We start from the raw sequence: 113025 nt of genomic DNA on the forward strand, positions 1-113025 counted from the left end.
CAAGACGTGTCCGGGAGAGCCAGGGCGAAGTCCTCGGCCAACAGCTTCACGGCCTCGAGCGAATCCGGCAGGCTCATGGGCGAACGGATGAAGCCCACGTCCAGCCGCCCCTCTTCGACCATGCGCGGCAACGACGGCATCGCGTGCTCGGTGATGGCGAAGTCCACATCGGGATGGTGCTGGCGAAATTGCCCGACCTGACGCTGCAGCACCCCCGAAAACACAGCGGACGCCACATACCCCAATTCGATCTTGCCCGCCTCGCCACGACCGGCGCGCTCGACGTTGTAGCGCGCGGTCTCGAACTGCCGCACCGCCAGCTCGGCCTCGATCTGCAATGCCCGCCCGGCCTCGGTCAAGCGCACCTCCCGTTGCTCGCGCACGAACAATCGCGTGCCCAGTGCGTTTTCCAGATCCTGGATCTGGCGAGTCAGCGTGGGCGGCGCAATGCCCAACTGCTCGGCGGCACGGGTGAAGTGGCGATGGCGGGCCACCGCAAGGAAATAGCGGAAATGGCGGATCTCCATGATGCGTTACCTTTGAGGTAATGAAATGGTTCAAGGACGCTAACGGAGAATAACCCATATCCCGTTATGCTCAATGCGGCGGGGCACGAGGCAGCAAATCCTGCCGCTCTGCCAATTGCTTATTAGCTAACCCTCGTTGGAGAAGTCATGTCATCCCCCTCTCCCCGCATGACCTTGCTGACCGCGTCGGGCGTATGCTCGCTGATCGTGCTCGACACCAACATCGTCGCGGTGACGTTGCCGAGCATTGCGCGGGACTTGGGCGCCGGTTTCGCCGACATCGAATGGGTGGTCAGCGCGTACATGCTGAGCTTCGCCGCATTGCTGCTGCCTGCCGGCAGCCTGGCGGACCGTTTCGGGCGCAAGAAGACCCTCCTGGTCGGGCTCGTGCTGTTCATCCTGGCGTCCGTGGCCTGCGGCGCGGCCCCTGGCATTGTGTTTCTCGACGTTGCACGGGCCGTAAAAGGCGTGGGCGCCGCACTGTTGCTGACCTCGGCGCTTGCCACCATCGGCCATGTGTTCCACGACGAGGTCGAACGGGCCAAGGCCTGGGCGTTCTGGGGCGCGTGCATGGGGGTGGCGATGACGGCGGCCCCGACCCTGGGCGGCCTGATTGCGGAGGGGGTCGGCTGGCGCTGGATTTTCTACCTCAACGTGCCGGTCGGTCTGTTACTTCTGGCCTTGGCCGTGCGCCACATCGGTGAGTCGGGTGACCCAGCATCGGCGCGTCTCGACCCGGTGGGAAGCCTGTTGTTCAGTGCTGGTTTGCTGAGCCTGATCTGGGGCCTGATCGAAGCCAATCGCCTGGGCTGGGGCCACCCGCTGACGTTTGCGCGACTGGCAGCCGGCGCGCTGCTCATGGCACTTTTCGTGATGGCTGAGCGTATGCAGCGTCGCCCCATGGTGGACCTGCAACTGTTTACCTCTGCACGCTTCATCGGTGCGTTGCTGGGAATGTTCGCCTACGCCGGATGCGCCCAGGTCATGATGACCCTGCTGCCGTTCTATCTGCAAAACGGACTGGGTTTCAGTGCCATCGGCGCCGGGCTGGGCATGTTGCCGTTCGCTGTCACGATGCTGTTGTGCCCACGCCTGGGCCCCGCGTTGTCCCGCCACCTCTCTCCCGCCGCCATGATGGCGCTGGGGCTGACACTGGTCAGCCTGGGTAACCTGCTGTGCGCCGGTGCGACCGTCGTCGGCGGATACCCTGCGTTCGCCGTGGCCATCGCCCTCACCGGCGCGGGCGCAGGGGTGCTCAACGGCGACACGCAGAAAAACATCATGGCCTGCGTCCCCCGCACCCGCACGGGCATGGCGTCGGGCTTGAGCACCACCATGCGCTTCAGTTCGATCCTCCTGGCGGTGGGTGTCTACGGCGCGCTGCTGGCCAACCACACTCAGAACGCGCTGACCGAGGGCCTGCAACGGGCTGCGCCCCAGTGGCTGGACCATGCTGGAGAGATGGCGTCGCGCGTAGTGGCTGGCGACATGGCGGCAGCGCTGAACACCCTGGATGCCAGCGCTCGCGTCGTCGTCGAGCCGCTGGCTCGCGAGGCGTTCATCAGCGGCTTCGGCGCGGTACTGGGATTGGCCGGCGGTATTGGCCTGGTGGCGGCATTGATGGTGGGAACCCTCATGCGTAAGCCGATTCCCGTGAGCCAGTGGCAGCCTGGCTGACCCGATCGGAGCGGAAGGTCAGCAGGGGATGTAAGGGACATGGGACCGAGGCGACCCCGTCCTCAGGGCAGAAAGGCCCGAGTTGACCCGGTTTTTTCGAGGGCAGCGGGAATAACCGTACTCGGGCTTCGTCATACCGGCTCGAACGTTATTGACCCTATGAGGACACCCTGATGAAAACCACCCTGATCGCACTAACCCTGACCGCCCTGAGCAGCATCGCCCTCACTGCCCAAGCCGACGTGAAAACCATGCCCCAGGTGCAGGAATACACTTACGGCACTCGTCTGGACATCGCCGAAGTGACCAAGACCCCCAATCTGAATTTCTGTGGCGTGCGCCCGGTCGACCTCAGCTACGTCGATCACATGGGCAAAGCCCATACCTTGCGTTACGAAACCATTGGCAACGCCTGCCTGGGCGACAACTGATCAGCGCGCTGCCAGTTGCCACAACCGCGCCAGATCCCGAGCGCGGTCATGCAACAGCGTTGGCGCGTCGCGGCACGCCTGCTCCAGGGTCATGGGACCGCTGGTCAGTGCAAAGGCGGCGCTGATGCCGTGTTCGTAAAGGTCGGCGTACCCGTCGCCCAGCGTGCCGGCCAGCACGATGACCGGTATCCCGGTGCGGCGGGCGATCTTGGCCACCCCGAAAGGCGTCTTGCCGCGCAGGGTCTGCGCGTCGAAGCGGCCTTCACCGGTGATCACCAGATCGGCGTCTTGCAGCGCATCGGCCAGGCCGGTGAGGTCCGCCACCACCTCCACGCCCGGGCGGAAGGAAGCGTTGAGGTAGGCCCTGGCCGCGAAGCCCATTCCGCCCGCCGCGCCACTTCCGGGTTGCTCACTGTGATCCTCACCGAGCACCCGCGCCGAGTGTTCGGCGAAATGCTTCAAGGCAGCGTCGAGCGCCAGTACCTGTTGGGATGAAGCGCCTTTTTGCGGGCCGAAGATGTGCGATGCGCCCTGAGGGCCGCAGAGCGGGTTGTTGACGTCGGCGGCGACTTCGAACTGCACGGCCCTCAGCCGAACGTCCAGGGCAGACAGATCGATTTTCGCCAACTGGGCGAGCGCCAGCCCCCCAGGCGGCAAGGGCTTGTCGCTGGCGTCCAGAAAAACCCCGCCCAGCGCGGCCAACATGCCGGTGCCGGCGTCGTTGGTGGCACTGCCGCCAATGGCGAGAATGATGCGCTGCGCTCCAGCGTCCAGCGCCGCGGCGATCAGTTGCCCGGTGCCATAGGTGCTGGTCACCGTGGCATCTCGCTGTTCCAGTGTCAGCATCTGCAGCCCGCTGGCCATGGCCATCTCGATGATGGCGGTGTGCGTGTCCGCCAGCCAGCCCCATTTCGCTTGAACCGCAGCGCCCAGCGGGCCACTGACTTGGCTCGTCATCCATTGCCCGCCGCACGCCGCCAGAACCGCCTCGATAGTTCCTTCGCCACCGTCGGCCATCGGGCATTCCACCAGCCGCGCTTCGGGCCAGACTTCCCGCAGACCTCTGGCAATCGCTTGAGCCACCCCTTGGGCGCTGAGGCTGTCCTTGAAGGAATCCGGGGCGATGACGATCTTCATGGCGTTCTCCTTATTCGAATGAAGCAATCTTCGCACGGCTGCTCGGTTTTTCCGCCAGCCTGTCGCACAGTGGCCGCTCGCGTTGATTGTTCACTTGAACAAAAAGCCTCGGAATTCCGCGGTCAACGTCGACGCCGCGGGTGTCCTTCTCTATAACGTCACGGGTGGCGCAGAGGATGAAACACTGGCCACGGCAAATATGACACTATATAGCCACTACTTTACGAGGGTTATGGCAGCCGTATCGCCGTTTGAACACGGTCGCCATCACTCGCCCATACGAATTTCGTTGTCCTATGCTCCTGAACGATCCGGTCACCCTGCTTCTGATCATTATCCCGTTCGGACTGATGACCACGCTGATGTTGTGCCTGTCGTACGTTGGCAGCAGCGGCCATCGCGCCCCGCTCCACGGGTGGATCGCCGGAGACCTGGTGCTGGCTGCCTACCGTGCGACGGACCTGCTGCAACCCGGGGTGCTTCCGCCCGCTTTCGGTTGGCTGGGCATCCTGCAGCCAGAAACGGCATTCATCGTCAGCACGGCAGGCCTGCTGCTGGCCATCGGATGCCACACGCTGGCGCTGCATCAACTGGCCGATACTCCCCGCCCAAGGCGTTGGCAGACTGGTGTATTGGCGATCCCGTTGTTGATCTACGGCCTGGGCGCCGGGGTATTGCTGCACAGCGCCTATCTGCAGGCGTGGTTCTTTCTGTTTTGCGTGATCACCATTGGCCTGCAGTGCAGCGTCACCTGGCCGCTGCGCAAGCGCTTTCGCGGAGCCTGGGCCTTGTTGGCGGGGCACGCCGCGGTGCTGATCTTCCACGCCTGCAACGCTTTGACCTCGGCAATCGATCCCCCGGGGCCGGTCAATTTCGACGAACCGGACATGTTTTCACTGCCGGCGCTGGCGATGGATTTCATGGTCTCGTTTCTGTTTACCCTCAGCTTCGCCTTGATGCTGCAGGAACAATTGCGCCAGCAAGTGGTGCGGTTGAGCATTACCGACACCCTGACCGGGGCGTTGAATCGTCGAGGCGCGGTGTCGACCATTCTTCAACAAGAACGGCGGCAAGGCGCTGCGCAGCGTTATCCCCTGGCGGTGGCGATGGTGGATCTGGACAACTTCAAGCGCATCAACGATCAACACGGTCATGCCGTGGGCGATCTGGCGCTGCAAGTGTTTGCCCGGACGGTGACAGGGCTGATGCGCAAGGGCGATGTCTTTGTGCGCTGGGGCGGAGAGGAGTTTCTGCTGGTGTTTCCCGGAACGGATGTGCAGCAAGCTCAAGGGTTCATGAAGCGCTTGCGCGATGCCCTCGAGCAACTGCCGAGCTCAGGTGACCTGCCCTTTCGGATCGGCTTCAGTGCCGGGCTGGTTCAGACCTCGTCGATGGACCGCCGGGAAGACTTCGAAACGTTGCTGCGTGCGGTGGACAAGGCCTTGTATCGGGCCAAACAAGTGCGCGGGCGGGTTGAAGTCGTGGAAGCGATGGACCTGTAAACCCGCCCCTGACCACCACCCGATCCGCTGGCCGCCCTACCTGCTAGAAAACGCTCCAGTGTCGCTCGGCGGCGCATGAGACCGAGCCCGGCGAGTGCTCGCCTTGGATCGGGCTCACCCTTAGGCCAACGCACTCAGATCCAGTTGGTGCTGCGGCACAGGCATGGAGAAGTAATACCCCTGCGCCTGCCCCGCGCCCATTTCCCGTAATAACTGCAAGGTGTCCGCGTCTTCCACGCCCTCCGCGACAACGCTCAGCCCCAGCGATTCGGCCATTCGCACGATGGCCCGCACGATCGCGCGGCTGCGTGAGCTGGTGGTCAGTTCGAGGGTGAACGACTTGTCGATCTTCAGGCCGCTGAAATGGTACTGGTGCACATAACTGAGGGACGAGAAGCCAGCCCCGAAGTCGTCCAGCACGGTGGAAACGCCATTGTCCGCCAGGTGTTTCATGGCCTGGCGCGCCAGTTCCGGTTCGGCCACCAGCGCGCCTTCGGTCAATTCCAGGCAAATACGCGAAGGCGCTACCTGATGTTGATCCAACAGCGCCAGCACTTCGCTGGCGAATTCGGGGCGGCTGATGCTGTAGCTCGAGCAGTTCACATGTACGGTCGGCCAATGGGCGTGGCTGGGTTGAGCGAGCATGGCAACCACCTGCTGCAGCATGTAGAAATCCAGCCTGCCGATCAGACGCAGACCTTCCAGCGCGGGCAGGAATTGCCCCGGCGCGATGATCCGGCCATCGGGCTGGCGCCAGCGGATCAAGGCCTCAAGGGCGAGCACCTTGCCGGTGGCCACATCGATGATCGGCTGGAAATAGGGCAGCAGTTCATCGTTGCGCTTGAGGGCGTTGCGCAACGCGCCTTCCTGCTCCATCTGGTCGGACACTTCCCGCCGCACTTCCTGGTTGAACACGGCGTAGCTGTCACGCCCCGCGTTCTTGACCCGGTACATCGCCGTGTCGGCGTCGCGCAGCAGGTCGGCCGGTTCCTTGTGGAATTGCAGGTCAGCCGCCACCACCCCAATGCTGCATGACGAAAACACCGCGTGGCCATCGATGTAGAAAGGCGCGTCGAACGCCAACAAAATGCGTTCCGCGATCGCGGCGGTCACGTCCGGAGGAGCCGCATAGGCCAGCACGGCGAACTCGTCGCCGCCGAGCCGCGCCAGCAGGTCGCTTTCACGCATGCAGCTGCGCAGGCGATCTGCCGCCTGGATCAGCAGCAGGTCCCCGGAATGATGCCCGAGGCTGTCATTGACCATTTTGAAGCGATCCAGGTCGATGAACATCACCACCAGTTCGCGCCCGCGCTCGCAAAACGCTTCCCAGGCCAGTTTGAGTTGGTGTTGCAGATGGCTGCGATTGGGCAGGCCCGTCAGCGAGTCATGGGCGTTTTCGTGCTGCAGTTTGGCGTTGGCGTAGTCCAGCTCGCGGGTGCGATCCTGGACCCGGGCTTCCAGTTGCACGTTCGCGGTATGAATCGCCTCCGCTGCACTGCGCCGCGACAGCGCCGTGTCGATGTGTCGGGACACGAAGGTGAGCAGGTCCTGATCGCGCAGCGAATAGCTGACATGGGGCGAATAACTCTGCACCGCCAGCACGCCGCGCACCGTATCGCCGTCAAACAAGGGAATCCCCAGCCAGGAACAGGAGCGGTTGACATCATTCTGCAGGGTGATTTCCCCGTTACCCTCCAGACGCCGCGCCTCAGCGCTGTCGATCAGGCACGGGCGACGCTGGCGAATGACGTATTCGGTGAAGCCCCGCTCGCCACGGCGCGGGTCCGGTCGGCGGGTCAGGCGTTCGTCGACGTAGTAGGGAAACGTCACCTCCCCGGTGGCATCGTCGAACAGCGCAATGTAGAAGTTCAGGGCGAACAACAGCTCGCCCACGATGCCGTGCAGGTGTTTGAACAGGTCCGCCATATCGCCCGGCTGGCTCGACAGCTCGGTGATCTGGAACAACGCCGTCTGCAGGTGCTCCGCCCGCTCGCGATCGGCGACTTCGTTTCTCAGGGCATCATTGAGCCGCGACAGCTCAAGGGTACGCCGCACCACGGTTTCTTCGAGGTGGGCACGATGAAGGATGCGGTCCAGCGCCATCGCCACATGCCGGGCGACCACCAGAAACAGCTCCTGATCTTCCACGCTATAAACCCGCGACAGGTCGTAGACCTGCATCGCCAACATGCCGAACACTTCGTCCGTGGCATTTTTGAGCGGCGCGCCCATCCAGAACTCCGGTCGGTGCCCCATGCAGTAGAAACGCTCCATGGCCTGGGCCCGCTCGATCCCGGCGGCATCGACGAACATCGGCTGTTCGGTGGTCAGCACGTAGCCGGTCATGGACAGGCGCTCGGGATCGAGAAACTCGTGGGTCTCGGCTTCGAGCGCGTCAGCGTCCGTGATATCGATGTAGTAGGGATAGGTGATTTTGCCGCTGTGGCTTTCATACAGCGCCAGGTAGAAGTTTTCGGCATCGATCAGCGTCGCCAGTTGCCGGTGAACGCCCTCCAGGAAGGCCGAACGATCCCGTGTCGAGCTGGCGAGCGAACTGATTTCGTACAGGACGCGCTGTGTCGCCTGGGCCCGGGCCAGAGCGACGGTTTGCAGGCGCAAGCCCAAGCGATCGGCCAGGGTGGCCAGAAACGGATTTCCCGCCTCCTGTTCCGGCGTCAATAACCAGCCGAGGGGCGCCTCGCCATGGCCGGTGACCCAGCGCTGCAGCCGATGGTCCTGGCAGTATGTATCGAACTCTCCGCGCGCAATCAGCGCCGGCCAGTGAGTCGAAGAATCGCCCTGCGCCAACAAATGCAAATGGCGGTTGGCACGGTAGGCCGCCCAGCTCAATTCAGGAGCGGCAGCCCTGGCCGCCTTGAACAATGCTTCAAGGGAAAGTTCGTCGGTCATCGATGAGGCGTTTTCCAGTCCATTATCAGCGGTCAAGGGTGCCTGTCCGTCGGCAATTGGCGAGTGCGGGCAAGTGTTCGAAACGTGGGAATTCATGCGCACTCCAATGCCCCCTCGAGACTGAGCTATCTTCACGGCGTCTGACGGATGCTTGCAAGCACCTTATTCGTATCAGCGGCCTGTAAACGACGGAAAACCTGAATTTCACGAAATTTCACGTGACATCTCCCTCGTTATCGGCAGGTCGTTTTCGAAATGTACCCATTGGAACGCTCACACCGACAACCTGCCCGCCGCCGCGCCGCTGCGCAAATAAGAAGCCTTCGCCGCCCGAGGCCCCTCGAATCACCCGCCTGAAGGCCAACGAACGCCCTTCGGTCGGCCAGTAATCACCCACCCGGACTCCAGGGCCGAAATTCTCGCAACCAACGACGCAACGGCAGGTCAGTACTCAACCAGCCGTTTGCTGGCCATCGCGCGTTGCTTTTCGTCCCTGGGGCGGCGCAACACGCTACGGGGCATGAAATGCCGTGCAATAAGGCATGCCCCTGCGGTGAACGCCCAGCTAACGCGCTGATGATCGTAACGCCTTCGAACCACCACTGCCGTAAACACCTGCGCGCCGCTCACCGTCGGCGTCAGGCTCGATTCCTTTGCTGACGAGGACCCGTTCATGACCGATCAGCCTGATAAGAAAGACAGCGATGCCGGCATCACGGCATTCACCGCCCCTTCCCGACGAAACTTCCTGAAATCCATCGGCGTTTCCAGCCTCGCGGCGGCTACCGCGCCCATGTGGAGCCAAGCGCTGGAGGCCCAGGCCGCCGTACCGGACGACACCCGTCCGCCCGCCAAAGACGAGCGGCGCATGACCCTCAACGTCAATGGTCAGGTGCATACTCTCAACCTCCCGGCCAACGCGGCGTTGCTGGACGTGTTGCGCGACCGCCTGCAACTGACCGGCACCAAGAAAGGCTGTGACCACGGGCAGTGTGGCGCCTGCACGGTTCACGTGAACGGCACCGCGATCAATTCCTGCCTGTCACTGGCGGCGATGCACGAAGGCGATGCGATCACCACCGTCGAGGGCCTGGCCAAGGACGGCAAACTGCACCCCGTGCAGGAGGCGTTCTGGGAACACGACGCGTACCAGTGCGGCTACTGCACCAGCGGTCAGATCATGAGTGCGGTCGCCCTACTGCAGGACAAGCACATCGGCAGCGACGACCACAGCGTTCGCGAAGCCATGAGCGGCAATATCTGCCGATGCGGCGCGTATAAAAACATTCTCGCGGCGATCCAGAGCGCCAGAATCAAGCTGCAGGAGGTGACCTGATGAGAAGCCTGGACTACGTGCGGGCCGGCAGCATCGAACAGGCTGTCGCCACCCATTCCAAAAGCCCCTCGGCGTTTTTCCTGGCCGGCGGCACGACCTTGCTGGACCTGGTGAAACTCGACGTGATGCCCGCCGATCAGGTGATCGACGTCAATCATCTTTCGCTCAATCAGATCGAAGTTCAGAAGGACGGCGGCGTGCGCATCGGAGCGCTGGTCACCAACACTGCCCTGGCCCATCACGATTACATCGTCGAACACTACCCGGTGCTGTCGCAGGCGCTGCTGTCCGGCGCCACGACCCAGTTGCGCAACAAAGCGACCACCGCGGGCAACGTGATGCAACGGGTGCGCTGCAACTATTTCCGCGACGGCCATTCGCCTTGCAACAAACGCCAGCCCGGGTCCGGCTGTGCCGCCATCGATGGCCACAACCGCAGCGTCCATGCTGTGCTGGGCACCAGTGATCAGTGCATCGCCACTCACCCTTCGGACATGTGCGTTGCCATGGCGGCCATTGGCGCGAAGGTCGAAGTGCAAGGGACCCAAGGCAAACGCAGCATCGCCTTTCTCGACTTCCACCTCTTGCCCGGTGCCACGCCGTGGAAAGAACACGCCCTCAAGGACGACGAGTTGATCACCCATGTCGTGCTCGATCCTGCGCTGGCCAACAGCCGGTCGGGCTATCTGAAATTGCGCGACCGGGCGTCCTATCAGTTCGCACTGGCCTCCAGCGCGGTGATTCTGGTCACCGATGGCGATACGGTCCGTGAGGCCCGCATCGCCCTGGGCGGCGTTGGCACCAAGCCCTGGCGTGCCCTGGACGCGGAGCGCGCGCTCAAGGGCGCGACCCTGACCCCACACAACATGGAGAAAGCCGCAGCCCTGGCGCTACAAGGCGCACGGCCCTACCGCCACAACGCCTACAAGATTGCCTTGGCGCAGCAAGCAATCGTACGCAATCTCAGCACCTTGACGGCCTGATCTGGAGAGCAAGACATGACCGACTCAAGCATGATCGGCTCGGCGCCCCGTCGAGTCGATGGCCGGCGCAAAGTCACCGGTACGGCGTTGTACGCCTCGGACCATCACCTACCCGGCATGGCCTACGGCTATGGGGTATTCAGCACCATCGCCAGCGGCAAGATCACCGGGCTGGACCTCGAGGCGGCGCGCCAGTCCCCGGGTGTGCTGGACATTTTCCACCACGACCACTTTCCCGAGCTGTATCACAACTCGGCATTGCCGATGTCATTCTCGGCCATCCTGAAGGCGGCGAAATCCGATGAAAACCGGTTGCCGTTCGAAGACGACACCGTCTACTACGCAGGTCAATTCGTTGCCCTGGTGGTGGCGGACACGTTCGAGCACGCCCGCGCAGCGGCCTACAAGGTCAAAGTCCGTTACAGCCAGGCGAGCGCCGCTGCCAACCTCGACCAGGGCATGAAAGCAGGCACACCGCAGGACGGCAGCCCCAACCACAGCCGCGGCGATGCCGGCGCCGCGTTCGAACGCGCCGCTCACCGTATCGACGCGACCTACACCACCCCGGTCGAAACGCACAACCCCATGGAGATGCACGCCACCGTCGCCCACTGGGACGACGGTCGACTGATCGTCTATGAGGCCAGCCAGGGCGTGGTTGCCCACCGCAACTCACTGGCCAAGATCTTCGGGCTGATGCCCGAGCGTGTCGAAGTCCGTGCGCCGTTCATTGGTTCGGGGTTCGGCAGCAAGTTGTGGGTCTGGCCACACTCCGTCGCGGCGTGCGGCGCCGCCCGAGCGCTCGGCCGTCCGGTCCAGCTGGTGGTGCCCCGCCAGCAGATGTTCACCACCACCGGGCATCGTCCTGAAACCCGCCAACGTCTGCGCCTGGCCACCGACGAGAAAGGCAAGCTGGTGTCGGTGCGTCATGAGTCGATCAACAGTACGTCGTTTACTGACCCCTACAAGGAGAACTGTGGCACCTCGACCAAGAGCCTCTACAGCTGCGCGAACGTACTCGTCACCCACCAGACCATCCAGGTCAACCGCGGGACCCCGACGTCCATGCGCGCCCCCGGGGCCGCGCCCGGGCTGTTCGCGCTGGAGTCGGCCATGGATGAAATGGCCGAGAACCTGGGCATGGACCCACTGGCGTTTCGCAAACTCAACGTGGCCGACCGCGATGAAAGCCAGAACCTGCCGTGGTCCAGCAACCATTTGCAGGAATGCATCGATAAGGCGGCCGAGCGCTTTGGCTGGAGTCGGCGTAACCCGCAGCCTGGGTCGATGAAGGACGGTCACGAGATCATCGGCTACGGCATGGCGGCCTGTAACTGGGACGCGTATCGCACACCTGCCGAGGCGCAGGTCTCGCTGCGCGCAGATGGCACGGCCTATGCCATCTGCGGTGTGCAGGACATCGGCACCGGTACCTACACCATTGTCGCCCAGGTCGTCAGCAGCCTGACCGGCATTGCGCTGGACAAGATCGACGTCGAACTCGGCAATTCGTCGTTTCCTCCGGCCCCGGTGTCGGGAGGTTCCTGGGCCACAGCCAGTGTCATGCCCGCCATCGCCGAAGCGACACGGCAGGCCATCGAGCAGTTGAAGGGCTTCTCCACGGCTCCCAAAGGGGTGTTCGCGGGTGCCAAGGCCGACGACATCAGCTTTGAGAACGGACAGTTGAAGAGCGGGGGGAAATCGTTCGCCATCGTCGATGTGCTCAAGGCGCAAAAACAGTCCAGTGCATTTGGCGAAGCCAAGACCGGCATGAACGACACCAGCAAGCATTCCTTCCGCTCGTTCGGCGTGCACTTCGTGGAGGTCCGCTGGGACCCGGGTATTTCGCGGCTCAGGGTGGCCCGAGTGGTCAGTGCCATCGACGTGGGCAAAGTGGTCAACCAAAAGACGGCGCTGAACCAGGTCGAGGGCGCGATTGTGATGGGCGTCGGCATGGCGCTGTTCGAAGCCACCGACTACGACGAGCGCAATGGCCTGCCGGTGAACAACAATTACGCGGAGTATGTGGTGCCGGTGCATGCCGATCAGCCTGATATCGACGTAATCCTGCTCGATTACCCGGACCTCGAGCTCAACGAGTTCGGAGCGCGGGGCATTGGCGAGATCGGCATCACCGGGCTGGCGGCCGCCGTCGCCAACGCGGTGGCACACGCCACTGGCAAACGCATCCGTGACTTGCCCATTACCCTGGATAAACTCATGGAGCTGCCACCCACGATGAGCGCATAAGCGCTACTCGTAAAGCCTGACACCGCAGGATCGCATCGAGCCGCAGGGACGCGGCTACCGCGAAGCGAAGACCGGCAGTGAAGCCCTCCTCCGCCGTTGATCAAACAGACCCGTCCACCCTGAAGCCCCATCGTGCATCGCCCTGCCAACGGCCTCCATCACCCAACGGGGGCGAAGCCGCATTCGTTATAGACATTTCCCCCCGCCCGTCCCTACCATCCGCGTGCCACAGCGACTTGCCATTTCCCCGCGGAATTCCAACATGCCGTCAGCCGTCCCCCATTATTCGCTCGCCTGGAGTCTGCTTCTGTTGCTGGCCGATGTGATCGCCTGGCACCTGCTGGCCGACCGCAATCGCATGCTGCGCATCGCCATCCGCCTGTTGGGCTTCGTCGCCTACAGCCTGGTGGTGATCAATTCGGGCGTCAGCCCGCTGGAGGCCCCCGCATGGCCGGACAACAGCGCCATGCAGTTCGCGGCCACCGCACTGGCCATCGTCTGGTGGATGTACGCGGCTCGCACGCTGACGGTGTTGCTCGGGCTGCTGCTGACCGGCCGGGTCGGCCATAGCGGCCGGCTGTTGCAGGAAGTGATCGGTGCAGTGATCTTTCTCATCGCCATCGTCGCGGCAGCGGGTTACGTGCTGCAACTGCCCGTCAAAGGCTTGCTGGCGACGTCCGGCGCAATGGCGATCATCGTCGGTCTGGCCTTGCAGAGCACCCTCAGCGACGTGTTTTCCGGGATCATCCTGAACACCACCAAGCCTTATCAGGTCGATGATTCGATTTCCATCGATGGCATGGAAGGCAAGGTCATGGACATCGACTGGCGCGCCACTCACCTGCTGACGGGCGTCGGCACCATGGTGGTGATTCCCAATTCGGTGGCGGCCAAGGCCAAGATCGTCAACTTGAGTCGACCGGCCCATATTCACGGCGTGTCAATCAACGTCATGATGTCGCCCCACATTCGTCCGCGACGCGTACTGGACGCGCTCGAACGCGCCTTGCAGGGCTGCAGTGCGCTGCTGCAGACACCCAAGCCTCGCGCCGTCGTCAAGGAGACCAGCCCCACAACCATCGAATACTCGATGACCGGCTTCATCGGCGACCTGAGCACCAAGAGCGATGTGCGCAACTTGCTGTTCGACCTCGCTTATCGCCACTTGGAGGCCGCGGGCATCACTTGGCAATCGGACACCACTGCCGACGACGTGTCACGGCCGCGCGCCCTGCTCGACGAGGTGAAGGTGTTCCGTACCAGCACGGTTGAGGAAAAAGATCAGCTCGCGCAGGCCATGGTCTCGCGAGAATACGCCGCCGGTCAGACCATCATGGAACGGGGCGAGATCAGTGACGGGCTGCTGGTCATCGCGACCGGCGTGGTATCCGCCAATATTCTGGATGGCACTACCTTGATCGAGGCTGGGCGGATGGGGCCGGGCGAAGTCATGGGCGAACAGGGCGTGCTGGCCGACGCGCCATCCGAGGGCCGGTTCGTCGCCCTCACCTCGTGCGTGATCTATCGCATCGACAAAGCCGCCACACGGCGGGCCATGGAGCAGCGCGCCGAAATCACCACCGCACTGAACAAGCTGCAAGCGATTCGCCAGCAAAGCAGCCAGCACATTCTCTTGCGCAAGCCAGTGGCGATCAAGAAGAACAACTTTCTGGGCTGGTTACAGAAGCGCTGAGGCTCAGCGAGGCAAGCCATTGCCCGAGCGACGGATGATCTTGATCGAATGCTTGATCGCGGGCTTGCGGGTGACACTGATCGCGCGACGGGTGACGGTGTCGAGGGTAATGTTCCAGAAGCCGCTGCCCGGGGCGACGATCCTCGCCGGAAAACGGTCGAAGGCGCCGCCGTGGTAACTGTGACGGCCACCATTTTTGAAACTGCGAAAATGGGCGTCGCTCATGAGGCGTATGTTGCAGGTGCCCGAGGCCTCGATGACGACAATGTCGCCTTCGTTAAGGTGCTCGCGCTGATGGATGAATTTCACGGTAATTCCATGGGGTGACGAAAACGGTGAGGATAACACGGCCTCCCCCTTGGTTCGTCGGCTGCGCACCCTGCAGATGCGCAACCGCCGCCGCGTTACAGCGTCAGGTAGGCCTTGCGCACGTCCTCGTTCGCAGCCAGTGCCGCCATGCTGCCTTCATAGCGAATCAGCCCCTTCTCCAGAACGTAGGCGCGGTCAGACACCAGCCCGGCGAAATGCAGATTCTGTTCGGACAGCAGAATGCTCGCGCCCTTGGCCTTCAGCGCGAGGATCATGTGGGCCATCTGTTCGACGATCACCGGCGCGACCCCTTCCGAGGGTTCGTCGAGCAAGATCAGGAACGGGTTGCCCATCAGCGTGCGCGCCACCGTCAGCATCTGCTGTTCACCGCCGCTCATCTGGCCACCGGGTCGGTCTTGCATGGCGCCCAGGTTGGGAAAGAATGCGAACAATTGCTCCGGCGTCCAGTTCAGCGCTTCGCTGCCGTCCGGCCATTGCCGGTCAGGCTGGCGTCCGACTTCCAGGTTTTCAGTCACCGTCAGATGGGTGAACACCCTTCGATCTTCCGGAACGAAACCCAGGCCCAGCCGTGCCAATTGGAACGGCTGCAGACCCGCCACGTCGCGCCCCATGAAGCGGATCTGCCCCTGACGTCGTCCGAGCATGCCCATCAGCGCCTTGAACGTGGTCGATTTACCCGCCCCGTTGCGCCCCATCAGCGCCACCACTTCACCTCGCCTGACATTGAGGCGCACGTCATAGAGCACTTGCGCGGCGCCGTACCAGGCGTTGAGGCCGCTGACGTCGAGCAAGGTGTCCGGCGTGGCGGTCGACAGGGGTGTTTGCGTTGCAGCCACTGCGTTCATACCTGCACCTGCGCGTCAGTCAGTTCATTTTCGAAGGTCTTGCCCGTCCCGAAGTACACCTCCTGCACCTTGGGATGGTTGCGAATGGTCTGGGCGTCGCCTTCGGCGATCAGGCGGCCCCGGGCAAGCACAATCATCCGGTCGGCGTAGGCGAACACCACGTCCATGCTGTGTTCGGTGAACAGCACGGCCATCCTGCGCTCCACCACCAGGCGCTTGGTCAGGGCCATCAGATCATTGCGCTCTTCCGGGCCCATGCCCGCCGTGGGCTCGTCCATCAGCAACAGTTTCGGATCGTTGGCCAGCCCCATCGCCAGCTCCACGCGCTTGATGTCGCCATAGGCCAGCTCGCTGCAGGGGCGCTCGGCATGGCGCTGCATGCCGACCTGGTCCAGCAGTTCCAGGGCCTGTTGGCGGTAGCGCTTGCGGGCCGAGCCGAACAGCGAGAAACCCTCGCCGTGGTGTGAGATCAGCGCCATCTGCACGTTCTCCACCACGCTCAATGAGGCGAAGGTTTCGGCGATCTGAAAGGTCCTCCCCACCTGCATGCGGCAGATGTCGCGCGGACGCTTTCCTATCAGCTCTTGGCCTTGCAACCGGATCGAACCACCGGAGGCCTTGAGTTGGCCACCGACCATATTGAAGGTGGTCGATTTGCCTGCGCCGTTGGGACCGATCAGGGCGAGCAACTCGCCCTCGTGCAGATCGAAATTGATGCCGTCGACGGCGCGTACGCCACCGAAGGATTTGTTCAAATCACGGACTTGCAGAAGCGTCATGCCTGTTTCTCCACGCTCGTTGCCACCGACTGAATGGAGGGCGCCGCCCGGGAATTCCGACGCTCCCGCCAGTGCCGCCAGCCCTCTGCGACCCAGTGGAAGAACCCGGCGATACCCTGTGGGAACGCCAGCACCAACACCAGAATCACCCCGCCGAACACCGCACGCCAGTAATCGGTGGCGCGCATGATGGAGTCCTGCAACACACTGAACACACTGGCGCCGGCCACTGGGCCCAGCAAGTTTTGAATGCCACCCAGCAGGACCATCACCAGGCCGTCCACCGATTTACCCACGGCCATGGCATCGGGAGAAATGCTGCCTTTGGAGAAGATGTACAGGGTCCCCGCCAATCCAGCGAAGACACCGGCGATCACGAAGGCGAGCCATTGCACGCGCTTGACGTCGATGCCGATAGCGTCGGCCCGCAGGGCCGAATCCCTCGCCGCGCGGAGGCTGTAACCAAAGGGCGCGAAGAGGATGCGCCGCAACAGAAAGACACTCAGCCACACCAGCACCAGGGTGAGGTAGTAATACGCCGTGCCGTCCAGCCAGCTCGAAGGCCAGATGCCGATGATGCCGTTGGAGCCGCCCGTGACTTCTTCCCACTGGAATACCACGGACCAGACGATCTGTGAGAAGGCCAGGGTGAGCATGGCCAGATAGACCCCTGACAACCTCACGCAGAACCATCCGAACAACAACGCGCCCAGGCCGGCGACCAGGGGTGCCAGGGCAAAGGCCAGCGGCATGGGCATGGTCAGCACTTTGAACAGGATCGCCGCGCCGTAGGCACCCAGGCCGAAATAGGCCGCGTGGCCGAAGGACGCCATTCCGCCCGGCCCCATGATGAAATGCAGGCTGACGGCGAACAGCACCGCGACCAGCACATCCTGCGTCAGCACGCTGGCGTAGGGCAGCCATTCGGACAGCAGCGGCAGCACCGCCAACCCCACGAACAGCAGGGCCATGAGCCCTTTGAAGGTGGGAGACCCCGGGCGTAAAGGCGCCTCCACCGGGGCCGAATTGCGGCTGGTGGCCTGAGGCTTGCCCATCAACCCCCATGGACGAACCACCAGCACCACCGCCATCACCAGAAATTCGATGACCAGGGTCAACTTCGAGAAGGACACCGGAATCCCGAACAGGGTCGTGGTCCCCAACCCGATGCACAGCGCCTTGATTTCTGCGATCAGCAGGGCCGCCACGTAAGCGCCGGGCAGCGAGCCCATGCCGCCGACCACGACGATCACGAACGCCTCGCCAATCGCGCGCAGGTCCAACGACAGGCTGGCCGGCTCACGAGGCAACTGCACCGCCCCGCCCAGTCCGGCGAGCATCGCGCCCAGGGCAAAGACACTGGTGAACAGCCACGCTTGGTTGACGCCCAGCGCGCCGAGCATCTCGCGGTCCTGTGTCGCCGCGCGGACCAGCACGCCCCAGCGGGTGCGAACCAGCAGCAGCCAGACGAGGCCCAGCACCGCAGGGCCGACGGCAATCAGAAAAAAGTTATAGGTGGGGAATTGCCGCCCCAGAATGTCGACGGATCCGGTCAAGCCGGGCGCCCGACGGCCCAGCAATTCCTCGGCGCCCCAGTACCCCAGCACCGCGTCATTGATGACCAGCACCAAGGCGAAGGTTGCCAGGAGTTGGAACAACTCCGGGGCTTTGTAAATGCGGCGCAACAGAACGATCTCCACCACCGCGCCGATCAGCCCGACCGACACGGCGGCGAGCGCCAGCCCCAACCAGAAGCCGGCCCCTCCCAGCGAACCGGTGAGGTGCTCGACGATCGAGTAGGCGATGTACAGCCCCACCATGTAAAACGAACCATGGGCGAAATTGACGATCCGGGTCACCCCGAAAATCAAAGACAACCCGGACGCCACCAGAAACAACGACGAGGCTTCCGCCAAACCGTTGAGCAACTGTGAACATAACGCTGAAAAGTCCATGACACCCTCGATCGAGCAGCCGTGTTATGGGACGCTTGAGTCCTGGGAAAGCACCACCCTTTCGGGTGCGGGCGGGCTGAAGGAGGCGGTAGGCCGCTGCCCTTCACTGCGCAACGTGCCATCGGCCCATGAGCACGCTCACGGCGGTAACACCCTTCCCGCCCCACGCCATTCCCAGGGGATTGCGACTCCCCGGGCAAGTTGGATCAAGCCCGCCAAACTGCGGGCCTTACGCACGCCCTCAGTCGGCTGGGCGCAGCTTGCGCACTTCGTCATCGGACGGCAGCAGCGTCTCACCCGGTTTGAACTGGTAATCGACCATCACCCCGGAACCGTCCTTCACCGCCAACTTGCCAACGTACAGCCCCCAGGTCGCCTGATGGTCGATCTTGCGGTATTCCAGCGGGCCGTCCGGGGTCTGCACTTTCAAGCCGCTGAAGGCATTGACCAGCGACTCGGAGTCGGTTTTACCCCCGGCCGCCTTGATCCCGGCCGCGATGGACTGAATCGCCGAATACCCAATGATCGAGCCGAAGCGCAGGTTCTCGGTGCCGAATTTCGCGTGATACGCGGCGACGAACGCTTTGTGCGCAGGTGTGTCGATGCTGTACCAGGGGTAACCGGTGACGGTCCAGTTAGGCGGAACCTCATCCTTGAGCGGCTCCAGATATTCGGGTTGCCCGGTGATGATGCTGAGCACCGGCAGTTGTTCGCCAAAGAACCCGCGCGTGGTGCCTTCGCGGACGAACTTGGCCAGGTCAGCCCCGAACAGCGCGTTGAACAGGCCATCGGGCTTGGCGTCCACCAGGGCCTGAACCACGCTGCCCGCATCGACCTTACCCAGTGGCGGAGCCTGTTCGGTCACGAACTCGACGTCAGGTTGGCGGGCTTTGAGCAACGTCTTGAATGCGCTGGCCGCTGCGGTGCCGAACTCATAGTTGGGGTACACCAATGCCCAGCGTTTCTTGTGCAACTTGACGGCTTCGTCTACCAAAGACGACGTCAGCATGTAGGTCGACGCATCGAGGCGGTAGGTGTAGCGGTTACCTGCGCTCCAGACGATGTTGTCGCTCAAGGCTTCGGTGATCAGCACAAAACGCTTTTTCTGCTTGGCGTAATCCGACAGGGCGGTGCCGATGTGAGCGTAGAACGCGCCCGCCAGCACATCGACGTGCTCACGGTTGATCAGGTCTTCGGCCTGGCGAATGGCATCGCCGGGGTTGGCATTATCATCGCGGGTGACCAGCTCCAGCTTCTTGCCATCGACACCGCCAGCGGCATTGATCTGCTCGACGGCCAATTCCATGCCTTTCTTATACCCGTCGGTAAACACCGGCTGGGATTTGTAGCTGTTGATGTCGCCGATCTTGATCGTGTCGGCCGACCAGGCAGCGCCGCTGACGATCAGGGCGGCGACGCCCGCCAGCAGGTTCGATTTCATAAAACGTGCACGCATCTTCATGGTGTTCTCCAAGCTGATCAGGGAAAAGACTTGCACTGCATCAGGGCGCTCCAGGCTCGGACCACCGTTATTAAACGGGCAGTTAATTAATTGCAACGCGTGTGCCAGACAGGCTTGTCATTGGATGAAACCTTTCAGGGTTGCTGTTCGTGCAACAAGGCCAGCGCCTCGGCCATCGGTTTGACGACGGCGTATTTCTGCGCCATGTCGAACAGGTTCGCTTCGTGGGGCCCCAACGCCCGGTCACCGACGCAATCGCTGACCACCAATGGACGGAAACCATGATTCATGGCGTCCAGCACACTGGCCCGCACGCAGCCACTGGTAACCGCGCCCGCCACCAGCAGCGTGCGCACCCCTTGAAAGGTCAACCAGGCGGCCAGATCCGTGCCGAAAAACGCCGAGGGCAGCGTTTTGCGCACGACCCGTTCGCCCTGCCGTGGGGCCAATTGCGCCACGATGGCGCTGCGCGGTGCATGCTCGGTCAGGGTCAACATCGAGGGGACCTTGAGGGAGAACACATTGGCATCCGCCCCATCGTCAGCGAACACGATGCGCGAATGCGCCACGGGCCACCGCTGCTGTCGGGCGTGGGCCAACAGACGCTCGGTCTGCGCGATGGCCTGAGGGATGTTGCCGCCGCCGAAGATCGCAGGATCGGCAAAGCCCTCCACCAGATCGACGATCAGCAGCGCATAAGGCGCCGGAAGCGCCAAGTCGGCGCCGAAACCCTGACGCTGATAGCTCTCCAGATCACTCATGTCTGCCCTCCTCGTTCACGACGCGTCCGGCGGCGACCACCACCTGGTCATCCAGGGTCACTGTGCAGCCACGCAAGGGAATATCGATATGGCAGGCCGTGGTTCGCGTGCCGCCCGCCTCGTTGTTCGGCCCCAGGGAGAACAGGAAATTGCCCTCATAGGCACGGGCATCCATGCCGATATGGGCTTCGCGGTCCAGCAAGCCGAGGGTCGACCAGCGCGCGCGGGGTTGCAGGCCCCAACCGATGTGGGAAATGGCGAACGCCTCCGGATCGTCGAAACTGTCCATGTAATCGCGCAGCAACGCGGCATCGACCCCGCCTTCGATGCGCGTGGCGTAACCTCGCTCCACGGTGAGGTGGATGGGGTCCTGCACGTAGCTTTTATGAGGCAACAGGATGTCGCCGCGATCGATGACGATGCTCCCGCTGGCTTGCAGTTCGTTGGGCCAGGTCAGTACGAACCCGCTGGGCCAATGATCCCACCGCCCCGGCGTGTCGACGAAACCGTATTCGCTGATGGCCGGAAACTCGCCCAGCGGGCAAGACAGCGCGGTGCCCGCCGGTGAGGTGACGGTCATGCACGTTGCGCGCTCGATGCGCGCCGCGGCACGCAGCACCCGCTCGCGATCGGCCTCGGTCGGCACCATGCGCGCCAGAATTTCCGGAGGTTCAACCGCCAGGAGGATTTTCGTGCCCGCGGCGAGGATGGCGTGTTGCTCGGGCGAGAACAGTAGGGTCATCAAGTCCAGCACCAGATCGCTGGCCTTGAGTGCCGCCATGGCGGGACGATTGCCAGTCAGCGGCGTGGTGCCGAGGTAAGCCAGCGGGTCACGGCTCAGTGCTCGCTCACCGTTGACCGGCGGGAGGTCCAGGCGACTGGCGATCAACCCGAGCGACTGACACGCCAATTGCGCGGTGCGCAAGGTCTGCGGGTGAGTGTCGGCACCGGTCAGAATCGTCACCGACTGGCCCGCCTGAACGTTCGACAGACGCAGGACCTGGGTCCAGGCCTCGAACATCGTGAAATCACTGACCGCCATGGGAGCTGCCCTCGCTGTTGTTGGTTGGAGCCTCGAGAAAATCCCCCAGTGCGGCGTAAAACCCCGCCGCGTTGTCCCAGGGAATCATGTGCCCGGCCTCTGCCACGCGAATGTGGGCCAGGGCGGGGAGCAACGCCTGCATCTCGGCCACGTCCTCGTCCTTGACCACATCGCCTCGGGCAGCGGTGATCAGCAAGGTGGGGCACGTGACATGGGCAACCTGCTCGACGACTGCGTCCTCGTGGAAGCCACTGAAGCTGGCGAGAATCGCCCGCTCGTCGCAGGTATGCAGCCACTGCGCCCGCAGCGCGCGCTGCTCGTCGGTCCAGGTCGGGCAAAAGGCGCGCATGTCTTCGCCACTCATGCCCCGTCGGGCCTGACGGATCGAGTCGATGTACCAAGGCAGTTGCGCCGGATAGGGGCGACGGCCCGGCCCCGATACAGGCGGGTCCACCCAAACCATGCGCGCCAGCCCGGCGGGGCGGGATTGCGCGGCACGAATAGCGATCCTCGCCCCCATCGAATGGCCCAGGACGCTGTAGCGCGCCAGTCCCAGGGCTGCGGCGAATGCGTTCAGGTCGGCGGCCTGGGCATCCAGGCCGTAGTCCAGGTGGGGACCGGCTTCCGACAACCCACGGCCCCTCACGTCCAGCACATAGACCTCCAGGCGGGCGGCCAACTGCTCGGCCACAAAACCCCAAGTGACGGCCGGGCTGGTGATCCCCGGTACCACGATGACCGGGTCCCGGCCGGCGCCGACATCCTTCGCAGGGCCATAACGCAGATAATGCTGGCGAATGCCGTTGGCCTGTACGTGCGCACCATAACGAAGTTGACTCATGGCATGACCTCCGTCTCAGGCAGGGATTTTTTCCGCGTGGGGGAACCGCGTTTCGCAATCCCGGGCGTCGTATTGGTAGACCCAGTTGGCTTGGATCCCCACGGCATTGGGGTTGAGCAATTGGCGCCAGCGGTAGGCCATGTCGCGCTTGAGCTGCGACCACGCCGAGGGCAAGTGATACGTCCGCCCACGCTCACGGGCTTCCAATTGGACGCGGCTGGTGCGTGGCAGCCGTTCGAGTTCGTAGGCGCGCAAGGCCGATTGCAGTTGCGGTAGCCCATGACTGGCCAAGGATTGAGCCAGCACGTAACCGTCTTCGATGGCCATCGCCGCACCCTGCGACAGAAACGGCAGCATCGGGTGCGCCGCGTCGCCCAGCAGCGTGGCATGGCCCTTGGACCAGGTCTGCATCGGGTCGCGATCGAACAAGCCCCACTTGTAGATGGCGTCCGGGTCCGTGCGCTTGAATAACTCGATCAGGTTCGGGTGCCAGCCCTTGAAGCCGTCGAGCAGCGCCTGCTGCGTGCTCTTGGCGTTCCACGATTCTTCAACCCAGGCGGGGCTTTCGTTGACCGCAACGATGTTCACCATCGAGCCGCCCTTGACGTAATACGTCACCACATGCCCTTTGGGCCCCATCCAGAAATTCGAATCCGGACTGACAAACGGCAACGGGTGTTTCTCGACATTGACCAGCGCACGCCAACACATGTGACCGGTGTACTTGGCGGCTTCCTGCCCCCACAGTTGTTCACGAATCACCGAGCGCACGCCATCGGCGCCGACAATCAGGTCGGCCTCGAACTGCGAACCGTCGGCAAACTCGGCAACCGCGGTCTGCCCGTGCTGCTGCAGGCCGATGCAATGGGCGCCAAACGTGGCTTGGGCGGGCTTGATGTCGCCCGCGAGCGCGGCGTGGAGATCGGCGCGATGAACGTGGTAGAACGGAGCGCCGTAGAGCGCGGGGCAACTGTCCTTGAGCGGAGTCCGGAACAGTTCCCGCCCCGTTTTCCAGTTGCGACCGACCATGGCCTGAGGCAAGAACCCGATAGACTTCAATCGGTCATCCAGCCCCAGCTCGGACAACACCTTGACCGCGTTGGGGGTCATCTGCACGCCTGCCCCCACTTCACCGAACATGGCTGCGCGCTCGAAAATCCGCGCCTCGATACCCCGCTGCTCGAGTGCCCGGGCAAGCGTCACGCCCCCGATCCCCGCGCCGATGATCCCGACTCGCAATGCTCTGCTCATGATCTTTCTCCCGCCGTCTGACGACTCGCCCTACGGCCTTACGTAATAATTGGTCAACCAATTAATTGTTGATCAAAAAAATTTTGATTAGACCTTCAGAGGTCCAACACCAAGCCATCGCCGACACCGCGCGAACAGCAAATCATCATGCTTTCACTGCGCTGCCGCTGCCCGGGTGTCAGGACCGTATCCCGGTGCTCGACCTGCCCTGCCAGAACCCTGACTTCACAAGCCCCACACACCCCTTCTTCGCAGGAATACGCCACATCGACGCCCGCCGCCTCGCAGACCTGCAATAGACTCAGTTCGGCTGGCACGGTCAAGGTCATACCGGACCGCTGCAGCGTCACGCGGAAGCTGTCGCCTGGCTGCAATGCATCGGTGGTGGCACTGAAGCGCTCTCGGTGGGTGTTCCCTTCCGGTCGGCCCTGCGTCAAACGATCGAACTCGTCCACCATGCCCTGCGGCCCGCAGCAATACAGCTGCGCTTCATCGGGCAAGGTCGCCAGCACATCGTTGAGGCGCGGCGGACTCTCGCCCGTGCGGGTATGGAACAAACGGACATCGTCCTGCTCGTGGCATAACTGCTCGTGAAAGAGCATGTGTTGCGGGCTGCTCGCCCAGTAATACAGCGTGACGCTGCGTCCACTGGCCTTCAGTTGGCGGTACATGGAAATAAGCGGGGTGATGCCGATGCCCCCGGCGAACAGGTGAAATGGCTCGTCGCTCGGCCGCAGCGGAAAATGGTTGCGTGGCGCCGACAATGCGTATTCCGCCCCCACCACCGACTCGAAATGCAGCTTGCGCGATCCCCCCTTCCCGGCCTCTGACAGTTGCACGGCAATTCGGTATTGCGCCGGGTGTCGAGCGGGCCATAACAGCGAATATTGCCGCAGCACATCTGGGGCCATGGCCACGTCGACGTGAGCCCCGGGCTCGTAAGCCGGTAGCGGCTGGCCGTCCAGCGATTCGAAGGTGTAGAGGTTGATGCCTGGCACGCCGTATTCGATGGCCCGCAGACGCACCTTGATCACGCCGTCAGATAACGCCATAGCGGATGCCTTTGTTACGCAGCCAGGTCCGATAGCGCTGGCCCATCAGGTCGGTGCGATGGTGCAGTTCGTAACGCAGCTCCACTGGAATCCGCTCCGGGCGCTGACTCTCCACGATTTCACGGTCCTGGCCGAACACCACATCGGCTCGGGCCTTTACCGCCGCTGGGTCAGGACGCGGAGTGACGTTCATGCCGGCGCAGACGCGCACGATGCAACTGACCGCATCCAGTGGTTGAACGGTGAACAGCGTGGCGAAGGTATCGGAATGGTCGCTGACGATGTTGCCTTCGGCGTCCGCGTCCTGGGTGCGTTTGGAAAAGTAGCCCACCAGCGGTCGAAACGCGTGGTAGGTGTAGAAAGCCATCAAGGGCTTGCCGCGCGCATCGCCCCACGGCTGAAAGACCCGGACCTCGGAGGAGCGCAACCCCGTGTCCACCTCTTCGACGGTATAGGGCTCCAGGCGGTCAGGGTTGTCCATCACGCCGTTGAGCCCGGCGTGCACGAACGGAAAATGCGAAGCGTCGATGAAGTTCTCCACCGCGCGGAAACCATTGGCAGCATAGGTATAGGGGCCGCTGTGCACCTTGAGGAAGGTCTCGTCGTCCCATTCGGGAAAGACCGGAACGTCGGACTCAGGCTGCCCCAGGCAGGTCCAGACGAAGCCATAGCGCTCCACTGCGAGGTAGGGAAACGCCCGCGCTTTCTTCATCGGCTTTTCATCGGGCGCCGCAGGCATCAAAGTGCAGGCACCTTCGCCGTTGTATTGCCAGCCATGGTACGGGCAAACCACCGAATCGTTCTTGATCCAGCCTTTGGAGAGCCGTGCGCCACGATGGATGCATAAATCTTCCCAGACATGCACTTGCCCATCGGCACTGCGCCAGACAATCAGTTCACGCTCCAGCAGGCGGACGGGGTTAATCGTGCCCTCCACAAAGTCAGTGCTGTAGCCCACGACATGCCAGTCATTCAGCAAGACAGGGTCTTGGCAGCCGTCTGCGGCAGTGACCGGTTGATGAGATGAAACGGCGATCAGATTCATCACGACTCCTCTGCTTTCTCAGGTTCGCTCACTGAAGAGCACAATTAATTAATCAACCTTTTAATTAAACGTTAGCAGAAGGTGTGCCAAAAACACGCTGTCGTTTTAACCTGCTGATTCTTCTCGTAATTAGGTTTTCTGCGATGCGTCGCCTCTTCTCAAGCGACGCACCATCCTGGTGAACCTATCGCCACTTTGGTGCTTTTTCCGCGCGTGGCGGAGGTCAGGCCGACATTCCACCCACCACGAAACTGGTCACTTGCTGAATGAGCGACTGCCAGTCTTCCGGGTTGTACTGACCGTCCGGCAGCCGCTCTTCCATCCGGTGGCTGTCCGAAAACGCATACAGGTAGGTACCGACCATCAAGGTAATGCGCCAATTGGCGTCCAGATCGGTCAGGCCCGGCACCGCCTCCTTGAGCGCGTCGACATACCGCTGGGTTGACGTGCCATAGGCCTTGTCTCGCAATGCGTAGGAAATATTTGGTGGCTCAGTGTGAAGTCGCGCCTGCAGTCGCAAGAAGTGGCGACCCTGAACCGAGGTGCGCAGTACCACGGTCGGCAGCAGAAACGCCTCGACGATTGCGCGCACGCTGGGGGCCTGCCCTTGGGCTTGAAGGGTATCGAGGTTTTTCAGGCGCTCATCGGAAATCGCACTCCCTCGACGCAGAAACACCTCTTCGAACAGCCCGTATTTGGAACCGAAATAATAACTGATGAGCGCCTGGGTCACGTTGGCATGCTGCGACACCTCGCGCATCGTCGTGCCGGCGTACCCCAGGTTGGCAAACATTTCTTCGGCCGCGTCGAGTATCCCGTCTCGCAAATTGCTGGCGCCTTCTGGACGCCCCGGTCCCTTCTTGCCGGTCTTGCCCTTCCTTTCGAGGGAAGCGGCCTTACCACGACGGCCCGTAATGGTCTGCATGAATGAAGATTACCTTGTGATCCCTTGTTTTCGCGGGAGGCGCCCAAGTGCGCCGCCTCGACGGACGAGTGAGATAAATTAATTGATTAGCTCTTTAACTCCTAGCAGCGTTCGTGCCACTCAGGATGAAAGAAGCCTTAGGCGCCTGTCGCGCCGGAGAGACGATTGACGCTGGTGATGCGCCCATTCCAGATCATTTCGTAATGCGCGCTTTGATGGATGGAAACCACGTGGCGCGGCGTCAACAGCGCCCAACAATAATTACCTGGCGAACGCACGGAATGGTAGCGCAGCCCGGCGACGCCCTTGCGTCTCAACGCAGCGCCCAAGGAATGGGATGCCGAGTAGTCGTCGGGGGCGTAGATGGGATCGGACAATGGAACCCCAGTGGCATCGACGCATCCCGTCTCCCGGAAGCGGCATGACAGGCCGCGGAAGACAAACCGCTCATAATTGAGATCGTCCACCCCTGACCAATAACGCTGCTGGTGATGCCTGACTTCGGCGATGGCGGTTTCCACGGCATCGGCGAGGTAAAGCACGCCGAAGGCACCGCTGCTGAAACGCGACCCGCTCGGATTGACATGGGTGAAGGGCGCGGTCGCGTAGGCACAGCCGGGGATGCCGAAGGGAATGTCCTGCCGTGGGATCAGCTCCAGCCTGCCCACTTCGTTGAGCAAGCGAGGGTTGGTCAGCGCCTGAATCTGATAAAGGGTTTCGAATTCGTCAGCGTCGGCCACGTCGTTGAACAAGTTGATAGGCGGGTACTTGGAGTTGACCAGGCGCCAGGCGTGCTGTTTTTCATCTGGCAACTCAGGCAACGATTCCGGCGTCACCATTGGGCGCCCCGCAGGGCATCGATCCGCCGGAAGGTTTCGTACAGGGACGTCATGTCCCCTTGTGCCATCACCTCCAGCGGAGAGCGGCCGTTGAAAAACTCGTTGTGATTGGCCATCGCCGGGAAGCCGTACACATTGTCCGGGTTGTCGAACAACGTGCGCAGCGCTGCATGGATGTTGAGGACGAAACTGACCCGGTGCAGTTGATCAAGATCCAGCGTCACCGACCAGCCGGCATCGTCCTGACGGGCCCGGGTGTAGGTGCTGCGGGATATACGCAGCACCCGGCAAGCCTGTTCGCTGGACGCTTTCCATTTGTCGAGCACGCGCAGCGCCGCACGCAGGCCCACCACACCTTGGGTGCGGGAAAGTGCCTGAGTGGTGAGGGCAGCTGTCATCGCGAAATCTCCTAATTGACTCTGTAGAGCCAACTATAGGCCTTTTGCCTCTATAGATGCAAATCGCATAGACTCAGCGACGCACCGAGTTCGCAGGTTCGCGTTCGTCGCGCACCATCAGCATGAGCGCGTCGCGTTTTTCCAGCAGATGATGGCGCAGGATGCCGCTCAGCCGTTTGCCATCCCGAGCCTCGAGTGCCTCGATCATCTCTTCGTGATCGTGCAAGGCCCGCTCCCATTTCGGAGCCTGTTGATTGGAGAGGAAACGTAAGGCCTGGATACGGCGGTTCAGCGACAGGTACACCTGACGCAGTGCCGTGTTGCGTGCCGCCTGGTTGATGAGGTCGTGGATCGCCCGGTTACGCTGGTAGTAACCCGGCAAATCGTTCTGGTTCTTGCTGACGACCATTGCGTAGTGAAGCGCCTTGATTTCATCGAGTTCTTCAGCGGTGATGCGATCGCAGGCCAGTTCACCGGCAAAGGCCTCGATGCCACTCATCAGCTCGAAGGTTTCACGGATCTCCAACTCCGACATGCGGGCCACCGTAGCGCCACGGTTAGGGTTGATCTCGATCAACCCCTCCACGGCGAGCACCTTGAGCGCTTCACGCAACGGCGTTCGCGATATGCCAAGGGTCTCGCACAGCTCCCTCTCGTTGAGCTTCGTGCCGGGTGCCAACACCCCTTCCGTGATGAACGTACGCAAGTGCTCGACCACCACATCATGCAGGCGCTGACGCTCGACCTTGAGCAGCGGGCGCGCGTTATCGGGCCCTGCAAATACTTCGACGTTTTGCATACAAAATCCTCTAACAGCGCGTGTGCGTTCCACGCCTTATACCGTAAACACCCAGGAATGACCGGATATTAGCTCATTTGAGCCGTTTGACACAGGTAGACCCAGTGCTAAGGTATTTTGCATTCAAAAAACAAAAGACAAAAAACCCCAGGAGTTACCCATGCTGAAGCTCGACTACCACCCTGCCGGCCGCCACTTCTTGCAGATCCCCGGCCCCAGTCCCGTTCCGGACCGCATCCTGCGCGCGATGAGCTACCCCACCATCGATCACCGGGGCCCTGAGTTTGGCGAATTGGGGCTCAAGGTGCTCTCCGGCATCAAGCAGGTTTTCAAGACTCAGCATCCTGTCATTATCTACCCAGCCTCTGGCACCGGGGCGTGGGAAGCGGCCCTGTGCAACACCTTGAGCCCCGGGGATGAAGTACTCATGTTCGAGACCGGCCATTTCGCCACGTTGTGGCAGAAGATGGCGCTGAGCCTGGGCCTCAAACCGCATTTCATTGGCAAGCCCGGGGTCGAAGGCTGGCGAGGCGGAGTCGATGCCCACATGATCGAAGCGCACCTGAGGTCCGACAGCGGTCATCGCCTCAAAGCCGTATGCGTGGTCCACAACGAAACCAGCACCGGGGTCACGTCCGACATCGCAGCCGTGCGCAAGGCCATCGACGCCGCAGGCCATCCTGCTCTGCTGCTGGTGGACACCATATCCGGCCTGGCCTGCGCCGATTATCGGCATGATGAGTGGGGTGTGGATGTCACGGTGTCCGGCTCGCAGAAAGGCTTGATGCTGCCCCCCGGCATCAGTTTCAACGCGCTCTCGCCCAAAGCCATCGAAGCCAGCAAAAGCGCGAAACTGCCGCGCAGCTTTTGGGGCTGGGACGACATCATCGAGATGAACAAGAGCGGCTATTGGCCTTACACGCCCAACACCAACCTGCTTTACGGGCTGTCCGAGGCACTGGACATGATTCTGGGCGAAGGGCTGGACAACGTGTTCGCTCGCCATGATCGCCTCGCCCAGGCGTGCCGTACTGCCGTCAATGCCTGGGGCCTGCCGATCCAGTGCGCGGACCCGAGCGTTTACAGTCCGGTCCTGACAGGTGTGATGACCCCTGAAGGCGTGGATGCCGATCAGGTTCGCAAGCTCATTTATGAACGGTTCGACATGTCGTTGGGCACCGGCCTGGGCAAGGTCAAGGGGCGCATGTTCCGTATCGGCCACTTGGGAGACTGCAATGACCTGACACTGATGGCCACGCTCACCGGCTGCGAAATGGGCCTGCAACTGGCGGGGGTGACGCTGCAATCGAGTGGCGTGCTGGCCGCGATGGATTACCTGGGAGGCCAAGCCGTACCGCTTCGACGCGCATGACCCTACCGGCACTGCGTCCCTAGGTGCAGTGCCCTGCTCCCTTTACACGCACTATCCCGAACGCTCGCCCCCTTGGCGAGAACAATAAGAAACTGGAGATAGAACATGAAGCTGTTAAGCCTGCGCCCCACTGCGGTGGTGCTCTTCATGCTGTGCGCCATGTACTTCATCACCTACCTGGACCGCGTTAACGTGAGTACTGCGGCGGTCGGATTCGGTGCTGAGTTCAACCTCACCAAGACACAGATCGGCCTGGTCTTTTCTGCCTTTGCTTACCCTTACCTCGTGTTTCAAATCATCGGTGGCTGGGTCAGCGACCGTTTTGGCGCCAAGCGAACGCTCGTGGTGTGCGGCCTGGTCTGGGCCGGTGCGACAGTACTGACGGGGCTCGCTGGCGGTTTCGTATCACTGCTGATTGCGCGGGTTCTGCTCGGCCTGGGTGAAGGGGCGACGTTTCCCGCTGCAACGGCAGCGATGTCGCGGTGGGTGGCCAAGGATCAGCGCGGCTTCGCTCAAGGCATCACCCACGCCTTTGCACGCCTTGGCAACGCGCTGGCACCCGCCGCGATGATTGCCGTCATGGCCGCTTATGGCTGGCGCGAGTCGTTCTATGTGTGCGCCGCCATCAGCTTTGTCTGGGTCATGCTGTGGATGCTGGTGTTCACGGAACACCCCAAAGACCACCCGCGCATCACCCGCCAGGAACTGGACGCCCTGCCCCCGCCCAAACCCAAGAGCCGTGTCGCGTTGCCCTGGGGGCGACTGTTCAAGCGCATGGCCCCCGTGACCACCGTCTACTTCTGCTACGGCTGGACACTTTGGCTGCTGCTCAGTTGGGTGCCCATGTACTTCATGAACATGGGGCTCGACCTGAAAAACACGGCGATCTTTTCCTCCACCGTGTTCTTCGGCGGCGTGGTGGGTGACACACTGGGAGGCATTGTCAGCGACCGGATCTACAAACGCACTGGGGATCTGAACAAGGCCCGCAGCCGCATGGTGGCCGTCTGTTTGTCCCTGACACTGATGGCGCTCATCCCACTGATGTTCACCCATGACATGTACGTGTCGTTGGCGTGCCTGGCGGTGGCCTTCTTCTTTTCGGAAATGACCATTGGCCCGATGTGGGCGATCCCGATGGACATCGCGCCAGATCATTGCGGCACGGCCAGCGGAATGATGAACACAGGCTCGGCAATGGCTGCGATCGTCAGCCCGGTTGCGGCAGGGCTGTTGATTGACCAATTTGGTAACTGGCAATTGCCATTTCTGGTCAGCATCGTGTTGCTGGCGATTGGCGTCCTGCTGTCGTTCCGCATGCGCCCGCAAAACCGCTTTGAATACGGCAGCGCTATCCAAGGGGCGCCAGCAAAGAAGCCGGATGCGCCAAGTGCGATAATCACCGGCAAATAAACCGAATGCCCGTTCGCATGAGGCTCTTCAACGATAGCGGAATGGGCCGAACGCCTGCCGACTCACGCGCAATCTTTGGCGGCCTGACCGAATCCAGTGGTCAACAGGCTGCGCTCATAGATGAAGATTTTGCCGCCGGCAGGCGCTTTGTACGCCTCGATGACGTTGTCAGCCGCCACCGTACTGGACACGACAATCCGGTAATGGCGTTGGGGCTGAGACAAGGTCGGGCTCATCGAGCGACCTTGTAATTTTGGCACCACGCACGCCGCGAACTGCTCAGGCGTTTTTGTGGTGTCCAGGGTGAGGGTCGGTTCATTGGGCGCCGAAGCACAGCCCGTCAACAACATGAAGGCGGCCAAGGTAATGGGGGTCATCAGTGTGCGCATGGTCAAGTCCTGTCAGAAAATGCTGCGCGTTGGGCAGCGCTTGAGTGCAGGGCATTGTCCGGATTGTGCGTCACAGGGGAAGTTGTAACGACTGATGCTCACTATCGATACGAGCAATGAGTCAGGTACGGCCATGTCCAAACCCCAGCAGATTAAAGCTCGTTGGAAGAGGACAGAGAAGATCAAGTACGACAAATAAAAAACGCTGCACTCTCATGCAGCGTTTTTTATTCATCATTTTCTATCATACCGATAGTACTCACACATTAACCATTCTGACGGCCGTAGCCTTGAGTGGTGTATTCCAGGTTGTGCGAGACGCCGGCACTGTCGACATAGGTCATTTGGCTTTTGACCAAGCCATCGACTTTTTCGGGATCCTGTGCGGTCTTGACGCTGATGACCTTGGCGACGTCCAGGCCCTTGTGGCGGTTGTACTGCTCGACCTGGGTGAGAGGTTGAGCGGTTGTAGAATTGGCAGCCAGCTCGCTGGCTGAAGCGAAGACGCTGAAGAACGAGAGAGCAGCAAAGGCAACGTATTTCATTTTAAATCTCCAGAAGGGTTTGAACGGTATCGAGCAAAGCGGGTTTTCGTTTGCTTCTGGAATGAATTCTTATGGATTTTTTATCAGAGGGTAAATACTTGTTGTCGATAGGAAAGATTAGTGGCATCAATACCCAGGATTATCTTATTTATCGCAATACTCTTTATCCAAACTAATACTGAATAAAGACGTAACTAAGCGGGCCGAAATGATGGGCAAAGCAGCAGCACGCAAGGCGCTCATGGAGGCCTTGCGTCGCTCTCCGTTCAACGCAGACCGAAGCCCAGCCGCTTGAGCTCATCGACCAGGTGCTCGCGGCCGTTCAAGCTGGCCACACCGCGCAAACGGCCGATGACCTGCTCCGACCACCCTGCTGCCTTGAGACCTTCCTGCCGGTAAAAAGCCCCGAGGCGCGCGTCGTACTGCTCGATCGCCGACGCCTCGTGCGTCACCGAGTATTTCTCGTGATGCAGCACGGCTGCCTGAGGAAGACGCGGTTTGACCTGCGCAGGGCGCTCGACGGACGGGTGGCCCACGCACAATCCGAACACGGGATACACCTGCGGCGGGAGGTCCAACTCTTGGGCGACGGCTTCGATGTCGTTGCGGATGGCGCCAATGTACACACTGCCCAGCCCCAACGACTCAAGCGCCACGACCGCGTTCTGCGCAGCCAGCGCCGCGTCGATGGTCCCCAACAGTAGACTCTCGATGTAAGGCAGCGCTTCAAGCTCCACCTGCTGACGCGCCCCCAGGCGGGCAACCCGTGAAAGATCTGCCAACCACACCAGAAACAGAGGCGCTTGGTGGATATGCGCCTGATTCCCCGCAAACCCGGCCAACCGGGCCTTGCGCGCCTTGTCCTGAACCGCCACCACACTCCACACCTGCAGGTTCGAGGAACTGGCCGCCGACTGCGCCGCAGCGATCAAGGCCTCGATCGTCCCCTCCGGCAGCGGCGCCTCGGTGAAAGAACGGACACTGCGATGATTCAGCAGCTCATCGAGCACAGGACCCCAATTATTTGGCACCTCGATGTCGGGCTGACCATAGCGGGTGGCAAGACGGTGTTGCGTGATGTCTGTCATAAGGAACGTCCAGGATATCCAGAAAAGAGTGAATCGAGGCTGACCATAGTGGCAGCGCGGTTCGCTTCGATCTACAGGATTTACCAGGCCGCAGGGTGCCGCCCCCTCGCGTAACCAGGGCGGTACGATTGATCGCGCAAAAAAAAAGCCCAACCTGAAGAGGTTGGGCTTTTTTGAAATATGGTCGGGACGGAGTGATTCGAACACTCGACCCCTTGCACCCCATGCAAGCGGACTGGCCTACAGTCCGCGTAACGTAAGGCTCTCCGGCTTGGCGCTCGCTGCAACGATGCCTAACCGTGATCCACCGCAAACCACAAAGTCACTTTGAAAGTCACTGGGGATTTTTGGCCTGTCTCCGGCGTTCTACCGACCTATCCCTTCCCTCTGAACACCTGCATCCCATCCTCTTCACTGCCACCGCGGAACAGGCCGATCGCATCAGCCTCCTCCAACTCGATCAGCGCCCAGTCTCGCCCGGCGTCGACAAGCTCGAGCATTTCGTTCAACTCCTCGGGGCCGATCTGGCGCGCCGCACAAGCGCGCATGGCCAAGTCCGACATCTTGCGCCTGAATCCGTCAGGGTCAGTGATGAGCTCGGCCGACTGACGGATACCCGCCCGTCACTCGGCCAGCGGATCATGGCCGACAGGTGACTTCATGGGTACAGGCATCTGACCTCTAGGTTCTCAACGGATATTTCCTGTGCTGAGGTGACCGGGTCAAATCGCAGGTACCCCTCGAATCCATGCTTGGCGACAACGTCAAACGTCAGGTCGTTGCCGCCCGCGCCAACGGATCTCACAGAGGAATTATGCTCTGAAAGCGCTTCACCTTTGGGGACAAAGAACAGTTGTGCCACGTCGGGCCGGGTGACGTTCATGCGAACACGAACCTCCATCTGCTTGCATGCTGCCAAAGAGGACAGCTTGCCAGAGGTCATGATGATCATTGGATCGTTTCCGGCTGACATTCGGCCAGAGCTATCAAGAGGCTCCAGATTGACCGGCTGGAATCCGTCCGAGTGAATGTAGTAGAGCGCGCCAGGCGATCCAAGCGCTTTCGGTGAGAGCGTCGCCAGCCCGGCGAATGAAGCGCCCTTGTACTGTGCATAGACGAGAATTTTGCTCATGTCGATGCCAGGGTGTACGCCCGGGCATTTGAAAGGTTCGCCCGTCTGATTGCCTTGGTTTAGGCACCTGAGGTTATCGACCCTGATGTCATAGGTCTACTTGTAGTACGAATCGTGGCTCTTGATTTCTGTTCCAAAGAACAGAGCCGAGGAAATAAACGCCATAACAATGACAACAGCGACAGGAAAGACTTTGTTGGCTGAAGACAGCGAAGCGAGCACATATGCGATAACGAAAGGCCATGCAGCACAAATCCAGAAAAAGTGAAACCTGGCAAAACTGAATGTGAATAACTGGATAGCGGTATCAATGCTAGCCGGGTGAAAATTAGTACGCCCTGCTGCAACGAGACAAAGGTAGACAATTATTGAAGAAAATAATGGGAAAGATACTGATGCTAACCTAGCAAGCGACGTGTGCCCGCCGTAACGGCGAGAAATGTATATGGATAGCAACGGTATGGCGCACAGAAAAATCAATCCCATCGCTGCGATTGCAAACGCTAGAACTGGGAATCTGTCCGACAGATACAATGACCTGGCTACCTTGGCGAGGATGAAGACCCAAAAGTCCGTTTCCCATGGGAAAGCCATTTTTGTATCAGCGCGATGCACGCCATGTTGGATCCCAACAACTACCCATCCTTGCAGGGCGGATGTCATGATGGAGGGTATCAGCATGGACACGGACAATGCGATGCCCTGCCGAGTTCTGCCTACAGCAACGCATTCTCTGGCTAGCATAGCCAAGGAGAACGCCAGGAATGCGAAGGCACCGCTTATGTAGGCCAGACCGGACGCCAGCGAAAGGAGAGCGCCAAGGGCACATTTGATACGGATGTCGATTGCGGTTGTGCCAATTAGGGTTGCGATCAAGATGAACAGTATTGGCAAGGCCTGATGGTAGGCCATGTTTTGAAGACCCCAATAGGAGTCTGGTTGAAGCATAAGGAGTAATGTTGAAAATGATGCGGCTGCAAGGAATTTGTCCTTTAGGCAGTACACAAGCAGCTTCCAAACGCATGCCAGGATTCCACCAATGACAACAACCATGCTAATTGCTTGGTATGCAATAGAGTTCCCTCCTATCAACCGGAAGGCTATTGAATCTAACGCCATTCCCAGAGGGTACAAGGTGTCATTCGACGCTGTGAAAAGATCCCTCAACCTAAGTGAGCCAGCGGTTTCAGTGTAGTATGGACGGATGTCGTCAAGGTATGGAAGATCAATCCCCAGTTTGAGCCAAGAAACGAGATTAAAGAAGGCTGACAATAAAGGCAGACCGATTAGAAGCGTCATTACAATGAGCTTGGCAAAGCGCTCGATCTTGATTTTCTGCGCAGCTAATTCGGGCTGAACATACTGGTTCATTGATGCAGTCCCTAGCATGGATGTCGAAAAGGGTGCGACTGTATCACAACAGTCGCAAAGCACGGCCAGCGGTTATCGACAGAAGGCTATCATCATCAGGCATTTTCCAGTGCGGACAGCCGCGCCTCAAACCCTGCAGCGATGAAGGCCAGCAATTCATCCATTCGGAAGCCATAACGGTCTCTAGCAGGAGAAGCCGGGCGGACTACCCTCACATTGCCCTCTTCATCCTCGGCGGTGATTTCATCCTCAGCCTCCCATTCGTCATGGCAAATGAAGGCGTAGGCACTGGGTTCCAGGCCACATTCGATCATGATTTCTATGACGGGCTCAGGCCTTGTCATGATCGCGAACGCTGTATTTCACAACGCCCCCAATCACAAGCTCATCGCCTTCCATAACGTGCCGCGCCGGGTATTTCGGATTTTCCGACTGCAGGATGATTTCGTTTCCGCGCATGTGCAGGCGCTTGCACACCGGCTCAGTGTTGAGCGCCGCGATGACGATGTCACCGTGCTCGGCATACAGGCTGCGGTCCACGATCACCAAATCGCCACAGATCCCTGCCCCCTGCATCGAATCCCGTCAATCTTGCAGAGGTAGACGTGCGGCGCGCGGATGTCGAACAACTCATCGAGGGAAATGTGCTTCTCGATGTGGTCCGCTGCGGGCGAAGGGATGCCAGCAGGCACATGGAAAGAGTAAAGGGGCCAGCACCAGCTTGACCAGCGCGCGGATGCCGTTCTCTGCGGTATCGAATCGGGCGAAGCGCTTCTCAATCGAGGGATCTGGCGGGAGCTGGCCCTGCCACTGGTTGCGCGGGTTGTAATCGATATTCCGGGATTGTTATTGCGTACCCCTCGGGCAATTCTTGGCATTCATTTTTTCCAGGCAAGCGACCGCCAAGGGCGATCAACGATGAGTTGAGCTCTTTTCTGTAATTGAGAGGCGGTATCTAGTAAATTGACGCTGCGCTTGGGTGGCGAACTGGTACGACTAAGCTAATCTTCAAAAGCCCGCATGGTCGAGATAGCGACCTATGAACAAAAAACCATATATCAAAGGACTATATAAATGCCGTGTCGAATTCTTCGCTCCCTGTACCTTCGTGCAAACGGAGAAATACCTTGCGACGATGATTTTGGAGAGCAAATTAATTTAGGATGGATTCCGAAGAATGGTAATTTTTCGCCAAACGAAATGTTCAACAATGAAAAATATAAGGGTATCGAGGAAGCATTCCTATCCAATACCATGCCTTGGGGTAGAATCTGCAATCATTGCGCTCTAAACCGTCCTACTGATCCGGTAGACAATCATCTCCGATCTCGCGTCATATCTTATTTCCAAATCGAACCTACCCTTGCGTGTGCTCTTGGCTGCCCAGGCTGCTCTAGAGAAAGACAGATTCGGCAGCGTCCAGGACCTCATACCTTGGCGCTTAATCAACTTCAAAATCTTTTGGATGGGCTAATATCCGAAGGGTACGTTGTCCACAACATTGAATACTGCGGACAGGGCGAACCACTGGACCATCCTCAGTTCAGCAAGATCGTAGACGCCACTCGGACGGCATATCCGAACGCCAGGCAGCGGCTGATAACAAACGGCAACAACGACTATTTCAAAAAGTTAGAAGGTACTTTCATAGATGAAATCATGGTCTCGATCGACGGAGCGACGCAAAACAGCTACGAAAAGTATCGCATTGGAGGAAATCTAGACACAGCTTTGAATTTTACGCGCAACGCAAAGTCCTCTAACAAAGATCAGTACGTAGTTTGGAAGTACATTCTCTTTACTCACAATGATACAACCCAAGAGATTGAGCTTGCTGAAAGCCTTGCAAAAGACCTCGGAGTTGACCGACTCCAATTCGTGAGAACTCACAGTGTTGGCAAATCTGTAGAATGGGAGAATAGACCGCTACCGCTGCGCTGGGTTAATTCGATTGATACCTCTACACCTTTGGTGGAGCGCCAGAACCAGTTTTAGATCTGCCCGAAGAGCTTGATTGCTGACAACATCAAGCTCTAACTTTTTCGGCTGTATCTTTGGGCGATGCGGACTTTAAAGCGTTTACGTCAGCACGCAGTTCCTTTACAGCACCCATGAGGTCTGTGTTCAGCGCAATAGGATCAAGCTGTTGAATTATCGGGTTTCCATCTTCGTCAACCCCGTCCTTCTCACCGCAAGCGGGTTAACTGCTTGTGCCTCATGGGCAATTAGGCCCTGGTAGGTCGTGCCGTCACCCTCGAACACCTCGCCAAAGACCTTTTTCTGGAATGTGACGATTCGGTACGAGTCGAGGAGCGGTATCTGACCAGGGCTTTCAAGGAGGCACGGGAGGCAGCAGATTGCTACAAGGGATGGAAGGAGGAAGAGATGCCGGGCTTCCACGAAGTCAGGGCGCTATCACTGCACCTGTACAAAAAAGCCGGGAAGGACGGTCAGAAAATCGCCGGTCACGCCCGCGAGGAGATGACGAAAAACTATCAGAAAGACCACGCCGAGGTGGTCTGGTCTGACGCAGTTCCAGACCTCGACATCAGCGAGTTCGCCGTATAGTTTTGCGCCAGTTTTGCGCGGATTTTGCGCCGGCCAGAAATGAAAAAGGGAATCAAGCCTGTAAGTGGCTGATTCCCTTATCAAAATATGGTCGGGACGGAGTGATTCGAACACTCGACCCCTTGCACCCCATGCAAGTGCGCTACCGGACTGCGCTACGCCCCGACTAGGCGTGAAACTTTTGGCTTCTTGCGAAAGCGGTGAGGAATATACCCTAAGCTTTTGAAAGATGGAAGTATTTTATCGAGTGCTACGTTCGTAGCACCACCAGCACATCTTCCAGCTCTACGATCATCTGTTTGATCAACTGCTTGTATTGCAGAGAATCGTCTTTGACTTCATCACTGGACATGCGCAGACGCGCACCGCCGATGGTGAAGCCTTGATCGTACAGCAGCGCGCGGATCTGGCGGATCATCAGCACATCCTGCCGCTGATAATACCGCCGGTTTCCGCGGCGCTTGACCGGGTTGAGTTGAGGAAACTCCTGTTCCCAATAGCGCAGAACGTGGGGCTTCACCGCGCAGAGCTCGCTGACCTCACCAATGGTGAAGTAACGCTTGCCCGGAATGGGCGGCAGCTCGTCGTTATGACTTGGTTCCAGCATAAGCCTCAACTCGGGCCTTCAATTTCTGCCCTGGACGAAAGGTGACCACACGGCGAGCGGTAATCGGGATCTCTTCCCCTGTCTTGGGATTTCGACCCGGTCGCTGGCGTTTATCGCGCAAGTCAAAGTTGCCGAAACCGGACAATTTGACCTGCTCGTTATCCTCCAGAGCGTGCCTGATTTCCTCAAAGAACAGCTCAACCAGTTCCTTGGCTTCTCGTTTATTCAGGCCAAGCTCTTCGTACAGACGTTCGGCCATCTCAGCTTTCGTCAGAGCCCCCATACGCTACTTCCTTAACGTGGCGTTTAACCTTTCCTCAAGCGAGGTGAGAATTTGCTGCGTCGAAGCGTTTACCTCATCGTCAGTAAGAGTGCGCGATGGATGTTGCCAGGTCAAGCCAACGGCGAGGCTTTTTCTAAGCGGATCAATGCCTTTACCCTGATACACATCAAACAGCCTGAGGTCTGTCAGCCACTCCCCTGCATTTTCACGGATAACGTCGAGGACCGACGTCGCTGAAACCTCGCGGTCTGCCAGCAAAGCCAAGTCCCGACGGACTTCCGGGAAGCGCGAGAGCTCATGGAATTTTGGCAGGCGCCCTTCCACCACTTCCGCCAGCACCAGTTCGAATACGAAGACCGGGCGATCGAGCCCCAGCGTCTTGACCAATTCCGGATGCAGCGAACCGACATAGCCCACTTCACGACCGTTGCGCTCGATACGAGCCGTCTGGCCCGGGTGAAGAGCGGCATGCTTGCCGGGCACAAAACGGAAATCGCCCAGCGCTCCAGAGAAGCCCAGCACCGCTTCGACATCGGCCTTGACGTCGAAGAAGTCAACCGCATCACGCCCCTGCGCCCAGCCTTCCGGCAGGCGGCTGCCGCAGATCACACCTGCCAGCATAGGCTCTTGTTTCAAACCTTCCAGCTGACCAACAAAACGCAGGCCGCTTTCGAACAGACGTACGCGATCCTGTTGGCGGTTGAGGTTGTGTTGCAACGCCTTGACCAGCCCCGGCCACAACGACGCGCGCATGGCGGCCATGTCCGCGGAAATCGGGTTGGCCAACAACAGCGGCTCGACGCCAGGCGTGAACAGCTCGAACCATTTCTGATCGATGAAGCTGTAAGTGATCGCTTCCTGATAACCGCGCGCAACCAACAGACGGCGCAGTGCCGGCAGGTCACCACGCGCCTCGGCACGAGCCTGTGGTGCCAGACGCGCTTGCGGATAACGAACGGGCAGACGGTTGTAGCCGTAGAGGCGCGCCAGCTCCTCGATCAGGTCCACTTCCAGGCTGATATCGAACCGGTGGCTAGGGACCTCCACTTGCCACTGCCCCGCCGTTTCAGGAGACACTTTCAAGCCCAATGCGGTGAGCAAACGCTCGACCTCCGCAGCCTCCAGGGTCATGCCCAACATTTGCTCGATACGATCCGCACGCAAAGTGACAGGTGCGATGGACGGCAGATGCTGTTCACTGACCGCCTCGATGATCGGGCCGGCTTCGCCGCCAGTGATTTCCAGCAGCAAGCCTGTGGCACGCTCCATGGCTTCACGAGCCAGTTGCCAGTCCACGCCTCGCTCGTAGCGATGGGAAGCGTCTGTGTGCAACCCGTAGGAGCGCGCTTTACCGGCCACTGCGATCTGGTCGAAGAACGCACTTTCCAGAAAGATATCCCGGGTGGTGGAAGTGTTCACACCACTGTGCTCTCCGCCCATGACGCCAGCGATGGCCAACGCACGCTGGTGATCGGCAATAACCAGCGTGTCAGCGCGCAGGGTGACGTCCTGGCCATCCAGAAGCACCAGTTTTTCGCCCTCTTCCGCCATGCGGACACGGATGCCGCCATTGATTTCAGCGAGGTCGAACGCATGCAGCGGCTGGCCCAGTTCCAGCATCACATAGTTGGTGATGTCGACCGCGGCATCGATGCTGCGCACTTCGGAGCGACGCAGACGCTCGACCATCCACAGCGGGGTGGGACGAGAAAGATCGACATTGCGAATCACGCGGCCCAGATAACGAGGACAGGCGGCGGGCGCCAGCACCTCAACCGGACGCACCTCGTCATGGACCGCAGGCACGGACGCGATCTGAGGGCGGGTCACGCGGGCATCGTACAAAGCCCCCACTTCGCGCGCCAGGCCCGCGACCGACAGGCAGTCACCGCGGTTAGGCGTCAGATCGACCTCGATGCTCGCGTCGTCCAACTCCAGGTACGCGCGGAAATCCTTCCCGACCGGCGCATCGATCGGCAACTCCATCAGCCCATCGTTGCCCTCGCCCACCTGCAGCTCGGCTTGCGAGCAGAGCATGCCGTTGGACTCAACGCCACGCAGTTTGGCTTTCTTGATCTTGAAGTCGCCAGGCAACTGCGCCCCGATCATCGCGAACGGAATCTTCAGCCCTGGGCGCACGTTCGGCGCACCGCAAACCACTTGAAAGGTTTGCGCACCGTTGCTGACCTGACAGACTCGCAACTTGTCGGCATCCGGATGCTGCTCGGTGCTCAGCACCTCGCCCACCACGACACCACTGAAAACGCCGGCAGCCGGGGTCACGCTGTCGACCTCCAGACCGGCCATCGACAGACGAGCGACCAACTCGTCACGGGATACTTGCGGGCTTACCCAGCCACGCAGCCATTGTTCACTGAATTTCATCCTGCTCTCCTAATAAGTTCGTGACGGCGACCTAGCGAAACTGCGCGAGGAACCGCAAGTCGTTGTCGAAGAACAGGCGCAAGTCATTGACGCCGTAACGCAGCATGGCCAGGCGCTCGGCGCCCATACCGAAAGCAAAGCCCTGGAATTCTTCCGGATCGATGCCGGACATGCGCAGCACATTCGGGTGCACCATGCCGCAGCCCATGACTTCCAGCCATCCGGTCTGCTTGCAGACACGGCAACCTTTGCCGCTGCACATCACGCACTCCATGTCGACTTCCGCAGACGGCTCGGTGAACGGGAAATACGAAGGGCGGAAACGTACGGCGAGTTCTTTTTCGAAGAACACGCGCAGGAATTCTTCGATGGTGCCCTTCAGATCGGCGAAGTTGATATCGCGGTCGATCAACAGGCCTTCAACCTGATGGAACATCGGGGAGTGCGTGATATCGGAGTCACTTCGGTAAACGCGACCGGGGCATACGATGCGAATCGGCGGCTTATTGGCCTCCATGGTCCGGACCTGCACCGGCGAGGTGTGGGTCCGCAGAAGCATGCGTGCATCGAAATAAAAGGTGTCGTGCATCGAGCGCGCCGGGTGATGACCCGGAATGTTGAGCGCTTCGAAGTTGTGGTAATCGTCTTCCACCTCAGGGCCTTCGGCGATGCCGTAGCCGATATGGGTGAAGAATTGTTCGATACGTTCCAGAGTCCGGGTGACGGGGTGCAGACCGCCTGTGGTCTGGCCGCGGCCAGGCAGGGTCACATCAATGGATTCGGCGGCCAGTTTAGCGGCCAGCTCCGCTTCCTCGAAGGACGCCTTGCGGGCATTGAGGACCTCTGTGACACGCTCCTTGGCGACGTTGATCAGCGCACCGACCTGCGGACGCTCTTCAGCCGGCAAATTCCCCAGGGTCTTCATCACCTGGGTCAATTCACCCTTCTTGCCAAGGTAATGAACCCGGATTTGCTCCAGGGCGTTGATATCTTCGGCGCTATGCACAGCCTCAAGAGCTTGCGAAACCAGCGCGTCCAGGTTTTCCATTTACAGACTCCAGATACGAAATAGGGGAAGAGCTTACAAGGCTCTTCCCCTATTCAAGACGTTTAACACCAGACCCCGAGAGAGGCCTGGTGATTGCCGGGGGACTTAAGCCAGCGAGGCTTTAGCTTTCTCGACAATCGCAGCAAACGCCGCTTTTTCGTTCACTGCCAGATCAGCCAGAACCTTGCGGTCGATCTCGATCGATGCTTTTTTCAGGCCAGCGATCAGACGGCTGTAAGACAGACCGTTGGTGCGGGCACCCGCATTGATACGAGCGATCCACAGAGCGCGGAACTGACGTTTTTTCTGACGACGGTCACGGTAGGCGTACTGGCCTGCCTTGATTACCGCTTGCTTGGCAACGCGGAACACGCGTGAACGCGCGCCGTAGTAGCCTTTAGCAAGTTTCAGAATTTTTTTGTGACGCTTACGGGCAATGACGCCACGCTTTACACGAGCCATGAGTTACTTCCTCTATCTTTGATCAAAATTAACGAAGGCGCAGCATGCGCTCGACTTTTGCCACGTCAGATGCGTGCAGCAGGCTGCTGCCGCGCAGTTGACGCTTACGCTTGGTCGACATTTTGGTCAGGATGTGGCTCTTGAAAGCGTGCTTGTGCTTGATGCCATTCGCGGTTTTCAGAAACCGCTTAGCTGCACCACTTTTGGTTTTCATCTTTGGCATGTTCGGATACTCCGCATTCAGTTGATAAACATAACCGCAAGGCCTGCCGTGCCCTGGAGGTTACTTTTTCTTTTTCGGGGCGATGACCATGATCAGCTGGCGTCCTTCCATCTTAGGATGCTGTTCGACCGAACCGTATTCGAGCAGGTCAGTTTCAACCCGCTTCAACAGCTCCATCCCCAGCTCCTGGTGGGCCATCTCACGACCACGAAATCTCAAGGAAATCTTGGCCCTGTCCCCGTCACTCAGGAAACGTACCAGGTTGCGTAGTTTTACCTGGTAATCCCCTTCCTCCGTCCCTGGACGAAACTTGATTTCTTTGATCTGAATCTGCTTCTGGTTTTTCTTCGCTTCGCTGGCTTGCTTCTTCTTCTCGAAAAGATGCTTGCCGTAGTCCATCACCTTACAAACCGGTGGGGTGGCATCCGCGGAAATTTCTACCAGATCCAGCTTCGCATCTTCAGCAATTCGAAGCGCTTCATCAATCGAGACGATGCCAATCTGCTCGCCGTCAGCGCCAATTAACCGAACCTCGCGTGCCGAGATATTCTCGTTGATCGGGGCCTTCGGTGCAGTTCGTTTATCCTGTCTCATTTCACGCTTAATAATAATTACTCCGAATCTTGGCGACCACGCCGGGAAACCGCTTGTGCGAGGAGCTCCTTGAATTGCGCGACCGGCATCGAGCCGAGGTCTGCGCCTTCACGGGTACGCACAGCGACAGTTTTGGCCTCAACTTCCTTGTCTCCTATCACGAGGAGATAAGGAACCTTGAGCAAAGTATGCTCGCGGATTTTAAAGCCGATTTTTTCATTTCTCAAGTCGGACTTGGCACGAAACCCGCTTTCGTTGAGATTTTTTTCAACATCGAGGGCGAAATCAGCCTGTTTATCGGTGATGTTCATGATCACGGCCTGAGTCGGCGCGAGCCAGGCGGGGAACACGCCGGCATAATGCTCGATCAACATACCGATGAACCGTTCGAAGGAACCGAGGATCGCACGGTGCAGCATCACCGGACGCTTGCGGTTGTTGTCTTCGGCCACGTAACTGGCGTCCAGCCGCTCCGGCAGGTTGGGATCGTACTGCAACGTGCCGCATTGCCAGTTTCGTCCGAGGCAATCTCGCAGGGTGAACTCGATCTTCGGCCCATAGAACGCCCCTTCTCCTGGCTGATATTCCCACTCCAGGCCAGATTCGTTGAGCGCATCGGCCAGGGCGCTTTCAGCGCGATCCCACAATTCCTCGGAGCCGACACGCTTGACCGGACGAGTCGACAGCTTCATGGCGATGTCGGTGAAGCCGAAGTCCTTGTAGACATCCAGCGTGAGCTTGATGAAGTCAGCCGCTTCCTTCTTCACCTGATCTTCGGTACAGAAGATATGGGCGTCATCCTGTACGAAGCCGCGCACGCGCATGATGCCATGCAGCGCGCCGGATGGCTCGTTCCGGTGGCAGGCACCGAATTCCGCCAGCCGCAGCGGCAAATCACGGTAGGACCTCAGCCCTTGATTGAACACCTGAACGTGACACGGGCAGTTCATCGGCTTCACCGCGTAGTCGCGGCTCTCGGACGACGTGGTGAACATGTTCTCGGCATAGTTGGTCCAGTGACCCGAACGCTCCCAGAGAATGCGGTCGACCACTTGCGGGGTCTTGATCTCCTGGTAGCCATTCTCGCGCTGCACCTTGCGCATGTACTGCTCGAGCACCTGGTAAATCGTCCAGCCATTGGCATGCCAGAAAACCATGCCTGGCGCTTCTTCCTGCAGATGGAACAGATCAAGCTGCTTGCCGATCTTGCGATGGTCGCGCTTTTCCGCTTCTTCGATGCGCTGGATGTACGCTGCCAGTTGCTTCTTGTCCGCCCAGGCAGTGCCGTACACCCGCTGCAACTGCTCGTTCTTGGCATCGCCGCGCCAGTAGGCACCGGACAGCTTGGTGAGCTTGAACGACTTCAGGAAGCGGGTGTTCGGCACGTGCGGGCCGCGGCACATGTCGACGTATTCTTCGTGGTAGTACAGGCCCATGGCCGTCTCATTCGGCATGTCCTCGACCAGGCGCAGCTTGTAGTCTTCACCGCGCGCCTTGAACACCTCGATGACTTCGGCACGGGGCGTCATCTTTTTGATGACGTCGTAATCCTTGTCGATGAGCTGCTGCATGCGCTGCTCGATCGCCGCCATATCGTCCGGCGTGAAAGGACGCTCGTAGGCGATGTCGTAATAGAAACCATCATCGATGACCGGACCGATGACCATCTTCGCCGTCGGGTACAACTGTTTGACCGCATGGCCGACCAGGTGCGCGCAGGAGTGACGGATGATCTCGAGACCTTCCTGATCCTTCGGGGTAATGATCTGCAGGGTTGCATCGGCCTCGATCAGATCGCTGGCGTCGACCAGTTGACCATTGACCCGGCCCGCGAGTGTTGCCTTCGCCAGGCCTGCACCGATGGACTCGGCGACCTGTTTTACGGATACCGGGTGATCGAAAGAACGTTGACTGCCGTCGGGAAGAGTAATAGTTGGCATGGCGCCTCCTCTCCTAGTGGTGACCCCTACCAAAGGTCACGTGGGTTGGGATAGGGCCAGTACGCGATTCGGCGGTGTACCTGCCTCACAGTGGCAGGAGCCCAAGGGCCAACCAATGACCGAACCAGAGTGACTGGATAAGCAAAATAGACAGGCCTTTGGCTGAAAGCGGCCTGCCCCGAGAGACGCGAGCGAATCTGCGGGCGGCCATGCTAGCACAGCCATTGCGCTTGAGGTCACGTCGCGGGCACTCGATTGCGAATAAAGCATCAGACTGGGACTGTAGGATTTGCCGCGATACTGAACTGGCTGTGCTCACTGCCGTCAGATGAACCGATACCCTCCCTTAAAGGCCTGCCAACGGCAGCCACACAGACAAGAAGGAAACCACCATGAAGGTTCTACATGTTGCCGCCCTGCTCGCTCCATTGGCATTGGCGCTTCCATTGAGCGCCCACGCCGCCATGGATGCGCAGACCCGATCCACCTACATGAGTGAGTGCACCGCGGCGGCAACTCAGAATAACCCTGGGATGGATGCCAATGCGGCGAAGGCGCATTGCGAATGTGGTGCTCAGCAGATCGAAAAGAACTTTTCCGACAAGGAAATCGCTTCCCTGAGCGACAAAAACAAGACACCCAGCACTGAAATGACCGCTCGTTTGCAAAAAGCGGTGGGTGAAAACTGCCTCAAAGGCAAAAAATAAAAAATTTACATTGCCCCCGATCAGCGCAATGAGGCGGCCTTCGCTCCTGGCTGCCTCGATCCGCTCAAAGCCGCTTAAACAGGGGGCCTCGGCCCATTTGAAGCAAGAGCACTGACAGCCTTCTTCCTGATACCGACAGGAAATAATCCGGCCATATGACGGAACGATGTACGGCACTGGCACAAAGTTCTTACCGAAAAAGTCCAGCCGTCACACATTTCGACTATGATAGCCCGCGTGTGCCCAGTTGGCCTGAGCAGCACAGTACTACTGAAAATTATGTTTCTGGAGATTCACCATGTCTAATCGCCAAACCGGCACCGTAAAATGGTTCAACGATGAAAAAGGCTTCGGCTTTATCACTCCACAAGGTGGCGGTGACGACCTGTTCGTACACTTCAAGGCTATCGAAAGCGACGGTTTCAAAAGCCTGAAAGAAGGCCAGACCGTTTCCTTCGTGGCTGAGAAAGGCCAAAAGGGCATGCAAGCCGCTCAAGTTCGTCCGGAGTAATCCGAACGCAACAAAAAACCCCGTCTTCGACGGGGTTTTTTACGCCTGTTACAAAGCGTCAGCCACAGTTCACGCGATTCACCGTTGCGCTCTTGTCGGTGTTCAGATTCAGCCGATCGGAGCGATATTCCAGGGTGACCATGTCGTTGGGGCCCAGCACACGGGCTGTCTGCGCGCCCGCCTTCACTCGCGCCTGCTCCAGCAACGCTGCAGAAGCCGGTTTACCAAGGGCGAACTGCGCGGCCGCCGCATCGCACCGGGAGTAGGCTGAATCCGAAGGCGAAGCATTCGCCGAGGGCTGTGTCGACTCCGACGTACTGCTGCAACCGGCCAGTACCGCAGCGACCAGAACCAGACCCGATGACGCGTATTTCCAGGGCATACCGCCTCCTTGAGATTTACATAGACAAGCCTGTGTGCGACAGCACCCGGATGACATGGTTTCGCGCGGATGCTGTCGACCGGCCATGCCGTTGCTTGATTGAGGCAAGAAGTCTGCCCGAGCCAGCGGCCCGGCCGGCAAGCAAATCGTCACAAAACGTTTGGGACGGTCATCACAATCGCAGCTTCCAGGCAGCGAGACGGTCGGCAGGCCCGACTGAAAGGAACCTGCCTCCGCCCCTGCGGTGGGAGGGGGACAGGCCTCATTTCAAGCGCGCAAGACGATCCGTCAGCAAGTCGAAGAAGCCCTGAGCGTCACCGCTTTCGACCCAGTAGACGTTCTTGGGTCGCCCTAGCGTGTCGTACCAGTCAGCCACGGTCTGGCCCATCGTGACGCCCTCTCGATTATCGATCGCGAGGTTGATCTGCCTGCCACTGAACAGGTCAGGCTTGAGCAGCCATGCGATGACGCTGGCATCGTGCACAGGCCCGCCGGGGAGCCCGTAGTGCACCATGTCGGCCTTGACGTATTCGTTGAGAATGTCAGCAACCCGCTCCCCGGCCCGGTTGTTCAAGCCCTTGATTTTCTGGATGCGCTGATCGCTGGTCAGCATCTTGTGAGTGACGTCGAGCGGCACGTAGGTCAGCTTGACGCCACTGGCCAGCACGACTTTCGCCGCGTCAGGGTCGGCGAAAAGGTTGAATTCCGCCACCGGCGTGATGTTCCCGCCGTTGAAGTGCGCACCTCCCATGACCACCACTTCCTTGATCCCGCGAGTGATCTCAGGTGCCTGAATCAATGCCAATGCCAGGTTGGTCTGCGGCCCCAGCATGGCGACGGTGACGCTGTGAGGGGCCGCCTTGCCCAGCGTATCGATCAGGTACTGCACAGCATTGCCTTTGGCCAGGCCGTGTTTCGGCTCGTACACCGCGACACCCGGCAAGCCTTCCGCGCCATGGATGTTTTCCGCGTAGATGGGCGTTCGGACCAACGGCTGGCCCGCGCCCGCATATACCGGCACCTCGTCGCGCCCCGCCCATTCACGGGCCAGGCGCGCATTGCGCGAGGTCTTGTCGATCCGCACGTTACCGGCCACGGTTGTGATGGCCAGCACATTCAACGCTTCAGGAGAGGCCAGAGCCAGCAGGAGTGCCACCACGTCATCCGCACCTGGGTCGGTGTCGATGATCACATCACGCCTTTCCGCTCCATGAGCCGCTGTACCGGAGAAAATGGCCAACAGTGCAAGACTCCTGATGAGTTGAATGGCAATACGACGATATTTCGGCATTGGAAACTCCCTGTTTCTTCGGTGTAAGCCTGGTCGAAGTTGTCAGAAAACGACACCCGCCACCAGGGCGATGTTGGTGTAAGGCTGGCATTCACCTGTGCGCACGATCGCCCGCGCGTTACGGCTCAATTGCTTCAAGGCGTCATGACTGATCAAGCGCTGCTGGCCTAGGCTTCCAGCTGCACGCAGTGCCTGGATGCCTGCCAGGGCTGGCGGTTGCCGAGCGAGCATCTCGTCTGCCAGCACATGGCTCTCCACCTGCATCTCGGCCAGCACCGTGGCCAGGACCGTCATGAAATCCGGTACACCCTGGGTAACTGCCAGGTCGATGAGCTCGACGCCAGGCGGTACCGGCATGCCGGCGTCGACGATCAGAAGGGTATCACCGTGCCCGAGGGACGCCACGACGCGCGACAGCGCAATGTTGAGCAGCGGAGTCTTCTTCATGGTCGGTAGTCCTGAACGTCTTGTCTGCTGGGAATGGAAGGCTGGGCACCGGCCCGCGTGACAGACAGCGCAGCGGCGATCTGACCATAGCGGATGGCCTCGGCTTCGGACTGCCCTGCTGCCAGGGCCGCGGCGAAACCACCCACGAAGGTGTCTCCGGCTGCCGTGGTGTCGACCGGTTGAACGCGGGGCGCAGCGAAGTGCTGTGCCCCCTCCCGCGTGGCGAAGACGGCCCCCTGCTCGCCCAATGTGACGACCACCTTGCCAACCCCTGCCCTCATCAATGCCGACGCGGCGGCTTGCGCGGAGGCGATACTGTCGACCGGCAGGCCGGTCAAAAGGGCCGCCTCGCTCTCGTTGGGGATCAGGTAATCGATCCACCCGCACCATTGGTCAGGCAACGGACCGGTCGCGGGTGCCGGGTTGAGGATGACGGTCTTGCCCAGTTCTCGGCCGCGCTTGAGGACATGCCCGACCGTCTCGGTCGGCGTCTCCAACTGACAAATGATGACCTCGGCCTGGCTGAGAAGCGTATCGAACCGGTTCACCACCGCGGCGGAGAGGCAACCATTGCCTCCAGCGACGATCACGATCGCATTCTGGCTGCTGTCATCGACCACGATCAGCGCAACGCCCGTCGAGATGCCTGGCACGGTCGTCACCGCCTGGCAATCGACCCCTTCGCTGAGCAGGGCCGAGCGCAACTGTTCGCCATAAGCATCGTCACCGACGCAACCGATCATCGCCACACGGGCGCCCAAACGAGCAGCGGCGACGGCCTGGTTCGCCCCCTTGCCGCCCGGCACCGTGACGAATGATTGCCCGGCCAGCGTCTCCCCCGCCCGTGGCAGGCGGGGCGCCCGGGTGACCAGGTCCATGTTGAGACTGCCCACTATCACTACGTTTGCTTGCATGACGTCGTACTCTTCTCTCCGGCACCTTCGCGGCCGGTTCAGCGAAATTCAGTGAAGGCGTTAGCCGGGGCTGCCGTGGACTCGCGCAGCACGATGCTCGGTGCCACGATCAGCCTCTGAATCGGCACCGCGGCGCGCGTTGAAATTCGATTCAGCAGAACCTCCGCCGCACGCTCGCCCAGTTGCAGGATCGATTGCCCGACCGTCGTCAGCGCCGGGTAGACGTACTGGCTCATCTGGATGTCGTCGAAACCGATCACCGACAAGTCTGCAGGCACCTTGAGGTTTCGTTCGGCCGCGGCGCGCAACACGCCGATGCCGACCATATCGTTGGCAGCGAAAATCGCCGTCGGGCGCTCGCCCTCCAGCAGCCGAGAAGCCGCCTGATAACCGCTGGGGCCGGTGAAATCACTTTCCACCACCCAGTGCTCACGCACGGGCACGCCACGCTCGAACATTGCCCGCCGATACCCGGCCAGGCGCATGCGCGCCACGCTGGTGTGCTCCGGACCACAGATACAGGCGATGTGACGATGCCCCCATTCAAGCAGGTGCGAGGTGGCGAGATACCCGCCAAGCTCATGATCGATGCGCACCAGGTCCGCAGTGACATTCTCCAGATCCCGGTCAACGATGACCATCGGCGTCCGGACCGCGCACAGGCTGTCGGCGAGGCTGTCGCCTCCGCCCACGGACGAAACGATCAAGCCATCGACCCGCTTTTCGAGCAACACGCGCAGGTAGTTGCGCTGTTTCTCCAGATTGTCGTCCGAGTTGCAGAGAATGACGCAGAACCCATTGCGCTCGCAGTAATCCTCGATGCCCCGGGCCAATTCAGCGAAATACGGGTTGATGCCGTTGGGAATCAACAGGCCTATCGTGGCAGTCGACTTCGCCTTGAGCGAGCGTGCCACCGCGCTGGGAACGTAATCCAGTTGGGCAATGGCCGCTTCGACTTTTTTGCGCACCTCGTCGCTCACCGGTCGCGTATTGTTCAGGACGTGGGAAACCGTCGTGTAGGAAATCCCCGCAATTGCAGCCACATCTTTGATGGTTGCCATATCAGCCACGCCGCCGTGCGCGATGACTGCGGTAGGTGTCCAGAACAACCGCGACGACGATCACGGCCCCCGTGATGATGCGCTTGGTCGGCTCGGTCGCGCCGATCTGCGCCAATCCGGCCGCCAGCACCGAAATGATCAACACCCCGAAAAACGTGCTGATGACAGAACCACGCCCCCCCATCAGGCTGGTGCCACCAATGACCACGGCCGCGATGACCTGCAGTTCAAGGCCGGAACCGGCGTTCGGATCTGCTGCTTCCAGGCGGGAAATCTGAAACAACGCTGCCAGTCCCGCCAGCAACCCCATGAGCGAAAACACCAGAATCTTGTAGGGTTTGGGATTGATGCCTGCCAGACGTACGGCCTCTTCGTTGGTGCCGATGCCTATCAGGTAACGCCCGAATACCGTGCGGGTCAGCACAGTCTGGGCGACGAGGATCACCACCAGGGCGATAATGAAAGAAGGGGAGATGCCAAAGGCGAAAGGGTTCGACAGCCAGGCGAAGGCATCACCGATATAGGCCGTACGTGAGTCGGTCAATTGATACGCCACGCCTCGAGCCATCTCCAGCACACCGAGCGAAACGATGAACGAAGGGATTCGCCATCCGACGGTAATCGATCCGGTCAAGGTACCTGCGGCAGTGGCACACACCATCCCCAGCAGCGCAGAGGGCAGCACACCCCATCCCCACCTCAGCATGGCGACGCTGACCGCCGACGCGGCAAGGGCGAGCACCGAGCCGACCGACAGGTCGATGCCGCCGATGATCAGGATGAACGTCATGCCGACGGCGAGCACCATCAGGTCTGGAATCTGGTTGGCCAGGGTGCTGAACGTTTCGTAGGACAGGAAATGATCACTGAGCAGCGAAAACAGCACGATCATCGCCAGTAAAGCGCCCGCCAACCCCAAGTAAGTGCCCAGGCCGAAATAATGGCCGGTGCGTTTAGCGGGCGAAGGCAACGCGGCAGGAGTGGTTGAAGTCTTCATCGAGAATCCCCGAGCGCAGCGTCTGACAGCAGCGCATCACGTTTTTGATAGCCAGCGAAGGCAGCGGCGAGCAGTTGGTCCTGGGTCCAGGTGTCGCGATCAAAGATGTCGATCAGCCGGCCTGCGGACAACACACCGATCCGGTCGCAGATCAACATCAACTCGCGCAGGTCGCTGGAGACCACCACCAACGCCCTGCCTTGGCGGGTCAATTCGCCCAGCAACGCATAAATGTCGAATTTGGCGCCGACGTCGATTCCGCGGGTCGGCTCGTCGAACAGCATCACCTGGCAGTCGCGCTCCAGCCAGCGTCCGATGACCACCTTCTGTTGATTGCCCCCGGACAACTCGGAAACGAGCTGTGTCGGGCTGGAACTGCGGATACGCATGGCATCCACCTGGCGACGGGCCAATGCCATTTCAGCGCCGCCGTTGACCACGCCAGAAGTGGAAATGGCGCCCATGTTGCCCAACGCGATGTTTGCACTGATGGACTGCGTCAGCAGCAGCCCCTCACCTTTGCGGTCTTCGGTGATGAGGGCGATGCCATGACGGACGGCGTCGACCGGCGAACTGAGACGCACCGGGCGTAGAGGATTGCCAACCGACACCGTGCCGCTGTCGGCGACGTCGGCACCGTAAATCAGGCGCAACAATTCAGTCCGGCCCGCACCGATCAGTCCGGAAATGCCAAAAATCTCCCCGGCACGCACGTCGAAGGAGACATCACGCACCTTGTCGGATCGACCAAGCCCCTTGACCGACAGGGCCACTTCTCCGATAGCACGCTGACCCAGGTCGATGTGCTCCCCCAACTCACGCCCCACCATCAAGGTAACCAACTGTTCGCTGTTGTATTGGGCCATCGCGTCCACGCACACCAGCTTGCCATCGCGCAGTACAGCGATGCGTTGGGCGATACGGGCCAGTTCTTCCAGACGGTGGGAAATGTAAATGATGGAAACGCCCCGGTCCTGAAGGCGAGACATCTGCTCGAAAAGCATCTCGACCTCCCTGGCCGTCAACATTGCCGTCGGCTCATCGAGGATCAGGACATGGCAATCGCCAATCAGATTTCGCGCGATCTCCACCATCTGCTGGTGGCCAATGCCCAACTCGCCGACCGGCGTATCCGGGTCGATCGCATCCAGTCCCACCTGGGCCATGGCCTTGATGGCCTGCTCACGGAGCTTCTTGCGGTTGATGAAGCCCGCGCGGCTGGGCAAGTGATCAAGGAACAAGTTTTCGGCAACGGACAGAGTGGGCAGCAGGTTCAGTTCCTGCATCACCATGCGCACCCCCAGCTTCTCTGCCTCGCTACGGCTGCCAGGCGCATAGGGTTGCCCATGAAATTGCATGTGGCCCGTGGTTGGCGTGACCAAGCCGCCGATGATTTTCGACAGGGTGCTTTTACCGGCACCGTTTTCTCCGGTCAGCGCCAGTACCTCGCCACGCACGAGCGTCAGGTCGATATCGCCGAGAACAGGTTGGACGTAGGTTTTGCCGATGCCGCTGACAGATAGAACAGCGGTCTGAGCAGACGCTGGCATAGCGCTCTCCACACGCCTGCTCCCTAAAGAACAGGCGGTCGTTACGGATGATAGGAAAACGGCTTATTGCGGCTTGGTGACCAATTCGACAGGGGTCTCGATGACGCCGTCCTTGATGTCGAGCTTGTCGCCTTTGATCATCTTCAGTGCCGTGTCGATGCCAAACACGGCCTGACGCGCGGCGAACTGGTCAGCGGTCGCAAGTACGCGACCATCCTTGAGCATTGGCTTGATCGCATTGATGTTGTCGTAGCCCACGACTTGCACCTTGCCCGCTTTGCCCGCCGCCCTGACCGCGGACACGGCGCCCAATGCCATGCTGTCGTTTCCGGCCAGCAGCGCCTTCAGGTTCGGGTACTCGTTAAGCATCGCCGAGGCGACGGCATTGCCTTTATCGATTTCCCAGTTACCCGATTGCGTGGACACGATTTTCATCTGCGCAGCGTCCATTGCATCCTTGAAACCGGCAGTGCGTTGCTGCGCGTTGGTGGTGGTCGGAACACCTTCGATGATCCCGACCTGATCACCCGCCGTGAGCTGTTTGGCCAAATAGTCGCCGACCAATTTCGCGCCCTTGCGGTTATTCGGCCCTACGAACGGCACTTCGATGTTCTTGCTTTTCAGCACTTCGGGATCAAGCTGGTTGTCGATGTTGACGACTTTGATCCCGGCGTCGATGGCCTTCTTGATCACCGACGCCAGCGCTTTGGAATCAGCAGGGGCTATGACCAAGGCATCGACCTTTTTGACGATCATCTGGTTGACGATGTCAATCTGCGCGGCGGTATCGGATTCGTTCTTGATGCCGTTGGAAATCAGATCGAAGTCGGCGGAGTGTTGCTTCTGATAGTCCTTGGCGCCGTCTTCCATGGTCAGGAAGAACTCATTAGCCAGGGACTTCATCACCAGCGCGACGGTCGGCTTTTTGGCTTCGTCGGCGTAAGCGGACGAGAAAGGCAGGGAAAGGGAGCTCGCGGTGAGCATGGCGACAGCGAGAAGACGTGCAGCGAAGGGCAGCTTCATGGGATCACTCCGACATTATGATTATTGTATCGGCACCGTTTGAATCCCGGTCGAGGAACGATGGGACCGCAAACGTTTGCGTGAGCCGAACTATGGTAATCCTTCAGGCCTTTGTCAACTGCTCGCTCGATCCCTGCGGCGCGCAGCCGCCCTCTTGTATGACGCCAACGGCGGCAATCGCCCCCTTACACCTCAAGCAGTACGCTAAATCCGTGTGCTAATCCTCTGTAAAACCTATAGATGCGCTAAGATAGAGGCTATCTGACATCGCCATTCCCCATGGCTTTACCGATGAACTGCGGGAGTAATAATGACAAGCCCGGCTACAAACGAAATCCCAGCGGAGGCAGGATCCGATCCTGCCTCGGAATTCGTGCACTCCATGATTGCGTCCCTGCCGGGGGCGAGTCCTGTGGGGCGAGACAGAGAGGCCCAGCGCCAGTGGTACGAGTCGCTGTCGCCAGAGCAGCAGATGGTGGTGCGAGACAGGCTGCGGGAGGAGATCACACGGATTCGATCAGCCTCCGGCCGGCGTTCGAGTGGGTTGTCCACCTATCCCTCCCGACTCAGGGATCACGGTTGACGCTGCCCTGCTCCACCATCCGATGCGCGTCAGGATGCCTGATCGAACGGTGTTCGATCAGGGGCTGGTCTTCAATCTTCTTCCTTGACCGTTGCGACCTCATCAGCCCGAACTTTCACTTTTTTGCCCGAGATGTCTTCGAACTCATAGAAGCCATCCTTGTTCTTGGTTTTCGGCAGGTCCTTGGTCACATACTGCGTACCGTTCTGCAACGTCACCACGGTCGCAGTAGAGCACCCTGCCAGCCACACGCAACTTACCAACGCCAGAAGCGGCCCCACGCTTTTCATCTTCATGCTGACTCCTCGTTCTCATGGCCGGTGCGAACTGATTCGCCGACAGAGCATCTGATCGGCGCGAGCGCTTTTGGTTCGAGATTGCCCGCTCTCCTATACGAATCAAGGAGTTGGCCGGGTTGATGAATATTCCTAAGTCCCATTGCGAAATCCCCCACGATAAAATACTGTATGCGCATACAGTTAAAACAAAAGGATTCATTCGTGTCCGACAGTCTCGCTCCCGCGCCGGCTTCTTATGAGCAACTGGCCTCGCGCATTCAGAAAATCATCAACTCACCCACTGCCCAGCGCTCACGATCGGCGTTGCTTTTCCGGCTCGCCAACGAACAGGAAGATGATTGGAGCCAACTGCTGGAGGAAATCGCCGAGAACGATAACGTGACCCTGGCGTGGCGTGACGATGGAGGCGTACAGATTTTCTGGACCGTGCCTAGAGAAGATTGACCCCTCGGTCTGCGCACCACCCACGAGTCGGTACGAACGGCTCATTTTCGTTTCAATTTGCCTGGCTGTCTTTCATGTTTAGAGTGTTCGCTTCGCTTGTACTGACCTTCGCCCTCCTGCCCCACGCTCACGCTGACCTCAACATGGGCACTTGGAACCTGGAACACTTGAATGTGCGCCCGACCAAGGACTTTCAGGCGATTGCCAAAGTCGCGCAACGTGTCGATTTCCTTGCGATACAAGAGCTGATGAGCGAGCAAGCGCTCCAAACCCTTGCGCAAGAATTGACGCGCCAGACCGGCAAACACTGGAGCGCAATGGCTTCCCATGCCGTGGGCCGTTCCTCTTATAAAGAGATGTACGGTTTCATCTGGCGCGATGATGCAGTGAGCTATGAAGATGGCGCCGTAACCTACCTGGATCGCGGCGACACCTTCGAGCGCGAGCCCTACTCCGCGCGCTTCAGATCGCTCAAGGACGACACCACCTTCGTGGTGGCCACCGTGCACATTCTCTACGGCAAAAATCAGGCGGATCGTGCGTCAGAGATTACAGCGCTGTCCAGTTACTGGACCTGGTTGAAAGAGACCTACCCGGGCAATAACGCGATCCTGCTGGTGGGTGACTTCAACACACCGCCCACTTCTTCTGCCTGGGAAAAGCTCGATGACAGCGCTCGCCCGCTGATGCTCCAGGGTGCCAGCACACTGTCCACCACTGACGGCAAATTTTCCAACCTGTACGACAACATCTTCATCAGTAAGGATTCAGCGATCAAGGTCAGGGCCGTGGAGGTATTCAACTACCCGAAATTTCTCGGACTGACCCATGCCCAAGGGCGGGAGAAGGTTTCTGACCACGCGCCCATTTTCCTCCGCGCCAGCCTGATGGAAAGCGTCACGGCCAACAGTGCGCGCGCTGCCAGACCCAATGCGCCCAACCCGATGCGGCCTGCCGCTGTGAACCCTGGCAGCACCAAGCCCCTTACGGTAGCGATCCGTGGAAACAAGAAAACCATGGTCTACCATCGCCCTGACTGCCCTTCCTACAACAGCGTGTCAGAGAAGAACCGCGTCGAGTTCATCAGCGCAGCCGCTGCAGAAGCGCAACATTACCACCTCGCCGGCAATTGCCATTGAACTCAATCCAGGCAGAGACGCCCATGTCGGCGTCACTGCCCCCTGCTCACTTGCGCGCCAGATCATGCTGAACGCAGCCTTCGTAATAGGCCTGTTTGACCGCTACAGGCTTGAGGCGGGACGGACTTTTATAGGTCTGCTCAGTGATGCCTAGCGCCATCTTTCGCATCCACGGCTGTGAATAATGGCGCTTTTGCAGGTGCTTGCGAGCGCTGGAGAGGGTCGTGCCTGCGAGCTTGGATTGCTGAGCCGTCTTTGCGACGTCCGAACCCCACTTGCACACTTGAAGATCGTTCTTGCTGATATCACGGGCTTGCGCAGGCATCGCTGCCATCATCAAGACCCATGCCGCCACACCTAGCCCCACACTTCGCATACGCTACGTCCCGGAATACCCTGAAAGGTAAGGATTTTTTCAGAAAAGGGTGGACATGCGGGCCATCAGATTGCCTTTTTTCATCATTGAAGGGCCATGCAGCCGATCCTGCCCGATGGAGGCCTGACCATAGCCTGACTCCTCTAAAAGCATTGAATCGCGTAGAGAGCGAGGGTCTCACCACCGCTGGACCATTCAAAAAGATATGGCACATCGCCGCTTATCGGCGCGCAGTTCAAACGACCGGCAAACAGTGCAATTCTCTGTCGGGCAGTATCGATTTTAGCGACACCCAGTGACGCCTCTCAGGCAGAGAACCGCATTACGATCCAAGGCAGGATACCCTCCAGCAGCCTGTATCGATCCCGAAATGAAGTGACAGCATCGCTGCAACAACCTCCGGCGACGCTGTCAGGTACATCAGGAAGTACTCCAATTTCAGACCGGCGTATCAGACGCCCAACAGGCCCATGATGAATGACTCTAAGGATTTTGAAATTCATTACCGATTCAGAGGCGAACCGCGACAGTTTTCCCACCATGCCCGGCACCTGTGCGAGAGCGAGGCGCTGCATTACGCCACACTGCACGCCGGCGTCGGTAATCTCGAAGGCAGCGTGGCCACTGCCCCCTTGCGCCTGGCGATGCTTTACGCCGAAGCACTGGGGGTGACTCAAGTTCAATGGAAACGCACTTGATAGCCAATTGAGCAGAAACGCAAAACGATCCGAGGGGCAGATGGTCGGTATCTACAAGCAGCGCTCATCAAACCAGCAAAGCGAGGAAGAACATGACCATCGATAACGCACTCAAGCACGAGGTGCTGACCCGGCTGTTGCACGCCCACCCTGCCGGGCTGGGCAAGGAAATCCTGGACAATTACCGAGGCGAGAATGCCGTCGCCGACACGCTCGAACATCTTCAGCAGGCAGGTCTGATACACGATGGATGTGTCGATCACCCCGACAAGGGCGAGCGATCGTTGAAATACCCGGTCAAGCTCAGCTCGGCCGGAGTCGATGCGGCGAAGCAGTTGCAGGGCTGACTCGCATCTGCGAAGAAACCGGCCTAGGCCGGTTTCTTTTTGGGGAAATAGTCTGGTGTTCTCCCCAAGTGCTGCATGCCTGATCATCCATGAGCCGGTCAGGCCGCAGCACTCCAGGGGAACGAGACAAATCCTACAAGCCCCATCGAGTTTTCGTCACTCGATCAATTGTGACTTTATTCGTCCGGGAAGAAGCTGTCATACCGGCGGAAACGCACCTGTCCCGTCAGGCCACGGCGTGAGCAGTTCAAAACCAGTCGGGGTGACCGCGACCATGTGCTCCCATTGAGCGGAGAGTGACTGGTCGCGGGTCAGCACCGTCCAGCCGTCGTCAAGCACTCGGGTTCCTGGTTTGCCAGCATTGATCATGGGCTCGATGGTGAACACCATCCCAGGTTTGAGCTTCAGCCCCTTCCCTGCGGCGCCATAATGCAGTACCTGCGGTTCTTCATGGTATTTACGTCCGATGCCATGGCCGCAATATTCGCGCACGACACTGAAGCCCTCGCGGTAAGCGACCGTCTGAATGGCATTCCCGATGTCGCCCAGGGTCGCGCCTGGGCGCACGGCATGGATACCCGCCAGCGTCGCCTCGTAGGTGGTCTCTACCAAACGCCTTGCCAACGGGCTCACCTCGCCGACGTAGTACATGCGACTGGTGTCGCCATACCAGCCATCCTTGATAACGGCGACGTCGATGTTGACGATATCGCCATCCTTGAGGATGTCATCTGGCGAAGGGATGCCGTGGCATACGACAGTATTGGGCGATATGCAGGTGGTTTTGGTGAACCCGTGGTAGCCCACATTGGCAGGCGTGACCTTGAGGACATTGACGATATAGTCGTTGCACAGGTCATCCAACGCTTCGGTGCTGATGCCAGGTTTGACATGGGGCGCAATCATCGCGAGTACGTCCGCGGCCAGACGACCCGCTACTCGCAGACCCACCATATCGGCTTCGCTTTTCAGAGTGATGCTCATCGAGTCGCCACCCCGATCTTGAAGTCGCCACCCTCGGATGAGTCGGCTTGCCCCTGGAACAAAGCGTCTCCCGTCAACTCAGCGCGGATCAGCATCTGGGAAATATCGCTGTAGGTCAGACCCGGGTTGAGCTCGGCCAGCATGCCAATGCGCATCCAGTGTTCAGCTTGCGCATTGATGGAGCGGCTGAGAGCCGCACTGGCCGAGCGAATGTTGGCGTGCATCTGTTCGGAAATCTTGACTAGACCCATGGGTAACCCTCGTCGTGAATATACGAATCATAAACGTTTCATATATTCGACCACAACCACGGGTGAGTGCACTTCAGGCAGTGGAATGTTCCGGTGCACATTCAGACAGGGAATCGGCCAATTGCGAAATGGCGTACCGATCCTTTTCGCCCAATGCGCGATAGTGCGTGATGATTGCTCGCTCCGCTTCGCTGAGCGCATCGATCGCCAACGGCGTTCGCTTGCCTGACAGCACATAAAGGATGTCGACGCCTCGCTTTTCCAGGTCGGCAAGGTAATCAGCGCGAGGAATACGCTCCCCGCTTTCGTACTTGCCTTGGGCATTGGCTTCAACACCACCCACAGCGCCAAACTCCTGCTGAGACAACCCAAGACGTTTTCGCTCTTCCTTCAATCGTCGGCCAATGTTCATGATCAATAGCCTCAAACGTAAGCTGTTAAGTTCCAGACCCCACTGGTCCGGGGGAGTTGCGATTGCTTCGACGATTGTTCAAGATTTGCCCTTACGGCCTCAGGAATACGTCAACATGGCCGATAGATTCGGATGGAATGCCGGCCTGTAGCGGGCACCCGATTCATGCAGTTCGGAGAACCAGACGTGATCACATTTATCCTGGCGTGGTGTGCCTTGTCGCTCATGGGGACTTTGTTCGCGTTGAGCCTGATCAAGATGGGCAAACGGCGTCAGCCCGATGCCGAAGATCTTTCGACGCGAACCCGCGTGGCCCGCTCCACTTATAAACACTGAAACCCCACTCACCACCAACGTTGGCAACGCTGGCATTCTCTCGGCTATGCCTGCTCGGCAGCGGCACGGTGAGCAGTGGAAACGAGCGTCAGCCCGGCCAGCTCCTGGCTGAATTGCCGGACACCGGCCGCCAATGCCAGAAAGTCTTCTCGTTGCATCGCGTTGCCCCAAACGCTATCGAATGTGACGTCTGTCACTTCAGAAATGAACGGCGAGGCGGTTTGAGCGTGATTCATCTGCATGGTCAATCTCTCTATTCACATACTGTTCATGCATACAGTACTTTTTCTTTAACGACGGATGCAAGCCCTGTCTTGAAGAACGGTCGTCCGCCTTTGCGCGGCCATCCAACAGCATCGGGCAAGCACGGGGCAGTAACGGGATACCGGCGCAGCCATTGCCAGAGGTAGGGTGCAACGAGGTAGCCCATTCTCCCTTTACCGTCGAGACACGACCATGAAGACGCTCATTGCCCTGCTATTCGTGTCGGTGCTGGCCGCGATCAGCGCCAGTGCACTGGCCATGCCCTGTGCGAACAAAGTCCGATCATCGGACGAAACACTGGACAGCCGCCATCTTCAGCGGCTGCACATTGCGCTGCAGCATCCGATGGCGGTCAAACTGGCGGGCAGGGTTCCAGCGCCAGCGGCCTAGCGCGCCGCCAGCGCTTGAAGATGGGCCAAGTCCGTCGCAGACAGCACGATGCCCTCGGCCAGGGATTTCTGGCGCTGGCGATAACGTCGATCAGCAGGCATCCGCTCCTGCCCCACGCCGTGCATTTGCCGAACCAGCTCTTCGCTGCGCTGGGCGAACGACTGTCCGCTGCCTTTGTCGGGGTCTATCACGATGATCAACTGTCCGGTCCAAGGCGTCTGGGCGCCTGGTTTGGTGGACATATCGAACTCAAATGAAAAATGCCCTCCCGTGAGCGCAGCCGAGAGCAACTCGACCATCATCGACAGGGCCGATCCTTTGTACCCGCCAAAGGTGAGCAGCGCGCCGCCGTCCAACACGGCCTTGGGGTCCTGCGTGGGTTGGCCCGCGCCATCGACCCCCATGCCGGGTGCAAGGGCGCGCCCTTCCCTCGCCGCGATCTGGACATCACCATGGGCAATGGCGCTGGTCGCCATGTCGAAAACGATGGGCGGGCCCTCGGCGCGTGGGGCGGCGAAGGCGATAGGGTTGGTGCCGAACAAGGGCCGTTGCGCACCGTGAGGCACCACACAGGTCATGCTGTTGACCACACTCAACGCCACGAGCCCCTCCTGAGCGAAGGGTTCGACGTCTGGCCACAGCGCTGCAAAATGGTGGGAATTACGAATGGCCAGGATCGCGACGCCTGCGTGACGCGCCTTCTCGACCACCAGTGCTCTAGCAGCGTGCAACGCCGGCTGAGCGAAGCCACCGCCAGCGTCGACTCGCACGAACGCCGCCCCCACATCTTCGACGTGTGGCACCGCTTGGCCGTCCACCCACCCTGCCCCCAATGAGGCCAGGTAACCCTTGATGCGAAAGATCCCATGGCTGTGGGAGCCATCCCGTTCGGCGCTGGCACAGTTCTCGGCCAGCACTTGCGCCACCGCCGGCGACGTTCCGTGACGCAGGAAAATGCGCTGTAGCAGCTCGGTCAGTTCGACAAAAGAGATGGTTTCGGTGGCAGCCGTGTCGCGGGGTGAAGGCATCTGAAGCTCCGGCGTGATTATTGGAAGTGGGGAAGCCGAACAGAATGTGAAATGCGTTCGGAGATTACTGCGTGCGTTTCATTCGGTAAACCGCACGCTCGCTTCCCGTCCAGCTCGCTTACGCAAGTCCCGCGCCAACCTGCATCGTCGAAGATCAGCCGTTGACTGTGTCCAGTCGTTTCTGAAAGAACAGCCGAGAATGCCCGGGCGGGTAATCACTCAGTTGGCCGAAGGCTTGATAACCCTGCTTGCGATAAAAACCGGGTGCCTGGAATTCGAAGGTGTCCAGCCACACTCCGATGCATTGCTGCTCACGGGCAAAATCCTCAGCCATGGCCATCAGCCGACTGCCTAACTTTTGGCTCCGCGCACGCTCGGGCACGACGAGCAGTTCGATAAACATCCAGCGATACAGAATGCGCCCGTGAAGCCCACCCAGTACGGCGTCGGTTTCCTCGTCTCGTACAAAAAAGGCAAATTTTTCTGACATTCCATCCCCCGCTTTCGAGGCGTTATACGCTCGAAGCGGTTCCAGAATCTGGAGACGTTCGTCTTCGTCGGGATTGCTTTTGAACTCGATACGCACACTCATGCACCGCTTCCTGCTGGGGTGAGAAAAGAGTGGCAAGGGTGTTGGATATGTGGGGAGGAGTAAAGCCTGGCGAGGGAGATGGAGGGAGCGTCGGATTCGACGCCCCCGCTGGGAATCAGTCTTTCTGGTCCCGAAGAATGTTGCCGGAGGTGCCATCGATACGGAATTCATACGTCAGGCTGTCGGCTTTACGCCCCTCGCCTTCCCAGTAGCCATTGTCATCGGCTTCGATTTTATAGATCTGCGTGTAGCCCGCAGACTTGGCTTTTTCAATGGCCTTCTCGATGGTGATCCAGCCAGGGCCAGGTTTGTCCGCCAACGCAAAAGGTGCGGCGGCCAGTGAGGCGGTGGCAAGGACGACGGCAGTCAGTGTCTTGATCATTTCAGAACTCCATTTCCCTTTTCGGGCTTTATACAGGCGACTTTTTGGAGTTCCGGTGGAAAAAAATAGTTCAGCCGAGGTTATGTAACCGAGTGATGCAACGACTCGACGCCAGGTCACGGCGGGTACGGCTACACCCGTTCCGGTCCGATCCGGTCGCGACCGGCCATTTTTGCCGCATACACCCCGGCATCCGCCCGGACCAGCAGTGAATCGCCACCTTCACCCTCGCGCCAGCTCGCGATGCCGAAACTTGCGGTGACCTGCCCCACGCCGTCCACCGGCTCGGCGCGTAATGCCGCCCTAAGCTCCGTGGCCAACCCATAGGCCTGCGCCCCATCGGTGTCAGGGCACAGGATCATGAACTCCTCGCCACCAAGGCGGCAAAACACATCGCTGCCCCGAAGACGATGACTGAGCCGTTGGCAGATTGCTTGCAAAACGCGATCGCCTACCGCATGACCCAACTGGTCATTGATGCGCTTGAAATGATCGATGTCGAGCATGACCACCGCGAATGCTCCACCGTAGCGCCCGACACGCGACAGCTCGGCCTGCAGACGCTCTTGAAAATACCGTCGGTTGAAGACCCCGGTCAGCGCGTCCGTCACGGACATCGTGCGCAGTTCCTCTTCCACCCGCTTGCGCTCGGTGATATCGACACAGACTGCCAGGTAACCGACCCACTGATTGTGTTCATTGAGCATCGGACTGACTTGCATATTGACGCGCAAGTGACTGCCGTCGCGGCGCACGAACGTCCAGTCGTTGGTCTGGTGGCTGTGTTCTTCAACGGCTTCCACCAGCATCGCCTCGCAGGCCTTGATCGGTCGGCCGTAGCGTTGGCTCAGCTCGGACATGTGGTCGGCCAGCTCAGAAAACAGGTGCAACTGACGCAGCGTCAGGACGCCGCTCACCTCCGCGCTGCTGTAGCCGAGCATCTTTTCCGCGCCGATATTGAAGGTCGTGATCACACCATCCAGGTCCGTGGCAATGATCGCCACCTGGGTCGTGGCCTCCAGGACATTGGTCAACTGGCTGTGAGCGCTGCGCAACTCCTGTTCCCGCTGGCGCAACTGCAAGGTTCGCTGCTCGACCAGCCGGATCGCGCGCTGACGTTGACTGATCAGCACATAGAGCAACGCGCTGATCATGAAACTGAGCAACGCGCCCAGGATGATCACGCTTTCGTTGGACGAGGGGTTGGCGCCCGCAAAAACGGCCGTTGGCCGCAGCTGCACTTGGAACCTGCGTCCGGCGAAATCCAGCGTTCGGACAATCGACAACTCACTGGGGATGGCAGAGGCGGCCGAATCATAAAGCCGTGTCGGCTCCGATGAGGAGGTGACGTCGTCCAAGGTAAGCGCCAGGTTGTCCTGTTCGATGGGTGGCAAGCCTTCGGTCATCATCGTGCGCATGCTGATCACCGCCATCAGAAACCCCTCGAACGTGCCGGGTTGCCCGAGATCGGAAAGGGTGCGTGGAAAAACCGGGGCGACCAAGAGAATCCCCTTGCGGTTCTCAGCGTCGAGGCCCACCAGATCGATGCGCGGGGAAGCCGCCATTGTGCGGGACCGCAACGCACGCTCCAGCGTCGCCCGGCGGACGGGTTCGGAACTGAGGTCGAAACCGAAAGGCAATGCCAGCGTACTGCGACTTTGGCTGAAGCGGACCGGGTAGTACACCGGGCGGCGTCCTGCCAACACCAACTCACCGGCGCTGGAAAGCTCACGAACGGAATAACCGGCGTGCCCGTCTTCTCGGGCCTGCAGCTCAAAGGGAGACCGTTCGATATCAAGCACTTTGGGCGCCCAGGAATAAGCTTGCGTCAGGATCAACAACGGGCGCGAGAAGCCATTGAAGCCCTCCTCCGAGACCTCATTGGAATACATGAAAAAGCGACGAAGGCCGTCAAGGCGACGGATCTGACCTTCGAGACGATCCTGGACACGGCTGATCCGCTCAGCGGCCAGCAGCTCGAACCGCTGTCGCAATTGGCGCTGATACAGCTCGACATTGGCCAGCGCCAATAACGCCGTGAGTACCGCACCTGCGGAAAACACTAACGTGGCCAAGACCCAGGACGAGGTGTCTTCATTGATGAAGCCAAGAATCTTGGCGCGGGTCCGATTTGACGACATAGCCAGCACTCATGGCGCCACAGTGTTGCTGCGACCCGTGGCCAGAGCTCAGTTATAGCTATTAGCCATTAGTTTGCCTAGTGCTACATGTCGCGTACTCCAGGCCGCTTCAGGCATTGCCCTCTGCGGCCTGGCCTAACCGTCAGGGAAGGTCAGCTTAACGCGCAGTGATCTTCCAGGCCCGATGAATTTTCCCATTGCGGGCGAAATCCGGGTCGATGGTCTGTGCAGTGATTTCCTCGACGGCATAGCGCTGAGGCACATGCTCTTCCATCTGAAACTTGCGGAAATTGTTCGAGAAGTACAACACCCCGCCACTGGCCAGACGCGCCATGGCCAAGTCGATCAGTTGCACGTGATCGCGCTGGACATCGAACACCCCTTCCATGCGTTTGGAATTGGAGAAAGTGGGCGGGTCGATGAAGATCAGGTCGTATTCGTCACGGCTGCTTTCCAGCCAGGCCATCACATCGCCCCGTTCCAGACGCTGTCTGTCGGAGAAGCCGTTGAGCGACAGGTTACGACGCGCCCAATCCAGGTAGGTTTTCGACAGGTCAACGCTGGTGGTGCTGCGGGCACCGCCCCGGGCGGCATGCACCGTCGCGGTGGCGGTGTAACAGAACAGGTTGAGAAAACGTTTGCCTTGCGCCTCCCGCTGAATACGCATGCGCATTGGCCGGTGGTCGAGGAACAGCCCGGTATCCAGGTAGTCGGTCAAGTTGACCAGCAGCTTGATGCCGCCTTCGTTGACCTCATTGAACTTGCCTTGCGCGCTTTGACGCTCATATTGCTTCGTCCCGCTCTGGCGCTCGCGACGTTTGACCACCACATGGCTCTTGTCGATGTTCAAGGCCTGAGGAATAGCCGCCAGGGCGTCGTACATGCGGATCGAAGCCTTTTGCGGATCGATCGATTTGGGCGCTGCATATTCCTGAACATGCACCCAATCGTGATACAGGTCGATGGCCATCGCGTATTCAGGCATGTCGGCATCGTAGACGCGGTAGCAGTCGATGCCTTCGCGCTTGACCCACTTGCTCAGGCCCTTGACGTTCTTTTGCAGACGGTTGGCGAACATCTGGCCGCCTTCGCTGAGGCGTGGCTGCTCGACCGCCGGCGCGGGCGCGGGCTTGATGGGGTTGCCGTTCTTGTTCAGCGCGCGCGCCTGCAGCCCCTCTGGCAGTGGATCGGAGACGGCCTGTTCACGGGCGGCCTGACGCTGTTCGGGGCTGAGGCGCTCACCTGTGACGAACTGATCCGGTCGCACCTTGATCAGCAACAGTTTGCAGGGCAACGCACCGTTCCAGAAAGCGTACTGTTTATGACTGCGGATGCCCATGCGCTTGCCCAGGTCCGGCGCCCCTGTAAAAACGGCAGCCTCCCAGTTGAGACAGGCCTGACGCAGACGCTCGCCGAGGTTCTGATAGAGGTACAGCAGGCTCGCTTCGTCCCCCAGGCGCTCGCCGTAGGGCGGGTTGCAGATCACCAGACCTTTCTGGTTCTGGTCCGGACGCGGCTCGAAGGTGGCCACTTCGCCCTGGTAGATTTTGATCCAGTCCGACAGCCCGGCCCTTTCGACGTTATTGCGACCCGGTTGAATCAACCGCGGATCGGCTTCATACCCGCGTATCCATAACGGTGGACGAGCCAGCCCCGCCTCGGCGCGGGCCAGCGCCTCGTCGTGCAGCTTGCGCCAGAGCGCAGGGACATGGCCCAGCCACGCGGAAAAACCCCAGCGTTCGCGCTTGAGATTGGGCGCAATGTCCGCGGCGATCATCGCTGCTTCCACGAGGAACGTCCCCACGCCGCACATCGGGTCAGCCAGCGCGCCTCCTTCGGCAGCGATACGCGGCCAGCCCGAGCGGATCAGCACGGCAGCGGCGAGGTTTTCCTTGAGCGGCGCGGCGCCCTGCTGCAGGCGATAGCCCCGCTGGTGGAGGCTGTGGCCGGACAGGTCAAGGGAGAGAATCGCTTCACCGCGATCCAGACGCAGGTGGACACGCAGATCCGGGTTCAGCTTATCGATGGAAGGCCGCTCGCCATCGGGGGTCCGCAGCTTGTCGACAATGGCATCCTTGACCTTGAGAGCGCCGAAATGCGTGTTGTCGATGCCCGAGCCATGGCCGCTGAACTCCACCGCCAGAGTACCGTCGGGCTCCAGATGGTCTGCCCAGTCGATGTCATGGACGCCGTGATACAAGTCATCGGCGTTTTTCATCGCAAAGCGTTTGAGCACCAGCAGGACACGGTTGGCCAAACGCGACCACAGGCACAGCCGGTAGGCGGTTTCCATGTCGGCGATGCCGCGAATGGTCGAGGTATGTTCGCGGGTGTCCTGCAAGCCAAGCGCAGTGGCCTCCTCAGCGAGCAGGCTTTCCAGCCCTTTGGGACAGGTGAGGAAGAGTTCGTAGCGGTCCGACATAAGAATTCCAGAGCCATGAGGCGTAATGTGGCCAGGCAACGCGTTGCCCGCCCTGTTTCAAACAGGTGCCTTTCCGAGAGGACACCTGCGTGGCACACCCGTTGTGCCCATTTGCCGCAACGATACAGGTCGAAGGCGGCGGCGAAGCCCGTGGTCCAACTACCACCGGGTTCGCGAAATCTGATTTGAAAACACGATTCAGCACGACAACAAAGGGAATAAGAAGCCACAGAGGCGACCCTTCGTCGCTTTAAATCTGACGTCAATCAGCCATCACGGCCGCATGAGAACGCGTCGCACATTCGATCAGGGCCCCCCATATCAGGGGCTCGGCGGCAAAAAGCCCGGCGAATCCACCCATCACTTATGGCCTTAAAGCTTCAATCGTTACGTTCTTATGACAAAACGGTCATTCACACCCTTCGGTTCATTGGTTAGAAATCACCTCAACCTCCGACGCAATGACGGGGGTGCAGAGCCCGCGACGCCGGCAGCGGGCGACGAAACGGCAGATGATTTCTGCCTGGCCTCAACCTGAGGTCTCCAGGGACATAACAGTCAACAAACGAGGGCAACACCCTATGAGAAGACTTAAGCGTGATCCGTTGGAAAGAGCTTTTTCGCGCGGATATCAATACGGCGTAACTGGTAAATCCCGTGAGCTTTGCCCATTTACTCTACCGTCGGTACGTCAAGCCTGGATCAACGGCTGGCGAGAGGGACGCGGCGACAACTGGGACGGTATGACCGGCACTGCGGGTATACACAGACTCAACGAACTTCACGCAGTCGGCTGACACCCTTTTCACTCGGGTGACCGACCTAATTAAGGTTTCTTAAAGAGATTCGACAATCAGATTCGCTTCACACCTGCACCATGCACGTCCCATCCGGACGGCGGGCCAACGCCCAGGAGGGGTCCCTATGGGGACCCCTCTTTTCGTTTGAACCTCAACGGCCCATCGCCGCGATCGCATCCACCGATTCACGAATCAGCGCCGGGCCCTTGTAGATGAAGCCCGAATACACCTGCACCAGGCTCGCGCCAGCCGCGATCTTTTCCGCAGCATGGCGACCTTGGGTGATCCCGCCGGCGGCGATGATCGGCAGTTTGCCGCCCAACTCCGCGGCCAGCACCTTGACGATGTGGGTGCTCTTCTCGCGCACCGGCGCGCCCGACAACCCGCCCGCTTCGTCGGCGTGTGGCAGACTCTCGACGCCTTCACGGCTCAGGGTGGTGTTGGTGGCGATGACGGCGTCCATTCCCGATTCGAGCAACGCATGGGCAACGAGCACAGTCTCTTCGTCGCTCATGTCCGGGGCGATCTTGATCGCCAGCGGCACGCGTTTGCCATGGGTCTGCGTCAAGGCTTCCTGGCGCACACGCAGCGCTTCGAGCAGTTGCTTGAGCGAGTCGCCGAACTGCAGGCTGCGCAGACCCGGCGTGTTGGGCGAACTGACGTTGACCGTGACGTAGCTGGCGTGGGCATAGACCTTGTCCAGACAGATCAGGTAGTCGTCGACGGCGCGCTCCACCGGGGTGTCAAAATTCTTACCGATATTGATGCCCAGCACGCCGTTGTAACGGGCCGCCTGCACGCGGCTGACCAGATGATCGACACCCAGGTTATTGAACCCCATGCGGTTGATGATCCCCTCCGCATGAGGCAGGCGGAAGATCCTAGGTTTCGGGTTGCCTGGCTGAGGGCGTGGCGTCACGGTGCCGATCTCGACGAAACCGAAACCCAGTTGGGCGAAACCATCGATGGCCGCGCCATTCTTGTCCAGGCCGGCTGCCAGCCCCACCGGATTGGGGAACTGCAAGCCCATCACAGTCACCGGCAGGCGCATGGGTGCCTTGGTGAACACGCTATTGAGACCCAACCGACCCCCTGCGCCGATCAAATCGATGGACAGATCGTGAGAGGTTTCAGGGGAGAGTTTGAACAGTAACTGGCGGGCCAGGTTGTACATGGGCAGGCATGGCTCGTGAGAGGCTGAAGTCAGCCGCGGATTATAGACGTGCGCGAGGGTCAAGCGCGAGGCATGTCGTTAAGTTTGCCGTCTTGGAGAACTCGCTGGCATATGGCTTGCTTCGGATAGCGTCAAACGTGCAGTCCAACGGCGGGCTGCATTTGACAATGGCGTCGCGACCTTCTGGACGAAAGCCCGGAGGGCGCGGCGTTTTTTTTTTGGAAGGTCGATGGCCCCCAACGCGCTTTCACGCGGAACCGAGCACATGAATGACAGCCTCCCTACGGCATTGGCCTGGGTCAACGGCAGCGACGCGCCGGAATTGAACAGCATCGACGTAGGCTTTATGCCGTTGACTGACTGCGCATCACTGATCGTCGCCGCCACTCAGGGTTTTTCCCAGCCATACGGCCTCAACATCCAACTACGGCGCCAGACGTCCTGGAGCAGCCTGCGCGATAACCTGGTCAATGGCGAACTGCATGCCGCCCATAGCCTGTATGGCCTGGTCTACGCAGCGCAACTGGGCATTGGCCTGGCGGCCCAGGACATGGCAGTGCTCATGGGGTTGAACCAGAATGGCCAGAGCATCAACCTGTCCACGGCGCTGCAGCAGGCAGGTGTGATCACTCCTGAAGCACTGGACCGCCATACGCACCAAAGCGGGACAAAACTGACCTTCGCCCAGACCCTGCCCACCGGCAATCACGCGATGTGGCTGTATTATTGGCTGGCCAGCCAAGGCATTCACCCGCTCGAGGATGTCGAGAGCGTCGTGGTGCCGCCACCCAAGATGGTCGAGCATCTCAAGGCCGGGCGAATCGATGGGTTCTGCGTGGGCGAACCCTGGGGGGCGAGCGCCGTCAACCAGCGGCTCGGTTTTACGCTTGCCACCAGCCAGACCATTTGGCCCGACCACCCGGAAAAGGTGCTGGGCTGCAGCCTGGCGTTTGTCGAGCAGTACCCCAACACCGCACGAGCCCTGGTCATGGCAGTGCTGGAGGCCAGTCGCTTCATCGAGGGCAGCCTGGACAACCGCCGCAGTGCTGCGCAAATGCTCAGCGGCGTCGACTACGTGAACGCGCCGGTCGAGGATATCGAAGCACGATTGCTCGGCCACTACAGTGACGGGCTCGGTCATGAATGGCAGGATCACCACGCGGTCAGCTTTCACCGCAATGGCGAGGTGAACATGCCATATCTGTCTGACGGGATGTGGTTCATGACGCAATTCCGCCGATGGGGGTTGCTGCGCGAAGACCCGGATTATCTGACAGTTGCCCGCCAGGTCCAGCAGTTGGACCTGTATCGTCAAGCCGCCAGCGCCCTGAGCATAGAAGTGCCCTCTTCGCCCCTGCGCAGCAGCCAGTTGATCGATGGCAAGGTTTGGGACGGCCGCGATCCGGCAGGTTATGCCCGCAGCTTCACACTTCACGCGCTGGCCGGTGCCGCGCCTGACGCCAACGAACATTGAGGGCGGGATATGTTGCGCATCCTGCTGATCAACGATACGCCGAAAAAAGTCGGCCGCCTGAGAGCCGCACTGGTCGAGGCGGGTTTTGACGTCATCGACGAGTCCGGTCTGATCATCGATTTGCCGAAACGCGTTCAAGCGGTGCGACCCGATGTCATCCTGATCGACACCGAATCTCCCGGCCGCGATGTGATGGAGCAAGTGGTGCTGGTCACCCGCGATCTGCCCCGGCCTATCGTGATGTTCACCGATGAACACGACCCTGGTGTGATGCGCCAGGCCATCAAGTCGGGGGTTAGCGCGTACATCGTCGAAGGCATTCACGCGCAACGCTTGCAACCGATTCTCGACGTGGCCATGGCCCGCTTCGAGAGCGACCAGGATCTGCGCGCCCAGTTGCAGGCGCGCGACCAGCAATTGGCTGAGCGCAAACGCATCGAGACGGCCAAAGGCTTGCTGATGAAAATGAAAAACTGCAACGAGGAAGAGGCCTACACCTTGATGCGCAGGCAAGCCATGAGCCGACAGCAGAAGCTTGTTCAAGTCGCGGAACAGATCATTGCCATGAACGAATTGTTGGGCTGATGCCCCGTTACGCGCCTTTGGTCCACACTTTGCTTTAAAGAACACACAGGTAGCCAACGGCGGTTGCCCCCACTCACGACAAAGACGTCGCTCACCCTTTCGCCCTGCGCGAATCGGTGGCGACGTCTTTTTCGTTCTGGTCTCGACAAAAGAACCGGGTGGAGCGCCGTCGGCTGCTCCACCTGCAAGACCTGACCCGTGGCGGTGCAATTGACCACCACAACGATTTCCTGCAGATGAGGTGTGACATGACTACAAGTTTCTGGAAGGCCGGCCACAAGCCCACGCTGTTCGCGGCATTTCTCTATTTTGACCTGAGCTTCATGGTCTGGTATCTCCTGGGCCCCTTGGCCGTCCAGATTGCCACCGACTTGCACCTGACCACTCAGCAACGCGGGCTGATGGTCGCAACGCCCATCCTCGCCGGGGCGTTTCTACGCTTCCTGATGGGTATGCTGGCGGATCAGCTTTCCCCCAAGACCGCCGGTATCATCGGTCAGGTCATTGTCATCTGCGCCCTCCTCTGCGCCTGGCAACTGGGCATCCACAGCTACGAACAGGCCTTGCTGCTGGGCGTATTCCTGGGCATGGCGGGCGCCTCTTTCGCAGTGGCTTTGCCCCTGGCATCGCAGTGGTATCCCCCACAACATCAAGGCAAGGCGATGGGCATCGCGGGGGCCGGCAACTCGGGAACCGTCTTCGCCGCCCTGATCGCACCCGTCCTTGCCGCAGCCTTCGGATGGAGCAACGTCTTCGGATTTGCCGTGCTGCCGCTCGTACTGACGCTGATCGCTTTCTCTTTAATGGCCCGCAACGCACCGGAACGGCCCAAAGCCAAGTCCATGGGCGACTACTTCAAGGCACTGGGGGACCGAGACAGTTGGTGGTTCATGTTTTTTTACAGCGTGACGTTCGGCGGGTTCATCGGGCTGGCCAGCGCGTTGCCCGGCTATTTCAGCGATCAATACGGCCTCAGTCCAGTCACTGCGGGTTATTACACTGCAGCGTGCGTTTTCGGCGGAAGCCTGATGCGGCCGCTAGGCGGCGCATTGGCGGATCGGTTCGGAGGCATCCGGACGCTGTCAGGCATGTACGCGGTCGCTGCCATCTGCATTGCAGCCGTCGGCTTCAATCTTCCCAGCGCTTGGGCCGCGCTGGCATTTTTCGTGGCTGCCATGCTTGGGCTCGGTGCGGGTAACGGTGCCGTGTTCCAACTGGTGCCTCAGCGGTTTCGCAAGGAAATAGGCGTCATGACGGGCCTCATCGGGATGGCAGGAGGGATTGGCGGTTTCTTGCTGGCAGCGGGTCTGGGCGCCATCAAGCAGCACACAGGCGACTATCAGTTGGGCCTGTGGTTGTTCGCCCTGCTCGGCGTCCTGGCCTGGTTCGGACTGATGAACGTCAAACGCCGCTGGAGGACCACTTGGGGTTCGACAGCAGTCACCGCAGCGCGCGTCTGACGCAGGAGGAGACTGCCCAGTGAACCGCCCGCTGCCACCTGCTCTCTCTGCACCCCAGTTGCAACTGCGCTTCGCGGAACACAGCGCCAGCGGGCCCAGACAGGACAATCAGGACGCCACGCGCCTGGTGACGCCTGCTGCCACATTGGCAGCGAGCAAAGGCTTCCTATTCGCCCTGGCCGATGGCGTCAGCCAATGCGCAGATGGTGGACTCGCGTCACGGGCCACCCTGCAGGCACTTGCACTCGACTACTATGGCACCCCCGAGACCTGGAGCATCGCAGACGCGTTGGATCGCCTGCTGTCGGCTCAGAATCGGTGGTTGCTGGCCAATGGGCTCCTGACCACGCTCAGTGTGGTGGTCCTGCGCGGACGCCGCTTCACCCTCGCCCATGTTGGAGACTGCCGCGTGTATCGCTGGCATTCAGGAAAGATGCAGCGCATCACGGAGGATCATGTCTGGGAACAGCCGGACATGCAGCATGTCCTCAAGCGCGCGCTGGGGCTGGACCAGCATGTGGTGATGGATTATCTGGACGGGGAGCTCAGCCAAGGCGAGCGGCTGCTGTTGGTCAGTGATGGTGTCTGGACGACCCTGGGTGATGAGCGGATTCGATCCATTCTCGCCGAACAGGACGATCTGGACAGTGCAGTGCGGACCCTGGTCAAGGCTGCACACTTGGCGGGCAGCCGGGACAACGCTACGGCCGTGCTCGTCGAGGTTTTGCAATTGGGCTCCGACGCGCTGGGCGACACGCTGGCTCATTTGCAACAGTGGCAGCTGCCTGCTCCCCTGACCCCCGGGCAGCATTTTGAAGGCTGGCAGATAGAAAAGCGGCATGCGGGTTCACGCCAGTCGCTGCTGTATCGCGTGCGGGACGCCCAAGGTCAGGCATGGCTACTGAAGACGCTGCCCGAAGCACGTCGCGATGAACCTGGGGCGGATTCATCGCTGTTACTGGAAGAGTGGTTCATGCGACGCGTTGCCGGACGCTTCTTTCCCGAGATCCACCCTGCGCCGGATCGTCAGCATCTGTATTACGTCATGCGGGAGTGCACGGGCCAGACATTGGCGGAAACCTTCACGCAGGATGGCCCGATGGTGATGAGTCGGTGGCTTAGCCTGGCGCGCGAGCTGATTGGCGCCGTAGGCCTGCTGCACAGGCGCAACATCGTGCACAGGGATATCAAACCTGAAAACCTGCTCATCGATCATCAGGGTGAACTGAAGGTACTGGATTTCGGCTTGGCGTTCTGCCCGGGGCTTTCCAGCGACACACCCGGTGACATCCCCGGCACGCCAAGCTTCATCGCACCGGAGGCCTTCGTGGGTGCAGCCCCTTCTCCGGCGCTGGACCTTTATGCCGCGAGCGTGACCCTGTATATCCTGCTCAGTGGCCACTATCCGTATGGGGAGATCGAAGCCTTTCAGCACCGCCGATACAGCCGCCCCATACCGGTCACCCGTTATCGTCCCGAGGTCCCGGAGTGGCTGGATCTGCACCTGCAACGGGCGCTGGAAGCCGATCCCCGCAAGCGCTTCGAAACGGCAGAAGAATGGATATTGCACTTACAGCAGGGTGAACTGGCCACGTTGCGAACGCGACGCACGCCCTTGCTGGAGCGCGACCCGCTCAGAGCATGGCGAACCCTTGCACTGTGTTCAATGGTGCTGAACGGGATTCTGTGGATCTGGCTCTTGAAACACTGAGCAGCACCGAACACGCCCAGGACATGGGGTAATGAAAATTGATGCAAGAACGTTGAGATCGCGCCAGAGATGGCGCTCAACGTCAACTCGCTATAGGGCCCAAAAAGAAAAACCCGGCCGAGGCCGGGTTTTTCGCAAAGCAAGGCTAATTACTTAGCTTGAGCTTCGACTTGTGCTTCTACGCGACGGTTAACGGCGCGGCCAGCTTCAGTGGCGTTGTCGGCAACTGGGCGGGTTTCACCGTAGCCAACCGAGTTCACGCGGTTAGCGCCAACACCGTACTGGTTAACCAGAACCTGTTTAACGGCGTTTGCACGACGCTCGGACAGTTTTTGGTTGTAAGCGTCAGGACCGACGGAGTCAGTGTGACCTTCAACAGTGGTGGTGGTTTGTGGGTATTGCTTCATGAAGTCAGCCAGGTTTTTGATATCACCGTAGCTGCTTGGCTTGACAACGGACTTGTCGAAGTCAAATTTCACGTCCAGCTCAACACGGACAACTTCGGCAACAGCCGGGCAGCCGTTGGCGTCAACAGTGACGTTGGCTGGGGTGTCAGGGCACTTGTCGACGTTGTCGCAAACGCCGTCGTTGTCGCTGTCGGAGCAGACTTCAGCCACTGGAGCTGGAGCAGGTTCGACTTTCTTCGAACCGCCACCGAAGTTCACACCGATACCGACGCTAGGTGCCCACTCGGTGTCACCTTGGTCGATGTTGTACTGAGCTTCAACGCCAGCACGGGCGTAGAAGTTGTCAGTGAAGTACAGCTTGGCACCGCCGCCGATGTTGGCGAAGGTGGAGCGGTTACGACCGCCGGAGCCGTTCTGACCGATGCTCTGATCGGAGAAACCAGCCGAAACGTAAGGACGCAGCATGTCGCCTGGGTTGTTGAAGTGGTACAGAGCGTCCAGAGCGGTGTTAGCGCCCTTGATGTTACGACCGTCGTCGCTGCGAACGTTGTGCACTTCGTCGTAGCCCAGACGCAATTCAACGTCGTCAGTCAGGAAGTAGCCAACAGAACCGCCGAACAGGTTGCCGTTATTTTTGAAATTACGAGCGCTGTCGAACTGTTCTTTCTTGGCGAAGCCTTCGATTTCGACTGCGCCTTGGCCTTGTGCCAGAGCGCCGAACGAAGTTGCGGCAACAATAGTACCAATGGCCAAGCCCAAGGTGTTTTTCAGTTTCATCCGTTAAATCCCCATCTGGTGATTGTAAAGCAGCCCCCCTAATCGGGGGGCAACTCATCGGCAAGTCTATCAGAACTTGCCTGCCCGTTAGAGATATTTGCTCCGAGTTAAGTTTCGGTAATGCCTGCAAATTTCTCACGTAATTTATCGAGTGCCCGCTTGTAGCGCATTTTCGTGGCACTCAAGCCCATGTGCATTATGTCTGCGATCTCCTGAAATTCCAGTTCCGCGACAAATCGAAGCACCAGAATCTCCCTGTCGATCGGGTTCACATGAACCAACCAGCGATCGAGCCCGCCCTTTTCTTCCGGTTTTGGCGACTTCTCTTCGGACGCCTCCTCGAGGGGGTCGAGACTCAAAGCATCCATCAACCGACGCTTTCGCCGCTCCTTTCGATACTGCGTGATGCATTCGTTATAGGTGATGCTGTAGAGCCAGGTCTTGAATTTCGATTTTCCCTCGAAATTCTTCAAGCCATACAACACCTTAAGCATCACCTCCTGACAGACATCGTCAGCATCGCGATCGTTCCCTAAATATCGCGCGCAGACATTAAAAAGTGTCCGCTGGTAGCGACGCATCAGCTCCTCGTAGGCCCGAGTCACATGGAACAACTCGGCGTGCGAGCGCGCCACCAACTCCTCATCGGAGAGCTCGCGGGGGTCGTAACGCAGTGAGTGCGATTGGGGTTTGTTCAAAACAGAGTGTGCCGACAGTCAGTTCAATATCCACCGCGCTCAGGGGTCACCCGAATTTTGCGGCGGCATACATTATCAGATTTGCCGGTTCAGCGGCTGCTCACGCGCTGTTCGAGCAGAATCCGGTTCGACAGACTCACCAGCTCACCCTCGTCGGTGAGCAGCGTGGTCTTCACCGTGCCGATCTCCTCGATCTGCCCTTCAACCTCTCCAACTCGCACCTGTTGCCCTACTTCGTACAACTCCCGTACATAAATACCTGCCAAAATCTGGCTCGCGATGTCACGGCTGCCAAGCCCCATCGCCAGCGCAACCGCCAGACCAACGGTAATCAAGCCGATGACAATCACATGGTTCAGCAGGTCGGTCTTGACTTCCAACTGGCTGATGGCGACCGAAATGCTGATGATAATGACCAGCCACTGCGCCACGCGCCCCAGACCTGCCGAATAATCCAGCCCGACGCCTTCGGCCGCGCCACGCACCACACCGTTGACCACCTGCGCCAGCAATACGCCCACCAGCAACACTAGCGCCGCTCCAAAGACCTTCGGCAGGTACAGAGCCAGCATGTCAAGTGTCGCCGAGACCCGCTCAAGGCCGAGGGATTCTGCCGCCGACACCAGAAAAATCAATAGCACAAACCAATACACGATCTTTCCGATCAGCGTCGAAATCGGCACCTGGACGCCTGCACGACTGATCAGTTTGGTGAGCCCCGTCCCGCCCATCAGACGGTCCAGGCCCAACTTCGCCAACAGCTTGGACAGCAGGGTATCGAGCAGCTTGGCGACCACGAAACCCAACAGCACCACCACCAACGCCCCGAAGAGATTCGGGATGAAGTTTGCAACTTTGGTCCACAACGCAGTCATTGCGGTAACCAGACTCTGCGTCCAGAGATCCAATTCCATATTCAATCAGCCTTGTCTTGAGCGCCGAACAGGTCGGTGCCGGCAATCGTCGCCTTGCGACGGGAAACGGGTGAAACGTGAGCTGAGCCGTTGTTGACCGCGATCATCAGCCCCTGGATGCAACGCCCCAACAGGCCGAACAAATCGCCAGCGCCGACTTGCCGGTTGGCTGTCTTGAGCACGCGGCCCAGCACCGCATCGTCATCCCGGCTGGAGGACGACGAATTGAGCATGTCTCGCAGTGATTCTTCAAACGGATCGTGCATGGGCACCTCACGTGATGTCACTGGAAGACGCAGCCCTTCGCAAACAAGTCACACGCCGTAACGCACAAAATGACACTTTTTCTACCGGTCACATCCACCGCAGGCGTTTGAACAGCCAGATCTGCCCCACCGCCACCACAATCATCAGCGCGCACGCCAGCATGAAACCATGGCTATTGTCCGCTCCCGGGATCCCGCCCACGTTGATCCCCAGCAATCCGGTAAGGAAGCTCATCGGCAGAAAAATCCCGGTGACGATGCCGAACCGGTACATGGTTCGGTTCATGCGTTCGTTGAGGCGCCTGTCTTCAGCCTCGAGGACCAACCCTACCCGCTCGCGCGTCAGCTCCAGCTCTTCCAGATAACGGGTCAGGCTGTTGTTCAACTCGTTCCAGTAGTCGGCGTCGTCCTCGACGAACCACGGCATCTTGCTACGTGTCAGTTGAGCGTAGATGTCTCGCTGTGGCGCGAGGAAGCGCCGCATGCCTGCCGCCCGTCTGCGGATATGCACCATGTTGCCGTGTTCGGGCATGTACCGTTCGTCGGCGTCTATCCGTTCTTCCATATCATCGGCCAGATCGGTCAACTCACTGACCACCGCCTGTACCTTGTCCGTCAGTAACTGAGCGAGGTACACCAGCAACTCGGACGACGTTTTCGGCCCCTTTCCTTCGGTGAGCAGAGCAATCAATTCGTCTGTGGCCCGCAACGAACGCAGGCGCAAGGAGATCACTCGCTGGGCTGCCGCAAAAATCCGCACCGATACCATGTCTTCCGGTTCGGCGCCCGGGTTGAGGTTGACCCCGCGCAGGAACAGAAGCAACTGGTTATCCGGCAAGGGCAACAGCCGCGGCCGGGTGTTCTCTTCCAGCATCAGGTCACAGACAAACTCCGTCAGCCCGCTGGACTTGCGCAACCATGTCTGGGTTTGCGGATGGCTGCGGTCCCAGTGCAGCCAAAGGCTCTCATGGGCCTCCAACTGCAACGTATCCAGGTCGGTGCGCGCGATGGAGCGCGCCCCACCCTTCCCATTCAACACCAGCGCATGCACCAGGCCCCACTGGGCGTTCGAATCATCGACCATTTACTTTCCTTGCAGTCCCATACGGCGGAAACGCCATTTACTGAGGCATTTCCAATGGACTTGGCGAGACGATGATGCCGTTGTTGTCGGCATACACGTACTCACCCGGGCGGAACGTCACGCCGCCAAAACTCACGATCACATTCAAATCACCCAATCCGCGCTTGTCGGTCTTGAGCGGGTGGCTGGCCAGGGCTTGCACCCCAAGGTCGGTTTGCGCCAGAACGTCGACATCCCGCACGCAACCGTAGATGACCATGCCTTCCCAGCCGTTTCGAGCGGCCTTCTCAGCCAGCATGTCCCCCAGCAGCGCGCGCCGCAGCGAACCGCCGCCATCGACGACAAGCACTTTGCCCTTGCCGTTCTGTTCCGCCTGTTCGCGAACCAGTGAGTTGTCCTCGAAACATTTCAGGGTCACGATCTGCCCCCCGAACGAATCACGACCACCGAAATTGCTGAACATCGGTTCGACCACCTGAACCAGGTCAGGGTAGGCGTCGCACAGATCCGGCGTGATGTAATGCATGGTCAACTCCTGTCAGTGAGGCTGTCGCTCGAGAGGAATCCGCCTTTTGGCGGGCTCGGATGGGTCGCACGTCTGACCGCGCGGCGCATCACATTGCTTCCTTATATAGAACAAAAACCTGACCGACGAGTATTCAGTGCCATGGAAGGCGGCCCGCCATTCGACCAGCGCTAGCTTAGCCCTCTACCCCCTGCATAGGAATGCCTCGCACCGGCCAAACTCAGGAAGTTGCCAACATGTTCAGCGTTGATTCAGCCGCAACGGGTTGAAGCTGGCGGTTCAACCAATCCTCGACCCTGGGCCAGACCTGCACCTGAGCTGCCTTGCTGACGAGCATCTGTACGTGCCCGAAATCCTCGGTGAAACCTTGCTCGCGCCCCAGCAGCAGAAACGCCTTGGTTTCGCCACCGATCTGCTCGAACAATTCGTGGCACGCCCAGGGCGGGTCCTGCGTATCCCCCACGGCGGCGACGCACAGGGTGGGCACGTTGACATGGCGCAGGCCGGACCACCAATCGTCCTTTTTGTCCCCGAAACGGCCGAACGGCCCATGCCAGCGCAGGCTTTCCACCAGGATGCCCATCGGCTCGTCCTCGGGGCCCCGTTTGAGACGCGGGCCGGATACATGCTCGAAGCGCTTGAGCAGCACGCGGGCACTCCAGGCCAGTCCGGGCACTTTCAAGGGCCAGTAGGTGCGGGTCACCTGACTACCGAACAGTGCCACCGACGCAGCCTGCCTGGCTCCCAGGTAATGACCGCCGAGCGCAGCGGCCAGGGTCGTGCCGCCCAGCGAATGGCCGATCCAATGCGGCACCTGCCCGGTCTGCTCGACGACGAAGTCGGCGATCGCGGGAAGGTCATACTGCGCATAATCGGCAACGCGATTAGTCCGGTAAGCCTCGTTTCGGGCGGATAATCCGTGGCCACGCATTTCGGGAATCCACACGTCGAACCCGGCGCGCGCCAGATAAGCGCCCAGGCCGATGCCTTTCGGGGAATACCAGAAGCGCCGATTGGAGAAACTGCCGTGCAGCAGGATCACGGGCACGCCGCGTACGTCGGGAGCCGCCGCCCGCCCCAGACGGGTCACAGCCAGCTCGACGGTGAAATCCAGGCTGTTGCCGGGTTTGAGACGGTAGACGTCCTCGACCAGATCGCCACGCCGCTCGGCACTGATCAAGGCCACGGGAAAAAGGTTGCTGCTGCTTTGCATAGATCGTTTTTGCTTGATTCAAGAATGACCAGCGCCCCGAGAAGCGAGTCCGGGAACGCCGTGGCGCCTTAATAAATGTCTGAGCAGGTCGCATAAAAAAGGGCGGATCATCAAGACCGCCCTGTTCCAGAAGACAGGCCCGGGGAACGGGCCCGCATCTTACTCGCTTTACATCACTTTGGAGCATCCTGCTCGGACAGGAAGAACCAGGTTTCCAACACCGAGTCGGGGTTCAGGGAAACGCTCTCGATCCCCTGTTCCATCAACCAGCGCGCCAGATCCGGATGGTCCGATGGCCCCTGGCCACAGATGCCAATGTATTTGCCCGCCTTGTTACAGGCCTGGATGGCATTGGACAGCAGTTTTTTGACCGCCGGATTACGCTCGTCGAACAGGTGCGCGATGATGCCGGAGTCACGGTCCAGGCCCAGCGTCAGTTGAGTCAGGTCGTTCGAGCCAATGGAGAATCCGTCGAAGAACTCCAGGAACTCGTCCGCCAGCAAGGCGTTGGACGGCAGCTCGCACATCATGATGACGCGCAGGCCGTTCTGACCACGAGCCAGCCCGTTTTCCGCCAGCAAATCGACCACCTGGCTCGCCTCACCCAGCGTGCGCACGAACGGCACCATGATTTCGACGTTGGTCAGGCCCATCTCGTTGCGTACACGCTTGAGCGCACGGCACTCCAACTCGAAGCAGTCGCGGAAGTTTTCGCTGATGTAGCGCGAAGCCCCGCGGAAGCCCAGCATCGGGTTTTCTTCCTCCGGCTCGTACAGCTTGCCGCCGATCAGGTTGGCGTACTCGTTGGACTTGAAGTCCGACAGACGCACGATGACCTTCTTCGGGTAGAAAGCTGCGGCGAGCGTGCTGATGCCCTCGACCAGCTTTTCGACGTAGAAACCGACCGGATCGCCGTAACCGGCAATACGTTTATCGACGCTTTCCTTGATGTCCAAAGGCAGATTCGGGTAGTTCAGCAGCGCCTTGGGGTGCACGCCGATCATGCGGTTGATGATGAACTCCAGACGCGCCAGACCAATACCCGCGTTGGGCAACTGGGCGAAATCGAAGGCGCGGTCGGGGTTGCCGACGTTCATCATGATCTTGAACGGCAACTCCGGCATGGCGTCGACGGAGTTCTGTTTGACGTCGAAGCCCAGCTCGCCCTCGAAGATGTAACCGGTGTCGCCTTCGGCACAGGACACGGTGACACCCTGGCCATCCTTGAGCAATTCGGTGGCGTTGCCGCAACCGACGACCGCCGGGATGCCCAGTTCGCGGGCGATGATCGCCGCATGGCAGGTACGCCCGCCGCGGTTGGTGACGATAGCGCTGGCGCGTTTCATCACCGGTTCCCAATCCGGGTCGGTCATGTCGGAGACCAGCACGTCGCCCGCCTGGACCTTGTCCATTTCCGAGACGTCCTTGATGACGCGCACCTTGCCCGCGCCGATGCGCTGGCCAATGGCACGGCCTTCGGCCAGAACGGTGCCCTTCTCTTTCAGAAGGTAGCGTTCCATGACGTTGCCCGAGCTGCGGCTCTTCACGGTTTCGGGGCGCGCCTGAACGATGTAGAGCTTGCCGTCGTCACCGTCCTTGGCCCATTCGATGTCCATCGGGCACTGGTAGTGCTTCTCGATGATCATCGCTTGGCGCGCCAGGTTGCTGACCTCTTCGTCGCTGAGGCAGAAACGGGCGCGATCGGCGGCGTCGACATCGACGGTCTTGACCGATCGCCCTGCCTTGGCCTCGTCGCCATAAATCATCTTGATGGCCTTGCTGCCCAGATTACGCCGCAGGATCGCCGGGCGACCCGCCTCGAGCGTGCTTTTGTGCACGTAGAATTCATCCGGGTTGACCGCGCCCTGAACGACGGTTTCGCCCAGACCATAGGCTCCGGTGATGAACACCACGTCGCGGAAACCGGATTCGGTGTCCAGCGTGAACATCACGCCCGCGGTGCCGGTTTCCGAGCGCACCATGCGCTGGACGCCAGCGGACAGGGCGACCAGCTTGTGATCGAACCCCTGGTGAACGCGATAGGAAATCGCGCGGTCGTTGAACAGCGAGGCGAAGACTTCTTTCGCCGCACGGATCACGTTGTCGACGCCGCGAATGTTGAGGAAGGTTTCCTGCTGACCGGCGAAGGACGCGTCAGGCAAGTCTTCTGCGGTGGCGGAAGAGCGCACGGCGACGGCGATGTCCGGATTGCCCGCCGAGAGTTCGGCGAATGCGGTGCGGATTTCGCTGTTGAGCCGCTCGGGGAATTCGGCCTCCATGATCCACTGACGGATCTGCGCGCCGGTCTTGGCCAGTGCGTTGACGTCGTCGACATCCAGTGCATCGAGTGCCTTGTGAATCTGATCGTTCAGACCACTCTGCTCAAGAAAATCACGATAGGCCTGAGCTGTAGTGGCGAAGCCACCGGGGACGGATACGCCTGCGCCCGCCAGGTTGCTGATCATCTCGCCGAGGGATGCGTTCTTGCCCCCCACATGCTCAACATCTTGTTTGCCGAGCTTATCGAGGGAAACTACGTACTCTACCAAGGTGATCTCTCCACTAACCGATTTGTTGTTGGGAAAAGCTTTGGCGCTGCAATGACAGGGAACGGATTCTGCGCACGGGGTTCGGATCTTGAAGCCTGACGCGTAAAACTCGTTAGAATGCGGCCAATCATGGCCCGCAAGCGCGCCTATGATATCCAAGAATCGTCATCAGCTTAAGGCCCAGGGCGCAAATGAAACGATCCGCTTTCTTTATCTCCGACGGCACCGGCATCACTGCCGAAACCCTTGGCCAGAGCCTGCTCGCGCAGTTTGAAAACATTACATTCAACAAGTTCACGCGGCCCTACATCGACAGCGTCGAGAAAGCCCGGGCCATGGTGGCGCAGATCAACAAGGCCGCCGAGAAAGACGAAGTTCGGCCGATCATCTTCGACACCATCGTCAATCAGGACATTCGGGAAATCCTGGCGACCTCCGATGGCTTCATGATCGACATCTTTTCGACCTTCCTCGCCCCGCTCGAACAGGAGCTTAGTTCACACTCGTCGTACTCGGTGGGCAAATCCCACTCCATCGGTCACAACTCCAATTACATGGAGCGGATCGAGGCGGTGAACTTCGCGCTGGACAATGACGACGGGGCCCGTACGCACTATTACGACAAAGCGGACATCATTCTGGTGGGTGTATCGCGCTGTGGGAAGACGCCTACCTGTCTATACATGGCCATGCAATTCGGCATACGCGCCGCGAACTATCCGCTTACCGAAGACGACATGGAGCGCCTGCAGTTGCCCGCCGCGCTCAAACAGCATCGCGCCAAGCTGTTCGGGCTGACCATCGACCCGGACCGCCTGACGGCGATTCGTCATGAGCGCAAGCCCAACAGCCGCTATTCCAGCTTTGCGCAGTGTGAATTCGAAGTGCGCGAAGTGGAAAACCTGTTCCGCCGCGAGAACATTCCGCACATCAACTCCACGCACTTTTCGGTCGAGGAAATCTCGGCGAAAGTGCTGGTGGAAAAAGGGGTAGAACGCAGATTCAAATAGCACTGCGTAACCGCAGGCGCGCTTGCCCGCGATGGCGTCGTCTCATTCAGCACGGATTCGGCAGACAGATCGCAATCGCGGGCACGCGCACGCCTACGACGATGGCATGTGCGGTCAGTCACCCGGCACGCGCACCCACCCCTCCATCAATACCCGCGCGCTGCGGCTCATGATGGCCTTCTTCACTTTCCATTCACCTCCGACCTCCACCGCCTCGGCGCCCACGCGCAGCGTTCCCGAAGGATGCCCGAAGCGCACAGCCGTGCGTTCGCCGCCGCCGGCCGCCAGGTTCACCAAGGTTCCGGGAATCGCTGCGGCCGTGCCGATCGCCACGGCGGCGGTGCCCATCATCGCGTGGTGCAGCTTGCCCATGGACATCGCCCGCACAAGCAGATCGGTGTCGTTCGCCGATACGCGCTTGCCGCTTGAAGACAGGTAGTCACTGGGTTTTGCGACAAAAGCGACCTTGGGCGTGTGCTGGCGCTTTGCAGCGTCCTCCACGCTGGCGATCAAGCCCATGCGCACGGCACCATGCGCCCTGATGGTCTCGAGTCGGCTCAACGCCTGCGGGTCGCCATTGATCGCGTCCTGCAGCTCGGTGCCCGTGTAGCCAATGTCACTGGCGTTGACGAAGATCGTCGGGATACCCGCGTTGATCAGGGTGGCCTTGAGTGTCCCGACGCCGGGCACCTCCAGGTCGTCCACCCGATTGCCCGTCGGAAACATCGCACCGCCCGTGCCCTCTTCCTCTGCCGCCGGATCCATGAACGCCAGTTGCACCTCGGCGGCGGGAAAGGTCACCCCATCGAGCTCGAAATCGCCGGTTTCCTGAACCTGGCCATCGGTGATCGGCACATGGGCGATGATGGTCTTGCCAATGTTGGCTTGCCAGATCCGCACCACAGCCACACCGTTGTGAGGAATCCGCGCCGCATCGACCAGCCCATTGCTGATGGCGAAGGGTCCGACGGCAGCCGACAAGTTGCCACAGTTGCCGCTCCAATCCACGAACGGCGCGTCGATCGACACCTGACCGAACAGGTAATCGACATCGTGCTCGGGCTTGATGCTTTTAGACAGAATCACCGCCTTGCTGGTGCTGGACGTGGCGCCCCCCATGCCATCGATCTGCTTGGCATAGGGATCGGGGCTGCCGATCACCCGCAACAGCAGGGCATCGCGTGCCGGGCCCGGTACTTGAGCGGTTTCGGGCAGATCCTCAAGTCGAAAAAACACCCCTTTGCTGGTCCCGCCGCGCATATAAGTGGCAGGGATCTTGATCTGGGCTGTGTGAGCCATGGAATCGTTTCCTTCTTCATTCTGAGACAGGTACGGAACCGCTCCTCAGCGCCAGGGCCACGTGCAGACCGTGCCCCTGGCGTGAGAGGCCGTCATGCCACGGCGGCCGATTCGAGGAAGTCCTGGGCGAAACGCTGCAGCACACCACCGGCTTCGTAGATCGAGACCTCCTCCCCCGTGTCGAGGCGACAGGTCACCGGCACCTCGATGCGCTCGCCGTTGTTTCGCTGGATAACCAGTGTCAACGTCGCTCGGGGCGTTCTTTCTCCGATGACGTCGAACAGCTCGGTGCCGTCGATCCCCAGTGTCGTACGGTTGGTGCCGGGCTGAAACTCCAGCGGCAATACCCCCATGCCCACCAGATTGGTACGGTGGATTCGCTCGAAGCCTTCGGCAACGATCGCCTCCACGCCCGCCAGACGCACCCCTTTCGCCGCCCAGTCACGGGAGGAACCCTGGCCGTAGTCGGCACCTGCGACAATGATCAGCGGCTGTTTGCGGTCCATGTAGGTTTCGATCGCCTCCCACATGCGCACCACCTTGCCTTCCGGCTCGATGCGGGCCAGCGAACCCTGCTTGACCTTGCCGTCCTCTCGTACCATTTCATTGAACAGCTTGGGGTTGGCGAAGGTGGCGCGCTGAGCGGTCAAGTGATCGCCGCGGTGAGTGGCGTAGGAGTTGAAGTCCTCTTCCGGCACACCCATCCTCGCCAGGTATTCGCCTGCGGCACTGTCGAGCATGATTGCATTGGACGGCGACAGGTGATCGGTGGTGATGTTGTCCGGCAGCACCGCCAACGGGCGCATGCCCCGGAGGGTGCGCTCGCCTGCCAGTGCACCTTCCCAATACGGAGGGCGACGAATATAGGTACTCATGGGGCGCCAGTCGTAGAGCGGTTCGACCCTTGGACCTGTGTCCTCATGAACGGCGAACATCGGGATGTATACCTGGCGGAACTGCTCCGGTTTAACAGCCGCTTTGACCACGGCGTCGATTTCTTCATCGCTTGGCCAGATGTCTTTCAGGCGAATCTCATGCCCGTCCGGCCCAATGCCCAGCACATCCTTCTCGATGTCGAAGCGGATGGTCCCGGCAATGGCATAGGCCACCACCAGCGGCGGCGAGGCCAGAAAGGCTTGCTTGGCGTACGGGTGGATGCGCCCATCGAAGTTGCGATTGCCCGACAGAACGGCCGTCGCGTACAGGTCGCGGTCGATGATTTCCTGCTGGATCCGAGGCTCCAGCGCACCGGACATGCCGTTGCAGGTGGTGCAGGCGAACGCCACGACACCAAAGCCCAGTTGCTCGAGCTCACCGGTCAATCCGGCTTCGTCCAGGTACAGCGCAACGGCCTTGGAACCCGGAGCCAGGGAAGATTTGACCCACGGCTTGCGCGTCAGCCCTAGCGCGTTGGCGTTGCGTGCTAACAGCCCCGCAGCAATGACATTGCGTGGGTTGCTGGTGTTGGTGCAACTGGTGATCGCCGCAATGATCACGGCACCGTCCGGCATCTGCCCAGGGGTTTGTGCCCAGGCGCCGGCGATGCCTTTTGCAGCGAGATCGGTCGTGGCCACCCGGGCGTGAGGATTCGACGGCCCGGCCATGTTGCGCACGACGCTGGATAGATCGAAGTGCAGCACCCGCTCATAGTGCGCCTCGGCCAAGCTGTCCGCCCACAGCCCGGTCTGCCGGGCATAGGTTTCGACCAGTTTCACTTGCTGATCGTCGCGCCCGGTCAGGGTCAAGTAGTCGATGGTCTGCTGATCGATGGCGAACATCGCGGCGGTTGCGCCATATTCCGGGGCCATGTTGGAAATGGTGGCGCGATCCCCCAGCGTCAGGGCACGGGCCCCTTCGCCATAAAACTCAAGGTAGGCCCCGACGACTTTCTGTTGACGCAAATATTCCGTGAGCGCGAGCACCACGTCGGTGGCGGTGATGCCAGGCTGAGGCCGACCCGATAGCTCGACGCCGACGATATCCGGCAGGCGCATCCAGGACGCGCGCCCCAGCATGACGTTTTCTGCCTCCAGCCCGCCGACGCCGATGGCGATCACGCCCAGCGCATCGACGTGCGGCGTGTGGCTGTCAGTGCCCACAAGGGTGTCGGGGTAAGCCACACCCTCGAGGGTCTGGATCACCGGCGACATTCGCTCCAGGTTGATCTGGTGCATGATGCCGTTGCCCGGCGGGATCACTTCGACATTCTTGAAGGCCTGTTTGGTCCAGTTGATGAAGTGAAAACGGTCTTCGTTGCGACGGTCCTCGATGGCACGGTTTTTCGCGAAGGCGTCGGGATCGTACCCACCGCACTCGACGGCCAGTGAATGGTCGACGATCAATTGGACCGGGACCACCGGGTTGACCTGTGCCGGGTCCCCGCCGCGCTCAGCGATGGCGTCGCGCAAACCCGCCAGATCCACCAATGCGGTCTGCCCAAGGATGTCGTGACACACCACCCGGGCGGGAAACCAGGGAAAGTCGAGGTCGCGTTTGCGCTCGATCAACTGTTTCAACGAAGCCTGCAGGGCCGCCGGATCGCAGCGGCGTACCAGGTTCTCCGCCAGCACCCGCGAGGTGTACGGCAAGGTGGCGTAGGCGCCAGGCTTGATGGCCTCGACAGCCTCGCGGGCGTCGAAATAATCCAGCGAAGTGCCGGGCAATGGCTTGCGGTATTCAGTGTTCATCGTCAGAACTCGGTCACGGTTGGTTCAAAGGGCAGGCCTTGATCCCTGTCATGGTGTAGGAGCCCGATTGCTCGCGACCGCGTCGTACCTGCGACGACGATGTCGTCTGACACACCGCGGTCGCGGCAAGCGTACTCCTGCCGCTCGGGACCTGAGCCAAATTTAGCGCTGCTCGATGGGCACGAACGTGCGCTGCTCGACGCCGATGTACTCGGCACTCGGGCGGATGATGCGATTGTTCGCGCGCTGTTCGAACACGTGGGAGGCCCAGCCCGTCAGGCGCGAGCAGACGAAGATTGGCGTGAACAGCTTGGTGGGGATCCCCATGAAGTGGTAGGCCGAAGCGTGGTAGAAATCGGCGTTGGGAAACAGTTTTTTCTGTTCCCACATGGTCTTGTCGATGGCTTCGGAAACCGGGAACAGCACCGTATCACCTGCCTCATCGGCGAGCTTTTTCGACCAGCCCTTGATCACCTCGTTGCGTGGATCGTTGTCCTTGTAGATCGCATGGCCGAAGCCCATGATCTTGTCCTTGCGCTCCAGCATCGCCAGCGTGCCTTTGACCGCCTCTTCGGCGGACGAGAATTTTTCGATCATCTCCATGGCCGCTTCGTTGGCGCCGCCGTGCAGCGGGCCGCGAAGACTGCCGATGGCCGCGGTGATACAGGAAAACAGGTCCGACAGCGTCGAGGCGCAGACCCTGGCGGTAAAGGTTGACGCATTGAATTCGTGCTCTGCGTAAAGGATCAGCGAAACGTCCATGACCTTGCGGTGCAGGTCACTGGGAGCCTTGTCCAGCAGCAGCTTGAGGAAGTGCCCACCTAAGGAAGGTTCGTCGGTCATGCAATCGATGCGCTTGCCGTCATGGCTGAAGCGGTACCAGTAACACATGATGGCGGGGAACGCGGCCAACAGGCGGTCGGTTGCGTCACGCTGCTGGTCGAAACTCGTTTCCGGCTCCAGATTACCGAGCATCGAGCAACCGGTGCGCATCACATCCATCGGATGGGCCTCGGCGGGAATGCGCTCCAACACCTCTTTCAACGCAGGCGGCAGGTCCCGCAGGCCCTTCAGCTTTTCAAGGTAGCTGTCCAATTGCGCCTGGGTCGGTAACTCGCCGTACAGCAGCAGGTAGGCGACTTCCTCGAAGCGAGCGTCAGCGGCCAGCTCGCGCACGTCATAACCTCGATAGGTCAGCCCGGCGCCGGCCTGGCCGACGGTGGACAAGGCAGTCTGCCCGGCAACCTGGCCACGCAGGCCCGCGCCGCTCAATATTTTTCCTTCAGCCATTGCTGTCTCCAATCTTGTCGTTTTAAGGGAATCGGCAATTCCGTGACTCGTAAGTCGCTGCAGGAGCGCGCTTGCCCGCGACGCGATCGGCCTGTGAACGCAGTGGCTGACACACCGCAATCGCAGGCAAGCGCGCTCCTAACAAGCTGTCGAAAGCTCTCAGGACTTCTTCTGCGCGAACAGCGCGTCCAGTTTCTGTTCGAAAGCGTGGTAGTCGATACGCTCGTAAAGCTCCATACGGGTCTGCATGGTGTCGACCACATTCTTTTGCGTACCGTCACGGCGAATCGCGGTGTAGACGTTTTCCGCCGCCTTGTTCATGGCGCGGAATGCCGACAGCGGGTACAGCACCAGCGCCACCTCGGCCGCGGCCAGTTCCTCGGTGGTGAACAGCGGCGTTGCGCCGAACTCGGTGATGTTGGCCAGAATCGGTGCTTTTACGCGCGAGGCGAACAGCTTGTACATCTGCAACTCGGTGATGGCCTCGGGGAAGACCATGTCTGCGCCCGCCTCGATGCAGGCTGCGGCCCGATCCAGTGCCGACTCCAGCCCTTCGACGGCCAGCGCGTCGGTACGCGCCATGATCACGAAGCTTTCATCGGTGCGTGCATCGACGGCCGCCTTGATGCGATCGACCATCTCCTGCTGTGAGACGATTTCCTTGCCCGGACGATGACCGCAACGCTTGGCGCCCACCTGATCCTCGATGTGCATGGCGGCCGCGCCGAACTTGATCATTGATTTCACCGTGCGCGCCACGTTGAACGCGGAGGCGCCAAAGCCGGTGTCGACATCCACCAGCAAGGGCAAGTCGCAGACGTCGGTGATGCGGCGCACGTCGGTCAATACATCATCGAGGCCGGTAATGCCAAGGTCCGGTACCCCCAGGGAGCCCGCCGCGACCCCGCCACCCGACAGGTAGATGGCCTTGAAGCCGGCGCGCTGGGCCAGCAAGGCGTGATTGGCATTGATCGTGCCGACCACTTGCAGCGGATGCTCGCTGGCCACGGCATCACGGAAGCGTTGGCCGGGAGTCTTTCTTGAAGTCATTGTTCACCTCGGTCAGAAGCACCTTGATAGTGCTGTTCGATGTTGCGCCGCGAGGCGCCGATGTGGCGACGCATCAGCAGCTCTGCCAGTTCGCCGTCACGGTCTGCGATGGCGTCCAGAATGCGATGGTGTTCGGCGAACGCCTGGCGGGGCCGGTTGGGCGTGGTGGAATACTGGATGCGGTACATCCGCACCAGTTGGTAGAGCTCGCCACACAGCATTTGCGTCAAGGTGCCGTTGCGTGCCCCCTGAATGATCCGGTAATGGAAGTCGAAATCGCCCTCCTGCTGGTAATAGCCCACGCCGGCCTGGAAGGCGCAATCGCGCTCATGGGTGTCCAGCACATGGCGCAACTCCTCGATCTCTTCGATCGTCATGCGTTCGGCGGCCAGACGGCAGGCCATGCCTTCCAGCGATTCACGAATTTCGTAGAGTTCCACCAGTTCGGCATGGCTCAGCGAAACCACCCTGGCCCCGACATGCGGGACGCGCACCAACAAGCGCTGGCCTTCCAGCCGGTGGATGGCCTCGCGCAGTGGCCCGCGACTGATGCCATAGGTACGTGCCAGTTCAGGCTCGGAAATCTTGCTTCCCGGCGCGATGTCGCCCTTGACGATCGCCGCCTGAATGCGACGAAAAACGTTTTCGGACAAGGTCTCCGAATCGAGCGAAGCCGTGGGCGCGAGTTCAGGGCTATCCAACATTGTCGACACCTTGTGTTTCCAGTACGTCAAATCTAGTCACTATCGGCACATTTCGTCAAAGATAATTTTAGGACTGTCGACAATCGTCTTATTACCGCTCGACTTGACCCACGGTTCGCCGGTGACACCAGCGTTGCCGTTCGCTGGCGCCAGAAAACCTTCATGCTAGAATGCCGACCGCATCAGCCTGCCAAGCATGTCTACCCGAGTGTGGCCAGAACCGGACTGCCGAGCCGACGCCGTCGTCGCTCTTTGTACTCACTTTCACCGCACCAGGATCTATGAGCCGCCACCCCCTTCTTTGCCTTCTCTGCCTGTATTTGCCGGGTCTGTTTTTCAGCGATTCGTCCGCGGCTGCGGGCAAGACGGTCTACGGGTTGAATGAGTACGCCGACGTGGCCGGGATCGATCTTCAGGTGGCGGCCAAACTCGACACCGGCGCGAAGACCGCGTCCCTCAGCGCCCGCGACATCAAGCGGTTCAAGCGTGACGGCGAATCCTGGGTGCGGTTCTATCTGGCGATCGACGATGCCCATGAGCACCCCATCGAACGCCCTCTGTCCCGGGTCAGCAAGATCAAGCGCCGCGCCGGCGACGTGGATCCGGACGACGAGAAAAAATACACCTCGCGCCCCGTGATCAGCCTCGATGTCTGCATGGGCAAGGTTTCTCGCACCATCGAAGTGAACTTGACCGACCGAAGTGCATTCCAATACCCGCTTTTGATTGGCTCCGAGGCCCTCAAGCACTTCGACGCACTGGTCGACCCCAGCCTTAAATTTGCTGCAGGCAAGCCTGCCTGCATCACTGATGCTCAAACCGCAGAGTAACGACATGCGCTCTCTTACCCTCCATCTGAAAATCCTGATCGCCACCCTGGTGACCCTGGGCATCGCGATCACGGCCTATCAGATACTGGTGCTGGGCATCCCGGTGACCGAAGACGAAACAGACGACTTGTGGAACATCGACGCCAAGGTCGAGTTCGTCGCCAATCCGAAGGACTCGGTCAAGGTGCAGATGTACGTCCCACCGCTGTCCCGGGATTACATCAGCCTCAATGAAAGTTTCATCTCCAATAATTACGGCGTGAACGTCAACCGGGCCGACGGTAACCGCAAGGTGACCTGGTCAGCGCGCCGCGCCACGGGCAACCAGACCCTCTACTACCGCCTGGTGCTGACCAAGCGCTACAGCGCCGAAAAAGCCAAGGTCAAAGGCCCGATCTTCCGCGATAGCATCGCCGTGGAAGGCCCCGAGAAAATCGCTGCCGACGCTCTGCTCGCCCCCATTCGCCAGCATTCCGCGGATGTCGAAACCTTCGTCAGCGAGGCAATACGGCGGGTCAACAACCTGAGTGACGACAACGTCAAGCTGCTTCTGGCGGGCGATCCTTCGGTACAGAACAAGGCCCGCGTCACCGAACTGCTGCTGTCCATTGCCCACGTGCCGGTGGAAAAGGTGCACACCATTCGGCTGGTCGCCGATCAGCCCCAGGCGCCCGAGCTCTGGCTGCGCAGCTTCAATGGCAAGGACTGGTTGTATTTCAACCCCGAAACGGGCGAGGCCGGGCTCCCCGAAGACCGCCTGGTGTGGTGGATCGGCGACGACAATCTGATCACGGTCGAGGGGGGCAAGAAAGCGGTCGTCAGTTTCAGCCTGAACAACAGCGAAATGAACGCCATCCGCCTGGCCAAGCTGACCGACGAAAGCACCGATGCCGACTTCCTCGAATACTCACTTTACGGCCTGCCGCTGCAGACCCAGCAGACCTTCATGATCATGGTGATGATTCCGATCGGCGTGCTGGTCATCCTGATCCTGCGCAACCTCGTCGGCCTGCAGACACTGGGTACCTTCACGCCGGTGCTGATCGCCCTGGCCTTTCGCGAAACCCAACTGGGTTTCGGCATCGTCCTGTTCACCATCATCACTGCGCTCGGGCTATCGCTGCGCTCCTATCTCGAGCACCTGAAACTGCAGATGCTGCCGCGACTGTCGGTGGTGCTGACCTTCGTCGTGGTGCTGATCGCCGCCATCAGCCTGTTCAGCCACAAATTGGGCCTTGAACGCGGGCTGTCGGTGGCGCTGTTCCCGATGGTGATCCTCACCATGACCATCGAGCGCCTGTCGATCACCTGGGAAGAGCGCGGCGGCGGCCACGCAATGAAGGTCGCCATCGGCACCCTCTTCGCCGCCTCGCTGGCACACATCATCATGACCGTGCCGGAACTGATCTATTTCGTTTTCACCTTCCCGGCGATCCTGCTGATTCTGGTGGGTTTCATGCTGGCCATGGGACGCTACCGCGGCTACCGCCTGACCGAACTGGTGCGCTTCAAGGCTTTCCTCAAGGAAGACGCTGAGCGGGAAAACGCCCGATGATCGGCTGGTGGAAGACCTGGAAAGCCCTAGAGGCCAAGGGGATCATGGGCATCAACCGGCGCAATGCCGATTACGTGCTCAAGTACAACAAACGAAGCCTGTATCCCATCGTCGATGACAAGATCATCACCAAGGAGCGGGCCATCGCAGCAGGCATTCATGTGCCGGAGATGTACGGGATCATTTCGACCGAGAAGGAAATCGAGCGGCTTGACGAGATCATCGGCGCCCGCAACGACTTCGTCGTCAAACCCGCACAGGGCGCGGGTGGCGATGGCATTCTGGTCATTGCCGATCGTTTCGAGGAGCGCTTTCGCACGATCTCCGGGCGCATCATCAGCCATGACGAAATCGAGCATCAGATTTCCAGCATCCTCACCGGCCTGTATTCGCTGGGCGGCCATCGCGATCGGGCATTGATCGAATACCGGGTAACGCCCGATCCGATCTTCAAGAGCATCAGTTACGAGGGCGTGCCGGACATCCGGGTCATCGTGCTGATGGGTTACCCGGTCATGGCGATGCTGCGCTTGCCCACGCGCCAGTCCGGCGGCAAGGCCAATCTGCACCAGGGCGCGATTGGCGTGGGGGTCGACTTGGCCACCGGGCAAACCTTGCGCGGCACCTGGCTCAACAACATCATCAGCAAACACCCGGACACCACCAACGCCGTGGACGGCGTGCAACTCCCCAATTGGGATGGGTTCATGAAGCTGGCCGCCGAATGTTATGACTTGTGCGGCCTTGGCTACATCGGCGTGGACATGGTGCTCGACCAGGATCGCGGTCCGCTGATCCTCGAGCTCAATGCCCGCCCCGGTCTGAATATTCAGATTGCCAACGATTGCGGCCTGACCCACCGCACCCGCGCAGTCGAACAGCGCCTTGAAGAGCTGGCCGCTGAAGGCCGTCACGACAGCCCGGATGAGCGCGTCCAGTTCGTCCAGGCGCTGTTCGGGCACGTCTGAGGCAAACTTTCAGCGGTCGGGCCCGGTGCCACGCGATCACTTGCCAAAGCGTTCTCTGGCCGTGCCCAACCCCTTTCAACGCCTGACCGGGGTCTTGTCCGGGGACTGTGACCCGCGATACAGCGGCGCGCAGGCGTCAAATTCCGACACACCTCTAGGAGGCTGATCAGCAGAGGACTACAATCGCCGTCCGCGCCATGACTGACCGCTTCCGCATGCCAATCTGCTCTGTACACCCGATCCCCTACCACGCCAACCCGACCGGGTATTTTTCTGCGGTTCGCCACGCGCCCGGCGCCGTGCTGCTGGACAGCGGCCGCCCGGAAGCGGACCGGGGGCGGTTCGACATCCTCAGTGCCTGGCCGCTGCAGGTGTTCGTTCCCGAAACGGACGAAACAGGTGCAGCGTTTCTGGACCGCCTGCGCGCAGGCCTGGCTCAATTGCCAGAAGCAGCGTTGCCCGAACACCTCACCTTGCCATTCGCCGGCGGGCTGCTGGGTTACCTGGCCTACGATTTTGGTCGATTGTTCGAGGCGTTGCCCGCCCAGGCCATCGATGACCTGCACCTGCCCTCGGCGCAACTCGGCCTGTACGATTGGGCGCTGATCAGTGACCATCAGCAACGCACTTCGCAGTTGATGTTCCATCCTTCGATGAGTCTGCAAGCACGCCAGCGGCTGATCGAGCTGTTCGACACCCCCGCCCCGTCGGGTGAAACGTCCTTCCAGCTCACCCGCCCGTTTTCCGCGGACACGAGTGCCGAGCAGTATCGAGCGGCCATCGAGCGCATTCATGCCTACATTCAGGCCGGAGACTGCTATCAGGTCAATTTCGCCCAGCGGTTTCGTGCCGGTTACAGCGGCGATCCATGGACGGCCTACCAGGCGCTGCGGGCGGCCTGCCCGACACCCTTCGCTGGCTTCCTCGCCCTGCCTGATGGCGATGCGGTGCTGAGCCTGTCCCCGGAGCGCTTCATCAAGGTCAGCCAGCGCCAGGTCGAAACCCGACCGATCAAAGGCACGCGCCCCCGCGGTCGGGATGCCACCGAAGACCGAGCCTATGCCGAGGCGTTACTCGCCAGCCCGAAGGACCGCGCCGAGAACCTGATGATCGTCGACCTGCTGCGCAACGATTTGGGCCGCACCTGCCGGACCGGCTCAGTGCGGGTGCCCGAGCTGTTCAGCCTGGAAAGCTACCCCAATGTTCATCATCTGGTCAGTGCAGTGACCGGCGAACTGGCCAACGGAAAGGATGCGCTCGACCTGATCGGCAGCAGTTTCCCCGGAGGCTCGATCACCGGCGCTCCGAAGATTCGCTCCATGCAGATCATCGACGAGCTGGAGCCCACACGCCGTGCGTTGTATTGCGGCTCATTGCTGTATCTGGACGTGCGCGGCGAAATGGACAGCTCCATCGCGATTCGCAGCCTCCTCGCCCAACACGGCCAGATCGCCTGCTGGGGTGGCGGCGGCATCGTAGCCGACTCGGATTGGAACGCCGAGTACCAGGAGTCCATGACCAAGGTTCGGGTACTGCTCGAAACACTCGAGGGGCTGTGACCAGCCCGCTTTGGAATCGCCGCTCGCCTGCAGCTTTCGGGCAAACCGACGGCGGTTTTTGTTACCATCTGTGCCATTACGAGCGCCTAAGCGCCACCCTTGATTAGGAAGCCGCCTGATGAGCCATCCCTTCGACGTCGCTGACATCGCCGCGACGTATGCCGACAAGTCCGCCCAGGACATTCTCAAATTCGCCTTCCAGCATTTTGGCGACGAGCTGTGGGTCTCCTTCAGCGGCGCCGAAGACGTGGTGCTGGTTGACATGGCGTGGAAAATCAACAAGAACGTCAAGGTGTTCAGCCTGGACACCGGGCGTCTGCACCCCGAGACCTACCGCTTCATCGATCAGGTTCGCGAGCAGTACAACATTGCCATCGACATCGTTTCTCCCGATCGCGAGAAGCTCGAACCGTTCGTCAAGGAGAAGGGCCTGTTCAGTTTTTATCGGGACGGTCACGGGGAATGCTGCGGGGTGCGCAAGATCGAACCCCTGCGCCGTAAACTGACGGACGTCAAGGCTTGGGCCACCGGCCAGCGTCGCGATCAAAGCCCGGGCACGCGCAACAACGTGGCCGTGGTTGAAATGGACGGTGCGTTCTCGGCCCCCGAGCGCACACTCTACAAATTCAACCCATTGGCGCAGATGACCAGCGCCGAAGTGTGGAATTACATTCGCATGCTGGAACTGCCTTACAACAGCCTGCACGAACGCGGATTCATCAGCATCGGCTGCGAGCCCTGCACCCGCCCGGTCCTGCCGAACCAGCATGAACGTGAGGGTCGCTGGTGGTGGGAAGAAGCCACCCAGAAAGAATGCGGGTTGCACGCAGGCAACCTGATCACCAAAGCCTGAACGCCCTATCAAGGAACAGGCGCACCCGCAAAAGCGGCTCTGAAAAGGGCCGCGCTGGCTTGTCGCTCGACGAGTGCGGCTGCTCTTAGTGCTCGGGGAGCACAACGCCCTCGAACAACTCTTCCAATTCCTGCTTGTTGTGGCACTGAATGGCCTTGGCCATGACATCCCGGGTCAGGTGCGGCGCAAATTTCTCGATGAAATCGCACATGAAGCCCCGCAGGAAGGTCCCACGGCGGAAGCCGATCTTGGTCACGCTGGCCTCGAACAAATCACTGGCGTCGAGCACCACCAAGTCACTGTCCAGCGTCGGGTCCACCGCCATTTTCGCGACGATCCCAACCCCGAGCCCCAGGCGGACATAGGTCTTGATCACGTCGGCATCGGCCGCCGTAAACACCACTTTGGGCGTCAGGCCCCTGTGGCTGAACGCCTCATCGAGCTTGGAGCGCCCGGTAAAACCGAATACGTAGGTCACGATCGGGTATTCAGCGAGGACCTCAAGGGTCAGTTTGGGCACCTTGGTCAGCGGATGCCCTTGAGGCACTACCACGCAACGGTTCCACGTGTAGCACGGCATCATCACCAGATCGCCGAACAGCTCCAGCGCTTCGGTGGCGATGGCGAAGTCCACCGTACCGTCGGCAGCCATTTCGGCAATCTGCATCGGAGAGCCTTGGTGCATGTGCAATGCCACGTCCGGGTACTGCTTGATGAAATTGCTGATCACCGGCGGCAACGCATAACGCGCCTGGGTGTGGGTGGTGGCAATCGACAGGGTGCCTTTCTTTTCGTTGGAGAACTCTTGAGCGATCTGTTTGATGCTCTCGACCTTGCGCAGGATCTCGCCGGCCGTGGTGATGATCCGCTCGCCCGCGGGTGTGACGCGCGTCAGGTGTTTACCGCTGCGCGCGAAGACCTCGACGCCCAACTCGTCTTCCAGCAGGCGAATCTGCTTGCTGATGCCCGGCTGCGAGGTGTAGAGGCTCTGCGCCGTCGCCGAAACGTTGAGGTCGTGGTGCGCCACTTCCCAGATGTAGCGCAGTTGTTGAAGCTTCATAGGTATCCCTCAAAGCCGGAAGACGCTCGCGCGTCCGCGACGGTATATAACTGGATTAATGGTCTGAAAGGCGAAGCTAGAACTTTTTATCATTTTTATTCAGTAATGGCACGCTGCTTTTCAACGCGTCGGCCATTTTCTGAAGATCGCTCACTGCCCGAACCGATACTGCATGGGCACCATGTACACCGGTACCTCGGACAACTGCAGAACCCTGGCGGCCGTTCGCCCGATGGGCGTGTCGCCCTCCCCCCCGTGACTGTGGCTGCCCAGCACCAGCAGATCGACAGCCAATCGTTGCGCCTGCTCCAGAATCACTTTGGACGGATCGCCCTGCACCACGCGGACGTTGCGAATCAGCGCGAGATCCTGGTTGTCTTCGCCCAATTCGTCGCGAAACCCCGCCAGCACCCGAGCCTCGATGCCCTCGATGACGGTGTTGACCCCCTCACTTTGCAACTCCCGAAGCACATCCTCGGCCAGATAGCTCTGCAGGACCGATTCGGCGAACAACCCCATCGGCTCTACCACATGGATGACGTGCAATTCGGCATTGAACGTCCGGGCCAGTGCCAGCGCATGCTGCAGGACAACAGGGGCGTAAAGGCCTAGGTCCGTGGCAAACAGCATCGAGCGAATCATGTGACCTCCAGGCGACCCGTGGCAGGCGCAGACCTCATGAGCGTAGCAGCGCGCAGAGGATTCAGCCGCTTGGATACAGCTTTTCGGTCTAACGGTTCACTGTTTTAGCTCATTGCTGATGCCATGGGGCACATGGCCAGTGGCGACGACTTCGCGGGCCTTTTCGCAATGGCCAGGCTGGTCATCGAAAAATACATCGGCGGCGAAGGCTTCCAGGAAGGCGGACTTATCGAGCCCACCCAAAAACAACGACTCATCCAGTCGAATGTCCCATTCGCGCAGGGTGCGGATGACTCGCTCGTGGGCCGGCGCCGACCGCGCGGTCACCAGGGCGGTACGAATCGGGCAGGCCTCTTCGGAAAACTCACGCTGCAAGAGGTTCAAGGCCGCGAGAAACGGCTTGAACGGGCCGCCCGGCAGCGGCAGGCGCGCGGCCTCGCGTTCACTTGCCTGAAAAGCCTCAAGGCCACCCGACTGGTAGATACGTTCGGACTCATCGGAAAACAGCACTGCGTCGCCGTCGAACGCAATTCGCAGTTCGGCGCTGGCCGCGCGCCGGGCACCGCCGGACAGAATGGTCGCAGCGGCGAAGCCTGCGTCCAGCGCACTGCGCACATCGTCAGCGTGAGTGGAAAGGAACAGATGGCTGCCGAAGGCCGCCAGATAGGGGAAAGGACTGCGACCACCGACGAACGCCGCACGGGAAATGTCCAGCCCGTAGTGCTGAATCGAGTTGAACACCCGCAGGCCCGTGTCGGCGCTGTTGCGCGACACCAGCACCACTTCGACCCGAGACTGGCTCAGGCTGGTGTTGAGGCTCAACAGCTTCTCCACCAGCAAAAACGCATCCCCCGGCTCAAGCACCTCGTCTTCGTGATCGATCTGGTACTTGCGATAGGCGGCAACGCCGTCTGCCATGTAAATGGCGTGGCTTTCGCGCAGGTCGAACAGTGCGCGTGACGATATGGCCAGTACCAATTTGTTGCTGGCGGCTTTCAAAGTCAGGTCATTGGCCATCGGTAGGCTCCCGTTCGTACGCGCTAAGCCAGGCGCCCGGCCTCAGCCAAACGCCCGTCGATTGGCGGTGTCGAGGAAGGCCAGGCTTTGAAACAGCGCGCGGACCCTGGGCATGTCCTGCCCTGCGGCCAGCGCGGCCGCCAAGGGCCTGACGTAAATTGCGTCGAGCTCCAGCGGGCGCTTCTCGATAAAGTCGTGGTACATGCTGGGACGATAGTCCGGCATCTTTTCGGTCAACGTAAACAGCTGTTGCGCATACCCTTCCGGCAGCACATGACCACAGGCTTCGGCACCTTGGACGACTTCGGCCATCAGGGCCTGAATCAACTCACAGCTGTGAGGATCTGCCATCAGCGGTGTTGTGCTGGCGTTGAGCAGCACCGAGAGGCCGTTATAAGGAACGTTCCAGACCAGCTTTTGCCAGCGCGCTTTGTCGAGATTGTCCATCGCCACCGAATCGATGCCAGCCGCGTGGAACAATGCGGCGCCCTGCTCCACGAGGGATTGGCTCGCGGCAGTGTCGGTTGCCGGGCCGCTGTGGTAGCCGATATTCACCGCGCCCAAGGCCTGATGGGTGATTTGCCCAGGCCCTGTACGATGGACGCAAATGAAGCACAGACCACCCAGCAAATGCAGCGAATCGGGCAGCACGGCGCGCAGCGCCTCCTCCACGCCTAAACCGTTTTGCAGGTTCAACACCTTGGCACCCGGGGCGGCAGCGGCCACGATGGCAGGTCCGATGCTGTCGTTACCGGTGGTCTTGGCGCCCACCAACAACCAATCGCAGGGCGGCATGTCGGCTGCCGAAGCGTAGGCTTGAACGGCGTCAAGGCGCAGGGGGCCATGCACGTGGCTGTCTACGTTCAGGCCCCGTTGCGAGACGGCGTTGAACTCACTGCGCAGCAGAAAATGCACGTCATAGCCGGCGCGTGCGAGCATCAGGCCATAAAATCCGCCGATGGCACCGGTGCCGATAATGCCGATGCGCGGCTTTTCAGGGGTGTGGCTCATGGCTTCCTCATTCGACATTCAGGGTAGATCGTCCGGGACTCGGCTCAAAGCGTGGGTCAATCCCTGGCTGATCGCGCCCACCGACAGTTCGCTGCGCAGGGCACCGTGGAATTCGCCATCGCGGACCACGAACAGCGCAGGCAGGTGAAAAACACCATAGCGCTGCACCGCGCCGCCGTTTTCCTCGGCATCTATCCAGCACAACCGTTCGACCGGCAGCGCCAGCTCCGGCAACCGCTGGCGCGCCCATCGGCAGTTGGAACAGCCCACACTGGTAAAAATGAGCAACGACGTGCCCGGCAGCGCCAGCAGTTGCTGATCGACATCGAAGTCCGTCAGGTTCAGTTGATCCACGCCGCTCTCCCAAGGTCTGACGCACACTATATCCGCAAAACCCGCGGGCGTGAGCCCGCTGACGAACTGGCGGGCTGGTGGAGGGCGGCGGCATCGATGGGGCATTCACGTTCGCCACCTCACGCGCCTGCACCGTCCACCCGGCCCGGATCGCACATTTGCCCATTGTGGAAATAAGGGTTAACGCGCTAAGGTTCCGCTCCCCGCTGCCCTAACCCTGCCGCACGCCACGTCCCCTGGCGGTCGGCACCGTGACCTGATGAGTAACACGATGGCTGATTTACCAATCGACGACCTTAACGTCTCCTCCAACGAGACCCTGATCACTCCGGACCAGCTCAAGCGCGAAATTCCCCTCACCGCGGCCGCTCAGGCCACCGTGAGCAAGGGCCGCGAAGTGATCCGCAACATCCTCGATGGCAAGGACCACCGCCTGTTCATCGTGATCGGCCCTTGCTCGATCCACGACATCAAGGCTGCCCACGACTATGCCGATCGCCTGAAAGCCCTGTCTGCCGAACTGTCCGACACCCTCTATCTGGTCATGCGCGTCTACTTCGAGAAGCCGCGCACCACCGTGGGCTGGAAAGGGCTGATCAACGACCCGTATCTGGACGATTCCTTCAAGATTCAGGACGGTCTGCACATCGGTCGCCAGTTGTTGCTGGATCTGGCCGAGAAAGGCCTGCCGACCGCCACTGAAGCGCTGGACCCCATCTCTCCGCAGTACTTGCAGGACCTGATCAGTTGGTCGGCAATCGGTGCGCGCACGACCGAATCCCAGACTCACCGCGAAATGGCCTCTGGCCTATCCTCGGCGGTAGGTTTCAAAAACGGCACGGACGGTGGCTTGACCGTGGCGATCAACGCCTTGCAATCGGTCTCCAGTCCGCATCGTTTTCTGGGCATCAATCAGGAAGGCGGCGTGTCCATCGTGACCACCAAGGGCAACGCCTATGGCCACGTGGTGCTGCGCGGTGGCAACGGCAAGCCCAACTATGATTCGGTCAGTGTCGCCCTGTGCGAACAAGCGCTGGCAAAGGCAAAGGTCAAGCCGAATATCATGGTCGACGCCAGTCACGCCAACTCCAACAAGGACCCAGCCTTGCAGCCCCTGGTCATGGAAAACGTCGCCAACCAGATCCTGGAAGGCAACGAGTCGATCATTGGCCTGATGGTCGAGAGTCATTTGAAATGGGGTGCGCAGTCGATTCCCAAGGATCTGGCCGATCTGCAGTATGGCGTTTCGATCACAGACGCTTGCATCGACTGGGAAACCACCGAGAAGACGTTGCGCAGCATGTACGCCAAGCTCAAGGACGTGCTGCCCAAGCGCAAGCGCGGCTGACGGTCAAGGCTTCCGCCGTCAGCACCACGTCGACTGGATTTGCCGAGCGCAAGCTCTGTCACCCGGCGTACAAGCCATGAAAACAACAACGCCGAGCTTAGGCTCGGCGTTTTTCATTGCAGCAATCGATCAGATCCGGGCTGCCTGGCGCTGATGGCGCTCCATATAACGTTCGACATACGAGCACGACGGGATCACGGTGTAGCCATTGCTTTCGGCATAATCGAGGGCCACTTTGGTCAGCGCCGCCGCAATGCCTCGCCCCCGCAATGCATTGGGGACGAACGTACGATAGATGTCCAGGGTCTGCTTCCCCAGGTCCATGTACGTCAGGTAAGCACGGTGACCGTCGATATTGATTTCGAACTGGTGACCGGCCTCGTCATGGTGGATAGACAACGCCTCGCTCATCACTGCTCCTCGCGGGTCTTGGAATTGGACCCCTACCTTACCCATCTTTATTCGGCGAAGGAACCTCTGCGCCGCCCCGTGCCTGATTTGGACACGAGAAGGTTTCGCTTCTCCATCAAATGAGCACCTGCAAATAGTAGGCGCCATTCTCGCGTCTGCTCAAGTGAATCAACGGCAAATGCACTGCCGCACATCCGACGCACTGTGCGTGGAACCTGTCATTGCTGACGAATGTCCATTGAGACGCGAACGGCCCGGCGAAGTCACGTTAAATACTGCCGAACCAGCATGCCGGTCGAACTTCGTCTATAAACAGAAAAGCCGCGGGAGTTTGACCTCTGTCGGCTAGGCACTGAAAAGGACGTGGCCGACCTGTTGCCTGGTGTTGTCAACGTGCACTTCATGGGGCCTGCTTGCAACTCATTGGCAGACGTAGTGGCCTGAAAAGGCTGGTTTTTTTCGCAGAAAAAGCGTGAGGATTCGCACGGAACGCTTTCAAAGCAAAGAATTTTATGCGGTTCTTGCGCTTGGTCCGTTTACTTACTACAAACAATGAGTACTATGTACGCCGGTCATTTTCTCATTTTCGAGAGATGATTAACTTGAAAGAAGTCCTTTAAGGGGAACACGATGAACAACGTTCTGAAATTCTCTGCTCTGGCCCTGGCCGCCGTTCTGGCTACCGGTTGCAGCAGCGCCTCCAAAGAAACCGAAGCTCGTCTGACTGCTACCGAAGACGCTGCTGCTCGTGCACAAGCTCGCGCTGACGAAGCCTATCGCAAGGCTGATGAAGCACTGGCTGCTGCTCAGAAAGCTCAGCAAACTGCCGACGAAGCCAACGAGCGTGCACTGCGCATGCTGGACAAGGCTAGCCGCAAGTAATAATCCCTCGGGATTGTTGATAAAGCCGGTCCGGTTTCGGACCGGCTTTTTTATTGCCCGCGGCCTGGGCACTGTTTCCGGGCGATAAAAAACCCGCTCACCCTGCCCTATCCTCAGGCCCGGTGAACGGGTATTGGCGCGACCGACGTGATTACTGCAGCGTCATTTGCGTGGCATTGCTCGCCGGTGCAGGGGCGCCCGGTACAGCAATTTCCACCGGCATGCCGTCTTCGGCCGCCACCACATCACGCACTTCATCCCAGTTGATGCGCAGGCTGTTGGCCAGGTCTTCACGTTTGAGCAAGGCGTTGATCACCGCCGTGTGCTTGTCGACGACCGAGGGATTGCCGCTTTCGTCCAGTGGTGTGTGGGCTTCCAGGTACACCTTGCCACCACTGACCCCGAACTTGTAGGGCTCGTTGATGATCCGGACGGTGGTACCCACCGGCACCATGTCAGCCATTTCCAGCACGTTATTGTTGTACATGCGGAAGCAGCCGTGGCTGGTGCGCATGCCGATACCGAACTTCTTGTTGGAGCCGTGGATCAGGTAGCCCGGCACGCCCAGCCCGAATTTGAACGGCCCCAACGGGTTGTCCGGACCGGCTGGCACGACGTTGGGCAAGATGTCACCGTCGGCGGCGTGCTCGGCCTTGATCGATGCAGGTGGCGTCCAGGTCGGGTTCGGCGTCTTGGCGGTGACCTTGGTGGTTGACACTGGAGATCCCCAGCCCTCACGGCCGATGCCCAACGGGAAGGTGTACACCACGTTCCGGCCCTTGGGGTAGTAATAGAGACGGTACTCGGCGAGGTTGATGACGATCCCCTCGCGCGGGCCGGGTGGCAGGATGAAGCGGGTCGGCAGGATGATCTGGGTGCCGGCGCCCGGCAGCCAGGCATCGACGCCAGGGTTGGCCGCGATCATCTCCAGATAGCCCAGGTCGTAGCGGGTACCCAGGTCGGCGAAGGTGTCTTCGTATTTGGCGGTGACGGTCTGCACCTGGCCGATGATGTCTTCGCCCGGCGGCGGCAACGGAAATTCCAGGGCAGAAACAGGGCCGGCCGCACACAGTGCAGCGAGCGACAGACAGCGAGTGAAAGCTGAAATGCGCGACAACATCCGAGGGAATCCTTGGGTAAGCGAAGGCGTGAATGAGCGCGATTGTACACGCCTGCCAGCGCCTTCGGGAGTGGGCGCGACGGCTTAGGACCCGGCGTCGATCTCGGGCCAGATCGGGTGCATGCCGCGGCGCTGCGCGTCGATGATCGCGCGGCACAACGGGCACAACCGCTCATCCTGATAAATCGCCTGCTCCACGCCGGACCAACGCGGCTGAGCGGGCAGCAGCGTGCCGCATAGCGTACGGTCGGCGGAGCCCGCCAGTTCCAGTTGCCGGGCGACCAGATGCACACGCACTTCCTGACAGGCGAACAGGTCAAGCTGCTCGTCGGGTTCGATCAGTTGATAGGCAAAAAGGGACCAGGCGGGACGGCGGGGCATGGAGAGCTCCAAATCGGGGGCGCAACCTTAGCCGAAAGCCAGCATCCAGAAAAGGGCTGAAAGCCTTTAATTCAGATGGCTGGGAAGATTATTGCGGCGCGTGCGGCAGGGCCGTTCAAGGCCTGCCGCAAACCGCTGGCATCAATGATCACGAGCATCGCCACCGAAGGCTGATCCGCACCTACAGAAGTGGCTTGAGCTGCGGCCAGACGTTATCCAGCAGCCTGGGCTGCGCATTGGCTGCCGGGTGCAAGCCATCCGCTTGAGTCAGTTCAGGAACGCCGCCCACGCCCTCGAGCATGAATGGCACCAGCGCCACCTTCTTCTCGGTCGCCAGGTGGGTGTATACCGCCTTGAACGCCTCGGTGTAGCGCGCGCCGTAATTGGGCGGAATCTGCATGCCCAATAACAGTACCTTGGCCCCGGCCGCCTGGGCGCTGTCGATCATCGACGCAAGATTTTGTTGCAATTGGGCAGGCGGTTGTCCGCGAAGCCCGTCATTACCACCCAGTTCGAGCACCACCAATTCCGGTTTGTGTGCTGCAAGCAGCGCAGGCAGACGCGCGAGGCCGCCCGCACTGGTGTCGCCGCTGACCGAGGCGTTGACCACTTTGTGGGCATAACCCTGCTCCGCCAAGCGCTTTTCCAGCAGGCTGACCCAACCCAGGCGGGTATCCAGGCCGAAAGCCGCGCTGATACTATCCCCCACGATCAACACCGTGCCTGCCATGGCTCCTTGAGACAACAGCAGCAACCCCAGGCCAGCACTTAATAACCACGCACGCATCGGACTCTCCATGAGCGAAAGTATTCTCAGTGCCCGGGCCCTCAGCAAAGTGGTCCCCAGCACCGAAGGTGACTTGACCATCCTGCACGAACTCTCGATAGAACTGAACAAGGGCGACACACTGGCCATCGTCGGCGCGTCCGGCTCAGGGAAGTCCACGCTGCTGGGCCTGCTGGCCGGGCTGGACCTGCCCAGTGCGGGCTCGGTGACACTGGCAGGGCGCAATTTGAGTGAGCTCGATGAAGATCAGCGCGCCCGCGTCCGCGCCGAACATGTGGGTTTCGTGTTTCAGTCCTTTCAGTTGCTCGACAGCCTGAACGCCTTGGAGAACGTCATGCTGCCCATGGAACTGGAAGGCCGCAGAGACGCGCGTGACCAGGCCCGTCACCTGCTCGAACGGGTGGGGCTGGGCAAACGTCTGACCCACACGCCAAAGCAACTGTCCGGCGGCGAACAGCAACGCGTGGCCATTGCCCGGGCGTTCGCGGCCGAGCCCGACGTCCTGTTTGCCGACGAGCCCACCGGCAACCTTGACAGCCACACCGGCGAACGCATCAGCGACCTGCTCTTCGAATTGAATCAAGAGCGCAACACGACGCTGGTGCTGGTCACCCATGATGAGCGTCTGGCCCACCGCTGCCGTCGCCTGATCCGTCTTGAAGGGGGACGTCTGGTCGCCCCTATGGAGCCCTGATGGCCCGCCTGCCGTTCATGCGTCTGCTCAGCCTCGCCACCCGCCAGTTGCTGCGCGATGCCCGCGCCGGCGAGTTGCGCGTGCTGTTCTTTGCCTTGGTAGTGGCCGTCGCCGCCAGCACGGCCATCGGTTATTTCGGCGCGCGGTTGAACAGCGCCATGCTGCTGCGCGCCACCGAATTCCTCGGCGCGGACCTGATCCTGAGCGGTTCGACTCCAGCCAGCCCGGAACAGATTCAAGCAGGGACTTCACTCAAGCTCGACCACTCCCAGACGGTGGTCTTTTCCAGCGTGGTTGCCACGGACAACGGCATCCAGTTGGCCAGCGTCAAGGCGGTCGATGACGCCTACCCCTTGCGCGGGGAACTCAAGAGCGCCGCAGCTCCCTATGGGGCGGAAACCACCGGTGGCGAACCCGGGCCCGGAGAAGCCTGGGCTGAACCGCGTATCCTCGTCGCACTGAACCTTCAGGTGGGCGATCAGGTCGACGTGGGCTCGACCACCTTGAAGCTGACCCGCGTCCTGACTTATGAACCCGATCGGGCGGGCAATTTCTACAGCCTGACGCCGCGGGTGATGATCAACCTCGCGGACCTGGCCGCCACGAAGGTCGTACAGCCGGGAAGTCGCGTGTCATTCCGCGACCTCTGGCGCGGTAGCCCCGAAAGCCTGGCCGCCTATCGCAAAGCCGTCGAACCCGGGTTGGCGCCCAATCAGAAGGTCGACGACGCACGCGATGGCAACCAGCAGATCGGCGGGGCACTGGGCAAAGCCGAACGCTACCTGAATATGGCCAGCCTCGTCGCGGTGTTGCTCGCCGGGGTGGCGGTGGCCTTGTCGGCGGCGCGGTTCGCGGTGCGGCGCTTCGATGCCAGCGCATTGCTGCGCTGCCTGGGCCTGTCACGCAAGGAAGCGCTGGTGCTGTTCAGTCTGCAATTGATGATGCTCGGTGTAACCGCCAGCATGATCGGCGCCCTCCTCGGCTGGTTCGCACAATTGGGCCTGTTCTATCTGCTCCAGGACCTGCTGCCTGCTGCCGTGCCACCGGGCGGCTGGTTACCTGCAGTGGCGGGCGTAGGCACCGGGCTGGTGGCATTGGCCGGTTTTGCCTTGCCACCGCTGGCGGCGTTGGGCCGCATACCGCCGCTGCGCGTGTTGCGCCGTGACATGCTGCCGGTGCCCGCCAGCACCTGGCTGGTCTACGGGGCGGCACTGCTGGCGCTCGGGCTGATCATGTGGCGCCTGAGCCTCGATCTGGTGCTGACATTCGCGCTGCTCGGTGGCGGTCTGATCGCCGCGCTGGTCCTTGGCGGCTTGCTTTTGCTGGCGCTGCGCAGCCTGCGTCGCCTGCTGGCAGGTGCCTCGCTGCCTTGGCGCCTGGGCCTGGGCCAATTGTTGCGCCATCCGCTGGCGGCGGCCGGTCAGTCCTTAGCATTCGGCCTGATTCTTCTGTCCATGGGGCTGATCGCCCTGCTGCGCGGCGAATTGCTCGACACCTGGCAGAACCAGTTGCCCAAGGACGCGCCGAACTACTTCGCGCTGAACATACTGCCCGCCGAGCGCGATCACTTCGCCGAGCGCATGGGCCAGTTGTCGACCCACACTGCGCCGCTGTACCCCATGATTCCCGGGCGGTTGATGAGTATCAACGCGGAGCCGGTCAGCAAGTTCGTCACCAAGGACTCCCGGGGCGAGAACGCCACCCAGCGGGATCTGAACCTGACCTGGTCCGCTCACCTTCCCGAGGGCAATACCGTCACCGAAGGCCAGTGGTGGGGCGACCCACTCCCCGCCGGGCAGCGCCTTCCCGGCGTGTCGGTGGAAAGCCAGCTGGCGAAGAGCCTGAACATGAAACTGGGTGACACCTTGAGTTTCGTGATCGGCGGCGCGACGTACGATGTCACCGTGACAAGCCTGAGGGACATCAACTGGGACACGTTCCAGCCGAACTTTTTCGTGATCTTCCAGCCAGGCAGCCTGAAAGATGTGCCAACCACCTACCTCACCAGTTTCTACCTGCCGCCCGGCCATGATCAGCAAATCGTCGAGTTGTCCCGAGCCTTCCCGGCAGTGACGATCCTTCAGGTGGAGGCCTTGCTGGCACAACTGCGCAGCATCCTCGATCAAGTGACCCTTGCGGTTCAATACGTGCTGTTGTTCGTGCTGGCCGCGGGTCTGGCGGTGCTGTTCTCCGGTTTGCAGGCCACGCTGGACGAGCGCATCCGGCAAGGGGGCCTGCTGAGGGCGCTTGGCGCCAACCGCAGGTTGCTGACGCAAGCACGCCGGATCGAGTTCGGCCTGCTGGGCGCGGTCAGTGGACTCTTGGCTGCGCTGGGGTGTGAGTTGGTGAGCCTTGTCCTGTACCGTTATGCCTTCAATCTGGAATGGTCGCCCCACCCCTGGCTATTGCTGCTGCCGCTGATCGGCGCGGCGTTAGTCGGTGCAGCGGGGGTGTTCGGCACACGCAGGGCACTGAATGCGAGCCCGTTGACCGTGTTGCGCGAAGGCTAGATGGGTGTGGCCGAAAGCGCTGCTGTCGGCCACGTTTCAACCCGCGACCCGGTAGTCGATCTTCGTCACCCACCAGACCTTTTCCCCGGCGGGCACCCGCACGGTCACCTCGTCGCCGACTTCCTTCTTGAGCAGCGCGCGGGCCATGGGCGAATCGATGGAGATGTAATCCATGCGCCCGTAGATCTCGTCGTAACCGACAATCCTGAAGCGCTTGGTCTCGCCCTCTTCGTCTTCGACTTCTACCCAGGCACCGAAAAACACTCGACCTTCCTGTTCCGGTGAGTAAGCCACCACGCGCATATCTTCCAGACGTTTGCGCAAGTACCGAATACGGCGGTCGATTTCCCGAAGCAGTTTCTTGTTGTACTGATAGTCGGCATTTTCACTGCGATCGCCCAGGGAAGCCGCCCAGGCAACCTTCTGGGTGATGTCCGGCCGGTGCTCGCGCCAGAGATAATCCAGCTCTTTTTTCAGCGTTTCATGGCCTTCGGTGGTGATGATTTTGGTGCTGGTCTCTGACATTCACTGTGTCCAAACGGTCATCGGGGAGGTGAGTCGAGGCCGTGTTCGACCTTGATGGCCCCGGCGACGAGGCCATCAGGGTCATCGGCGTCACTGGCCGGGTCAGACCGGCTCGCGGGCAAAGGCGGCAGCTGCCTGGTATTGCGCCTCGCTAGGGGTCACCCCGGTGTACAGGATGAACTGTTCGAGCGCTTGTATCGCCGCAACCTGATCACCGGTGATCACCCGCTTTCCGAACCTTTGCGCTTGCAGAACGAAGGGCGTGAGCGCAGGCGTAGCCACTGCATCGAACGCGGTGTCCGCTGCCTCGATCGCTTCAGCCTCGAACGCCAGCACTTGCGCCTGGTCCCCCGCCATGCCCAAAGGGGTCACGTTCACCAGCAGCGGCGGACGCTCCGCACCCAACTCGGGCTGCCATTCGAAACCGCAGGTGCGCGCCAGCGCCCTGCCTGCCACCTCGTTGCGCGCGACGATCAAGCCATCCGTAAAACCGGCATCGCGCAACGCACAGGCCACCGCCTTGGCCATTCCACCGCTACCCCGCAAGGCAAAACGGGTGCGTGGCACCGCGTGGGTTTCCACCAATTGCGCCACGGCGATGTAGTCGGTGTTGTATGCCTTGAGGTGACCGTCCGTGTTGACGATGGTGTTGATCGAGTCGATGGCCGCTGCGGACGGGTCCATTTCATCGACCAGTGCAATGCAAGCTTCCTTGAAAGGCATCGACACACCACAACCGCGAATGCCGAGGGAGCGCATTCCCGCAATGGCCGCCGAAAGATCGCTAGGTGAAAAGGCTTTGTAGTAGAAATTCAGCCCCAGTTGTTGATACAGGTGGTTATGAAAGCGCACACCGAAGTTGCCGGGGCGGCCCGCCAGCGACATGCATAGGCGGGTCTCTTTACTGGCTGTCACGAACATGAAATCTCCCGAACGGTATTAGGTCGCCTCACAGGAAAAGCGTAGAATTCAGGCGCTTGCGGTTGTAAGCGCGAGCAACGTGATCAATAAGGCTTTTCGAATACCTTACACAAAATTTACGCAACGGCTCTCGCAGATTTTTGGAATTCGTTGTCTGATCAGTTATCCCGTGGCAGTGCCTGAGCGTAACGCAGGCCCGCGACAACGGGACTGAACACCGAGGAACAGTCATGATTCGTCACATCCCCAAGGTTGCCTTGTTGTTAGGTGCCCTCGCCCTCGCTGGCCAGGCTGAAGCCCATGGCGGCGGTCCAGGCTGGGGTGGAGCAGCAGTGATCGGCGCGGTGGTCGGCGGCGTCGTCGGCGCGGCCGTGGCGTCCGGCCCTACGTATGTGGCACCGGCACCGGTGTATGCGGCGCCAGCGCCGGTGTATTACGCACCGCCACCGCCACCACCGGTGTACGTACAGCCAGCCTATGTCGTTGAACGCCCGGTCATCTATGGGCCCCGCTACTATGGCCCGCCCCGCTATTATGGCCCGCCACCCGGTTACTACCATGGCTACCATGGCGGCGGCCGCTGGTGACAGCCCGGCTGATACCGTTCAACGAAAAAACCCCGCTCGCCAAAGCGGGGTTTTTCTTTGTGTGCAGCCCATCACGCGCGGGCATCGCTTGAGCCCACCGTTCGCCAAAATGCGCAAGCCCGCACACGCCTGCCTTCTTCGTGTGCAGATTCTTGACCCCCTGCACCATCAATGACGACTATCGAAAGCAGTGATTTCTACGCGAAGTCATCGGGCCTTAAAGTAGCCCCCATAGATGGATGGAGGCACTTATGACCAAGGTTCAAATCATGTCAGTCGTCGGCAGCGCCGTTCCCGCGTCGCTTCGTGAGCGCGGTCTGTTGGCTTGCTGGTACCTCATGCAGAACGGTGAGCCGGTCAGCGGTCCTCTCTCCTCGTTGCCAGCGGCCAAGGCCCTCTCTCGGCAATTGGAGGATCGTCAGCTCAACAGCTGATTCCGTCACCGCTCATCCCTGGAATCGTGCGTTGCTCCGCACTTCCCTTTAGCCCGCATCCCCTGACGCGGGCTTTTTTTTGCGTGACGAAATCGAGGTCAGACGCGCTCGGCCATGGTCGCGTTGATCTGGCAGCGATGGGCCAGTTTCTGCAGGCGCTTCTCCAAGGCGTTCAATACCACTCGGTCGGACCGCCCGCTTTCCAGTTCCTCGATCAGGTCATTGGCGACCAACCGCAACTCGTGGGCGATGACCACGCGGTCGTCGTTCTGATCCAGCTTGTGCGACTCGAACAGCCGGTGCAGGTAATCGTCCAGCCCCCGCTGCAGGCGGTGACGGTCGGCCGCGCGCAGGTGCACCAGATTGACGGTGATTTTCGCCAGCAGCTCGTTGAGTTCACCGCACAGATACTGCATGCGGCGCGCGTAGCCGGTTTCCCGGTCGCGCACCTGCTTTTGCTGGAACGCCAATTCCTGGCGCCTCTGAATTGCCGGTATCGCGATGGCCATTATCAGCCCGACGATCAGGCCGATCGCTTGAATCCAGCCGGCCCAGTCCGAAGGCCGGGCAAACAGGCCGACAACGAGCAAGAGCCCTGCAACGACCGCCGCAGCGAACACCACCGAGGCGTAGTCTTTGCTGATAAACCCTTTGGGCATTGCACAACTCCTAGGTCACTTCGAATGAGGGGGGTCAGTGGCGTCGAATGCTAATCGGTGCATGAGCGCAGTGCCATT

The 113025-nt window shown here is 60.2% G+C and carries 113 protein-coding genes, 1 tRNA gene and 4 pseudogenes (1 of these 118 cut by a window edge); 36 read left to right on the forward strand and 82 right to left on the reverse strand.

The window, feature by feature from the left end:
* On the reverse strand, positions 1–527 hold the 5' portion of the coding sequence (locus tag DBP26_RS13220) for a LysR substrate-binding domain-containing protein (protein WP_108238107.1). The gene continues 349 nt to the left of window position 1, outside the view; the window shows 527 of its 876 coding nt (coding positions 1–527); its start codon is at positions 525–527; its stop codon lies beyond the left edge, outside the window.
* Positions 528–674: 147 nt separating this feature from the next.
* Here DBP26_RS13220 and DBP26_RS13225 point away from each other — a divergent pair, with 147 nt between their 5' ends.
* On the forward strand, positions 675–2204 hold the full coding sequence (locus tag DBP26_RS13225) for an MFS transporter (protein WP_108238106.1): 1530 nt from the start codon (positions 675–677) through the stop codon (positions 2202–2204).
* A gap of 173 nt (positions 2205–2377) precedes the next feature.
* Complete coding sequence (locus DBP26_RS13230; RefSeq protein WP_108238105.1) at positions 2378–2635, forward strand: DUF2790 domain-containing protein; 258 nt, start codon at positions 2378–2380, stop codon at positions 2633–2635.
* Here the strand turns inward: DBP26_RS13230 and DBP26_RS13235 are convergent, their stop codons facing one another.
* Positions 2636–3772: a glycerate kinase gene (locus tag DBP26_RS13235; protein WP_108238104.1), complete on the reverse strand. Its 1137-nt coding sequence runs from the start codon at positions 3770–3772 to the stop codon at positions 2636–2638.
* Positions 3773–4068: 296 nt separating this feature from the next.
* Here DBP26_RS13235 and DBP26_RS13240 point away from each other — a divergent pair, with 296 nt between their 5' ends.
* On the forward strand, positions 4069–5274 hold the full coding sequence (locus tag DBP26_RS13240; protein ID WP_108238103.1) for a GGDEF domain-containing protein: 1206 nt from the start codon (positions 4069–4071) through the stop codon (positions 5272–5274).
* A gap of 120 nt (positions 5275–5394) precedes the next feature.
* Here DBP26_RS13240 and DBP26_RS13245 read toward each other — a convergent pair whose 3' ends face one another.
* Positions 5395–8184 (reverse strand): EAL domain-containing protein, encoded by a 2790-nt coding sequence (locus DBP26_RS13245; protein WP_256601521.1) that lies wholly within the window; start codon positions 8182–8184, stop codon positions 5395–5397.
* A 673-nt stretch (positions 8185–8857) separates the two neighbouring features.
* Here DBP26_RS13245 and DBP26_RS13250 point away from each other — a divergent pair.
* The 4 genes from DBP26_RS13250 (at position 8858) to DBP26_RS13265 (ending at position 14446) form a co-directional block, all read left to right on the forward strand.
* On the forward strand, positions 8858–9520 hold the full coding sequence (locus DBP26_RS13250; RefSeq protein WP_108238101.1) for a (2Fe-2S)-binding protein: 663 nt from the start codon (positions 8858–8860) through the stop codon (positions 9518–9520).
* Positions 9520–10503 (forward strand): xanthine dehydrogenase family protein subunit M, encoded by a 984-nt coding sequence (locus tag DBP26_RS13255; RefSeq protein WP_108238100.1) that lies wholly within the window; start codon positions 9520–9522, stop codon positions 10501–10503. The genes DBP26_RS13250 and DBP26_RS13255 overlap by 1 nt, the downstream gene beginning before the upstream one ends.
* 15 nt (positions 10504–10518) lie before the next feature.
* Positions 10519–12753 carry a xanthine dehydrogenase family protein molybdopterin-binding subunit gene (locus DBP26_RS13260; RefSeq protein WP_108238099.1) on the forward strand — a complete coding sequence of 745 codons (2235 nt, stop codon included), beginning with the start codon at positions 10519–10521 and terminating at the stop codon, positions 12751–12753.
* Between the two features lie 262 nt (positions 12754–13015).
* Positions 13016–14446, forward strand: a complete 1431-nt coding sequence (locus DBP26_RS13265; protein ID WP_108238098.1) for a mechanosensitive ion channel family protein — start codon at positions 13016–13018, stop codon at positions 14444–14446.
* A 3-nt stretch (positions 14447–14449) separates the two neighbouring features.
* Here the strand turns inward: DBP26_RS13265 and DBP26_RS13270 are convergent, their stop codons facing one another.
* The 15 genes from DBP26_RS13270 to DBP26_RS13340 form a co-directional block, all read right to left on the reverse strand.
* Complete coding sequence (locus tag DBP26_RS13270; RefSeq protein WP_108238097.1) at positions 14450–14755, reverse strand: DUF1883 domain-containing protein; 306 nt, start codon at positions 14753–14755, stop codon at positions 14450–14452.
* Positions 14756–14850: 95 nt separating this feature from the next.
* Positions 14851–15621: an ABC transporter ATP-binding protein gene (locus tag DBP26_RS13275; protein ID WP_108238096.1), complete on the reverse strand. Its 771-nt coding sequence runs from the start codon at positions 15619–15621 to the stop codon at positions 14851–14853.
* On the reverse strand, positions 15618–16400 hold the full coding sequence (locus DBP26_RS13280; protein ID WP_108238095.1) for an ABC transporter ATP-binding protein: 783 nt from the start codon (positions 16398–16400) through the stop codon (positions 15618–15620). The genes DBP26_RS13275 and DBP26_RS13280 overlap by 4 nt, the downstream gene beginning before the upstream one ends.
* Complete coding sequence (locus tag DBP26_RS13285) at positions 16397–18355, reverse strand: ABC transporter permease (protein WP_108238094.1); 1959 nt, start codon at positions 18353–18355, stop codon at positions 16397–16399. Before DBP26_RS13285 ends, DBP26_RS13280 begins: the two co-directional genes overlap by 4 nt.
* A gap of 241 nt (positions 18356–18596) precedes the next feature.
* The gene (locus DBP26_RS13290; protein WP_108238156.1) at positions 18597–19817 is read right to left on the reverse strand and encodes an ABC transporter substrate-binding protein; all 1221 of its coding nucleotides are present in this window, start codon (positions 19815–19817) and stop codon (positions 18597–18599) included.
* A gap of 134 nt (positions 19818–19951) precedes the next feature.
* Positions 19952–20578, reverse strand: a complete 627-nt coding sequence (locus DBP26_RS13295; protein ID WP_108238093.1) for an isochorismatase family protein — start codon at positions 20576–20578, stop codon at positions 19952–19954.
* Positions 20571–21620, reverse strand: coding sequence for a 2,5-dihydroxypyridine 5,6-dioxygenase (locus DBP26_RS13300; protein WP_108238092.1), 1050 nt, complete (start codon positions 21618–21620; stop codon positions 20571–20573). Before DBP26_RS13300 ends, DBP26_RS13295 begins: the two co-directional genes overlap by 8 nt.
* A complete protein-coding gene (locus DBP26_RS13305; RefSeq protein WP_108238091.1) occupies positions 21607–22461 on the reverse strand; it encodes an alpha/beta hydrolase in 855 nt (284 codons plus the stop codon). Before DBP26_RS13305 ends, DBP26_RS13300 begins: the two co-directional genes overlap by 14 nt.
* Positions 22462–22476: 15 nt before the next feature.
* A complete protein-coding gene (locus tag DBP26_RS13310; protein ID WP_108238090.1) occupies positions 22477–23712 on the reverse strand; it encodes an FAD-dependent monooxygenase in 1236 nt (411 codons plus the stop codon).
* A gap of 95 nt (positions 23713–23807) precedes the next feature.
* Entirely contained in the window at positions 23808–24764 is a 957-nt protein-coding gene (locus tag DBP26_RS13315) for a PDR/VanB family oxidoreductase (protein WP_108238089.1), read from the reverse strand.
* Positions 24751–25809 (reverse strand): aromatic ring-hydroxylating dioxygenase subunit alpha, encoded by a 1059-nt coding sequence (locus tag DBP26_RS13320; protein WP_108238088.1) that lies wholly within the window; start codon positions 25807–25809, stop codon positions 24751–24753. The genes DBP26_RS13315 and DBP26_RS13320 overlap by 14 nt, the downstream gene beginning before the upstream one ends.
* Positions 25810–26032: 223 nt before the next feature.
* Positions 26033–26734: a TetR/AcrR family transcriptional regulator gene (locus DBP26_RS13325; protein WP_108238087.1), complete on the reverse strand. Its 702-nt coding sequence runs from the start codon at positions 26732–26734 to the stop codon at positions 26033–26035.
* A 137-nt stretch (positions 26735–26871) separates the two neighbouring features.
* Complete coding sequence (locus DBP26_RS13330) at positions 26872–27573, reverse strand: RES family NAD+ phosphorylase (protein WP_108238086.1); 702 nt, start codon at positions 27571–27573, stop codon at positions 26872–26874.
* Complete coding sequence (locus DBP26_RS13335; RefSeq protein ID WP_108238085.1) at positions 27567–27971, reverse strand: antitoxin Xre-like helix-turn-helix domain-containing protein; 405 nt, start codon at positions 27969–27971, stop codon at positions 27567–27569. Before DBP26_RS13335 ends, DBP26_RS13330 begins: the two co-directional genes overlap by 7 nt.
* A gap of 73 nt (positions 27972–28044) precedes the next feature.
* Positions 28045–28770: a GntR family transcriptional regulator gene (locus tag DBP26_RS13340; RefSeq protein ID WP_108238084.1), complete on the reverse strand. Its 726-nt coding sequence runs from the start codon at positions 28768–28770 to the stop codon at positions 28045–28047.
* A gap of 160 nt (positions 28771–28930) precedes the next feature.
* On the opposite strand from DBP26_RS13340, the gene DBP26_RS13345 reads away from it, so the two are divergent.
* Positions 28931–30142, forward strand: coding sequence for an aminotransferase class V-fold PLP-dependent enzyme (locus DBP26_RS13345; RefSeq protein ID WP_108238083.1), 1212 nt, complete (start codon positions 28931–28933; stop codon positions 30140–30142).
* A gap of 105 nt (positions 30143–30247) precedes the next feature.
* The gene (locus DBP26_RS13350) at positions 30248–31555 is read left to right on the forward strand and encodes an MFS transporter (protein ID WP_108238082.1); all 1308 of its coding nucleotides are present in this window, start codon (positions 30248–30250) and stop codon (positions 31553–31555) included.
* Positions 31556–31617: 62 nt separating this feature from the next.
* On the opposite strand, the gene DBP26_RS13355 is transcribed toward DBP26_RS13350, so the two are convergent.
* The 9 genes and pseudogenes from DBP26_RS13355 to DBP26_RS27300 all read right to left on the reverse strand — a co-directional run.
* On the reverse strand, positions 31618–31944 hold the full coding sequence (locus DBP26_RS13355; protein WP_108238081.1) for a hypothetical protein: 327 nt from the start codon (positions 31942–31944) through the stop codon (positions 31618–31620).
* A 266-nt stretch (positions 31945–32210) separates the two neighbouring features.
* Positions 32211–32489 (reverse strand): DUF2790 domain-containing protein, encoded by a 279-nt coding sequence (locus DBP26_RS13360; protein ID WP_108238080.1) that lies wholly within the window; start codon positions 32487–32489, stop codon positions 32211–32213.
* Between the two features lie 266 nt (positions 32490–32755).
* A complete protein-coding gene (locus DBP26_RS13365) occupies positions 32756–33577 on the reverse strand; it encodes an NADPH-dependent oxidoreductase (protein ID WP_108238079.1) in 822 nt (273 codons plus the stop codon).
* Between the two features lie 374 nt (positions 33578–33951).
* The gene (locus tag DBP26_RS13375; RefSeq protein ID WP_256601471.1) at positions 33952–34140 is read right to left on the reverse strand and encodes a hypothetical protein; all 189 of its coding nucleotides are present in this window, start codon (positions 34138–34140) and stop codon (positions 33952–33954) included.
* Positions 34141–34235: 95 nt separating this feature from the next.
* Positions 34236–34709 carry a hypothetical protein gene (locus DBP26_RS27295; RefSeq protein ID WP_256601469.1) on the reverse strand — a complete coding sequence of 158 codons (474 nt, stop codon included), beginning with the start codon at positions 34707–34709 and terminating at the stop codon, positions 34236–34238.
* A gap of 96 nt (positions 34710–34805) precedes the next feature.
* On the reverse strand, positions 34806–36080 hold the full coding sequence (locus DBP26_RS13380; RefSeq protein ID WP_256601467.1) for a hypothetical protein: 1275 nt from the start codon (positions 36078–36080) through the stop codon (positions 34806–34808).
* 95 nt (positions 36081–36175) lie between these two features.
* Entirely contained in the window at positions 36176–36424 is a 249-nt protein-coding gene (locus tag DBP26_RS13385; protein ID WP_146749664.1) for a hypothetical protein, read from the reverse strand.
* A pseudogene (locus DBP26_RS13390) lies at positions 36411–36835 on the reverse strand (S24 family peptidase). Before DBP26_RS13390 ends, DBP26_RS13385 begins: the two are co-directional and overlap by 14 nt.
* Positions 36792–36958 (reverse strand): annotated as a pseudogene (locus DBP26_RS27300) (structural protein); the annotation flags it as partial. The pseudogenes DBP26_RS27300 and DBP26_RS13390, both read right to left, overlap by 44 nt.
* Before the next feature lie 196 nt (positions 36959–37154).
* Between DBP26_RS27300 and DBP26_RS13400 the strand changes: the two are divergent.
* Positions 37155–38075 carry a radical SAM protein gene (locus DBP26_RS13400; protein ID WP_108238076.1) on the forward strand — a complete coding sequence of 307 codons (921 nt, stop codon included), beginning with the start codon at positions 37155–37157 and terminating at the stop codon, positions 38073–38075.
* A 31-nt stretch (positions 38076–38106) separates the two neighbouring features.
* Here DBP26_RS13400 and DBP26_RS27305 read toward each other — a convergent pair.
* Positions 38107–38390 (reverse strand): annotated as a pseudogene (locus DBP26_RS27305) (tail fiber domain-containing protein); the annotation flags it as partial.
* Between DBP26_RS27305 and DBP26_RS13410 the strand changes: the two are divergent.
* Positions 38382–38648: pseudogene (locus tag DBP26_RS13410) on the forward strand (integrase); the annotation flags it as partial. The pseudogenes DBP26_RS27305 and DBP26_RS13410 sit on opposite strands and share 9 nt — an antisense overlap.
* Before the next feature lie 88 nt (positions 38649–38736).
* Here DBP26_RS13410 and DBP26_RS13415 read toward each other — a convergent pair.
* From DBP26_RS13415 to thrS, 9 genes are all read right to left on the reverse strand, one after another.
* A tRNA-Pro gene (locus tag DBP26_RS13415) sits at positions 38737–38813 on the reverse strand.
* An 85-nt stretch (positions 38814–38898) separates the two neighbouring features.
* Positions 38899–39255, reverse strand: a complete 357-nt coding sequence (locus tag DBP26_RS13420; protein WP_108238075.1) for a MerR family transcriptional regulator — start codon at positions 39253–39255, stop codon at positions 38899–38901.
* Entirely contained in the window at positions 39236–39538 is a 303-nt protein-coding gene (gene ihfA, locus DBP26_RS13425; protein ID WP_002553164.1) for an integration host factor subunit alpha, read from the reverse strand. The genes DBP26_RS13420 and ihfA overlap by 20 nt, the downstream gene beginning before the upstream one ends.
* A gap of 3 nt (positions 39539–39541) precedes the next feature.
* A complete protein-coding gene (pheT, locus tag DBP26_RS13430) occupies positions 39542–41923 on the reverse strand; it encodes a phenylalanine--tRNA ligase subunit beta (protein ID WP_108238074.1) in 2382 nt (793 codons plus the stop codon).
* 31 nt (positions 41924–41954) lie between these two features.
* Entirely contained in the window at positions 41955–42971 is a 1017-nt protein-coding gene (gene pheS / locus DBP26_RS13435) for a phenylalanine--tRNA ligase subunit alpha (protein WP_108238073.1), read from the reverse strand.
* Positions 42972–43076: 105 nt separating this feature from the next.
* A complete protein-coding gene (rplT, locus tag DBP26_RS13440) occupies positions 43077–43433 on the reverse strand; it encodes a 50S ribosomal protein L20 (RefSeq protein ID WP_045490382.1) in 357 nt (118 codons plus the stop codon).
* A gap of 28 nt (positions 43434–43461) precedes the next feature.
* Positions 43462–43656: a 50S ribosomal protein L35 gene (rpmI, locus tag DBP26_RS13445; RefSeq protein ID WP_027620572.1), complete on the reverse strand. Its 195-nt coding sequence runs from the start codon at positions 43654–43656 to the stop codon at positions 43462–43464.
* A gap of 60 nt (positions 43657–43716) precedes the next feature.
* On the reverse strand, positions 43717–44268 hold the full coding sequence (infC, locus tag DBP26_RS13450; RefSeq protein ID WP_177411056.1) for a translation initiation factor IF-3: 552 nt from the start codon (positions 44266–44268) through the stop codon (positions 43717–43719).
* Positions 44268–46190, reverse strand: a complete 1923-nt coding sequence (gene thrS / locus DBP26_RS13455; protein ID WP_108238071.1) for a threonine--tRNA ligase — start codon at positions 46188–46190, stop codon at positions 44268–44270. The genes infC and thrS overlap by 1 nt, the downstream gene beginning before the upstream one ends.
* Positions 46191–46582: 392 nt before the next feature.
* On the opposite strand from thrS, the gene DBP26_RS13460 reads away from it, so the two are divergent.
* A complete protein-coding gene (locus DBP26_RS13460) occupies positions 46583–46897 on the forward strand; it encodes a hypothetical protein (protein ID WP_108238070.1) in 315 nt (104 codons plus the stop codon).
* 298 nt (positions 46898–47195) lie between these two features.
* Positions 47196–47408, forward strand: a complete 213-nt coding sequence (locus DBP26_RS13465; RefSeq protein WP_003179963.1) for a cold-shock protein — start codon at positions 47196–47198, stop codon at positions 47406–47408.
* 58 nt (positions 47409–47466) lie between these two features.
* Here DBP26_RS13465 and DBP26_RS13470 read toward each other — a convergent pair whose 3' ends face one another.
* From DBP26_RS13470 to DBP26_RS13510, 9 genes are all read right to left on the reverse strand, one after another.
* Complete coding sequence (locus tag DBP26_RS13470; RefSeq protein WP_108238069.1) at positions 47467–47790, reverse strand: I78 family peptidase inhibitor; 324 nt, start codon at positions 47788–47790, stop codon at positions 47467–47469.
* 262 nt (positions 47791–48052) lie between these two features.
* Entirely contained in the window at positions 48053–49081 is a 1029-nt protein-coding gene (locus DBP26_RS13475) for a nucleoside hydrolase (protein ID WP_108238068.1), read from the reverse strand.
* A gap of 42 nt (positions 49082–49123) precedes the next feature.
* Positions 49124–49528, reverse strand: coding sequence for a D-ribose pyranase (gene rbsD, locus DBP26_RS13480; protein WP_108238067.1), 405 nt, complete (start codon positions 49526–49528; stop codon positions 49124–49126).
* Entirely contained in the window at positions 49525–50442 is a 918-nt protein-coding gene (gene rbsK / locus DBP26_RS13485; protein ID WP_108238066.1) for a ribokinase, read from the reverse strand. The genes rbsD and rbsK overlap by 4 nt, the downstream gene beginning before the upstream one ends.
* A 38-nt stretch (positions 50443–50480) precedes the next feature.
* The gene (locus DBP26_RS13490) at positions 50481–51503 is read right to left on the reverse strand and encodes a LacI family DNA-binding transcriptional regulator (protein WP_108238065.1); all 1023 of its coding nucleotides are present in this window, start codon (positions 51501–51503) and stop codon (positions 50481–50483) included.
* 1 nt (position 51504) lies between these two features.
* Complete coding sequence (locus DBP26_RS13495) at positions 51505–52500, reverse strand: ABC transporter permease (RefSeq protein WP_108238064.1); 996 nt, start codon at positions 52498–52500, stop codon at positions 51505–51507.
* Positions 52497–54050: a sugar ABC transporter ATP-binding protein gene (locus DBP26_RS13500; protein ID WP_108238063.1), complete on the reverse strand. Its 1554-nt coding sequence runs from the start codon at positions 54048–54050 to the stop codon at positions 52497–52499. Before DBP26_RS13500 ends, DBP26_RS13495 begins: the two co-directional genes overlap by 4 nt.
* A 63-nt stretch (positions 54051–54113) precedes the next feature.
* Complete coding sequence (locus tag DBP26_RS13505; protein WP_108238062.1) at positions 54114–55073, reverse strand: sugar ABC transporter substrate-binding protein; 960 nt, start codon at positions 55071–55073, stop codon at positions 54114–54116.
* 654 nt (positions 55074–55727) lie between these two features.
* On the reverse strand, positions 55728–55952 hold the full coding sequence (locus tag DBP26_RS13510) for a YgdI/YgdR family lipoprotein (protein WP_108238061.1): 225 nt from the start codon (positions 55950–55952) through the stop codon (positions 55728–55730).
* Positions 55953–56123: 171 nt separating this feature from the next.
* Between DBP26_RS13510 and DBP26_RS13515 the strand changes: the two genes are divergently transcribed.
* Together DBP26_RS13515 and DBP26_RS13520 are read left to right on the forward strand one after the other, a co-directional pair.
* Positions 56124–56399, forward strand: coding sequence for a DUF1654 domain-containing protein (locus tag DBP26_RS13515; protein WP_108238060.1), 276 nt, complete (start codon positions 56124–56126; stop codon positions 56397–56399).
* 74 nt (positions 56400–56473) lie between these two features.
* The gene (locus DBP26_RS13520; protein ID WP_108576127.1) at positions 56474–57538 is read left to right on the forward strand and encodes an endonuclease/exonuclease/phosphatase family protein; all 1065 of its coding nucleotides are present in this window, start codon (positions 56474–56476) and stop codon (positions 57536–57538) included.
* A 46-nt stretch (positions 57539–57584) separates the two neighbouring features.
* Here the strand turns inward: DBP26_RS13520 and DBP26_RS13525 are convergent, their stop codons facing one another.
* A complete protein-coding gene (locus DBP26_RS13525) occupies positions 57585–57914 on the reverse strand; it encodes a hypothetical protein (protein WP_108238058.1) in 330 nt (109 codons plus the stop codon).
* A gap of 473 nt (positions 57915–58387) precedes the next feature.
* On the opposite strand from DBP26_RS13525, the gene DBP26_RS13530 reads away from it, so the two are divergent.
* Both DBP26_RS13530 and DBP26_RS13535 read left to right on the forward strand, forming a co-directional pair.
* The gene (locus tag DBP26_RS13530; protein WP_108238057.1) at positions 58388–58612 is read left to right on the forward strand and encodes a DUF6555 family protein; all 225 of its coding nucleotides are present in this window, start codon (positions 58388–58390) and stop codon (positions 58610–58612) included.
* A gap of 92 nt (positions 58613–58704) precedes the next feature.
* Positions 58705–58959, forward strand: coding sequence for a hypothetical protein (locus DBP26_RS13535; protein WP_108238056.1), 255 nt, complete (start codon positions 58705–58707; stop codon positions 58957–58959).
* Between the two features lie 198 nt (positions 58960–59157).
* On the opposite strand, the gene map is transcribed toward DBP26_RS13535, so the two are convergent.
* The 3 genes from map to DBP26_RS13550 form a co-directional block, all read right to left on the reverse strand.
* Positions 59158–59943: a type I methionyl aminopeptidase gene (gene map, locus DBP26_RS13540; protein WP_108238055.1), complete on the reverse strand. Its 786-nt coding sequence runs from the start codon at positions 59941–59943 to the stop codon at positions 59158–59160.
* On the reverse strand, positions 59940–60194 hold the full coding sequence (locus tag DBP26_RS13545) for a ParD-like family protein (protein WP_108238054.1): 255 nt from the start codon (positions 60192–60194) through the stop codon (positions 59940–59942). Before DBP26_RS13545 ends, map begins: the two co-directional genes overlap by 4 nt.
* 73 nt (positions 60195–60267) lie before the next feature.
* The gene (locus DBP26_RS13550) at positions 60268–60606 is read right to left on the reverse strand and encodes a helix-turn-helix transcriptional regulator (protein WP_108238053.1); all 339 of its coding nucleotides are present in this window, start codon (positions 60604–60606) and stop codon (positions 60268–60270) included.
* A 186-nt stretch (positions 60607–60792) separates the two neighbouring features.
* Here DBP26_RS13550 and DBP26_RS26955 point away from each other — a divergent pair, with 186 nt between their 5' ends.
* Positions 60793–60942 (forward strand): hypothetical protein, encoded by a 150-nt coding sequence (locus tag DBP26_RS26955; protein ID WP_158541433.1) that lies wholly within the window; start codon positions 60793–60795, stop codon positions 60940–60942.
* A gap of 44 nt (positions 60943–60986) precedes the next feature.
* Here DBP26_RS26955 and DBP26_RS13555 read toward each other — a convergent pair whose 3' ends face one another.
* Complete coding sequence (locus DBP26_RS13555; protein WP_256601458.1) at positions 60987–61184, reverse strand: hypothetical protein; 198 nt, start codon at positions 61182–61184, stop codon at positions 60987–60989.
* A gap of 214 nt (positions 61185–61398) precedes the next feature.
* Between DBP26_RS13555 and DBP26_RS13560 the strand changes: the two genes are divergently transcribed.
* Complete coding sequence (locus DBP26_RS13560; protein WP_108238052.1) at positions 61399–61596, forward strand: hypothetical protein; 198 nt, start codon at positions 61399–61401, stop codon at positions 61594–61596.
* Here DBP26_RS13560 and DBP26_RS13565 read toward each other — a convergent pair.
* The 5 genes from DBP26_RS13565 to rlmKL all read right to left on the reverse strand — a co-directional run bounded on the left by DBP26_RS13565 (position 61593) and on the right by rlmKL (position 68161).
* Positions 61593–62624 carry an Ldh family oxidoreductase gene (locus DBP26_RS13565; RefSeq protein ID WP_108238051.1) on the reverse strand — a complete coding sequence of 344 codons (1032 nt, stop codon included), beginning with the start codon at positions 62622–62624 and terminating at the stop codon, positions 61593–61595. The genes DBP26_RS13560 and DBP26_RS13565 overlap by 4 nt on opposite strands.
* A 154-nt stretch (positions 62625–62778) precedes the next feature.
* Complete coding sequence (locus DBP26_RS13570; RefSeq protein WP_108238050.1) at positions 62779–63216, reverse strand: GNAT family N-acetyltransferase; 438 nt, start codon at positions 63214–63216, stop codon at positions 62779–62781.
* Positions 63217–63331: 115 nt separating this feature from the next.
* Positions 63332–63598 carry a PepSY domain-containing protein gene (locus tag DBP26_RS13575; RefSeq protein ID WP_108238049.1) on the reverse strand — a complete coding sequence of 89 codons (267 nt, stop codon included), beginning with the start codon at positions 63596–63598 and terminating at the stop codon, positions 63332–63334.
* Positions 63599–63729: 131 nt separating this feature from the next.
* Positions 63730–65739 (reverse strand): diguanylate cyclase, encoded by a 2010-nt coding sequence (locus DBP26_RS13580; protein WP_108238048.1) that lies wholly within the window; start codon positions 65737–65739, stop codon positions 63730–63732.
* Between the two features lie 157 nt (positions 65740–65896).
* Positions 65897–68161, reverse strand: coding sequence for a bifunctional 23S rRNA (guanine(2069)-N(7))-methyltransferase RlmK/23S rRNA (guanine(2445)-N(2))-methyltransferase RlmL (gene rlmKL, locus DBP26_RS13585; RefSeq protein ID WP_108238047.1), 2265 nt, complete (start codon positions 68159–68161; stop codon positions 65897–65899).
* Between the two features lie 581 nt (positions 68162–68742).
* Between rlmKL and rmf the strand changes: the two genes are divergently transcribed.
* Entirely contained in the window at positions 68743–68958 is a 216-nt protein-coding gene (gene rmf, locus DBP26_RS13590; RefSeq protein ID WP_010223328.1) for a ribosome modulation factor, read from the forward strand.
* A gap of 154 nt (positions 68959–69112) precedes the next feature.
* Here rmf and DBP26_RS13595 read toward each other — a convergent pair whose 3' ends face one another.
* Positions 69113–70135, reverse strand: coding sequence for a quinone-dependent dihydroorotate dehydrogenase (locus DBP26_RS13595; protein WP_108238046.1), 1023 nt, complete (start codon positions 70133–70135; stop codon positions 69113–69115).
* A 265-nt stretch (positions 70136–70400) separates the two neighbouring features.
* On the opposite strand from DBP26_RS13595, the gene DBP26_RS13600 reads away from it, so the two are divergent.
* The 4 genes from DBP26_RS13600 to DBP26_RS13615 all read left to right on the forward strand — a co-directional run bounded on the left by DBP26_RS13600 (position 70401) and on the right by DBP26_RS13615 (position 75365).
* Entirely contained in the window at positions 70401–71609 is a 1209-nt protein-coding gene (locus DBP26_RS13600) for a CmpA/NrtA family ABC transporter substrate-binding protein (protein ID WP_108238154.1), read from the forward strand.
* A 9-nt stretch (positions 71610–71618) separates the two neighbouring features.
* A complete protein-coding gene (locus DBP26_RS13605) occupies positions 71619–72194 on the forward strand; it encodes an ANTAR domain-containing response regulator (RefSeq protein ID WP_108238045.1) in 576 nt (191 codons plus the stop codon).
* 248 nt (positions 72195–72442) lie between these two features.
* On the forward strand, positions 72443–73654 hold the full coding sequence (locus tag DBP26_RS13610; RefSeq protein WP_108238152.1) for a nitrate/nitrite transporter: 1212 nt from the start codon (positions 72443–72445) through the stop codon (positions 73652–73654).
* Positions 73655–73673: 19 nt separating this feature from the next.
* The gene (locus DBP26_RS13615) at positions 73674–75365 is read left to right on the forward strand and encodes a bifunctional protein-serine/threonine kinase/phosphatase (RefSeq protein ID WP_256601453.1); all 1692 of its coding nucleotides are present in this window, start codon (positions 73674–73676) and stop codon (positions 75363–75365) included.
* 149 nt (positions 75366–75514) lie between these two features.
* Here DBP26_RS13615 and DBP26_RS13620 read toward each other — a convergent pair whose 3' ends face one another.
* From DBP26_RS13620 to ppsA, 8 genes are all read right to left on the reverse strand, one after another.
* On the reverse strand, positions 75515–76549 hold the full coding sequence (locus tag DBP26_RS13620; RefSeq protein WP_108238044.1) for an OmpA family protein: 1035 nt from the start codon (positions 76547–76549) through the stop codon (positions 75515–75517).
* 107 nt (positions 76550–76656) lie between these two features.
* On the reverse strand, positions 76657–77247 hold the full coding sequence (gene sigX / locus DBP26_RS13625; RefSeq protein WP_108238043.1) for an RNA polymerase sigma factor SigX: 591 nt from the start codon (positions 77245–77247) through the stop codon (positions 76657–76659).
* 89 nt (positions 77248–77336) lie between these two features.
* On the reverse strand, positions 77337–78161 hold the full coding sequence (locus tag DBP26_RS13630; protein WP_108238042.1) for a mechanosensitive ion channel domain-containing protein: 825 nt from the start codon (positions 78159–78161) through the stop codon (positions 77337–77339).
* A 2-nt stretch (positions 78162–78163) separates the two neighbouring features.
* Complete coding sequence (locus DBP26_RS13635; RefSeq protein ID WP_108238041.1) at positions 78164–78427, reverse strand: CrfX protein; 264 nt, start codon at positions 78425–78427, stop codon at positions 78164–78166.
* An 88-nt stretch (positions 78428–78515) separates the two neighbouring features.
* Positions 78516–79511: a zinc transporter ZntB gene (locus tag DBP26_RS13640; RefSeq protein WP_108238040.1), complete on the reverse strand. Its 996-nt coding sequence runs from the start codon at positions 79509–79511 to the stop codon at positions 78516–78518.
* A 37-nt stretch (positions 79512–79548) separates the two neighbouring features.
* On the reverse strand, positions 79549–80037 hold the full coding sequence (gene rraA, locus DBP26_RS13645; RefSeq protein ID WP_108238039.1) for a ribonuclease E activity regulator RraA: 489 nt from the start codon (positions 80035–80037) through the stop codon (positions 79549–79551).
* Positions 80038–80257: 220 nt separating this feature from the next.
* A complete protein-coding gene (locus tag DBP26_RS13650) occupies positions 80258–81250 on the reverse strand; it encodes an alpha/beta fold hydrolase (RefSeq protein ID WP_108238038.1) in 993 nt (330 codons plus the stop codon).
* 173 nt (positions 81251–81423) lie between these two features.
* Positions 81424–83799 (reverse strand): phosphoenolpyruvate synthase, encoded by a 2376-nt coding sequence (gene ppsA / locus DBP26_RS13655; RefSeq protein WP_108238037.1) that lies wholly within the window; start codon positions 83797–83799, stop codon positions 81424–81426.
* Between the two features lie 191 nt (positions 83800–83990).
* Here ppsA and DBP26_RS13660 point away from each other — a divergent pair, with 191 nt between their 5' ends.
* On the forward strand, positions 83991–84809 hold the full coding sequence (locus tag DBP26_RS13660; RefSeq protein WP_108238036.1) for a pyruvate, water dikinase regulatory protein: 819 nt from the start codon (positions 83991–83993) through the stop codon (positions 84807–84809).
* 114 nt (positions 84810–84923) lie between these two features.
* On the opposite strand, the gene prpF is transcribed toward DBP26_RS13660, so the two are convergent.
* From prpF to DBP26_RS13685, 5 genes are all read right to left on the reverse strand, one after another.
* A complete protein-coding gene (gene prpF, locus DBP26_RS13665; protein ID WP_108238035.1) occupies positions 84924–86108 on the reverse strand; it encodes a 2-methylaconitate cis-trans isomerase PrpF in 1185 nt (394 codons plus the stop codon).
* A gap of 92 nt (positions 86109–86200) precedes the next feature.
* Positions 86201–88795, reverse strand: a complete 2595-nt coding sequence (gene acnD / locus DBP26_RS13670; protein WP_108238034.1) for a Fe/S-dependent 2-methylisocitrate dehydratase AcnD — start codon at positions 88793–88795, stop codon at positions 86201–86203.
* A 162-nt stretch (positions 88796–88957) separates the two neighbouring features.
* Entirely contained in the window at positions 88958–90085 is a 1128-nt protein-coding gene (gene prpC / locus DBP26_RS13675) for a 2-methylcitrate synthase (protein WP_108238033.1), read from the reverse strand.
* A 159-nt stretch (positions 90086–90244) separates the two neighbouring features.
* On the reverse strand, positions 90245–91135 hold the full coding sequence (gene prpB / locus DBP26_RS13680; protein ID WP_108238032.1) for a methylisocitrate lyase: 891 nt from the start codon (positions 91133–91135) through the stop codon (positions 90245–90247).
* Positions 91132–91839 carry a GntR family transcriptional regulator gene (locus DBP26_RS13685; RefSeq protein WP_108238031.1) on the reverse strand — a complete coding sequence of 236 codons (708 nt, stop codon included), beginning with the start codon at positions 91837–91839 and terminating at the stop codon, positions 91132–91134. Before DBP26_RS13685 ends, prpB begins: the two co-directional genes overlap by 4 nt.
* Before the next feature lie 281 nt (positions 91840–92120).
* On the opposite strand from DBP26_RS13685, the gene DBP26_RS13690 reads away from it, so the two are divergent.
* The 5 genes from DBP26_RS13690 to DBP26_RS13710 all read left to right on the forward strand — a co-directional run bounded on the left by DBP26_RS13690 (position 92121) and on the right by DBP26_RS13710 (position 97604).
* The gene (locus tag DBP26_RS13690; protein ID WP_108238030.1) at positions 92121–92669 is read left to right on the forward strand and encodes an ATP-dependent zinc protease; all 549 of its coding nucleotides are present in this window, start codon (positions 92121–92123) and stop codon (positions 92667–92669) included.
* Between the two features lie 4 nt (positions 92670–92673).
* Complete coding sequence (locus DBP26_RS13695) at positions 92674–94224, forward strand: inactive transglutaminase family protein (protein ID WP_108238151.1); 1551 nt, start codon at positions 92674–92676, stop codon at positions 94222–94224.
* A complete protein-coding gene (locus DBP26_RS13700; RefSeq protein ID WP_177411057.1) occupies positions 94224–95192 on the forward strand; it encodes an alpha-L-glutamate ligase-like protein in 969 nt (322 codons plus the stop codon). Before DBP26_RS13695 ends, DBP26_RS13700 begins: the two co-directional genes overlap by 1 nt.
* 215 nt (positions 95193–95407) lie before the next feature.
* Complete coding sequence (gene pabB / locus DBP26_RS13705; RefSeq protein WP_108238150.1) at positions 95408–96751, forward strand: aminodeoxychorismate synthase component I; 1344 nt, start codon at positions 95408–95410, stop codon at positions 96749–96751.
* A gap of 118 nt (positions 96752–96869) precedes the next feature.
* Entirely contained in the window at positions 96870–97604 is a 735-nt protein-coding gene (locus tag DBP26_RS13710) for a phosphoadenylyl-sulfate reductase (RefSeq protein ID WP_108238028.1), read from the forward strand.
* An 85-nt stretch (positions 97605–97689) separates the two neighbouring features.
* Here the strand turns inward: DBP26_RS13710 and cysB are convergent, their stop codons facing one another.
* The 5 genes from cysB to DBP26_RS13735 all read right to left on the reverse strand — a co-directional run bounded on the left by cysB (position 97690) and on the right by DBP26_RS13735 (position 101688).
* Positions 97690–98664: an HTH-type transcriptional regulator CysB gene (cysB, locus tag DBP26_RS13715; protein ID WP_108238027.1), complete on the reverse strand. Its 975-nt coding sequence runs from the start codon at positions 98662–98664 to the stop codon at positions 97690–97692.
* Between the two features lie 150 nt (positions 98665–98814).
* Complete coding sequence (locus DBP26_RS13720) at positions 98815–99306, reverse strand: universal stress protein (RefSeq protein WP_108238026.1); 492 nt, start codon at positions 99304–99306, stop codon at positions 98815–98817.
* A gap of 96 nt (positions 99307–99402) precedes the next feature.
* A complete protein-coding gene (locus DBP26_RS13725; RefSeq protein ID WP_108238025.1) occupies positions 99403–100323 on the reverse strand; it encodes a 5'-nucleotidase in 921 nt (306 codons plus the stop codon).
* A 42-nt stretch (positions 100324–100365) separates the two neighbouring features.
* Entirely contained in the window at positions 100366–101334 is a 969-nt protein-coding gene (locus DBP26_RS13730) for a putative 2-dehydropantoate 2-reductase (protein ID WP_108238024.1), read from the reverse strand.
* 18 nt (positions 101335–101352) lie between these two features.
* Entirely contained in the window at positions 101353–101688 is a 336-nt protein-coding gene (locus DBP26_RS13735; protein ID WP_108238023.1) for a thioredoxin family protein, read from the reverse strand.
* A 271-nt stretch (positions 101689–101959) separates the two neighbouring features.
* On the opposite strand from DBP26_RS13735, the gene DBP26_RS13740 reads away from it, so the two are divergent.
* Positions 101960–103036 (forward strand): 3-deoxy-7-phosphoheptulonate synthase, encoded by a 1077-nt coding sequence (locus tag DBP26_RS13740; RefSeq protein WP_177411053.1) that lies wholly within the window; start codon positions 101960–101962, stop codon positions 103034–103036.
* 129 nt (positions 103037–103165) lie between these two features.
* Here the strand turns inward: DBP26_RS13740 and DBP26_RS13745 are convergent, their stop codons facing one another.
* The gene (locus tag DBP26_RS13745) at positions 103166–103447 is read right to left on the reverse strand and encodes a GNAT family N-acetyltransferase (protein ID WP_177411054.1); all 282 of its coding nucleotides are present in this window, start codon (positions 103445–103447) and stop codon (positions 103166–103168) included.
* Positions 103448–104077: 630 nt separating this feature from the next.
* On the opposite strand from DBP26_RS13745, the gene oprI reads away from it, so the two are divergent.
* Positions 104078–104329, forward strand: a complete 252-nt coding sequence (gene oprI / locus DBP26_RS13750; protein ID WP_025113130.1) for an outer membrane lipoprotei OprI — start codon at positions 104078–104080, stop codon at positions 104327–104329.
* 151 nt (positions 104330–104480) lie between these two features.
* On the opposite strand, the gene DBP26_RS13755 is transcribed toward oprI, so the two are convergent.
* The 3 genes from DBP26_RS13755 to DBP26_RS13765 all read right to left on the reverse strand — a co-directional run bounded on the left by DBP26_RS13755 (position 104481) and on the right by DBP26_RS13765 (position 106617).
* Complete coding sequence (locus DBP26_RS13755) at positions 104481–105449, reverse strand: L,D-transpeptidase family protein (RefSeq protein ID WP_108238020.1); 969 nt, start codon at positions 105447–105449, stop codon at positions 104481–104483.
* Positions 105450–105533: 84 nt separating this feature from the next.
* On the reverse strand, positions 105534–105830 hold the full coding sequence (locus tag DBP26_RS13760) for a hypothetical protein (RefSeq protein ID WP_108238019.1): 297 nt from the start codon (positions 105828–105830) through the stop codon (positions 105534–105536).
* A 181-nt stretch (positions 105831–106011) separates the two neighbouring features.
* Positions 106012–106617, reverse strand: coding sequence for an arylesterase (locus tag DBP26_RS13765; protein ID WP_108238018.1), 606 nt, complete (start codon positions 106615–106617; stop codon positions 106012–106014).
* 10 nt (positions 106618–106627) lie between these two features.
* Here DBP26_RS13765 and DBP26_RS13770 point away from each other — a divergent pair, with 10 nt between their 5' ends.
* Both DBP26_RS13770 and DBP26_RS13775 read left to right on the forward strand, forming a co-directional pair.
* Positions 106628–107311, forward strand: coding sequence for an ABC transporter ATP-binding protein (locus DBP26_RS13770; RefSeq protein ID WP_108238017.1), 684 nt, complete (start codon positions 106628–106630; stop codon positions 107309–107311).
* Positions 107311–109821 carry an ABC transporter permease gene (locus tag DBP26_RS13775; protein WP_108238016.1) on the forward strand — a complete coding sequence of 837 codons (2511 nt, stop codon included), beginning with the start codon at positions 107311–107313 and terminating at the stop codon, positions 109819–109821. The genes DBP26_RS13770 and DBP26_RS13775 overlap by 1 nt, the downstream gene beginning before the upstream one ends.
* 36 nt (positions 109822–109857) lie before the next feature.
* Here DBP26_RS13775 and greB read toward each other — a convergent pair whose 3' ends face one another.
* Together greB and DBP26_RS13785 are read right to left on the reverse strand one after the other, a co-directional pair.
* Positions 109858–110346 carry a transcription elongation factor GreB gene (gene greB, locus DBP26_RS13780; protein ID WP_108238015.1) on the reverse strand — a complete coding sequence of 163 codons (489 nt, stop codon included), beginning with the start codon at positions 110344–110346 and terminating at the stop codon, positions 109858–109860.
* Positions 110347–110448: 102 nt separating this feature from the next.
* Positions 110449–111267, reverse strand: a complete 819-nt coding sequence (locus tag DBP26_RS13785; RefSeq protein ID WP_108238014.1) for a shikimate 5-dehydrogenase — start codon at positions 111265–111267, stop codon at positions 110449–110451.
* Between the two features lie 230 nt (positions 111268–111497).
* Here DBP26_RS13785 and DBP26_RS13790 point away from each other — a divergent pair, with 230 nt between their 5' ends.
* Both DBP26_RS13790 and DBP26_RS13795 read left to right on the forward strand, forming a co-directional pair.
* Positions 111498–111854, forward strand: coding sequence for a hypothetical protein (locus tag DBP26_RS13790; RefSeq protein WP_108238013.1), 357 nt, complete (start codon positions 111498–111500; stop codon positions 111852–111854).
* Between the two features lie 251 nt (positions 111855–112105).
* Positions 112106–112288: a hypothetical protein gene (locus DBP26_RS13795; protein WP_108238012.1), complete on the forward strand. Its 183-nt coding sequence runs from the start codon at positions 112106–112108 to the stop codon at positions 112286–112288.
* A 98-nt stretch (positions 112289–112386) separates the two neighbouring features.
* On the opposite strand, the gene DBP26_RS13800 is transcribed toward DBP26_RS13795, so the two are convergent.
* Entirely contained in the window at positions 112387–112947 is a 561-nt protein-coding gene (locus tag DBP26_RS13800) for a hypothetical protein (protein WP_108238011.1), read from the reverse strand.
* Positions 112948–113025 lie beyond the last annotated feature (78 nt).

This window comes from Pseudomonas sp. RIT409 (genome assembly GCF_003052515.2).
Taxonomy (GTDB): Bacteria; Pseudomonadota; Gammaproteobacteria; order Pseudomonadales; family Pseudomonadaceae; genus Aquipseudomonas.

Coding starts and splice junctions, on each gene's coding strand:
- oprI (WP_025113130.1), top strand. CDS start 104,078: ATGAACAACGTTCTGAAATTCTCTGCTCTGGCCCTGGCCGCCGTTCTG.
- DBP26_RS13285 (WP_108238094.1), bottom strand. CDS start 18,355: ATGGACTTTTCAGCGTTATGTTCACAGTTGCTCAACGGTTTGGCGGAA.
- DBP26_RS13550 (WP_108238053.1), bottom strand. CDS start 60,606: ATGAACATTGGCCGACGATTGAAGGAAGAGCGAAAACGTCTTGGGTTG.
- rpmI (WP_027620572.1), bottom strand. CDS start 43,656: ATGCCAAAGATGAAAACCAAAAGTGGTGCAGCTAAGCGGTTTCTGAAA.
- ihfA (WP_002553164.1), bottom strand. CDS start 39,538: ATGGGGGCTCTGACGAAAGCTGAGATGGCCGAACGTCTGTACGAAGAG.
- DBP26_RS13360 (WP_108238080.1), bottom strand. CDS start 32,489: ATGAAATACGTTGCCTTTGCTGCTCTCTCGTTCTTCAGCGTCTTCGCT.
- DBP26_RS13350 (WP_108238082.1), top strand. CDS start 30,248: ATGAAGCTGTTAAGCCTGCGCCCCACTGCGGTGGTGCTCTTCATGCTG.
- DBP26_RS13315 (WP_108238089.1), bottom strand. CDS start 24,764: ATGGCGTTATCTGACGGCGTGATCAAGGTGCGTCTGCGGGCCATCGAA.
- DBP26_RS13290 (WP_108238156.1), bottom strand. CDS start 19,817: ATGAAGATGCGTGCACGTTTTATGAAATCGAACCTGCTGGCGGGCGTC.
- DBP26_RS27295 (WP_256601469.1), bottom strand. CDS start 34,709: ATGAGCAAAATTCTCGTCTATGCACAGTACAAGGGCGCTTCATTCGCC.
- pabB (WP_108238150.1), top strand. CDS start 95,408: ATGCCAATCTGCTCTGTACACCCGATCCCCTACCACGCCAACCCGACC.
- DBP26_RS13530 (WP_108238057.1), top strand. CDS start 58,388: ATGAATGACTCTAAGGATTTTGAAATTCATTACCGATTCAGAGGCGAA.
- prpF (WP_108238035.1), bottom strand. CDS start 86,108: ATGGCTCACACAGCCCAGATCAAGATCCCTGCCACTTATATGCGCGGC.
- DBP26_RS13580 (WP_108238048.1), bottom strand. CDS start 65,739: ATGTCGTCAAATCGGACCCGCGCCAAGATTCTTGGCTTCATCAATGAA.
- DBP26_RS13535 (WP_108238056.1), top strand. CDS start 58,705: ATGACCATCGATAACGCACTCAAGCACGAGGTGCTGACCCGGCTGTTG.
- DBP26_RS13560 (WP_108238052.1), top strand. CDS start 61,399: ATGAAGACGCTCATTGCCCTGCTATTCGTGTCGGTGCTGGCCGCGATC.
- thrS (WP_108238071.1), bottom strand. CDS start 46,190: ATGCCAACTATTACTCTTCCCGACGGCAGTCAACGTTCTTTCGATCAC.
- DBP26_RS13510 (WP_108238061.1), bottom strand. CDS start 55,952: ATGAAGATGAAAAGCGTGGGGCCGCTTCTGGCGTTGGTAAGTTGCGTG.
- rraA (WP_108238039.1), bottom strand. CDS start 80,037: ATGCATTACATCACGCCGGATCTGTGCGACGCCTACCCTGACCTGGTT.
- pheT (WP_108238074.1), bottom strand. CDS start 41,923: ATGAAATTCAGTGAACAATGGCTGCGTGGCTGGGTAAGCCCGCAAGTA.
- DBP26_RS13475 (WP_108238068.1), bottom strand. CDS start 49,081: ATGCCGAAATATCGTCGTATTGCCATTCAACTCATCAGGAGTCTTGCA.
- map (WP_108238055.1), bottom strand. CDS start 59,943: ATGAGCATCACTCTGAAAAGCGAAGCCGATATGGTGGGTCTGCGAGTA.
- DBP26_RS13770 (WP_108238017.1), top strand. CDS start 106,628: ATGAGCGAAAGTATTCTCAGTGCCCGGGCCCTCAGCAAAGTGGTCCCC.
- DBP26_RS13355 (WP_108238081.1), bottom strand. CDS start 31,944: ATGCGCACACTGATGACCCCCATTACCTTGGCCGCCTTCATGTTGTTG.
- rbsD (WP_108238067.1), bottom strand. CDS start 49,528: ATGAAGAAGACTCCGCTGCTCAACATTGCGCTGTCGCGCGTCGTGGCG.
- DBP26_RS13295 (WP_108238093.1), bottom strand. CDS start 20,578: ATGAGTGATCTGGAGAGCTATCAGCGTCAGGGTTTCGGCGCCGACTTG.
- DBP26_RS13595 (WP_108238046.1), bottom strand. CDS start 70,135: ATGTACAACCTGGCCCGCCAGTTACTGTTCAAACTCTCCCCTGAAACC.
- DBP26_RS13380 (WP_256601467.1), bottom strand. CDS start 36,080: ATGAACCAGTATGTTCAGCCCGAATTAGCTGCGCAGAAAATCAAGATC.
- DBP26_RS13685 (WP_108238031.1), bottom strand. CDS start 91,839: ATGTTGGATAGCCCTGAACTCGCGCCCACGGCTTCGCTCGATTCGGAG.
- DBP26_RS13690 (WP_108238030.1), top strand. CDS start 92,121: ATGAGCCGCCACCCCCTTCTTTGCCTTCTCTGCCTGTATTTGCCGGGT.
- DBP26_RS13260 (WP_108238099.1), top strand. CDS start 10,519: ATGACCGACTCAAGCATGATCGGCTCGGCGCCCCGTCGAGTCGATGGC.
- DBP26_RS13635 (WP_108238041.1), bottom strand. CDS start 78,427: ATGCACGATCCGTTTGAAGAATCACTGCGAGACATGCTCAATTCGTCG.
- DBP26_RS13720 (WP_108238026.1), bottom strand. CDS start 99,306: ATGATTCGCTCGATGCTGTTTGCCACGGACCTAGGCCTTTACGCCCCT.
- greB (WP_108238015.1), bottom strand. CDS start 110,346: ATGTCAGAGACCAGCACCAAAATCATCACCACCGAAGGCCATGAAACG.
- DBP26_RS13640 (WP_108238040.1), bottom strand. CDS start 79,511: ATGGTCGATGATTCGAACGCCCAGTGGGGCCTGGTGCATGCGCTGGTG.
- DBP26_RS13520 (WP_108576127.1), top strand. CDS start 56,474: ATGTTTAGAGTGTTCGCTTCGCTTGTACTGACCTTCGCCCTCCTGCCC.
- prpB (WP_108238032.1), bottom strand. CDS start 91,135: ATGACTTCAAGAAAGACTCCCGGCCAACGCTTCCGTGATGCCGTGGCC.
- rlmKL (WP_108238047.1), bottom strand. CDS start 68,161: ATGTCGGACCGCTACGAACTCTTCCTCACCTGTCCCAAAGGGCTGGAA.
- DBP26_RS13765 (WP_108238018.1), bottom strand. CDS start 106,617: ATGCGTGCGTGGTTATTAAGTGCTGGCCTGGGGTTGCTGCTGTTGTCT.
- DBP26_RS13280 (WP_108238095.1), bottom strand. CDS start 16,400: ATGACGCTTCTGCAAGTCCGTGATTTGAACAAATCCTTCGGTGGCGTA.
- DBP26_RS13660 (WP_108238036.1), top strand. CDS start 83,991: ATGAAACGATCCGCTTTCTTTATCTCCGACGGCACCGGCATCACTGCC.
- DBP26_RS13710 (WP_108238028.1), top strand. CDS start 96,870: ATGAGCCATCCCTTCGACGTCGCTGACATCGCCGCGACGTATGCCGAC.
- DBP26_RS13650 (WP_108238038.1), bottom strand. CDS start 81,250: ATGCAAAGCAGCAGCAACCTTTTTCCCGTGGCCTTGATCAGTGCCGAG.
- DBP26_RS13275 (WP_108238096.1), bottom strand. CDS start 15,621: ATGAACGCAGTGGCTGCAACGCAAACACCCCTGTCGACCGCCACGCCG.
- DBP26_RS13800 (WP_108238011.1), bottom strand. CDS start 112,947: ATGCCCAAAGGGTTTATCAGCAAAGACTACGCCTCGGTGGTGTTCGCT.
- DBP26_RS13565 (WP_108238051.1), bottom strand. CDS start 62,624: ATGCCTTCACCCCGCGACACGGCTGCCACCGAAACCATCTCTTTTGTC.
- DBP26_RS13610 (WP_108238152.1), top strand. CDS start 72,443: ATGACTACAAGTTTCTGGAAGGCCGGCCACAAGCCCACGCTGTTCGCG.
- DBP26_RS13790 (WP_108238013.1), top strand. CDS start 111,498: ATGATTCGTCACATCCCCAAGGTTGCCTTGTTGTTAGGTGCCCTCGCC.
- rplT (WP_045490382.1), bottom strand. CDS start 43,433: ATGGCTCGTGTAAAGCGTGGCGTCATTGCCCGTAAGCGTCACAAAAAA.
- DBP26_RS13785 (WP_108238014.1), bottom strand. CDS start 111,267: ATGTTCGTGACAGCCAGTAAAGAGACCCGCCTATGCATGTCGCTGGCG.
- DBP26_RS13320 (WP_108238088.1), bottom strand. CDS start 25,809: ATGAATCTGATCGCCGTTTCATCTCATCAACCGGTCACTGCCGCAGAC.
- DBP26_RS13470 (WP_108238069.1), bottom strand. CDS start 47,790: ATGCCCTGGAAATACGCGTCATCGGGTCTGGTTCTGGTCGCTGCGGTA.
- DBP26_RS13775 (WP_108238016.1), top strand. CDS start 107,311: ATGGCCCGCCTGCCGTTCATGCGTCTGCTCAGCCTCGCCACCCGCCAG.
- DBP26_RS13400 (WP_108238076.1), top strand. CDS start 37,155: ATGCCGTGTCGAATTCTTCGCTCCCTGTACCTTCGTGCAAACGGAGAA.
- DBP26_RS13575 (WP_108238049.1), bottom strand. CDS start 63,598: ATGATCAAGACACTGACTGCCGTCGTCCTTGCCACCGCCTCACTGGCC.
- DBP26_RS13305 (WP_108238091.1), bottom strand. CDS start 22,461: ATGAGTCAACTTCGTTATGGTGCGCACGTACAGGCCAACGGCATTCGC.
- DBP26_RS13495 (WP_108238064.1), bottom strand. CDS start 52,500: ATGAAGACTTCAACCACTCCTGCCGCGTTGCCTTCGCCCGCTAAACGC.
- DBP26_RS13240 (WP_108238103.1), top strand. CDS start 4,069: ATGCTCCTGAACGATCCGGTCACCCTGCTTCTGATCATTATCCCGTTC.
- acnD (WP_108238034.1), bottom strand. CDS start 88,795: ATGAACACTGAATACCGCAAGCCATTGCCCGGCACTTCGCTGGATTAT.
- cysB (WP_108238027.1), bottom strand. CDS start 98,664: ATGAAGCTTCAACAACTGCGCTACATCTGGGAAGTGGCGCACCACGAC.
- DBP26_RS13555 (WP_256601458.1), bottom strand. CDS start 61,184: ATGCAGATGAATCACGCTCAAACCGCCTCGCCGTTCATTTCTGAAGTG.
- DBP26_RS13730 (WP_108238024.1), bottom strand. CDS start 101,334: ATGAGCCACACCCCTGAAAAGCCGCGCATCGGCATTATCGGCACCGGT.
- DBP26_RS13500 (WP_108238063.1), bottom strand. CDS start 54,050: ATGCCAGCGTCTGCTCAGACCGCTGTTCTATCTGTCAGCGGCATCGGC.
- DBP26_RS13755 (WP_108238020.1), bottom strand. CDS start 105,449: ATGTTGTCGCGCATTTCAGCTTTCACTCGCTGTCTGTCGCTCGCTGCA.
- DBP26_RS13250 (WP_108238101.1), top strand. CDS start 8,858: ATGACCGATCAGCCTGATAAGAAAGACAGCGATGCCGGCATCACGGCA.
- DBP26_RS13740 (WP_177411053.1), top strand. CDS start 101,960: ATGGCTGATTTACCAATCGACGACCTTAACGTCTCCTCCAACGAGACC.
- DBP26_RS13795 (WP_108238012.1), top strand. CDS start 112,106: ATGACCAAGGTTCAAATCATGTCAGTCGTCGGCAGCGCCGTTCCCGCG.
- DBP26_RS13725 (WP_108238025.1), bottom strand. CDS start 100,323: ATGGCCAATGACCTGACTTTGAAAGCCGCCAGCAACAAATTGGTACTG.
- DBP26_RS13330 (WP_108238086.1), bottom strand. CDS start 27,573: ATGGTGACGCCGGAATCGTTGCCTGAGTTGCCAGATGAAAAACAGCAC.
- DBP26_RS13760 (WP_108238019.1), bottom strand. CDS start 105,830: ATGCCCCGCCGTCCCGCCTGGTCCCTTTTTGCCTATCAACTGATCGAA.
- DBP26_RS13460 (WP_108238070.1), top strand. CDS start 46,583: ATGAAGGTTCTACATGTTGCCGCCCTGCTCGCTCCATTGGCATTGGCG.
- DBP26_RS13365 (WP_108238079.1), bottom strand. CDS start 33,577: ATGACAGACATCACGCAACACCGTCTTGCCACCCGCTATGGTCAGCCC.
- DBP26_RS13745 (WP_177411054.1), bottom strand. CDS start 103,447: ATGAGCGAGGCGTTGTCTATCCACCATGACGAGGCCGGTCACCAGTTC.
- DBP26_RS13300 (WP_108238092.1), bottom strand. CDS start 21,620: ATGGCGGTCAGTGATTTCACGATGTTCGAGGCCTGGACCCAGGTCCTG.
- DBP26_RS13310 (WP_108238090.1), bottom strand. CDS start 23,712: ATGAGCAGAGCATTGCGAGTCGGGATCATCGGCGCGGGGATCGGGGGC.
- rbsK (WP_108238066.1), bottom strand. CDS start 50,442: ATGCAAGCAAACGTAGTGATAGTGGGCAGTCTCAACATGGACCTGGTC.
- DBP26_RS13525 (WP_108238058.1), bottom strand. CDS start 57,914: ATGCGAAGTGTGGGGCTAGGTGTGGCGGCATGGGTCTTGATGATGGCA.
- DBP26_RS13335 (WP_108238085.1), bottom strand. CDS start 27,971: ATGACAGCTGCCCTCACCACTCAGGCACTTTCCCGCACCCAAGGTGTG.
- DBP26_RS13325 (WP_108238087.1), bottom strand. CDS start 26,734: ATGCAGACCATTACGGGCCGTCGTGGTAAGGCCGCTTCCCTCGAAAGG.
- DBP26_RS13245 (WP_256601521.1), bottom strand. CDS start 8,184: ATGACCGACGAACTTTCCCTTGAAGCATTGTTCAAGGCGGCCAGGGCT.
- DBP26_RS13345 (WP_108238083.1), top strand. CDS start 28,931: ATGCTGAAGCTCGACTACCACCCTGCCGGCCGCCACTTCTTGCAGATC.
- DBP26_RS13375 (WP_256601471.1), bottom strand. CDS start 34,140: ATGTCGGACTTGGCCATGCGCGCTTGTGCGGCGCGCCAGATCGGCCCC.
- DBP26_RS13225 (WP_108238106.1), top strand. CDS start 675: ATGTCATCCCCCTCTCCCCGCATGACCTTGCTGACCGCGTCGGGCGTA.
- DBP26_RS13385 (WP_146749664.1), bottom strand. CDS start 36,424: ATGACAAGGCCTGAGCCCGTCATAGAAATCATGATCGAATGTGGCCTG.
- DBP26_RS13465 (WP_003179963.1), top strand. CDS start 47,196: ATGTCTAATCGCCAAACCGGCACCGTAAAATGGTTCAACGATGAAAAA.
- DBP26_RS13505 (WP_108238062.1), bottom strand. CDS start 55,073: ATGAAGCTGCCCTTCGCTGCACGTCTTCTCGCTGTCGCCATGCTCACC.
- DBP26_RS13515 (WP_108238060.1), top strand. CDS start 56,124: ATGCGCATACAGTTAAAACAAAAGGATTCATTCGTGTCCGACAGTCTC.
- DBP26_RS13620 (WP_108238044.1), bottom strand. CDS start 76,549: ATGAAACTGAAAAACACCTTGGGCTTGGCCATTGGTACTATTGTTGCC.
- DBP26_RS13600 (WP_108238154.1), top strand. CDS start 70,401: ATGAATGACAGCCTCCCTACGGCATTGGCCTGGGTCAACGGCAGCGAC.
- DBP26_RS13695 (WP_108238151.1), top strand. CDS start 92,674: ATGCGCTCTCTTACCCTCCATCTGAAAATCCTGATCGCCACCCTGGTG.
- pheS (WP_108238073.1), bottom strand. CDS start 42,971: ATGGAAAACCTGGACGCGCTGGTTTCGCAAGCTCTTGAGGCTGTGCAT.
- DBP26_RS13235 (WP_108238104.1), bottom strand. CDS start 3,772: ATGAAGATCGTCATCGCCCCGGATTCCTTCAAGGACAGCCTCAGCGCC.
- DBP26_RS13570 (WP_108238050.1), bottom strand. CDS start 63,216: ATGAGTGTGCGTATCGAGTTCAAAAGCAATCCCGACGAAGACGAACGT.
- DBP26_RS13545 (WP_108238054.1), bottom strand. CDS start 60,194: ATGGGTCTAGTCAAGATTTCCGAACAGATGCACGCCAACATTCGCTCG.
- DBP26_RS13630 (WP_108238042.1), bottom strand. CDS start 78,161: ATGGAATTGGATCTCTGGACGCAGAGTCTGGTTACCGCAATGACTGCG.
- DBP26_RS13490 (WP_108238065.1), bottom strand. CDS start 51,503: ATGGCAACCATCAAAGATGTGGCTGCAATTGCGGGGATTTCCTACACG.
- DBP26_RS13255 (WP_108238100.1), top strand. CDS start 9,520: ATGAGAAGCCTGGACTACGTGCGGGCCGGCAGCATCGAACAGGCTGTC.
- DBP26_RS13340 (WP_108238084.1), bottom strand. CDS start 28,770: ATGCAAAACGTCGAAGTATTTGCAGGGCCCGATAACGCGCGCCCGCTG.
- DBP26_RS13605 (WP_108238045.1), top strand. CDS start 71,619: ATGTTGCGCATCCTGCTGATCAACGATACGCCGAAAAAAGTCGGCCGC.
- rmf (WP_010223328.1), top strand. CDS start 68,743: ATGAGAAGACTTAAGCGTGATCCGTTGGAAAGAGCTTTTTCGCGCGGA.
- DBP26_RS13420 (WP_108238075.1), bottom strand. CDS start 39,255: ATGCTGGAACCAAGTCATAACGACGAGCTGCCGCCCATTCCGGGCAAG.
- DBP26_RS13265 (WP_108238098.1), top strand. CDS start 13,016: ATGCCGTCAGCCGTCCCCCATTATTCGCTCGCCTGGAGTCTGCTTCTG.
- prpC (WP_108238033.1), bottom strand. CDS start 90,085: ATGGCTGAAGGAAAAATATTGAGCGGCGCGGGCCTGCGTGGCCAGGTT.
- DBP26_RS13230 (WP_108238105.1), top strand. CDS start 2,378: ATGAAAACCACCCTGATCGCACTAACCCTGACCGCCCTGAGCAGCATC.